This window comes from Uliginosibacterium sangjuense (assembly GCF_059132465.1).
The window spans coordinates 225,849-336,032 of record NZ_CP101132.1 but is presented as its reverse complement, the minus strand read 5'-3'; the positions used below and the strand labels follow the sequence as shown (position 1 = coordinate 336,032).

Below are 110,184 nucleotides of genomic sequence, written 5' to 3'. Positions count from 1 at the left end.
GAATTCGCTCCACGCCTCGATCAACTCCTTGGCCCGCGCGTAGTAGCGCGTACCGGCCTCGGTGAGTTTCATGGCATGCGTAGAGCGCAGCACCAGTTGCAGACCGAGCGAGCGCTCCAGAGCCTGCAGGCGACGGCTCACCGTCGGCTGGGTTGCGTTCATCTGCGCGGCCGCGGCGGACAGGCTGCCCGCCTCGACGATGCGGATGAAGGTCTGCATGAGAGTCAGCCGGTCGGCACTCTTCTTCATGCACAGAATGTATAACAGTTCTGCATTTCATGCGCCTACCGTGGCATTGGCGTCGGCGGCACACTGCGCCCACCTCCTCCCGACCTTCCCCTTCCCGGAGCACACAACATGAACAACCCCGCCATCACGGCCGATCAGGCCGCGTCCGAAGCCCCGCCTACACTCGATGCCGGCCTGGTCTTCCTGCTTGCCGCCGGTGCCGGTCTCGGCGCCGCCTCGCTGTACTACAACCAGCCCATGCTCAACACCCTCGCCCGCGAGTTCGGCGCCAGCACCTCGGCGATCGGCCGTATCCCGACACTGACCCAGATCGGTTATGCACTAGGCATTCTGCTGCTGGCACCTTTCGGTGATCGCTATGACCGTCGCCAGATCATCCTCGGCAAGACCGTGCTGTTGAGCCTGGCCTTACTCGCCATGGCCTGCGCGCAGTCACTGTGGCAACTGTGCGCGCTCAGCGTGGCCATCGGCGTCGCCGCCTCGCTGGCTCAGGACTGCGTACCGGCCGCCGCCGCGCTGGCGCCAGAGGCGCGACGCGGCAAGATCGTCGGTAGCGTCATGACCGGCCTGCTGCTGGGCATCCTGTTGTCACGCGTGGTCAGCGGCAGCATCACGCAGTGGTTTGGCTGGCGCGCCATGTTCGGCCTTGCCGCGCTGTCCATCGCGGCCTTGGGGCTGGTCGCGGCACGCCGCCTGCCGCGCTTCGCGCCGACCACCGACTTGCCCTATGCGGCCCTGCTCGGCTCACTGCTGAGCTTGTGGCGCAGCCATGCCGGCCTGCGCCGCGCCGCACTGGCCCAGGGCTTCCTCAGTGCGGCTTTCAGCGCCTTCTGGTCCACCCTGGCCGTGATGCTGGCGCAGCCACCCTTCGGTTACGGTGCTTCCGTGGCCGGAGCGTTTGGCCTGGCCGGCGCGATCGGCGCCCTGGCCGCCCCCATCGCCGGCGGTATCTCGGACCGCAAGGGTCCCGAACTGGTCACCCGCGTCGGCGCCCTGCTGGTCTTCACGAGCTTCGCCGGCTTCTTCCTGGCGCCGGACAATCTGTGGCTGCTGATCGCTGGCACGCTGCTGTTCGACCTCGGCGTACAGGCCGCCCTGATCGCACACCAGAGCATCATCTACGGCCTCGAACCCCCGGCGCGCAGCCGTCTCAACGCACTGCTGATCGGCGCCATGTTCATTGGCATGGCCAGTGGCTCGGCATTGGGCAGCCTGGCGCTGGAGGCCGGCGGCTGGCGTGGGGTGAGCCTGCTGGCTGGCGCGGCGGCACTGGTGGCGCTCCTGGTGCGGCTGTGGCCTCGGCGTGCCTGAGACAGACACTCAAACGGGCAACACTTTCGTCAAGGCTCAATCTTCAAGCTAGGCTGAATATAGAAAAACATAAGCTGGGTTTCCCGCACAGAGATCTTATGGTCCCGATATGCGAGGAGACATCATGCTAGGACGAATCTGGAGGGGCTTGAAGCGTTGGCGGCATGTACATCTGGGACCCGTATCGGTGGTATTCAAGTTGGAGCGACGCGTGCCACTGATTCAGAGTGCGTGTCACCGAGCTGGTCAGTGTGCCGATCTCACATCGCCTAAAGTGCGTTGCCCCGCGCAGACGGATGCCGCATCCCCGCCCGAGATCGCCCTGATCGTGGGTGTGGGCCCTGGCTATGGCGAGGCGCTTGCACGGCATCTTGCCAAGGCCGGGATGCTGGTCGTCATGGCTGCCCGCAACGCACACCGACTCGACACACTGGTCGAGGAGATTTCCCAGGCAGGCCATCGTGCCTGCGCCTTGCCATGCGACGCTACGAGGGAAGATTCAGTCCGCGAACTGTTCTCGCGTGTGAAGGCTTTGCACGGCACGCCTCATCTGGTGGTCTGCGCGTTGCAGAGCTTTGGCCCGGGACTGGCCAGCGAGATCGAGCTACCTGCATTCGAAGAAGGATGGCGACTGAACTGCGTGGGTTCCTTTCTTGTCGCGCGCGAGGCGGCTCGGCACATGGCACCCCTGCAGCAAGGCACCATCCTGCTGACCGGGTCTACCTCTGCCTTGATTGGCCGTGAAGGCCACCTCAACCTGGCCGTCGGTAAATTCGGACAGCGCGCGTTGGCTCAGGTCCTGGCGCGCGAGTTATGGCCCAAGGGGATTCATGTCGTCCATCTCGTGATCGACGCCGACATCCACGAGGGTCAGGCCCGTGAGGATGGCGGACCACAGACCGACCCGGGCCACCTGGCCAGCCTCGTGCATATGCTGCACCGGCAACCACGCAGCGCCTGGACAAGCGAACTCGACGTACGTCCCTGGAATGAGCGGTTCTGGGAACACTGCTGAGCACACCACCCGTTGTTGACCGCAATCCAAGCAGCGGCCTCCTCGACCACCGACAATCCGCGACCGGCCACGCGCCGGTCGTTTTGCATCTGCATCCCCTGAACCTGTCGAGGAAGTCTGAACATGTCTGTTACCCTCCCCCTGCAGCAGCGCAGCCATTTGCCGCGCGCCAGCGAACGCCTCACCAGCGAGCGGGTGGAACTGCAACTGCTGACCACGCTCAAGTGCAACCTCAAGTGCACCTACTGCTCGATCAGCGAAGGCGAGGTGCTCGGTTCGCTGGGCAATGTGAGTTACGAGCTGGCCGCGCTGGATCGCTTCGTCGACACCCATCTCGCGGGCAAGGATGTCTACGTCACCTTCTATGGTGGCGAGCCGACGCTGAATCGCCCCTTCATGGAAGCGGTGATGCGGCGCTATCCGCAGTTCCGTTTCCAACTGCAGACCAATGGCACGCTGCTCGACGACCTGCCGGCCTGGGTGTTGCAGCGGCTGTCCAACATCCTGGTCTCCATTGATGGCGGCGAAGCGACGACCGATGGCTATCGCGGGCGCGGCATCTACAGGCAGATCCGCAAGAATCTCGCCAAGGTGCACGACCAGCTCGGCGGCAGCGTGACCGCGAGAATGACGTGGTCATCCGATGCGATCTGTTTCGAAGAGATCGACGAGCTGGCCACGAGTTTCGATTATCTCTACTTCCAGTTCGTCGCCGGGGACGCCTACCGTGGCGAGTCGCTGGCGCGGCGCAAGGCGGTGCTCGATCAACTGGTCGAGCGCTTCTTCGCCCACAGTGATGCGCTATACCCGGTGATCCCGCTGATGGGCATCGTGCGCAACAAGCTCGCCCCTGCCGTGGCGGCCGCGCGCTACGCCGGCCGCACGCAGTGCCGCGCCTCCAGCCACTTGCTCAACGTGATGCCGGATGGGCGCATCTACGCCTGCCCCGATCTGATGCACCTGCCCGAGATGCAGATGGGCGACATCGGCGACAACTGGCTGCGCGACAGCCCGCTGCAGCCCACCGCCGACATGCCCTGTCATGGCTGCGCGGCGCATAGCTGGTGCCGTGGCAACTGCATGAAGAACCTGTACCTCGGCTATGTGCGCAAAGATCCTGAATGGCGCGAACAGGTCACCGACCCGATCTGCGAGCTCGTACGCCACCTGGGCGAAGCCATCGACCGCCACGATCCGCAAGCCTGGTTCGCCCGACTGCCCCTGCCACTGCGCCGCCAGATCACCGACAGCGAGGTCTACGACTATGTCGAGATCATGCCCTGAGGCTCGGGCGGCTCAGCCCACACGCTCGTAGAAGAAGCGCGTCAGGTGGAAGAACACCGGCGCGGAGAAGCACACCGAGTCCAGACGGTCGAGCATGCCGCCATGGCCCTCGATCATCTGGCCCCAGTCCTTGACGCCGCGGTCGCGCTTGATGGCCGACATCACCAGGCCGCCGGCGAAACCCATCAGCGTGATGGCCAGCGCCATGCCGGCCGCCGCCAAGGGCGTGAAGGGCGTGATCCACCACAGCGCCGCGCCCAGCGCGGTGGCGCTGGCGATGCCACCGACGAAGCCTTCCACGGTCTTGGACGGCGACACGTTGGGCGCGATCTTGTAGCGACCGAGCAGCTTGCCCCACACGTACTGCAGCACATCGCTGGACTGCACGACGAGGATCAGGAACACCACCAGCAGCAGGTTGCGATCCTCGAAGCCGGGAATCTTCAGCGCCAGCAGGGCCGGCACATGCGAGATCGCATACACGCAGATCATCAGCCCCCACTGCGTCTGCGTCGCGCGCGCCAGGAAGTTCGTCGTGTCATGCCCCAGGCAGGCCAGGAAGGGCATCAGCAGGAAGGCATACACCGGCACAAAGATCGAGAACATGCCGTACCAGTCGTACCACACGAACAGGTACTGCAGCGGCAGGAAGAGGAAGAAACAGGCCAGCAGCGCAAGGTGATCGCCACGCCGCGTGTGGCTGAGGGTGATGAACTCGCGCAGCGCGAAGAAGGACACCAGGCCGAACAGCAGCACCACGCCGGTACGCCCACCCAGCAGTGCGAGCCCGATCACCGCCACCATCACCCACCAGGCATTGATGCGCGCATTCAGGTTGGCAACGACCGAGTTTCCGGCGCCCAGGCGCCAGCGCAGCAGCGCGCCGATGAGGCTGGCGAACACCAGCACGGCGCCGATGCCCATGAACAAGGTCAGCGTCGGCACGCGGGCCGCCTCGGGCACATTGGCAGAAATGACGGGCAGGCTGGCGCTCAGGCTCATGATCGGCTTCGCAGGTCGAGGATGGTTTGGCGGGCACGCGTGAGGAAGTCCGCCTTCGGCTCCTCCGCCCCCAGGGCGATCGGTGTACCGAAGGTGAGGATGCATACCAGCGGAACCGGCAGCAGCTCGCCCTTGGGCATCACGCGGTTGAGGTTTTCCATGCGTACCGGCACCAGCTCCAGCGCAGGGTTGGCGCGCGCCAGGTGATACAGGCCGCTCTTGAAGGGCAGCATCTCGTCGCCAAGCGAGCGCGTCCCCTCGGGGAAGAAGATCAGCGAGTCACCGGCATCCAGGGCCGCCTGCAGGGGCGCCAGCGGATCGCCGCCGGCCTCGCGCCCGCCGCGCTCGACCAGCACGCCACGGAACACGTGGTGGATCAGGTAGCGCCGCAGCGGCGTGGCGTTCCAGTAGTCGGCGCCAGCCACCGGCCTCGTGCGGTAACGCAGCGCGGGCGGCAACAGGCCCCACAGCAGCAGGAAATCGAGGTGACTGGAGTGGTTGGCGAAGTACAGCCGCTGACTGGGCTGCGGTCGGCACCCGACCCAATTGGCATAGGCGCCGGTGAGCAGACGGGCCAGGCCGATCAGGAAAAGGCCGACGCCGCGCGCCAGCAGACGATCAAACATGGCGAGCCCCCCAGGCGGCCAACAGCAGCACAAACTCCACCCCGACGATCAAGCCCAGGCGCGTGACCAGCCTGCGTGTCGCGGCGGCGCGTTGCGTCAGTGCGCGCGCATCGACGCCCGCGCGCAGGCCCAGGCGCGCCAGTGCCGCGTCGAAGGCGGGCAGCGGCTCGGCGCCGGGCGCCGCGGCATACTGCCTCGCCAACTGTTCGAACGCGACGATATCGAAATGGATGCGCAAGCCTTGCCAGGCCAGCGCGAAACCGCCAGCCAGACCCAGACCGAACAACAGGCTGGCCAGCCCGGGCTGGCCGGACTCGGCGCCCAGCAGACCCCATCCGGCCAGGGCGCACAGCAGCCAGCCGAAACCCTGCAACCCACGGCTGCTGCGCAGGAAGGCGACGGTGAGTTCGGCGAGTTGCTGATCGGCGTTCATGCGGACAGGGTGGCTGTGCGTGGACCAAGCTGCGCCAGATTCTGCAGCGTCGCCGCTGACAGTACCACCGCCGGCCGCGCAGTGCGGACGCGCGCCACCGCAGCCTCCAGGCTGTGACCACGATGGCAGATCAGCCAGGCGGCCACGGCAGCGGCGCTGCGCGAGAAGCCCAGGGCACAGCACACCCACACCGCGCCCTGGTGCGCGCGCGCCGCCTGGTGGGCCGCCTCGATGTGCGCGGCCACCCGCTGCAAAGACGCGGGCGAAGGCGGTAGCAGGTCCAGCCAGGGCTGCGCCTGGTAGCCGAGGGCCTGCCCTGGTTGAGGCAGCTCGGCACACAAGTCGACCACGCTGCGGATGCCATGTGCATCGAGGTGCTCAGCCGTCGGCTGGCGGCCGAGGAACACGTCGTCCAGTACGGCGGCCCCCGCAGGCAGGCGGCGCGTCCACCACCAGACGTTGATACGCGCTGCGACCAGATAAGGCCCCAGCACCATCCAGCTACGCCAGGGCAGGCGGCCAGCGCGCTTGGCGAAATGGCCGGCCTCGCCGCACAGGTAGATCGCCCCGACCCAGGCCAGCGCGCCGGCGAGCCAGTAGGCCAGCCAGGCACTCAGGGAGGGGAACAGGGCGTAGCCCAGCACGCCAGCGAACAGCGCAGCGCCGAGATAGCACAGGGCCAGCCAGCGGCGCGTGGCGTCCTGCCCGCGCCAGCGCCATGCGGGGCGCGATGGGAAGTCGGCATCCGGCACCAGCAGGAGACAGCAGGCGCCGGCCCAGAAACCGATGAACAGATCGATGCTGTGATGCTGCCAGGTGGTGAGCACCGACACCGCAATCAGCGCAAACCACCCATGCAGCAGCGCACGCCAGTGAGGCGCTGCGAGCAGGCTCGCATAGTGCCGCCACAGCACAACCAGCAGGCAGATGTGCAAGGACGGCGCCTGGTTGTAGGGCAGGTCGAAGTTGGCCAGCGCATCGAACAAGGCGCCGAACAGACCGCTCGTATCGGGCTTGTCGAAGGTGAAGCGCAGCGGCCACAGCAGGAAGCCGGCGATGCAGATGGCCTGCGCCGCCAGCAGGCGCTTGCCCAGTACGAACAGCTCGGCCTTGCTGCGCGAGGCGAACAGCGCGATGCCGTAGAGGAAGTCGATCGACCAGTACGGCAGGATGGTCCAGGCCAGGAACGGAATATGCCGTTCCCAGCCGAACACATAGCTGCTCACATCGTCCCGCTGTGCGGTGAAGCTGTTGACGCTGTTGTAGCTGGTGAAGAACAGCAGCCCCAGCGCGAGGCCCCACACACAGGCCCAGCCCCAGGGGCGAGGTGGCGCGCCCGGGGCGTCGGGTGCGGACTCAGCCCGCACGTTGCGCGATCGACACGGTGAAGATGCCCCACTCATCCGCCAGCGTCTGCAGCTTGCGGAAGCCAGCGGCGGTGACGAGCTGATCCATCTCGGCCTGCACCCGCCGGCGCATCACCCAGGGCTTGCCATCGCGGTGGCTGGACAGCACCCGCGCGATGAACTCCAACTGAGGATGCCAGGGCTGGCCGGTGTAGAGGAGATAGCCTCCCGGTAGCACCGCGTCCGCCAGACCGGCGAGCGATTCGCGCAGAAGGGCATTGTCGGGGAACAGTTCGTACAAGCCTGAGACCACGGCCACTGTCGGGCGGGGCTGGAGCGAGGACAGTGAAGCACGATCGAAGGCATTGCCCTCCACGAAGCGCGCCACGCCCTGCAGCCCCTTGGCCGCGATCAGTGCGCGCCCCTGCTCCACGTTGAGCGGGCTGTAGTCGCGCAGCAAAACCGAGTCTGGCTGCTGCGGCAACTGGGCGATGCCTTCGAGGATGTAGCGCCCGTGCCCGGCCGCGATGTCGAGCACATGCACCGACTGCCCCGCCTCACGCAACGCCGCGATGGCCTGCTGCAACAACTGCTCGACATGCCGCTTGCGCTGGCGGATGCCGCGCCAGCCGATGGCATCGAGGTAGTTGCGGTCGAACAATCTGCCGAACAGCCCGAGGCCCCGCGCTTCGTTGCGATACACATAGTCCAGCGTGCTGCCCGAATCGAAGCCGGTCGACCAACCCAGGCGCACGCCTTCGGACAGACGGCCCAGCGTGGCCATCGACAAGCGAGTCAGGCCGAACATCCAGCGCTTGGAGCTCCACATCGGCAAGGGCTGCTCCAGGCGCTTGTACTCGTCGTAGCTGTAGCCGCTGCGATGCGCGTCCAGCAGATCGGGGCGTTGCGGCGCCTCGGCAAAGCGCGCGAGCAGGAAGCTGCGCAGCTTGGCGATCGCCAGATGACGGTCCTTCTCGCCCAGGGTGTCGTGGAAGAAGCCATCCAGCACGTGGCGCTCCTTGATCTTGCTGCCCAATCCGTCGAAGAAGGCATGCTGCGGGCCGTGATGCACCACCCAGTCGGCGCCGGAGATCAGCAATTGCGTCGGCACGTGGATGGCGCCGGCATCCGACACCACACGCTCGGCGGCCTGGTACAGCGCGAGCAGGATGTTGACCGAGATCGGCCGCGTGATCAGCGGATCGCTGTTGTAGGACGCGATGCGCGCCGGGTCGTGGGTGAGGAACTTCGCCTTGACGTAGGAGTTGACGAAGAAGTTGCCGCGCAGCTTGTGCATCAGCGCCAGGCCCGGCACGGCAAACGGCACGTAGAGCTTGACCTTGAAGGCGGGCGAGGCAAGCGACATGCAGCGGATGTCCGGCGCGTAGTCATGCACCCAGGTGCTGACCAGCACCGCGCCCACGCTCTGCGCAATGACACCGACATCACTCAGCGCGACCCCGCTGTGTTGCGCGGCGAAGCGCACGAACTCATCCACATCGCGCACCGAGCGACCGAAGCTGGGGCTGAATCCGCGCGGGCCGGGAGAGCGGCCATGACCGCGTGCGTCCCAAGCGTAGAACGCGAAGTCGGGCAGGTCCAGTTCATCGACGACATGCGCCATGCGTGCCGAATGCTCGTGCCCACGGTGGAACAGCACGATCACGCCGCGTGGCGTGCCGCTCTGTGCGGGCCAATGGCGGTAGAAGAGCGACTCGCCATCACTGGTTACGAACTGTGCTTCAACGATAGGTCGACTCATGCACACTCCATGGCACCCAGGGTGCCTGTCCGAAAGAAAGGAACTCAGCCTTGCGCCTCGCGCAGACCTTGCTGCACGCGACGCCAGATGGTGAGGCCACACAGCGCGGCCAACAGCGGAAAGACGGCCGCCTGCCAGCCTTGCGGTGGCAGACCCAGTGCCACGGCCAGTGCCAGTGCACCGATCGCGAAAGCCCGGTCGCTCTTTCCGAAGGGGCCGTCATAGCGGCGCGAAGCACCGACCATGAGGCCGACCACGCCGGTCATCTCGACCACGATGGAGAGCGCGATGAACACCCCGACCCACAGCGGCGCAAAGTGCGGCAGGAACGCAAAGGGCAGGTAGAGACAGGCATCCGAGATCACATCGGTCAGCTCGTTGAGGTAGGCGCCGAGTGCCGACTTCTGCCCGAACTCACGCGCCAGCATGCCGTCGATGGCATTGAAGGCCATCCGCAGGAACATCCACACGGGAATCCACAGGAACAACGCGGGCTGCGGCCGCACGCTCAGGGCGAGGCCCAGCGCGACCGAGATCAGGCAGGCCAGCAGGGTGACCTGGTTGGCGGTGGCGCCCGCGCGATGCAGGACGCGAACAAGTGGGCGCAGCAGGGACTGGAACTTCGGTTTGAGTGCGTAGATGCTCATGTCAGGGCGCCGAACATGCGCCACCCTCATTTAGTGTCGCGGGCAGTGTCCAGCAGCGCCCGACATTTCACAACGTACAGGTGGGCAAGCCAGCGCTGCGTCATGCCGGCCACCGCAGCTTCACATCCTGCTTGACCCTCCTACAAGGGGAAGCTCCACGCTCGACGCTCCATGAACACAAACAGGAGAGTTGGAATGGAATTCATCGTCAACGACATGACATGCGGGCACTGCGCCAGCGTCATCACCCGCGCCATCCGTGAGCTGGACCCCGACAGCAGCGTGCGTATCGACCTGCCGTCGCATCGCGTGGAGGTCAGCAGCGCGGAGGACCGGGAAGCCATCCGCCAGGCCCTGATTGCCGCTGGCTACACGCCAGACTGAGCGCACTGGGACGGAGCAGCGGCCTGTTACTCCGCCATGCCGTCCTGCGCCGGGGACTCGGGTGCCTCGACGCGGCGCACGCTGACCTGCACGTCCATGCCGGCGAAGTCCTGCGCCGCGCCGAACCAGGAGCCCGACACAGGGGCGGCCTGCTCCGGCTTGCGCGTGTAGGCGACGCGAATGAGGTCGCAGCCGCCCACCAGGGTGTTGGTGGGATCGTAGGGCACCCAGCCGGCACCCGGCAGATAGACGTGCAACCAGGCGTGCGTGGCGCCAGCCCCCAGCACGACCGGCTCGTCGCGGCTTTCGACCTGGCGCACGCCCTGCTGCAGCGCCGTGTTACGCACCGGTGGCGCGAGCGGCGTGTCGAGCGCCTTGTCGTAGAGGTAGCCGGAGACGAAGCGTGCGGCCAGCCCCAGGTTGCGTGCGCATTCCATCATCAGCAGCGCGAAGTCGCGACAGGTGCCTTGCTTGAGCGCCAGGGTTTCGGCGGGGCGCTGGGTGCCCATGGCATCACGCGACTGGTACTTGAAATCGCTGCGGATGGCCGCGTTGAGGTTGCCGAGGATGTCGCGCGTGTGGATCGTGCCGCGCTGTGGTAGGAACTGGGTCAACCACTCGCGTACCAGGGGCTGATCCTCCGGGTACTGCGGCGGCAGGAAGTTGGCCAGGTCCAGGCGGTCCTCGTCGGCGTACTGGAAGGGGTAGTGCTCGGCCTCCGGCGCCAGCGGCAGCTCCAGGTTCTGTACCCCGAAATGCTCGATCACGAAGCGCGAGCGCAGCGCCAGGCGTTCCGCCGGCACCAGGGGCTCCACCACGGCGACGGAATTGGAGAACACGTCGTGCACCCAATATTGCCGGTGATGTGGCTCAACCTCCAGGCTTGCCGAAAGCACCCGGATGTCATGCGCCGCGCGCGGCCGGAACATCACGCGATGGGGCGAGAACTCCACTGGCTTGTGGTAACGATAGGTCGTGAGGTGCTCGACTTCGAGGAATACCGACATCTCCAACTCCCTTCGTTTCGCCCGCGCTCAGCGGGGCAGATGATTCAGATCGGCCCAGCCCGCCCACATCATCTCGATGCCGATGCACAGCAGGATGAAGGCCACCAGGCGCATCATGACCATGGTGCCGATCTTGCCCAGGCGCTGCAGCAAGGGCGGTGCGTAGCGATAGCTGAAGAACACGACGGCGGCGGTGATCGCGGCGCCACACATGGCCACCGCCACGCCGGTCAGATACAGCGCGGGCGTCGAGGGAAACTTAGTGCCCAGTGCGATCGAGGCGGCGATCGAGCCCGGCCCGGTGGTCAGCGGAAAGCTCAGCGGGAAGAAGCTGCGCTGCACCACCTCGGCCTCCGACACCTCACCGGCGCTGTCGGCGACCGCGCTGTGTACCTCGTCCTGTACACCGGAGTGCAGCAGGCGCCAGCCCGTCACTGCAACCAGCAGGCCACCGCCCAGGCGCACGATGGGCAGCGAGATGCCAAACAGGTCCAGCACATAAGTGCCGACCAGCATCGAGAGCGTGATGATGAACCACGCATTGAGCGCAATCTGGCGCGCCATGCGTCGCGCCAGCTCGGCGTTGCCGCCGGTCATGGCGACGAAGATGGGGGCGCTGCCCAGCGGGTTGATGATGGGCAACAAGGTCAGGGGCACCAACAGGGCCCATTGCAGGAAGTCCAGCAGATACCGCATGAATGCTCCGACAGGCGCGGCATGCCCGGCTGGCATGCTGTGGCACTGTAGCGCTGCGCCCGACGGCGGGAAAGAGGGCATGCCGAAAGAAAACGGCCGGGACAGGCCCGGCCGTTCTCAACTTGTTGTCGCCGACGATCAGGCCGTCACGGCGTTCTTCTCTGCTGGTGCTGGGGTACGGATCAGGTAGTCGAAGGCCGACAGCGCCGCCTTCGCACCTTCGCCGGTGGCGATGATGATCTGCTTGTAAGGCACGGTCGTCACATCACCGGCAGCGAACACGCCCGGCACATTGGTCTGGCCCTTGGCGTCGACGATGATCTCGCCGTGCTTCGACAGCTCCACCGTGCCCTTGATCCACTCGGTGTTGGGCACCAGGCCGATCTGCACGAACACGCCTTCCAGTTCCACATGCTTCGACTCACCACTGGTCCGGTCGGTGAAGGTGATGCCGTTGAGCTTGGTGCCGTCACCGGTCAGCTCGGTGGTCTGCGCCATGGTGTGGATCGTCACATTGGGCAGGCTCTTCAGCTTGGCGACCAACACCGCGTCGGCGCGCAGTTGCTCGCCGAACTCCAGCAGGGTCACATGCGCCACGATGCCGGCCAGGTCGATGGCCGCCTCGACACCGGAGTTGCCGCCGCCGATCACCGCCACGCGCTTGCCCTTGAACAACGGGCCATCGCAGTGCGGGCAATAGGCCACGCCCTTGTTCTTGTACTCCTGCTCGCCGGGCACGTTCACATTGCGCCAGCGCGCGCCGGTGGACAGGATGACGCTACGGCTCTTCAGCACGCCGCCGTTCTCCAGCTCGATGCTGACGTAAGCGCCCGGCTCGCTGGGCGGCACGAGCTTCTTTGCACGCTGCAGGTTCATAATGTCGACGTCATAGGCGCGCACATGCGACTCCAGCGCGGCGGCGAACTTGGGCCCCTCGGTCTCCATCACGGAGACGAAGTTCTCGATCGCCAGCGTGTCGTTGACCTGGCCACCGAAACGCTCGGCCGCCACGCCGGTGCGGATACCCTTGCGTGCCGCATACACGGCCGCCGCAGCGCCGGCCGGGCCACCGCCGACGATCAGCACATCGAAGGGCTCGCGTGCCGTCAACTTGGCTGCGTCGCGTGCAGCGGCGCCAGTGTCCAGCTTGGCCACCAGCTCCTCAACGGTGATACGTCCAGAGTTGAAGTGCTCACCATTCAGATACACGCTGGGCACCGCCATGATGTCGCGCGCCTTCACCTCGTCCTGGAACAGGCCGCCGTCGATCACGACGGTCTTCACCTTGGGGTTGTAGATCGCCATCAGGCTCAGGGCCTGCACCACGTCCGGGCAGTTGTGGCAGGTCAGCGACATGTAGACCTCGAAATTGAAGTCGCCGTCGAGCGCCTGGATCTGCTCGATCACCTCCGGCTCCACCTTGGGCGGATGGCCGCCGGTCCACAGCAGGGCCAGCACCAGCGAGGTGAACTCGTGGCCCAGCGGGATCGCGGCGAAGCGCAGGCTGCTCTGCGAGCCGACACGCTGCAGGGAGAAGGAGGGCCGGCGCGCATCCTGACCATCGGTGCGCAGGCTGATCTTGTCGCTCATCGACTCGATCTCCTGCAGCAGCTCCAGCATCTCGCGGGCAGAGGCAGAATCGTCGAGCGAAGCAACGATCTCGAAGGGCTGCGTCACGCGCTGCAGATAGGCAGCCAGTTGTTCCTTGATACCTGCGTCCAGCATGATGATGTCCTTTCGTGTTCCGGCCCGTCACTTGTGGCGGCGGGGCGATATAGGGGGAGATTCTCGGGATCTCGTTGAAAGCGTCCGGCGCCGGGCGCTTTCAGCGAGACCCCGTGGGGTTTCGCTGTGGGGGTGGGGGTACTGCTTGTTTTAAATGCTTATAGCTCTTGCCGAGCCATTGCTGATCCGGCAGCCGTCGCGAGCGGGCCGAGGTCGAAACGAGGAGCGGAAGCGTACGACTTGTACGCTGAGCACTGGAGTTTCGAGATCGGCCCGCGCAGTAGGCTGACGGGCCGGCAATCAGATCTTGCCGACCAGATCCAGGGACGGGGCGATGGTCTTGGCACCGTCGTTCCACTTGGCCGGGCACACTTCACCCGGGTGGGCGGCGGTGTACTGGGCGGCCTTCAGCTTGCGCAGGGTTTCCTTGACGTCGCGGGCGATCTCGTTGGAGTGGATTTCCAGGGTCTTGATCACGCCGTCCGGGTTCACCACGAAGGTGCCGCGCAGGGCCAGGCCTTCTTCCGGGATGTGCACGCCGAAGGCGTTGGTCAGCGCGTGGGTGGGGTCGCCCACCAGCGGGAACTTGGCCTTGCCCACGGCCGGCGAGGTCTCATGCCACACCTTGTGCGAGAAATGGGTGTCGGTGGTGACGATGTACACCTCGGTGTTCAGCTTCTGGAACTCGGCGTAGTGTTCGGCGGCATCTTCCACTTCGGTCGGGCAGTTGAAGGTGAAGGCGGCCGGCATGAAAATCAGCACGGACCACTTGCCCTTCAGGGAAGCCTCGGTCACCTCGACGAACTTGCCATTGTGGAAAGCCTGGGCCTTGAACGCGGGGACTTGGGTGTTGATCAGGGACATGTCGTTTCTCCTGTGAAGTAGATGAGTGGTTGAGCAACGGGATGAATACTACAGAGCACAACTGAATAGCTCTAATTGATTGTTGCCATGCAATCAATTGACCGCAGCTATTACCGGCCTCAGTCAACCGAGTCGGGATGACTCAGCCTAGACTTGCTTCATTGCAGCAGCCAGACAACATAGGTGGGGACATGGGCATCGAACACAAGCCGATCCGGCGCGGCGGCATCAAATCCGCCGGCTACGACCGCAGCGCGCGCATCCTGGAGATCGCCTTCGACAACGGCCAGGTGGTCCAGTACAGCGGCATGGGCGAGGAGATCGCCCGCCGCTTCCTCTCCAGCGGCTCGCCCGCCAGCTATTTCAAGGACACGATAGAGGAGGAGTTCAGCGCACGGAGGGTGAAGTAGGTGAGGCCCTGGCGGGCCCTGTGCCACCTTGGCCTCGCCCTCCTGCTGGGCCTGGCGCGGCCGGCCACGGCCGTCGAAATCGAGTTGCGCCTGCCCAGCTTCAACTCTGGCGCCCATCTGTACTACCACCGCCTGCTGGAAGCGGCGCTCACCGCCAAGGGCCATCGCTTGAGCATCGTGAGCCTGCCGGAGATTCCGCAGACCCGTCGTCACCGCATGCTGGAGACCGGCGAGTTGAGTCTGCAATGGATGCTCCAGACCAGCCTGCGCGACAGCCTGTACCCGCGCGTGAACCATGCCCTGACCGGCGGCCTGATCGCCCAGCGCGTGCTGCTGGTACCGCCGGGCGACGAAGGTCGCTACGCCCGCGTGCAGAATCTGGCCGATCTGCAGGCCGGCAAGCTGGTGGCGGGCATGGGCAAGGACTGGTTCGATGCCGAGGTGTGGCAGGCCAACCGGCTCGCGGTCTTCCTGCAGGAGGGGGACTGGCGCCCGCTGTACAACATGGTGGCGGCGCGCAATCGCGGCATCGACTACTTCCCGCGCGGCGTCATCGAAGTCCTGCCCGAGCTGCGGCAGTACCCCGGGCTGGCGCTGGAGCCGCGTCTGCTGCTCGTCTACGACCGCGACTTCATGTTCTACCTTTCGCCTGCGGCGCGGCATCTCAAGCCGCTGCTGGAAGAGGCCCTGCGCGAGGCGGAGCGCAGCGGCATCCAGCAGCGCCTGCTACAGGAACACTTTGGCGCCGACCTGGCGCGCCTGCAACTTGAGCGCCGCGTGCGCATCCACCTCGTCACGCCGGGCGGCTTGTAGTCCCTCGCTCAGCCGAGAATCCACCAGGCCAGCAGGAAGAAGGCGACCGAACCGCCAACCAGCAGGTGCTTGCGCTGCACCCCCTGAGGCTCGGCCTGCTGGGCCGCCAGGTTGTCGCGCAGCCGGAACATCCAGGTCGGCACGCCGCCCTGGTCGGCCGGCGTGGCCGGCGCCACGGCCTTGCGCAGGCCCTGCATCAGGGTGGTCACCGCCCCCAGGGCGGAAGCATCCATACGGCGGGCCTTGAGCGGCGCCTTGGCAGACGACCCGGCCGGCGTCGCGGCCGCCGCCGCCCCCATCTCCAGCCCGCAGGTACGGCAACGCGGGCCGGGCAGTTGATGGCGGCCACACTGCGGGCACTTCACCTGCAGGGCGTTGTGGACCGCCGGCCTGGCCGGGGTGGCGGCATGGGCATCCATCGCCGGCACGGCAATTCCCTTGGGCTTGAAGTCGGGCACCACGCCCTCCTCGGCCTCGGGTTCGGGCTGCCCCAGAATGTCGGACTGGACCAGGGCGGTGCGGATTGCCTGCGACATGTCGAGCTGGGTCCGCACCAGGTCCGCCAGCGGCTCCGAACGGGCCGCGGCCTGCGCGGCCGCCGACCCGACCTCGGGCACTGGCACCGTCTCCACCTCCAGCTCGACCAGCATGCCGATACGCGCCAGCTCGGTCACGTAGCGCGCCCCCAGATCGGCGCTGACACCGCGCTTGAGCACCACCTTGCCGCCACCGAACATGCGGTCGAGCTGCGTGGCCGGCACGCGCAGGCGGCGCGTCGCGGCGCGCATCACCAGTTCGCGCTGGTAACCGCGCAACAGCTTGCCCCAGAACACGACCTGGAAAGTGGCCAACACGGTCGGCTCGGCCTCCTGCGGCAGCACCTCCAGGCGGGCGTCCAGGCCCAGGCGGCGCAGTTCGTCCAGGTAGGGCAGGCCCCCTTCCTCGGTCACCGCTTTCTTCAGGATGATCTTGCGGCCGGAGAACATGCGCGCCAGTTGCGCCTCTCCCAATTGAAGGCGTGCCGCCACGCCACGGCGTACCTGCTCGGCCTCGAAACCCGCCAGCAGCCCGCCTTTGAAAACGACCCGATACATGCGCAAACCCCTCCCACCCTGCCGGCAGGTGCAGCCCGCCGTGCCTGAAATAAGTGGTCGGATTATGCCGAAAGGCATACCCGGGGGAAGCGCGGGCGCACGCCGTCCGTCGAACGGCGCCTAGACGGGCGTCAAATGCATCACGAAAAAGGCCGGGGCGGCCGTTTCAGCGCAACAAGAGGATCAGCAGGACCAGCAGGACCACCCCGCCGACAATCATGAGTTTCTTGCGCCGCGCCGCCTCCGGATCGTCGCCCACCGGCGCAGGCACAGGCCGGGCGAGCGCTTCGGCCAGGGATGCTGCCGGTGCCACCGCGGGCGCGGCCTCCGGCTCTGCCTGCGGCTCCGGCACGACGGCGGCCAGCGGCTCCAGCGTCAAGCCCGGTGCGACCGCCGGGGCGGCGGCAACAAGGGGCGCTGGCGGAACGGCCGGCGCGGGCGCAGCCGCCGGGGGCACCAGCGCCGGGGCAAGCGGCTCGACGGTTTCGCCCGCCCCCACCACCTGCAGGGCCGGCACCAGGGCGCTCGCCAGTTCGCCGTCCAGCGCCGCGCCACAGCGGCGGCAGCGTGGCGCTGCCGGCTGGCTGTGGTTGCACTGCGCGCAACGCAGGTAGGGCACGGCCTTGTCCGTCTCCAGGGCGCCCGGCTTCTCCACCACTGGTTCAACCAGCGGCGGCAGCGGCGCGTAGTTCATCTGCTCGACCAGGCGTGCCGGATCGACCAGCAGGGTCGCGGCATGGTCGATGCTGTCATCCATGGGCTCCGGCAGTTCGCCGCTGGCCAGCAGGTGCTGCGGCATCTCGAACTGGGTGGCGGTCAGGGCCGCCAATTGGGCCTCGCTGACCGGGTTGATGCGGGTCTGTTCGCCGCCGACGTCCTCCAGGTCAGGGATCGCGCCCGCCACCTTGGCCTGCGGATCGGGCAGAGCGAACGCAGCAGGCGCCATCGCCACGGGGGGTGGCGGGGCCACCGGCCTGGCCGGCTGGGGCGGCACGCTGACCGCCGCACTCTGCTCGTCGACCAGGGCGGTCTGCATGCCGATGCCCGCCAGCTCGGCCATGTAGCGACGCCCCAGGCGCTCGCTGACGCCGCGCTTGAGCACGACCTTCTTGCCGGAGAACAGGCGCGTGACCTGCTCGGGGCCGATGCTGAGACGTCGCGCCGCCGCCACCGCGACGGCATCCTTGTCGAAGCCTTCGACCAACTGGCCGGTAAACACGACCTTGTAGGTCATAACGGGCTGCGCGGGCGGCTGGGCATCCAGCTCCACCAGGCGCGAGGCCATGCCCAGGCGATGCAGTTCGCCCAGGTAGCGCTGGCCGGCGGCGGCATCGACAGCCTTCTTCAGCACGATGGGACGACCATCGAACACGCGGTCCAGTTGTGCCTCGCTCATGCGCAGGCGGGTTGCCGCATGCAGGCGCACTTCCTGCGGGTCGAAGCCCGCCAGCAACTTGCCACTGAACTCGACGTTGTAGGTTCCCACGATGCCCCCGGAGTTGGTCTGATTTCTGCCGCGTATGCACGCGATTTTGATGTTTCAGCGATTATGCATACTCGCAGCCCCGGCGGATACCTCCGGCCCCGCGGCAGCAGGCGCCGCGCGGGGCCTCGACCGAACGCAGGCCTCAGCGGCGCGCCTCGAAGACCAGGTTGAAGGGGGTGTGGAAGGCGCGGCGGAAGCGGCTGAAGCCGGCGCGGCTCACCACCTCGCGCAGGCGCGCTTCGCCAGCCTGGGCACCCAGGGCCAGCCCGCCCTCCTGGGCCAGTGAGCAGGGCGTGCAGATCAGCGTGGAACCGGCGTAGTAGGCACGACCGACCGGGTTGAGGTTCTCCTCCACGCGATCACCCGCGTAGGGTTCGACGATCATCCAGGCTCCCTCCGGCGCCAGGCTGCGCAAGACGTGGCGCGAGGCGCCGACCGGGTCACCCATGTCATGCAAGGCATCGAACACCGTGACGAGGTCGTAGTCGCGCCCGGGGAAGTCCTTGGCGCTGGCCACCTCGAAGCGGCAGCGCTCGGCCACGCCGGCCGCCGCCGCGCGCCGCCGCGCCTCGAGCACGGACGCCTCGTGGGTATCGAAGCCGACCAAGTAGGCCTGCGGATAGGCCTGTGCCATCAGGATCGTTGAAGCACCGTGGCCGCAGCCGATGTCGGCCACCGTGGCGCCGGCGCGCAGGCGGGCCTCGACCCCTTCCAGTGCCGGCAGCCAGGTGTTGACCAGGCTGCCGATGTAGGAGGCGCGATAGAAGCGCTCCACGCCATGGAACAAGGCATGGTCGTGCTCATGCCAGCCGATGCCGGCGCCGCTGCGGAAGGCCTGCGCCAGCTTGTCGGCGACGCGGCCGGCGGCGAGCGCAACCTGGAAGCCGCCGACGATGAAGGCGGGGCTGTCCTCCTCGGCGAAGGCCAGCGCCTGCTCGGGGCTCAGCAGGTAGTGGCCGCTGTCCGCCTGATAGCTGACATAGCCCGACGCAGCCTGGGCGTTGAGCCATTCGCGCACATAGCGCTCCACCGTGCCGGTGTGCGCCGCCAGTTGCGCCGAGCTCTGCGGGCCGTGCTCGGCGAGCGCGCGGTACAGACCCAGTTGATCGCCCAGCAGGACCAGTGGCGCGATCGACACGGCACCGATATCCACCACGGCGCGGCCAAGCAGTTCGTTGAGCTTCTGTTCATCGAAGGAAGTGTTCATAGGAGGCTCCCAAAGGGTTTGAAGGAAGCGCCATGCTGCTCGGCCACCCCGGCGCCGGCTTTGCCGCGCCACCGCCATGCTTGGCCGCGCGGCCAGCGCGGTCAGCCCGCTTGCCCCAGCGGCCGGATTCCTTGCCCGACACGCCAGCCACCCCCCAAGACGCTTGCCTGCGGACCGCACTCGCGGAATCATCGCGTCACCATGGACGCCCTCTCCGAACTGCTGCGCGCCGTACGCCTGTCGGGTGCGATGTTCTTCAACGCCCGCTGCGCCGCCCCCTGGTGCGTCAGCTCGCCGCCTTCGCAGCGCTTCGTCCGCCATGTGGCGAGCGAGGCCAGCCATCTGATCGAGTTTCATTTCATCGCCGAGGGCCGCGCCTACATCCGCGTCGGTGGCGAGACCACGCCGCTGGCGGCCGGCGACATCGTGATGCTGCCGCATGGCGACGCCCATCACATGGGCAATGGCCTAGCCACGGACGTGATCGACGGCGAAGCCTCGGCCGCCGCGCTGCTCAGCGGCGCGCTGCGACTGTCGCGCCTGGGCGAGGGCGAGGGCGAGGCGACCCACCTGATCTGCGGCTACCTCGCCTGCGAGGCGCGCCTGATCCAGCCCTTGATCGCCGGCCTGCCGCGCGTAGTACGCGTCAACATCCGCCACGACGCCTATGGCCGCGTGCTGGAAGAGATGATCCGCCACGCCCTCGCCCAGCTCGGCGAGGACGCGCCCGGCAGCAAGGTCATCGGCGCGCGCCTGGCCGAGGTGCTGTTCGCCGAGAGCCTGCGCCGCTACCTGCTGCAACAACCACCAGGCGGCACGAGCTGGCTGGCCGGTGCGGCCGACCCCGCGCTGGGGCGCGCCCTGGCCGCGCTGCACCGGCGCCCGGCGCATGCGTGGACGCTGGACGAGCTGGCAAAAGACGCGGGCCTGGCGCGCTCCAGCCTGACCGAGCGTTTCGCCCGCCATTTCGGTCAGGGACCGATGAGCTACCTGGCAGACTGGCGCCTGGAGCTGGCCGCTGACGCCCTGCGCAGCAGCAGCCGCAGCGTCGTGCAGGTTGCCGCCGAAGTGGGCTACGACTCGGAGGCCGCATTCAACCGCGCCTTCAAGCGCCGCTTCGGTCTGCCGCCGGCGCGCTATCGCAAGCAATGGCGGGCGGAACATGAGCGGACGGAGCAGCCCGTGCCCCCCACCGGACAAGACGGAGAGGAGACGACATGCTGGAGATCGACAAGGCCTGGATCGGCTGGCTGAAGCACTACGTGCAGCACCAGACGGCGCCCGAGCTGCTGCTCAAGGCGATGACCCAGCTCGGTTTCGACGCCGCCACCGCCGGCTACCTGGTGGCCCAGGCGGTGTCGCGGGGCCAGGCGCAGGTGCCGCTGCCGAGCCGGCCGGTGGTGCCGCCCTACCCCTTCCACGACGGGGCCGGCGCGGACTATGTGAATGACATCCTGCCGGTCGCCACGGGCACGCACATCGACGCTGGTGACCGCATGGTCGAGGTGCGGCAGCGCTTCGCCCGGCCGTACGCGATCGAGTTCGCCAAGGTGCTGTCGGACGAGGAGTGCGCGGCGGTGATCGAACGCGCGCGACCGCGCCTGAAGCCCTCGACGATCATCGACCCGGTCAGCGGCAAGTCGAAGGCGGACCCCATCCGCGTCAGCGCCGGCACCGTGTTCAAGCGCGGCGAGGACGCGCTGATCGCGCGCCTGGAGACACGCCTCGCGCGCCTGCTGAACTGGCCGGTGGAGAACGGCGAGGGCTTCGCCATCCTGCGCTACGGGGTGGGCGACCAGTACCACCCGCATTTCGATTACTTCCCGCTGCAGAACCCCGGCAGCTACCTGCGCATGGAGTCGGGCGGCCAGCGCTTCTCCACCTTGATCCTGTACCTCAACGAGGTCGCGGGCGGCGGCGCGACGCACTTCCCGGATGCCGGCATCACGGTGCAGCCCCAGCGCGGTGGCGCGCTCTACTTCCAGTACTGCAATGCCGCCGGCCAGGTCGACCCGCTGAGCCGTCATGCGGGTTTGCCGGTCACCGCGGGCGAAAAATGGATCATGACCAAGTGGTCGCGCCAGCGGCGCTTCGGCTGAGCACGACGGGCCGTTTGTCCCGCCGCTGTCATGCCGCGGTGCTATACCGAAGCTCCTTCATCCGATCTGCAAAGGAGTGGTCATGAGTCTGTTCGGCAAGATTCTCGCGAAACTCGGATTTGGCGATGCGAACAAGCCCGCCGCCCCCGCTGCAGCGCCCGCGCCTGCGGCGGCACCCGCCGCCCCGGCCGCCCCGGTGGCAATCGCTGTGGTGGATGTCGTCGCCCAACTGGAAGGGCTGGCGGCCAAGCACGCCGAGAAACTGAACTGGAAGCAGTCCATCGTTGACCTGATGAAACTGCTGGGTCTGGACAGCAGCCTCGCCGCGCGCAAGGAGCTGGCAACCGAGCTGGGCTGCCCGGCCGACAAGATGGGCGATTCAGCGCAGATGAACATGTGGCTGCACAAGACCGTGCTGCAGAAGCTGGCCGACAACGGCGGCAACGTGCCGAAGGACTTGCTGGACTGAGCCGCGCAGCACGCCGCACGGGCCGGGCCTTGCCCGGCCTTTTTTCTTCCGGTCGCCCACGCCCGGCACCGACAATGCCGGCCAGCCACGCCGACTCGCTACACTGGAGACCCCCTCACCCTCCGGGCCGCCTGCCATGACGAAACGAACCCTCGCCCCCCTGGCCGCACTGGGCGTGCTGCTGGTACTCGCCTTCCTGCTGAACCCCTCGCCGGAACGCCACCGCACGCGCATCAAGGAAAGCATCGCCGAGAACAGCCCGTTGGCCGGCGTGCTGGGCATTGGCTCCGTCACCGCCTTCGTGTCGAACTATCACTCGCTGGGCATCGCCTCCTACACCACCGCCGGCGAGCGCACCCTGTCGGTCGGCGCGCTGGGCATGGTCTTCGTGCTGCAGTGAAGGAGCCGACATGACGCTGCGCATCGGCATCCATGTGTTCGACCAGGTCGAGGTGCTCGACTTCGCCGGTCCCTACGAGGTGTTCACCACGGCGACGCGGGTGCACGCCCGCAGCACGCCCGGCGCACCGCTGTTCGAGGTGTGCACGATCAGCCACCGTCAGGCCCCTGTCAGGGCACGTGCCGGCCTGCTGGTGCAGCCGGATCACAGCTTCGCCGACCACCCGCCGCTGGACGTGCTGATCGTGCCGGGCGGCGTGGTGACGGACGAGCTGGCCCGCCCCGAGGTGGCGCCGTGGATCGCCACGCAGGCTGCACGCGTGCGCATCACCGCCTCGGTGTGCACCGGCGCCTTCCTGCTGGCGCAGGCCGGCCTGCTGACGGGCAAGGCGGCCACCACGCACTGGGAGGACATCGCCGATCTGCGCGCCATGTTCCCGGGCCTGGCGGTGCGCGAAGGTGTGCGCTGGGTGGACGAAGGACCAGTGGTGTCTTCCGCTGGCATCTCGGCCGGCATCGACATGAGTCTGCATCTGGTGGAGCGCCTGGGCGGACGACTCCTGGCCGAGCGCACGGCGCGCCAGCTCGAATTCGACTGGACGGAGAATCCCTGAAGGCGGCATTCCCCGCCTGTCATGAAAGATTCATTCAACTTGTGGCCTGGCCTGCCGCTCCAAGCAGAAGTCCGAGACAGCTTCGGACGGGAGCCAGCAGATGAGCCACGAGATGACGATGAGATGGATGCCGGGCGCGCCGGCAACCCTGTCGGCCCCGCGCCGGACGCCCCTGGGCCAGCACCTGCTGGACACGCACGACCCGGTGCTGGGCCGCCTGCAACGCCGCCTGCTGGTACTGGTTGATGGCCGCCGCGACCCTCATGTGCTGGGCCTGATCCTCGATGAGCTGCCGATCATCGAGGAGTTGAGCAAACTGGTGGCGCTGGGCTGGATCGAGTGGGAAGCCTCGCCGGCCTGGTTGCGCAAGGCCGCTTGAGCCGGCAGGCAGCCCTACTCCTTGGTAACGGTACCGAAGATCTTGTCGCCGGCGTCTCCCAGGCCGGGAATGATGTAGCCATGCTCGTTGAGATGGCTGTCGACGGCGGCAGTCCAGCAACGTACGTCGGGGTGCGCCGCCTCCAGCGCCTTGATGCCTTCCGGTGCGGCGACCATCACCAGGGCGCGGATGTCCTGGCAGCCGCGGCGCTTGAGCAGGTCGATGGTGGCGATCATCGATCCGGCGGTGGCCAGCATCGGGTCGACGATCAGCGCGATGCGCTCGCTCAGCCCGCCGACGAACTTCTCGAAATACTGCTCGGGCTGCAGCGTCTCCTCGTTGCGCGACAGGCCCACCACGCTGACCTTGGCGCTGGGCACCATGTCCAGCACGCCGTCGAGCATGCCGAGGCCGGCGCGCAGGATGGGTACCACGGTGAACTTCTTGCCGCGGATCTGCTCGATCTGGGTCGGGCCGCTCCAGCAGTCGATGGTGACGGTGTCCAGCGGCAGGTCGGCGGTGGCCTCGTAGGCCAGCAGGCTGGCCAACTCGCTGGTCAGCTCGCGGAATTTTTTGGTCGAGATGTCGGCTTCGCGCAGAAGGCCGATCTTGTGGCGCACCAAGGGGTGGCGCACGGCGATGATGGGCATGGTGTGACTTCCTGAGGGATAGGATGGCCCAAGCATAGCCCAGGCGCCGGCCGCTCCGCATGCGCCGCCTCAATGCCTGGCGGGCGCGAAGTCATGTCATGCGGCTGTGGCAAACTGTTCGCCGCCTTCCCGCCCACGGCTGACCCCATGAAGATCATCAGCGACAACTACGGTTCCGACCAGTCCGGCCTGATCTGCGGCTACCGCTTCCAGCCCGGCTCGGCCGGCATGCCGCTCAGTTCAGCCGAAGCGGCCGAGTGGCTGGCCGCACCACGCGACGCACAGGACGCGAGCTTCGTGTGGCTGCACTTCAACCTCAGCAACACAGCCGCGCAGAAATGGATGCAGCGCCACCTGGCACTGTCGGACACGTTCTACGAGGCACTGCGCGAGGGCACCCGCTCGACCACCGTGGAGTTCGCCGAGGATGCGCTGCTGGCGGTGCTCAACGACGTGCTGTTCGATTTCAGCTTCGACCCCGCCAACATCGCCACGCTGTGGTTGTCGGTCACCCCGCGCGTGGTGGTGTCGGCGCGCGCCACGCCGCTGCGCTCGATCGACCGCCTGCGCGAAGCGGTCAACGCCGGCGAGAGCTTCCGCTCCAGCGTGGAGCTGCTGATCCACCTGCTGCGCGACCAGGGCGACGTGCTGGTGCAGATCGTGCGCGAAACGACGCGCCGCCTCGACCGCATCGAGGACAGCATGCTCGCGCGCCGGCTGGAGACCAGCCGCGCCGAGCTGGGCAACCTGCGCCGCCTGCTGGTGCGCCTGCAGCGCCTGCTGGCGCCCGAGCCGGCCGCGCTGTTCCGCCTGCTCAACCGCCCGCCGGCCTGGATGCTGGAGGAGGACATCCAGGAGCTGCGCCACTCCACCGAGGAATTCTCGGCCGCGATCAACGACTCGGCGGTGCTGGTCGAGCGCGTGAAGCTGTTGCAGGAAGAGATCGCGGCCATGGTCAACGAACAGGACAACCGCAGCCTCTACGTGCTGACCATCGTGACCGTGCTGGCCCTGCCCTTCAACATCATCGGCAGCCTGTTCGGCATGAACGTGGGCGGCATTCCCTTCGCCGAGCATGAGCACGGCTTCCGCGCCGTGGTGCTGATCGTGGCCGTGTTCACCGGCATCGCGGCCTGGCTGGCCTTCCGCCGGCGACGCTGAAGACACACACTCTGACAAACCCACGGCCGCTGCCATACCAGCGATTGTTATCGTTCACAGCGATCCCGCGCAGGCCTTGTCAGGGCCAGTTCCGGTGGACAGTGCGTCCGCTCCGGCTGGTGGCACTCGGCGCGACGCACGGGGTCCCACCCGCGGCAGCAGCGTGCTGCCGTGTGCATCCGAGGAGACAAAGCATGAAAAAGCATCACCGGTGGCCACTGGCGGTCATCTGCAGCGTGGGTTTGAGCAGTGTGCTGATCGCCTGCGGCGGTTCGGGCAACGACGACCCGCAACCGACCACCCCCACCACACCGACCACGCCTTACGCACCGGCCACCTCGCTGGGCGCCGACGGCTGGGCCACCGCCAATAGCGTGACCCCTACCGGCGGCCATGGCGCCGACGCCGCCCATACCTACACGGTGACCAACCGCAACGAGCTGATCCAGGCCCTGTACGGCGGCACCGCCACCATCAATGACGATGGCACGTTCAGCGGCACCCTGGATAGCACCAAGAAGATCATCTACATCAAGGGCACCATCAACCTGTCGATGAACAAGGCGCTCAAGGAGCTGGTCGAGGCCGACTACGCCGCGCCCGGCTATGACTTCAACGCCTACGTCGCGGCCTACAAGCCCAGCGTGTGGAACGCCAACCCCACCAACTGGGACAGCGCCAACAACCGCCCCAAGGGCGTGTCCGGCACGCAGGAGTCGCTGCGCTCCACCTCCTCGGGCAACCAGGGCAAGATCGTCAAGATCGGGCTGGCGCCGAACACCTCGCTGATCGGCTGGGGCACGGATGCCAAGATCATCAAGGGCCAGCTTTCGGCAGGCGACGGCATCGACAACATCGTGATCCGCAACATCACCTTCGAGGACGCCTTCGACTACTTCCCGCAGTGGACGCCGACCGATTCCTTCTCGCTGACCACGCCAGCCCAGGCCGGCTGCCAGGCGACCTACGTGGATGCCAACACCGGCCCGCAGAAGTGCCCGGGCGGTCGCTGGAACTCGAACTACGATCTGGTCACGCTGAACGGCGGTAAAAACATCTGGATCGACCATTGCACGTTCAGTGATGGCAATCGCGAAGACTGGACCTTCCCGTCCGTGTTCGAAGCGCCGCACGTGGGCGTGGACTACTTCATCCAGCATCACGACGGCGCGGTGGACATCACGAACAAATCCGACTTCGTGACGCTCAGCTACAACGTGTTCAAGAACCACGACAAGACCAACCTGATCGGCAGTTCGGACACCACCAACGTCAACAACGGCTGGGGCGCGCTGTCGGTGACCTTGCACCACAACTGGTACCAGAACGCCGGCCAACGCCTGCCGCGCGTGCGCCTGGGCAAGGTGCACATCTACAACAACTACTACAGCGGGCAGATCGGCTACCTGGGCGCCTACGCCCCCACCGATGGCTCACCGGTGCCGCACAACCGTTACCTGTATGGCATCGGCATCGGCTATCTGGCCAAGATCTACTCCGAGCACAACGTGTGGGAGATCCAGGACGCGCCGGCCGGCAACCCCGCCAAGGTGGATGACACGGTGATGTTCTACACCTGGCACAAGGCCTCGCCGACCACGGGCAGCGGGCTGGATGTGAACCAGAAAACCTACTTCTTCGACAACGGCAGCACGCTCAACGGCGTGGCGCGCGACCTGTTCGCCGCCGCCAACACGATGGCGGCCTCGCTGAGCAAGCCGGCGCTGGTGAAGACCGATAGCTTCTGGACGCCGTCGAGCAACTACGGCTACACGCCGGATGATGCCTCGACCGTCAAGGCCAAGGTGACCGCCAACGCAGGGGCTGGCAAGCTGTAAACCGCCGCCTCCCGGCAACAAAAAGCCCGGCCAAGTGCCGGGCTTTTTGTTGTGCGCTACGCCCTCGACTTGTCACGCTCACGCCAGGGCAAATGCTTGCCTGGGGCCCTGCCGTCGCAGGGACGACAGGGAGCGGCAAGCCTGCGACTCACTCGATGCGCGCGACCTGCTCGAAGCTCAGGCGCGGGCCGCGCGGATAGTTGCCACTGGCATCGCCGTAGCCCAGGTTCATGATGAAGTTGGACTTCCAGCGCCCGTCCGCGAAGAAGGCCGCGTCCAGCTTGTCGTTGTCGAAACCCGACATCGGCCCGCAATCCAGGCCCAGCATGCGCGCGGCGACGATGAAGTAAGCCCCCTGCAAGCTGCTGTTGCGCAAGGCGACGGTCGCCGACAACGCGGGATTGGACTCGAAACCGGGGCGGATGTCGTAGGCCGGGAACAGGAAAGTCGAGTATTCCCAGAAGCGCGAATCCATCGCGACGATGACGTTCACCGGCGCGGCCATGGTCTTCTCGACATTGCCCGGCGACAAACAGGGGCGCAGCTTCTCCTTGGCCTCGGCGGATTTCACGAACACGAAGCGCCCCGGCGTCGAATTGGCCGCCGTGGGCCCCCACTTCATGAGGTCCACGATGGCCTGCAGGGTATCGTCGCTGACCGGTTTGTCAGTAAAACGGTTGAAGGTGCGGGCCGTACGGAAAGCTTGATCCAGCGCGGCATCGGGCAGGGGCAGATTCATGGGAGACTCCTTGCTTCGGGTAAGGACAGAATGGTCGGGACAGCCCGGCTGAGACAAGCCGCGCGCATCAACCGTTCCGCTTGCGCTTGTCGCGCAGGTACAGCGTGTTGCCCTCGCGGGTCTCGATCTCGAACAGGTCGACCGCCTTGATCAGGTCGATCAGCTTCTTGTAGCCGTAGTTGCGCGAGTCGAACGAGGCCTGGTTGGCGATCTGCTGGCCGACGCGCCCCAAGGCAGCCCAACCGTCGTCACCCTCGGCCGCCTGGACCGTGTTGCGCAACAGGCTGACGAGGCGCGAGTCGCCCTTGAGCTCCTTGCCCGACTTGCGCGCCACGCTGGCCCGCGCGCCAGCCGGCGCGGACTCTTCCGCCGCCTCCTCCACCAGGTCCTCGACATCGAGGTAAAGGAACTTGGAGCAGGCATTCACGAAAGCGCTGGCCGTCTTGCGTTCGCCGAAGCCCACCACGGTCTTGCCATCGGCCTGCAGGCGCGTGGCCAGCGGGGTGAAATCGGAGTCGGAGGACACGATGGCGAACACGTCGACCTTGCGCGCATAGAGCGCATCCATCGCGTCGATGGTCAGCGCCATGTCAGTCGCATTCTTGCCCTTGGTCAGGTCAAACTGCTGGATCGGCTGGATCGCATACTCATGCAAGAGCTTGGCCCAGGAGTTCAGGCGCTCGCCCTTCCAGTTGCCATAGGCGCGGCGGATGCTGACGGTGCCGAAGCCGGCCAGCTCGTTGAGGATGACATCCACATGGCTGGCGGGTGCATTGTCGGCGTCGATGAACAGCGCCACGAAACGGTCGGAGGAGGGGGTCATGGCTGAGTCCGGTAGAGGCAGGTGCTCTGGAGTGTAGCCCGGATGGAACACAGTGGAATCCGGGAGTGAGCTGCCGGATGTTTTTGTTCCCTTCTCCCGCTTTGAGGGAGAGGGTGGCCCGCAGGGCCGGGAGAGGGGAGCCGAGTACGGCCTTACTCGGCCGTCGCGTCGGCGAAGGCCGAGAAGGCCTTCTCGATCACGCTGCGGGGCAGCTCGACCACGATGAACACCAGGCGGGTGTCGTGGTCCTCGTCCGGCCAGGCGTCCAGGACCGCCTCGTCATAGCGCTCGTGCTGCACGGCATGCACCACGCGCGGTACGGGCTCACCTTCCACGGCCACCAGCCCCTTGACGCGCAGGATGTGCGCGCCGACCACCGACTGCAGCATGTCCATGGCCTCGGAAAAGCGAGCCCAGGCGAAGGGCTGGGCGAAGCGCAGCACGTGCGTCTGCACGCGGGCGTCATGCAGGGCCTCGCTGTTCTGCGCCGCCAGCGGGCGCCCGAAGGCGTCGCGCTGCAAGCCTTGCTGGGCCTTGCGGGCGGCCTCGCCAAGCCAGCGCAGCGCGTCGGGGCTGCGCGTAGCCGGGTCATAGAGGCCCATGCCTTCGAGCAGGCCGGGCGGCACCTTGCCCGGTTCGGACTGCCAGCAGTCGACCTGCGGGTTCAAGGCCGCGACGCGTTCGCGCGCCTCCTCGATCAGCAGGCTGTCGGCCAGATCGCACTTGGTCAGCACCACGCGATCCGCCAACGCGATCTGCTTGATCGCTTCGGGGTGTTGCGCCAGTTGCCAGGGCGCGTTGCGCACATCCAGCGTGCTCACCACGCCGTCGAGGCGGAAGCGCTCGGCGAGGAAGAAGTCGCGCATCAAGGTGTGGATCACCGGCGCCGGGTCGGCCAGGCCGGTGGTCTCGATGACCACGCGGTCCAGGCGCGGGATCTCGCGCCGCAGACGACGCATGAACAGCTCACGCAGGCTGCGCGAAAGATCACCGCGCACGGTGCAGCACAGGCAGCCGGATTCCAGCAGCGTGATCTCTTCCGTGAGTTCCTGCACCAGCAGATGGTCCAGCCCGACCTCGCCAACCTCGTTGATCAGCACCGCACAGCCCGCCATGGCCGGATCACGCAGCAGGGCTTGCAGCAGCGTGGTCTTGCCACTGCCCAAAAAACCAGTGAGCAGGGTGACGGGAATGCGCTTGTCCATGGCGGAACCGCCAGGGCCTCAGTGCGAATGCCCGAGGGAGGACAATGCGATCAGCCCGATCCCCATCAGCATCGCGACGGTCTGCCACATCGAGGTGCTCCGATGCCCCTCGCGCCGCAGCATGGGCAGCAGATCGGAGATCGCAATGTAGAGGAAGCTAGCCGAGGCGATGGTCAGGATGTAGGGCAGCACATCCTCTGCATGCGTGAGCGCGAAGTAACCGACCAAGCCACCAAATATCGCCGTGAGGCTGGACAGGCCGTTGAACCACAGGGCGCGAGCAGTAGACATGCCGGCCGCGCGCAAGATGGCGAAGTCGCCGGTCTCCTGCGGGATTTCGTGCGCGATCACCGCGAAAGCCGTGGTCCAGCCGAGGGCCGGATCGGTCAGGAAGGCCGCCGCGATCAGCACGCCGTCGACGAAATTGTGAAAACCATCGCCGACCAGCACCGACACCACCGTGTGATGACCCACGCCATGCGCATGTCGATGGTGGTGATGCTCGTGCCCGCCGCAATGTTGATCGTGCCCTTCCTCATCCACATGCGCGTGGCGCCACAGGGCGACACGCTCCAGGCCGTAGAAGCCCAGCAGGCCCAGCAACAGGGTCAGGAACAGGCTGTGCGGATCGGCCCCGCTCTCGAAGGCTTCGGGCAGCACATCCAGCAGCGACACGGCCAGCAACACGCCCGTCGCAAAGCCCACCAGGCGCGGCATCCAGCGCTGCGGCAGGCCGGCAATGACCAGACCGGCGACCAATAGACTGAGGATGCCGCCCATCAGGGTGGCCAGCAGAATCCAGACTAGCGTCACTTGTTATTCCTTGTGGTCGTTTTCGCAGCGCGCGCACTGGCCGGTGATGCACAGCTCCACCGCGTGTGGCGCAAAGCCCGGCGGCAGGGCCGGCGGCTGGGCGGGAATGTCTTCAAGACAGAACACCTTGCCGCAGCCTTCGCAGCGGAAATGGGCGTGCGCACCATGGGCCGGGGTGCTGGCCGAAGCCAGGCTGAAGCGGAACACCCGGTCCACATCGGTCACCCGATGCGCGAGGCCGGACTCGACCATCCAGTCCAGCACGCGGTACAGGGTGACGCGGTCGATCCCCGTGTCGCGCAGCGCGTTCTCCACGTCATGGTGGCTCAACGCGCGCTCAGCCCCTTCGAGCAGGCGCAGCACTGCGATGCGCGCCGGCGTGGCGCGCGCGCCCAGGGCGCGGATTCGCTCGCTGGCGGCCTGGATGTCAGAGGATTGCGGTTCGCTCATGCTGCCATTGGAGCACAGGCCGGTTGCTTGTGCAATCTAGTTGCACAACCCTATTTCTGCCCTGGCTGCTTGTAGGGCTCCAACTGCTGCATGTCGAGCCGGTAGCCGGCCGGGCCGAAGGGACTGTCACGGCGGTCGAGCTTGAGCTGGCCGCTGATCCAGTAGGGGTCCATGGTCTGCATTTTGATCGGCTTGCTGCTGACCACGTAGACGATCTGGTTCACCGGCGGCGGCGGCGTGTGGATGCAGGCGCCGAAGTAAGGCACCAGCAGGAACTCGGTGACCTCGTCCTTGACCTTTTCAATCGGGATCACGAAGCCCGGCATGCGGATAGCCTGGCCGTCCATCTCGCGCGCCAGGGGGGCGTTGTCCCAGGCTTCGCGCAGCTTGGCCAAGGCCTCATTGGCCTTGGGGTCGCCGTCCTGCAGCTTGGACAGGTCGATTTTCTTCATCGGCGCCATCGGGTCCCAGTCCTTGGGCATCAGCGCATCCCAGGTGATGGTGCGGAACGCGGTCTTGGCGGCGGGGGCGGACTGAGCGAGGCGGTCGCCGACCTTGTAGGCCGGTTTGTCGGCGGCCATGCTTGCCAGGGGCGCGGCAAGCGCGAGGAACAGGAGGAGCGTCTTCATGGGGGAGGGTTTCATGCGGGGTGGCTGCGCCCATTGTGGGCGGCCTTGCTGCCTTGGAGCAAGCCGCCTGGAATTCGTTCTGCCGGCGCGCGATTCTGGCGCACCCTCCGGGGCGCGCCAGCGATTCATCGTTTGCTGTCGCGCCCCGGAGGGTGCGTCAGAAACTCGCGCGCAAGCCCAGCACCAGGTTGCGGCCGGTCAGTGGCGCCGCATCCTTGATGAAGGAGGTGTGGGCGTAGGCCAATTCGTTGGTGAGGTTGTTGAGGCGGGCGTAGAACTGATAGCCCACCCCACCGACCGCGAGGCTGCGCGAGACGCCCAGGTTCAGCATGGTGTAGCCCGGGGTACGGGTCTCGTAGTCAGCCAGATTGTCCTGACTGGACACCCTATAGGTCTCCACCAGCCCTTCCCAGCCGCCCAGGCTGGCGTCAAAGCGCACGCCGGCGCGTGCGGCAGGAATGCGCGGCAGGTTGCCACCGTCGCCACTGAGCTTGCCACGCACATAGTCGCCGAACAGCGCGACACCGTAGTTGGGGCTCAGGGCCTGGCGGACCTGGCCTTCGAGGCCGGTGAACACCGCATCGTGCTGGCTGTACTGGATCAGTTGCAGACCATCCAGCTCGTCCAGGGTGCGCGCATAGATGTAGTTGCGTACGCGGTTGTAGTAGGCCCCCAGCGAGAAGGTGGTGGGGCCGCTGAGCTTGCGCACGCCAATGTCGAGATTGACCGAGGTCTCCTTGTCGAGATCCGCATCGCCGCGCTCATAGGTGCGCGTGGCCAGGTGCAGCCCGTCGGCATACAGCTCCTCGGCGGTGGGCAGGCGCTGGGCCCGGGTCAGCGAACCGCTGAGCAGGTAGCTTGGCGCGAACTTCCAACTGGCGCCGACGGACAGCGAGGTGCCGGTGTGATCGCGATCGGGCTGCTCGCCCTGCGCGTCGATCTGTTGCCATTCCTGGCGTACCGCGGCCTCGAAGCGCCAGGCGCCCAGGCGGTATTCCTCGGTCAGGAACAGCGCCTGACGCCGCGTCTCGGTCGGCACGATGTAGGCCTCTTCGCCGTCGGCCGAGAAGTCGCGTGCGCTGCCCTGCAGGCCGACGACGCCACGCCAGCCGGCGATGGGCAGGTGTTCCAGCTCCAGCCGGCCGTCATGCGCCTTGTTCTTGAAGGTGGTCATGATCTGACCGTCTTCCACCTCGTCGTGCTGGTAGTCGGTCAGGGCCGCGCGCAAGCGTGCCTTGGCGAAGCCGGGCAGCGGATCGCGCAGTTCGCCGCGCAAGTCCCAGCGCAGGCTGTCGAGCTTGATGCGCGGCACGTCTGCCGCCGACTCGGCACCATGATCGTGGTCGTGATCATGATCGTCGTCGCCCTCTTCTTCCTCTTCGTGGCCACCACAGTGCAAGCTGTCATCGTGCGTATGGCAGCCCTCGTATTCATGACTGTGCCCCGGCAGGCCGTAGCGGCTGCTGATCGAGCTGACCGCCAGCCCGATGTAGCCACGCTCACCGATCCAGGACATGCCGAAGCTGCCACTCTCGCTGCGACTGTCGCTGCCCAGTACCTTGTCGCCACCCGACCAGCCATCCCCCACGCGGTAGTCGCTGGCGTAGCGCTTGAGGCCCTCGGCGTGCACGGCGACGTTCCCGCCACCGGCAGTCACGCTGGCGGCCACCACCCCCTCCCGTGCGGCGGAGGCGCCACGCAGCTCCACGCCGCCACGCCGGCCGTTCTCCGGGATCGCCGTGGGCACGCGCTCATCCAGCACATTGACCACGCCGCCGATGGCGCCGCCGCCGTAGGCCAGCGAGGAGGGGCCGCGCAGCACTTCGATCTGGGTGGACAGCATCGGCTCCACGCCCACCGCATGGTCGGGGCTGATGGTGGAGGCATCCATCACTTCGGCGCCGTCGGACATGACGCGCACGCGCGCGCCGTCCATGCCGCGAATGATCGGCCGGCTGGCGCCCGCGCCGAAGTGGCTGGCGCTGATGCCCGGCTCGCCCTCCAGCGTTTCGCCCAAGGTGGCGGCACGCTTGCTGACGAGCTCTTCATCCGCCAGCACGCTGACCGGCGTGCCCATGTCGGCGCTGCTGGTCCCGAGAGGACTGGCACTGACCGTGGCGGCAGGCAACACTTTATCGGCGGGACTTGCCTGCTGCGCAAGCGCGGGCTGCGCAAGGAAGGGAAGGGCGAGCAGACAGGCCCGGCTGAGGGGGTGGAGAGCAAAGTTCATGGCACTGGCGAAGACTGGGTGGGAGGAAATGGAATGGGGAATGCGTGGAGCCGGGCGATGGCGGGATTCAGGACCACACGCCATCCAGGGCCAGCAGCACACGCGGTGTGTGCTCCGGCCGCACAGCGGGGGAACGATGGATGGCGCCCAGCCGGGCATTGCCGGGCCAGGCCTCGCCCTTCACCAGGGCGATTGCGAAAGCGGGCAGCGACAGGCATGCGGCCGGGTCGAGGATGAGTCCGGCCTCTTCGTCGCTACGCAGGTCGGCGCGCCCCAGCAGACTCCGGTCCGCCGCCTGCCCGGGCAGGTAGTCAGTCCCCGCACCGCGATAGCTGCACAGCAGGCGGATACCGACGCGATCGACATGGAAGCGCGGACACATTGCCCGCTGCAGCACTTCAAGGCGCAGACCGATCTGGTCGCAATCGAGCAGATCGGTCAGCAGCTCGACCAGGCTGTCCATCTCACGCACTACTGCATGACGGCCCGGCGCGTAGGGCAGACGATTGGCGTCCAGCACTTCGCCGCGCATCAGCCGCAGGCGCAGGCCGGAGCCGAGCGCCTGGAGCACCTGGGGATTGTCGAAGTAGGCGACGATCGCCGGATTGGGGTCACGGGGCAGCCAGGCCAGATTGACCTCGGGCTGGAAAATGGCGTCCAGCTCCACCAGTTCGCTGCAGAAGCGCGCCTGCGGCTCGACGAGTGGCGAAAGCTCAGCGTGACCCATCGATCACATCCATGACATGGTCGAAACTGGCCTGGGATGAGGTGTCGCGGGCACTCATCAGGCACCGCGACAAGACCTCACGGAACTCCGCCTCGGGCAGGCGCTCGCCGATGAAGACCAGGGTTGAATTGCGCGCGCCCTCGGGCGGCCAGGGCTCGGCGAGACTCAGCGCCATGAGCATGTGCACGCCCTGCAGCACGACACGGTCATCGTGCCCATCCATGTTGATCACGCCCTTGTAGCGCAGCATGCGGGCGCCGTAGCGGTCGATCAGGGCGCCCAGCGCGAAACGCAGGCGGATGGACGAAAAGGCTTCGTCGAACTCCAGCACGAAGGAACGAATGTCGTCGTCGTGGTGGTGATGCAGCGGCGCGAGGAAACTCGGGTCGATCTCCTCTGCGACCTCCAGGCTGAAGGCGTCGATATCCAGCACCTCGGCCAGATCGACCTCGCCGAAATGCACGGGCCTGATCGGCGCGCGCCGATTGAGCTGACGCAGGCGCACCACCAGCGCATCCTGGGCCTCAGGGGTGACCAGATCTGTCTTGGAAAGCAGGAGGCGGTCGGCAAAACCGATCTGCTCCTGCGCCTCATGGTGGGCGTCGAGCTGCTGCATCGCATGGACCGCATCGACCACGGTGACCACCGCGTCGAGCCGATACTGATCGGCGATCACCGGCTCGACGAAGAAGGTCTGCGCCACCGGCGCCGGGTCGGCCAGCCCGGTGGTCTCGATCAGGACGCGCTCGAAATCGAGCTCACCGCGCTGCCGGCGCTCGGCCAGCTCGCCCAGCATCAACACCAGATCGTCCCGCACGGTGCAGCAGATGCAGCCATTGTTCATCAGCACGATCTGTTCTTCACCGTGCTTGACCAACAGGGCGTCATCCACCCCGACGGCGCCGAACTCGTTCTCGATGACCGCGATACGGTGACCGTGCGCCTCGCGCAGGATGCGATTGAGCAAGGTCGTCTTGCCCGCACCGAGAAAGCCAGTCAGGACCGTAACGGGAATCGCGTGTGCTCGGGTGGCGGAGGGTGCGGCAGCGGGCATGATGAAACAAGGCAGCAGATGCAACTTGTTTGCATTTTAACCGCGCCGCGCATAAATGCAACAGCGTTGCAGTTACATCTTGGGACTCAAACCGTCCGCCAAGGACATCCGATACGCCCGCAAGCCCGGCAACAGGCTGGCAAGCAGCCCGGCCGACAGAATCGCGCACACCAGCCACCACTCGTCGGCGGTGGGCCAGTGGAAGCCCGGGGTGATGCCGTAGTGCGCCTGTAACCAGGGCTCGCCGGTCCACAACAAGCCCCCCAACAACACCGCGCCGCCCACCACGCCGGCCAAGGTGACCGCCAGCCCTTCGAGGCTCAGCAGCGCGAGCAAGGCCAGGGGACGCGCGCCGACCGAACGCAGGATCGCCAGCTCGCGGCGTCGCGCATCCAGCCCGGCCAGGATGGTCGCCACCAGACCCGCCAGCCCGACCACGGCCACCAGCGCCGAGACGAGCATCAGCGCCCGCTCGACCTGGCCCACCACTTCCCACAACTGGTCCAGGGTCACGCCGGGCATCACCGCCATCAGCGGCTCGTCCTTGAAGTTGTTGATGTAGCGCTGCATCGCGAACACGTCGCTGCGGCGCTTCAGCCCCACCAGCATGGCGGTGACCGACTTGGGCGTGAGATCGAACTTCTGCACCAGTTCCGGCGGCACGCGGAAGCCCGGCACCGGCATACCGCCTTGCCAGTCGATGTGCAAGGCCTCCATGGTCTGCAGGCTGATATGCACCGTGCGGTCCACCGGGGTGCCGGTGCGCGCCAGGATGCCGATGATCACGCAGGGCTTGTCGTCGTGCTCACCCACTTCCAGCTCAGCGCTGCCATGGGCCAGCACGATCTTCTGCCCGAGGGTGTAACCCATCCGCTCGGCCACCTCGGCACCGATCACCGCCTCGAACAGCCCGGCGAATGCGCGCCCCTCGGTGATGACAAGCGACTGCCGCGCGCCGTAACGGAAGCGCTCGAAGTAGGCCACCTCGGTCCCCAGAACGGAGAAGCCGCGATGCATGTCCCCCAGGGACAGGGGCACGGCCCAGTCGACCGCGCCGTGACCGGCGATCTTCTGCGCCGAGGCCCAGTCCATGTTCTGGCTGGCTTCACCGATGTGGAACACCGCGTAGAGCATCAACTGGGTGGGGCTGCCACGCGGCCCCACCACCAGGTCGGTGGCCGAGACCGACTGGGTGAAACTCTCGCGCAAGTCATGGCGCAGGCGCGCGATACCCAGCAGCAGGGCGGTGGCCAGCACCAGCGAGATGAGGGTCAGGCCCAGGGTGTAACGGCGGTTCCAGGCGCTGCGCAGGGCCAGGCTGAAGAGGTAGCTCACGCCAGCTCCCCGGCCGCGCGGCTCAGCTCATGCAGTGCCTGTACCCGCGGGAAACGCCCCGCCAGGCGCTGGTCGTGACTGACGAACAGGAGGGTGGAGCCGGCCTCGGCCGCCTCGCGCAACAGCAGGTCCAGGAAGGCCTGCTGACGCTCCGCATCGAGTGCGGAGGTGGGCTCGTCGGCGATCAGCAGCTCCGGCCGGCCAATCAAGGCCCGCGCCGCCGCCACACGCTGCTGCTGGCCTACCGACAGCGCGGTCGCCGGCTTGTGCCAGTGATCTTCCTGCAGGTCGAGGTGGCCCAGCAGACGCGCCGCCTCGGCGTGGAGGTCACGCGCGCCGCCGGCCAGTGCGCGGGCACGCCGCTGCGCCGAGAAACGGCAGGGCAGCAGCACGTTGTCGAGCACGTTCAGGTAGGGCACCAGATTGAACTGCTGGAAGATGAAGCCGATGTGCTCCACGCGCAGGCGGTCGCGCTGTGCCGCGCCGAGCGTGTCGAGGCGCCGGCCCAGCAGTTCGACGCTGCCCGCCTGTGGCGTCAGCACCCCGCCCAACAGGCCCAGCAAGGTACTCTTGCCGCTCCCGCTGGGGCCGTGCAGGAACAGGTGCTCACCGGTGGCGAGCGAGAAGGTCTCGATGGCCAGGCAGTCCTCGGTCTGCCCCGGCCAACGGTAACGCAGCCCGGTCAGGCGCAGGACCGCATCGCTCGCCACGGGCTCACCAGCTCAGCGTGCGCGACTTGCTGTTGAGCTTGGCCGCGCCTTGCCCCTTGTCGCTCACTACACGCGCGTTGATCACACGCAGCCGCTTGAAACCGTCAAACAGCTTGACCTCCACGCTCTTGAGTTCGCCCGGCTTGGCGCACTTGAAGCTGTACTCCGCATCGAGATCCGCATGTTCGGAGGCGGTCTTCTCGGGTTTGCTGCCCCCCGCCTCGCCCAGCAGCTCAGGCGCAATGACATCCGACTCCAGCTTTACCTTCGCGAGCTTGCAGCCGGCTGCAGGGCTCAGCACGAACAAGGCCTCGCCCTGACGCAACTGGGCCGCCACCTCGCGCACCTTGGCCAGATCCTTGTCGTACTTGGGTACGCGCTCGAAGCCGAGCAGGCTGTCGAGTGGAATCTCCATCGCCAGGACGAGCCGGTCCGTCTCCAGAGAAGCGTCCAGCTCGGCCACACCGTGCGAATGCCCGCCTGCGGACCACGCCGAGGCAGAAAACAGGAACAGTGCGGAAACCAGGGCTGGCGTTTTCATGTCGGACTCGCTTGAATGAAGTTGCCCGGCATTTGAACATGTCGGCGCAAATTTATGCAACAGAGTTGCAAGAGACCGCCGCCTACGTGCCGACTCGCCGGGTGGGCCGCCCCCATACCGTTTCGTATGGATAGCGCAAAACCGCAAGGAGCCTAGCTGTCCGCCGTGAGGACATGGGCGGTGGTATCCTTCGCAGCCCCCAAATCGGCCTGGCGCATGCCTACCCGGCCGCGTATGAGACTGCAGCAACCCAACGGAATTTGATGATGAAGCGTGTTGACGACTTTCGCCTGAAACTGGGCAAACACGAGCTGGTGCCCATCATGATCGGCGGCATGGGAGTCGATATCTCGACGGCCGAACTGTCGCTCGAGGCCGCCCGCCTGGGCGGGATCGGCCATATCTCGGACGCCATGGTGCCCACGGTATCGGATCGCCGCTTCAACACCAAGTTCGTCAAGGACAAGATGCAGCAGTACAAATTCAATGTACTGAACTCTGACAAGTCCGTCGTGCAGTTCGACCTCGGCCCGCTCGCCGAAGCCACCGCCAACCACGTCGGCAAGACCATGGAAGCCAAGCGTGGCCCCGGGCTCATCTTCATCAATTGCATGGAGAAGCTGACCATGAACGGCCCCAAGGAGACGCTGCGCGTGCGTCTGCGGGCCGCGCTGGACGCCGGCATCGACGGCATCACGCTGGCCGCCGGCCTGCACCTGGGCTCCTTCGCACTGATCGAGGACCACCCGCGTTTCCGCGATGCCAAGCTGGGCATCATCGTGTCCTCGCTGCGCGCGCTGCAACTGTTCATCAAGAAGAACGGCCGCACCGGTCGCCTGCCGGATTACATCGTCATCGAAGGCCCGCTGGCCGGTGGCCACCTGGGTTTCGGCATGGACTGGCGCGAGTACGAGCTGTCGAAGATCGTGATCGAGATCCGCGACTGGCTGCGCGCGGAGCAGATGGACATCCCGCTGATTCCAGCCGGCGGCATCTTCACCGGTAGCGACGCGGTCAACTTCCTGGAGATCGGCGCCGGCGCAGTGCAGGTGGCTACGCGTTTCACCGTCACCCATGAATGCGGCCTGCCGGAAGAGGTGCAGCAACACTACTTCGCGGCCAATGAAGAGGATGTCGAGGTCAACGAGATCTCGCCCACCGGCTACCCGATGCGCATGCTGAAGAGCAGTCCCTCCATCGGCAGCGGCATCCGCCCCAACTGCGAAGCCTATGGCTACCTGCTCGACGCCAAGGGCAACTGTCAGTACATCGAGGCCTACAACAAGGCGCTGGCCGCGCACCCCGACCCGAAGTCGCTCAAGGTCTTCGAGAAGACCTGCCTGTGCACCCACATGCGCAACTTCGACTGCTGGACCTGCGGCCACACCGTCTACCGCCTCAAGGACACGACCCTGCGCAACGCCGATGGCAGCTACCAGTTGCTGAGCGCCGAACACGTCTTCCACGACTACCAGTTCAGCACCGACAACCAGATCGCCCTGCCGCCGCAACAGGCAATCACTCCCGCCTGAGTGTCGGGGCGCCCCGCGCCCCTTTGCACCCCCCGCTGTCATCAATCTGCAAAACCCCGGGCGCAGCATGGTTAAGCCATGACTGCAGACAGCGCTCGTCCCTCATCCGCCCCGCACCCCGTCGCACGACGGGCCGACGGGCGCCTGGATCTCTGGGTATGCGGCCGCTGCGGCTATGTCTATGACGGCAACACGGGCGAGCCCCATACCCACACCCCGCCCGGCACCCCCTTCGAGCGCCTGCCCCACGACTGGCTCTGCCCGCACTGCGCGGCGGAGAAACGCTACTTCTTCATCTGAATTGACCCGAGGCCCGCCATGTCCCGTCCCGAGCACGACCCCGTCCACGACTCCATCCCTTGCCTGGGCGAACTGATCGACGCCCGCCTGTCCCGCCGCAGCGCCCTCAAGAGCCTGCTCGCCGGCGGTGCCGCGCTGGCCACCGCGCAGGCCGAAGCCGCCACACCGGACGACCCCTCGTCGCTGAACTTCGCGCAGGCGCCGCATACGATCCAGCACTACCAGCAGGTCTCCGCCGGGCACCGCGCACAGGTGTTGATCCGCTGGGGTGACAAGGTCGCGGCCGACGCGCCGGCCTTCGACCCGCTGGCGCAAAGCGCCGCCGCGCAGGAGAAGCAGTTCGGCTACAACAACGACTTTGTGGCCTTCATGCCCCTGCCGCGCGGGTCGAAGAACAGTAGCCACGGCCTGCTGTGCGTGAACCACGAGTACACCAACCCGGAGCTGATGTTCCCCGGCCTCACCAAGAGCACCGCGCTGCGTCAGATGACGCAGGCCCAGGTGGACGTGGAGATCGCCGCCCACGGCCATGCGGTGGTCGAGATCCGCAAGACAGCCGACGGCTGGAAGACGGTGGAGGACAGCCGCTACAACCGCCGCATCAGCGCGCTCAGCACGGAGATGACGATCTCCGGCCCAGCCGCCGGCCATGAGCGCCTCAAGACCAAGGCCGACCCGAGCGGCCGCAAGATCATCGGTACCCTCAACAACTGCGCGGGGGGCGTCACCCCCTGGGGCACGGTGCTGATTGCCGAGGAGAACTTCAACAACTACTTCGGTGGCAACCCCGAAGGCAAGCCGGAAGCGGCCAACTACCAGCGCCTGGGCATCAAGGGCAAGTCGGCCTACGCCTGGTCGCGCTTCCATGCGCGCTTCGACATCGAGCAGGAACCCAACGAGCCGAACCGCTTCGGCTGGGTGGTCGAGCTGGACCCCTACGACCCCAAGTCCACGCCCATCAAGCGCAGCACCCTGGGCCGCTTCAAGCACGAGGCGGCGACCTGCGTAGTCGCACCGGACGGCCGCGTGGTCGTGTACTCCGGCGACGATGAGGCCTTCGAGTACATCTACCGCTTCGTCACCGCCGGCAAGTTCAACGCCAAAAACCTCGCGGCCAATCGTGACCTGCTGGACGAAGGCACGCTGTCGGTGGCGAAGTTCAGCGAGGACGGCACGCTGCGCTGGCTGCCCCTGGTGTTCGGCCAGGGCCCGCTGACCCCGGCCAACGGCTTCCAGTCGCAAGCCGATGTGCTGATCGAGACGCGCCGCGCCGCCGACCTGCTGGGCGCCACGCCGATGGACCGCCCGGAAGACGTGGAGGCCAACCCGGTCAATGGCCGCGTGTATGTGATGCTCACCAACAACAACACGCGCAAGCCCGAGCAGGTCAGCAAGATGAACCCGCGTGCCACCAACCTCTATGGCCACATCCTGGAACTGTTGCCCCCCGGCAGCGAGGCCAGCGATGGCGCGCCGGTGGCACAGCACACCGCCGACAGCTTCCGCTGGGAGGTGCTGCTGCTCGCCGGTAACCCGGCCGACCCCAAGCACGGCGCGAAGTACCACCCGGACACCTCGAGCAAGGGCAACTGGATGGCCGCGCCCGACAACTGCTGCTTCGACAACCGCGGCCGCCTGTGGATCACCACCGACCAGGGCTCCAGCCAGCGCAAGAATGGCATACCCGACGGCGTGTACGCCTGCGACGTCTCCGGCGCCGGCCGCGCCCTGCCCAAGTTCTTCTACGCCTGCCCCAAGGACGCGGAGATGTGCGGCCCGGCCTTCACCCCGGACAACCGCACCCTGTTCGTGGCCGTGCAGCACCCGGGCGAAGACGCCGACTCCACCTTCGACGACCCCTCCACCCGCTGGCCCGACTTCTCCCGCCGCATGCCACCGCGCCCCTCGGTGGTGGCGATCACGCGCGAGGATGGCGGGGTGATCGGCGGCTGAGCGCCCTGTCACGCCCCTCCCTTGCAAGGGGGAGGGGTAGGCCCGGGCGGCCGGCGGCGCAAACACCACGAGCCGATCCCGCCTGCGCAGCGGTAAAATCACTGGTTCAACGTCATCGAGCCAAGCCATGAGCCGCAGCAACTGGGAAGTCGTCATCGGGCTGGAGACACACGTCCAGCTCAACACCGCGTCCAAGATCTTTTCCGGCGCCAGCACCGCCTTCGGCGCCGCGCCCAATGTGCAGGCCAGCGCGGTGGACATCGCCCTGCCCGGCGTGCTGCCGGTGCTCAACCGTGGCGCCGTCGAGCGCGCCATCAAGTTCGGCCTGGCGATCGGCGCGAACGTGGCGCCGCGCTCGGTGTTCGCGCGCAAGAACTACTTCTACCCCGACCTGCCCAAGGGCTACCAGATCAGCCAGTTCGAGCTGCCGGTGGTACAGGGCGGCACGATCACGATCCAGGTCGGCGAGGGTGACAAGGCTTACAGCAAGACCGTGCGCCTGACCCGCGCCCACCTCGAAGAAGATGCCGGCAAGTCGCTGCACGAAGACTTCCACGGCCAGAGCGGCATCGACCTCAACCGCGCCGGCACGCCGCTGCTGGAGATCGTGACCGAGCCGGACATGTCGTCCAGCGCCGAAGCGGTCGCCTATGCCAAGGCGCTCCACGCGCTGGTGCAGTGGATCGACATCTGCGACGGCAACATGCAGGAGGGCTCGTTCCGCTGCGATGCCAACGTGTCGGTGCGCCGCCCCGGTGAGCCGCTGGGCACGCGCCGCGAGATCAAGAACCTGAACTCCTTCCGCTTCCTGCAGCAGGCCATCGAATACGAGATCGGCTGGCAGATCGAGACGCTGGAGGACGGCGGCAAGATCCAGCAGGCCACCGTGCTGTTCGACCCGGACTCCGGCGAGACGCGGGTGATGCGCACCAAGGAAGACGCCCACGACTACCGCTATTTCCCCGACCCCGACCTGCTGCCACTGGAAATCTCCGACGCCTGGAAGGCGGAAGTGAAGGCAGCCATGCCGGAACTGCCGCAGGAACTGGCCGCGCGCTTCCAGAACGACTACGGCCTGTCCGCCTACGACGCCGCGACCCTGACCGCCAGCCGCGATACCGCGCTGTACTACGTCGAGATCGTGAAGCAGGCCGGTGCAGCGCAAGCCAAGATTGCCGCCAACTGGGTCATGGGCGAACTGGCCGCGCGCCTCAACAAGGAAGAGAAGAGCATCGCGCAGAGCCCGGTCTCCGCTGTCCAGCTCGCCGGTCTGATCGGGCGGATCACCGACAACACCATCTCGAACAACATCGCCAGGAAGGTCTTCGAAGCCCTGTGGAATGGCGAAGGCAGCAGCGCCGACGAAGTGATCGAGAAGCAGGGTTTGAAGCAGGTCACCGACCTGTCCGCCATCGAACCCATCATCGACGAGGTGCTGGCCAACAACGCGCAGAACGTGGCCGAGTACAAGGCCGGCAAGGAGAAGGCTTTCAACGCGCTGGTCGGCCAGGTCATGAAGGCCAGCAAGGGCAAGGCCTCACCGGCCCAGGTGAACGAGTTGCTGAAGAAGAAGCTGGCCGGCTGAACGCCATGGCCACGCAGGCCAGGGCGCAGGGCGCGAGCCGTGCGCCCTTTTTGTTTGCCGTCAGGCAGGCGTCATTATCGGGAACTAAGCTGTAGGAGGCTGACTCTGTTTCGTTGCTGTGACTTCCCCGTGCAAACAATAAGGAGCAAGACCATGAGCGAAATGACGCAAGCAAGTCGTGACAAACTGGTGGCCGATCTCAAGCTGGTGCTGAGCGATGCCGAGGAACTGGTCAAGCTGACCGCCTCGGACGCCAGCGGCAAGCTGGCCGATGTGCGCAGCCGGCTGGGCGAGCACGTGGGCACTGCGAAGGAACGCCTGAGCGAGCTGGAAAGTGTGGTCGTCACCAAGACCAAGGAAGTGGCCAAGGCCACCGACCATTACGTGCATGAGCACCCCTGGCAGTCCATCGGCATCGCTGCCGGCGTGGCCTTCCTGCTGGGCATGCTGAGCAGCCGTCGCTGATATGGCCGACTCCGACGCGCCCGGCCTGGGCGCGCGCCTGTCGGCGCTTGTGGATGGCGCGCTGGGCATGGCCCAGACGCGCCTCTCGTTGCTCGCGGTCGAAATCGAGGAAGAAGGCATCCGCCTGGGCAGCGCGCTGTTCAACCTGATCCTCGCCGCACTGTTCCTGGCCTTCGGCCTGTTCGCGCTGGCCATCTTCCTGACCGTGTGGCTGTGGGACAGCCACCGCCTGCTGGTGATCGGCCTGTCCACCGTGTTCTTCCTCGTTGCCGCTGTGTGGTGTGGCGGCAATGCGCAGCGCCGGCTCAAGGATGGCAAGCGCTTGTTCACCGACAGCGTGGCCGAGTTGCAGCGCGACCGCGACGCCTTGCGGGGCGAGGAATGAGCAAGCTCGACCGTCGCGAGCGCGCGCTGGCCGAGAGACGCGCCACGCTGCTGGCGCGCTCGGCCACGCAGCGCGCACAGATCGCCCGTGCCTTGGGCGGCATGCAACCCGGCCTGGCCGGCGCCGAGCGCGCCTACCAGGCCGGTCGCTGGGTGCGCGAGCATGCCATGTGGATCGGCGCGGCCGGTGCCGTGCTGCTGCTGGTCAAACGCCCGCGCGGCGTGGCCCGCCTGGCTGCGCAAGCCTGGTCGCTGTGGCAGGGTTGGCGCCGGCTGGGCCTGTAGACGACAAGAGGCCGCCCGTGGGCGGCCTCCGCATGTGATGCGCGCACTCAGTAGCTGGGCCAGCCACCCGAGAAGTTGAGATCGCTGATCAACAGCTTGGGGGCACCATTGGCGCTGGCGTCGTAGGCGTGGCGCGCGATCACGCTGTAGCCGTTGCCACGGAAGATGTCCTGCCCGCCCGGTCCGACCCAGCGCGAGTTGCCGGCGTCCAGCACGGTGCCGCCGCCATCAGTGAGCTTCTTGCCGTTCTTGTCGACATACGGCCCGGTGATCTTGGTGGCGCGCCCGTAGATGATCTTGTAGGTGCTGCTGGTACCGGCGCAGCACTTGTCGATCGAGGCGAACAGGTAGTAGTAGCCGTCGCGGTAGATCACGGTCGGGCCCTCGATGCCGCCCGAGCGCTTGGCTAGCGTGGTCAGCGAGCCGGTCGGCTTCATGTTGCTGCCCAGCTTGGTGATCTTGATGCCGGAGAACCAGGAGCCGAACACCAGGTAGGGATTGCCACTGGCGTCGAAAGTGAGGTTCGGGTCGATCGCGTTGTAGTCCTGGCTGCCTGCCTTGGAGCTGATCACGCGCCCTTCATCTTTCCAGTCGCCCTTGGCGATGGAGGTGGCCGACACCAGGCCGATGGCGGAGGTGTTGGAACCGAAGGTGGAGATCGAGTAGTACAGCCAGACCTTGCCGTTGTAGTTGTGCACGTCGGGTGCCCACACATCCAGCCCGCTGTGTGCCGGCACGTAGCTGGCCCACCAGCTCGGGCGGCTGCTGAAGATCTGCACGCCACGGCTCCAGGCCGTGCCGTTGCCCGAGTAAAGCACCTGGATGCCGGGGCCGGTGGAGAAGGTCCACCAGGTGTTGCCCTCCTTGAAGAGGGCGGGGTCGTGTACGCCCAGGTCGCCCGTCAGGGCCCAATGTGAGGCCTGCGCGCCGAAGGCGCAGCCGGCCAGCGCCAGCGCGGCCAGCGCCTTGCTTGCTTTGAATTGCATCGATGTCTCCTTGACCACCCGATTTCCGGGTTTTCGTGTTTTTGTCAAAACGCCTTTTGAATCAGGCGCATGGAGATCATAGACGCTTCCTGGCGGGTAACAACCCAGGACTCGGTGCCACGCGGCCAACGGTCGCGTGGCGAGGACGAGCCCCGCCACGCGCCACCCTCAGGCCACGACTCAGTCGACGAGGAAATACTGCTGCGGCAGCGAAGGGTTGGGCGTCGGCCAGATCCACGCGCCGGGCATGCTGGCCGGCACGCCATGCAGGCGCGTGCTGCGCAAAGCGGTCTGGGCCGGCGAGCTGACCGTGCCCAGCACTTCCAGCTCGTCCGCCGCAAGCGCGAGGATCTGACGGAACAGCGCGTCCGCAGCCTCCTGGCTGGGCGCCGCCTTCCACTCGTCCCACAGCGCCTGACGCTGCTGCATCGAGGGTGGCGGCTCGATCCCGCGCGCGCCCTGGCTGATGTACCACTGCACCCAGGGCAGACCTTGGCGCGAGTCACTCGGATGCTGGGCGAGATAGGCGCGCGGGTTCTGCGTCGGGTCGATGCCACCGGACACCACATCGACGCCGATGTCATAGTCGTTGCTGCGCGCCCGACTCGCCACGCTTTCGCGCTCGCCGGGCTCGATCAGCAGTTCGATGCCGATCTGCTGCCAGGCCGGCTGGATCAGGCGCAGGGTGTCGATCATCTGCTGCGAGTAGTCGTTGACCATGGCGCGCAGGCTCACCCGCCCGCCGCCCTGGATCATGCGATAGCCCTGCTCGTCGCGCTTGGTGAGACCCAGCTCGTCGAGCAGGCGGTTGGCCTCGGCGAGGTCCTGCCGCGTGAACTGCGTGGCCAGCTTCTCGTTGTAGAAGCGGTGGCCAGCCGGCGGGCCTACCTGCCAGGGCGTGGCCTCACCCTTGAACACTTCGCGTGCGATGGTCGGGCGGTCGATGGCCAGCGACAGCGCGGCCTTGAAGCGCACGCTGTTGAACAGCAGGCGCAGCGGCAGGCGCGGCGTCGTGTGGTTCAGGTACAGGCCCACCGCCGACGCATTCACATCGGGCAGACGCATGAAGACATGGCTGCCGCCCTCGACCAGCGGCTTGAGCTGGCTGCGCGCCGCCACCGTGTTGACGTGGCGGATCTGCAAGTCGAAGCGTCCTTGCGCAGCGCTGGCCAACACCGCTGGCGCGTCTTTCAGGATGGCAAACTCCACGCTATCGATATAGGGCAACTGCCGCCCCTCGGTGTCGACCTGCCAGAAGTAGGGGTTGCGTTGCAGCAGCACACGCTCGGCCTGGCTGCCGCCATTGCCACCCGCACTGCCGCCCGCATTGGCACCATAGGGCTCGTCGATCACCCAGGGGTCCAGCGTAGGCTTGTCGGGATTGCTCCAGCGCGTGCTGTAGTCGCTGCACTGGCGGTGGAACTGCGCGCCCCAGGAATTGAGGCCGGCCGCCTGCGCCTCGCGTGTCGCCTCCGGGTTGTACTTGAGGTGAAAGCGGCTGCAATAGTGCTTGGGGTAGATCACTGGATGATGGCCATAGGGCCCGGCCAGCTCCTCCGGCAGCATGCGGTTGCCGGCCGCAAAGCGGATGCGCACACGGACATCGTCGAGCTTCTCGGCCTGCATCACCTGGCCGCCAGCCTGGTAGCGATCGGCCACTGAACGGAAGATGTCGCGGTTGCCCAGCACATCGTTGACGGCGAACACCACATCATCCGCCGTGAAGGGCTCACCGTCGGACCAGCGCATGCCACGCCTGAGGGCAAACACATACTCGGTGGCATCGCGATTCACGCTCCAGCCCTCCGCGATGTTGGGCAGCACGCGGTCGAACTGCGCATCCCAGCGCGTCAGGCCCTGGGCCACGAAACGCAGCACACCGTTCTCGTCACCGCTGGGCAGCAGCGCGCTGCGCAGGGTGCCGCCGTAGCGCCCCCCCGTCTCCTGCGGGCGGATCACTTCCGGCTGCGCCGGCAGGCGCTGCGCCAGGGGCGGCAGCTTGCCCTCAGCCACGCGGGCGGCAAGCTGGGGCGCCTCGTGCCCCGAGGCGACGGCCGGGATCATGTGCATACCGCCCAGGGCAAGCAGGCAGGCTTGGAAAAAGACTCGCAACATCATGACGCTCTCCACGCTTTGAAGATGGAGGCAGCCTAGGCGAACGACATGCGCGAACTTGATCGTGATGGGCAGATTGGCGCTGCTCAGTCGTGTTCCAGCGAGATGCGCAGCCGCCTCAGAGATACACGCGACGAGAGGAATCCAGCGGCGCCACCGGCAGGTACAGCGCGGTGTGCCGCTCCTGCGGCGCGGTGTAGCCATTGACGCGGATCTCGCGCGCCACGATGCGGCGGTCGTCGCGCAGCACGCAGCCCAGCTCCGCCCGCAGTTGCTCCGCCAGCGCCAGCAAGGACAATGCTTTGTAGTCGCCGCGCAGTTCGCGCACCGCGTAGAGCCCGCCACCCTGCTGCGCCCGGTCGACGCCCGACACATCCCAGGGCTGGCCCAGCGCCGGTACGAAATGGGTCATATCGACCTGATCCTGCGCACACCGGCTCAGTGGAGCATCGCGGTCCAGCACAGCCCAGGTGCGCCAGCGTCGTGCCCCGGCCACGGCAAGATTACCGACCAACAAGCTGGTGGCTTCGCGCTGCTGATCACGCCGCCCCCGGTAGGCGATCTGGAACACCGGCTGCACCGGCAGTTGATCCAGGTACAGCCTGGGCAGCGCCGCTTCGGGTTCAAGCTGCAGCAAGGCCCGCGAAGGCGCGCATCCGAACTGGCGTACGAAGGCGTGATTGAAGGCCGCCGCCGAACCATAGCCCGCGAACTGGCCGATCTCGGTCAGGCTCATGCGCCCCTCGTGAATCTGCGCCAGGGCGCGCTTGAGGCGCAGCCGGCGCAAGGTGGCCATGGGCGTCTCGCGCACCTTGCTGCGGTACAGCCGGTCGAGCTGCGAGGGCGACAGGCAGGCCAGGTCGGCCAGGCGCGCCAGCGTGATTTCCTCGTCGAGCCGCGTGCCGATATAGTCGATCACGCGACGCACGCGACTTGACTGCAGGGCGAACAACTCTACGGTCATGCGCATCGGATGGCTCCGCGCAGAGGTCTGGAGAATCCCCCATCCTAGTCCTTCCCGCCCGGCCAGACTTGATCGGAATGCGCATGACCGCGCGGCTGGCCGTGCGGGGTCAGGCGCGCAAGCCGCTCTGCGCGTCGAACCAGTGCATGCGTGCCGGAGGGAAACCGTAATGCTGCAGTTGACCGTAGCCCGGGTGAGGGCCGTCCGGCGCACGGATCACCACGCTCTGCGTGCCAACCTGGCCATGGATCAGCAGCTCGGCACCGAGCGACTCAACCAGTTGCACCATCACTGGCAGGCCGCTGGCGGCCGGCTGCAGATGCTCCGGACGCAGACCCAGGATCAGCGCACGCCCGGCCAGGTCGCGCCGGGGCTCGGCCAGGGGCAGGCGGACACCGTCGGACAGCGTGAAGAGATCGCCCTGTGCATTCATGCTCCCCTGCAGCAGGTTCATCGGTGGCGAGCCAATGAAGCTTGCGACGAAGGTGCTGGCAGGGCGCTGGTAGACCTCTTGCGGCGTACCGATCTGTTCCACCCGGCCGGTATTCATGATCACCATGCGCTGCGCCAGGGTCATGGCCTCGACCTGATCATGGGTCACGAAAAGGCTGGTGGTGCGCAGCGTGCGGTGCAGCTTCTGGATCTCCAGCCGCATCTGCACGCGCAGCTTGGCGTCGAGGTTGGACAGCGGCTCATCAAACAGGAAGGCCTTGGGCTCGCGCACGATGGCGCGCCCCATGGCCACGCGCTGACGCTGCCCGCCGGAGAGCTGGCGCGGCTTGCGCTCCAGCAACGCACCCAACTCCAGGATTCCGGCGGCATGCTCGACGCGGCGCCGGATTTCGTCTTTCTTCACGCCGCGCAACTTGAGCCCGTAGGCCATGTTGTTGAACACGCTCATGTGCGGATACAGCGCGTAGTTCTGGAACACCATGGCGATGTCACGGTCCTTGGGTTCGCGCGTGTTGACCACCTCGCCGTCGATCAGCACCTCGCCCGCCGTGATCGCCTCCAGCCCCGCCACCATGCGCAGCAGCGTGGACTTGCCGCAGCCCGAGGGCCCGACGATGACGACGAACTCACCATCCGCGATCTGCATGTCGATGCCATGCAGGACAGGGTGCGAGTCATAGGTCTTGCGCAGCGCGCGCAGTTCGATGGTGGCCATAAACGTGTCGTTGTTGGGTACGTTTCTATTTTTACTTGTCGCCCTCGATCAGCCCCTTCACGAACCAGCGCTGCATCAGCAGCACTACCGCCACCGGCGGCAGCAGGGCCAGCAGGGTCATGACCATGACCAGCGGCCACTCGGTGTCGGCGTCGGCGAAGGAGACCATCTTCTTGAGCGCGATGACGAGTGTATGCATCTCGTTGCTGTTGGTCATCAGCAGCGGCCACAGATACTGCGTCCAGCCGTAGATGAAGAGGATCACGAACAGCGCCGCGATATTGGTGGCCGACAGCGGCAGCACGATGTCGCGCAGGAAGCGCAGCGGCCCGGCGCCATCGATGCGCGCGGCCTCCACCAGCTCGTCGGGCAGGGTGGTGAAGAACTGGCGGAACAGGAAGGTCGCCGTGGCCGAGGCCATCAACGGCAAGGTCAGGCCGGTGTAGGTGTTGATCAGGCCGAGGTCCACCATGACCTGGTAGGTCGGCATGATGCGCACCTCCACTGGCAGCATCAGGGTCACGAAGATCAGCCAGAAGGCCAGCATGCGCCCGGGGAAACGGAAGAACACGATGGCATAGGCCGACAGCAGCGAGATCACGATCTTGCCCAACGCGATGGCGAGCGCCACAAAGGCGGTGTTGGCGAGCAGGCGCCAGGCATCCACCCCGCCGATGCGGCGCGCGCCCCCCGCCAGCGCCTGGCCCCAGTTCTCCAGCAGATGCGCACCCGGCCACAGCGCCAGCGGCGGCGACAGGATCTCGGCCGCCGTGCGCGTGGAGGCGACGAACACGTACCACAGCGGGAACACCATCACCAGCACGGCCAGGATCAGGAGCAGATGGGCGAAGACATCGCCCAGCGGGCGGCGCTCGATCATGTGTAGTGCACCCGCCGCTCGACGTAGCGGAACTGGATCGCGGTCAGCGCGATGACCAGCAGCATCAGCACCACCGACTGGGCCGAGGAACTGCCCAGGTCCAGCCCCACGTAACCATCGTTGAAGACCTTGTACACCAAGGTCTCGGTGGCCTTGGCCGGGCCGCCGCCAGTGACCGCGTGGATCACGCCGAAGGTGTCAAAGAAGGCGTACACCGTATTCATGACCAGCAGGTAGAAGCTGACCGGCGACAGCAGCGGGAACACGATGCTCCAGAAGCGCCGGGCGGGGCCCGCGCCATCGATGGCGGCGGCCTCCAGCAGCGATCTCGGGATCGCCTGCAGGCCAGCGACGAAGAAGATGAAGTTGTAGCTGACCTGCTTCCAGGCTGCGGCGAAGCTCACCAGCAGCATGGCCTGGTCGCCATCGAGCAAGGGGTCCCAGGCAATGCCGGCACGCCGCAGCAGCACACCGAAAGTACCCATCGCGGGTGAGAACAGGAACAGCCACAGCATGCCGGCTACTGCCGGAGCCACCGCGTAGGGCCAGATCAGCAGGCTGCGGTAAGCCTGGCGCCCGCGCACCACGCGCTCTGCCATGACCGCCAGCAACAGGCCCGCGCCCAATGCCAGCACCGCCACGGAGACACTGAACACCGCCGTCACCTTGAGCGCATGCAGGTAGTTCGGATCGAGGAACAGGAGCTGGAAGTTCTCCAGCCCCACGAAGACCGAGGCGAGACCCCAGGGGTCTTCTCGATACAGCGAGGTCTTGATCGCCTGCGCCGCCGGCCAGTAGAAGAAGACCAGGGTGATGGCGATCTGCGGCGCCAGCAGGAGCAAGGGCAGAAACTTGTGGGGGAAGACGGTGCGGCGCATCGCTAACCTACGTACACCGTCGTCCCTGCGCAGGCAGAGACCCAGCGACTTGGCCTTGCCTGCGGGTCGGGCTGGCGGCTGGCGAAAGACACTGGACGCCTGCCAGCGCAGGAATGACGGCGCCCGTCGAGCGGGCGCGGAAGTATCGGCACGCTCAGCCTCGGCTTACTGCGCCACCGCCTTGGCGGCCATCTCGATCGCCGCGTTGGAGCGCGTGACCGCGCGCCGCAGCGCGGTGGTGGCGTCCTGCTTGCCGGCCAGCAGCGCCTCGATCTCCTCGTTCTGGATATCGCGCACCGCCGGCATGTTCACCAGACGGATGCCGCGCGAGTTGTCGGTCGGCGCCTTGCCCATCATCTGCTTGATCGGCTGGTCACGCCCCGGGTTCTTGTCGTAGAAGCCGGACTGGCGCGTCGCCTCGTAGGCCGCGTAGGTCACCGGCAGGTAGCCCGAGACCTGGTGCAGGCGGGCCTGGATGTCGGTGCGCGAGAGGAAGCTGAAAAAGCGCGCCACCCCCTTGTAGTCCCCCGCCGGCTTGCCACCGAACACCCACAGCGAGGCACCGCCCGGCACGGTGTTCTGCGGCGCGCCCTTGGCCTCGGCGTAGTAGGGCAGCGGGCCGGTGGCGTAGTCGATGCCGCTCTTGACCACGTCGCCGAGGCCACCGGAGGACTCGGTCATGATCGCGCATTCACCGGAGAGGAACTTGGTCTTGGCCTCGGAGGTGCGGCCGCCGTACTGGAACACGCCCTCCTTCTGCAGCGCGGCCAGGCGCTCCCAGTGGCGCACGAACACCGGCTCGTCGATCTTCAGCTTGGGGGTCAGACTGTTGAGGCCATTGGCATCGGTGGCGTAGGCCAGGTTGTTCCAGGCCGCGAAGTTCTCCAGCCCGATCCAGGTCGGCCAGGTGCTGGTCAGCCCGCAGGGCCAGCCGGCGGCCTTGATCTTGCGTGCGGCCTCGAACACCTCGGGCCAGGTCTGCGGCAGCTTGCTGGTCGACAGTCCGGCCTGCTGCAGCGCCTTCTTGTTGTAGTAGGCGATCGGCGAAGAGCTGTTGAAGGGGAAGGACAGCAGCTCGCCCTTGGCGGTCGAGTAGTAGCCGACGATGCCCGGGAGGTAGTCCTTGATGGCGAAGGGCTGGCCGCCCTCCTGCATCACCTGGGCCACCGGCTTGACCGCGCCGCGCGCGGCCATCATGACGCCGGTGCCGACATCGAACACCTGCAGAATGTGCGGCGCCTGGCGCGCGCGGAAGGCGGCGATCCCCGCATTGAGCGTCTCCGGGTAGGTGCCCTTGAACACCGGCACCACCTTGTAGTCGGCCTGGCTGGCGTTGAACTCGCGCGCCAAGCCCTCCACCACCTCGTTGTTGGCGCCGGTCATCGCATGCCACCACTGGATTTCCGTCGCCGCCTGGACGACATTGAGGGAGAGGCAGGCCGAGGCAAGCAGGATGCCGTGGCGGAGGATGCGGTGCGATGCCATTGTCTTGGTCTCCGAAAAAAGAACGCCAACCCGAAACCCTGCCGCATGGGTATTGCAGAAACATGACATTCGACCTGGCCATCATCGGCGGCGGCATCAACGGTGCGGCGATCGCGCGCGACGCAGCCGGGCGCGGGCTGTCGGTGCTGCTGGTCGAGCAGCACGACCTGGGCAGCCACACCTCCTCGGCCAGCACCAAGCTGATCCATGGCGGCCTGCGTTACCTGGAGCACTACGAGTTCGGCCTGGTGCGCAAGGCGCTGGCGGAGCGCGAGCGGCTGCTGGGCGCCGCGCCGCACATCATGCGACCGCTGCGTTTCGTGATTCCGCACGAGGCGGGCATGCGGCCACGCTGGCTGATCCGCTGCGGCCTGTTTCTCTACGACCATCTGGCACGGCGCGACAGCCTGCCCGGCAGCCGCGCGATCACGCTCGCCACGCACCCGGCGGGCGCCGCGCTGCAGGCGCGCTTCACCCATGGTTTCGAGTATTCCGACGGCTGGGTGGACGACGCGCGCTTCGTGCTACTCAACGCGCTGGACGCCGCCGAACGCGGCGCCACGGTGCTGACCTACACCACCTGCGTGCAGGCCGAGCGCGGCGAGGAGGACTGGTGTCTGAGCCTGCGGGGCGAGGGCGACGCAGCGCCACGGCCGGTTCGCGCGCGAGCCCTGGTCAACGCCACCGGCCCCTGGGCGGAGCGCTTCCTGGGCGAGGTCGCCGGCCTGCGCGCCCACCACAGCCTGCGCCTGGTGCGCGGCAGCCACATCGTGGTACCCCGCCTGTTCACGCACGACTACGCCTATCTGTTCCAGGCGCCGGACCGGCGCATCGTGTTCGCCCTGCCCTACGAACAGGACTTCACCCTGATCGGCACCACCGAGCTGGAACATCTCGCCGGGCTGGACCAGGTGCGCGCCAGCGAGGAAGAGATCGCCTACCTGTGCGCCCAGGCCAGCCGCTACTTCCGCCAGTCCGTCACCCCGCAGGACGTGCGCTGGCACTTCGCCGGCCTGCGCCCGCTGCTCGACGACGACAGCCAGGAGGCCGGCAGCGTCACCCGCGACTATCTGCTGGCCCTGGACAGCGCCGGCCCACCGATCCTCTCGGTCTTTGGCGGCAAGCTCACCACCTGCCGCAAGCTGGCCGAGCAGGTGCTGGACAGCCTGCAGGGCCTGCTTGGCTGCGGCGGCGCATGGACGGCCAGCGCCCGCCTGCCCGGTGCCGCCTGGACGGAAACTGGCTTCGCCGGCTTCCTCGACGGTCTGGCCGTGGCCCATCCTGACATGCCTGCAGCCATGCTGCGCCGCATGGCAACGGCCTATGGCAGCCGCATACAACGCATCCTCGGCGCATCGGGCGCCTGCCCCGCCGCGCTGGGTGAAGCTGTCCTGCCGGGGCTGCACGCGGCGGAAATCGACTATCTGTGCCGCGAGGAATGGGCCGCCACGGCCGAGGACATCTTGTGGCGGCGCAGCAAACTGGGCCTGCACCTGCCGCCCGATGCGGCAGCGCAGCTTGCGCAGTGGCTGCAGCGTCGCGCATCGTTGCCACGGGCGTGACCAATTTCGCCAAAACCCCGTCAAATCGCGCGTAGCTGCTTTGTTCAGTTAACGAAGCTGGCGATAATGTCGGTTAATACTTTTGGCGTATTTGAAAGCAAAAACGTTTCGGCGGGTTTCGGCATGAGTCTCATGGAGTTCGACCTCGCCATCGTCGGTGGCGGCATCAATGGAGCCTGCGTCGCGCGCGACGCGGCCGGCCGCAATCTGCGGGTCCTCCTCGTCGAGCGCGGCGACCTGGCCGGCCAGGCCGCCTCGGGCAGCCCCAAGATCATCCACGGCGGCCTGCGCTTCCTGCGCCATCTTGAGCTGAGCCTGGCCCGCGCCGCCGTCGAAGAGCGCGATCACATGCTGCGCAGCGCACCGCACCTGGTCCACCCGCTGCGCTTCATCGTGCCGCAGGAGGCAAGCGGCCGCTCGCGCTGGGCGCTGCGCCTGGAATCCCTGTTGCTCAACCACCTTGAACGCGACAGCGCCCTGCCCGACTCGCGCCTGACGGATCTGCGCGAGCATGTGGCCGGTACCGGCATCGCGCCGCGCTACCTGCGTGCGCTGGAGTTCTCCGACGCCTGGACCGATGACGCGCGCCTGGTCATCGCCAACTGCGTGGATGCCGCGCGACGCGGGGCAACCATCCTGCCGCGCACCGAATGCATCGCCTGCGAGCGCGAGGAGAACGTGTGGCGCCTGTGGCTCAAGCCCAGGCAGGGCGAGGAGTACGAGGTGGCCGCCAGGGCCATCGTCAACGCCGCCGGCCCCTGGGTCGACCGTTTCCTTTCCGAACGCAGCCCGCTGCGTTCGCGCCAGCGCGTGCAACTGGTCAAGGGCAGCCACATCGTGGTGCCACGCCTGTTCGACCACAGCTATGCCTACGCCTTCGAGAGCGAGGACAAGCGCCATGTGATGGCCGTGCCTTACGAGCAGGACTACACCCTGATCGGCACCTGCGAATCCAGCTACGCGGGTGAGCCCGCCACCACGGGTGCCAGTGCCGACGAGATCGCCTGGCTGTGCCGCCAGGCCAGTTGCTTCTTCGCCCGCCCGGTCGACCCGGCCGACGTGAAGTGGTCCTACAGCGGCGTGCGCAGCGTGCCGGTCGGCGAGGACGAAGATGCCGAACTGGACCAGAAGCAGGACTACGTGCTCGGGGTGGACAGCGACGGCCCGCCCATCGTGTCGATCTTCGGTGGCCGCGCCACCACCTGCCGCATCCTCGCGCAACGCGTGGTCGACTGCATCCTGCCCACGCTGGGCCGCGACGTACCGGCATGGACCGAAGAGGCCCGCCTGCCCGGCGGCGAGATTCCCGATGGCGACCTGGCCGCCTTCACGCGCCACCTGTGTACCAGCCACCCCGTGCTGCCCGAAGCCCTGCTGAGCCGTCTGGCGCGCGCCTACGGCACGCGCGTGGTGCGCATCATCGGCAGCGCACAGGCGCCGCGTCCGCTGGGCCGCGAGATCGCGCCTGGCCTGTTCGAAGCCGAACTGGAGTATCTGGTGAGCGAGGAATGGGCTCATGACGTGGAAGACGTGCTGTGGCGCCGCAGCAAGCTGGGCATGCACTACGGCCCGGCTGAGGTCGCCGCGGTCAGCGACTGGCTGGCCCGTCGCCACGCTCAGACTCCGCAGTAAACTGCCGGCATGGACCAAGACACCCCTTACCACCAGCTCGGTGGCGGCCCCGCCATCTCGGCCCTGGTCGCGCGTTTCTACGCCTTGATGGACGAGTTGCCCGAGGCCTACGTCATCCGCAAGCTGCACCCGGAGTCACTAGCCGGCAGCCAGCACAAGCTGACGCTGTACCTCTCCTACTGGCTGGGCGGCCCGGACGAGTTCACCCCGGCCTTCGGCCACCCGCGCATGCGGGCGCGCCACCTGCCTTTCCCGATCGGCGAGGCGGAGCGCGATGCCTGGCTCATGTGCATGCAGCAGGCGCTGCAGGAGACGCTGCCGGCGGGCGCGGCTCGCGATGCGCTATGGCAGAACCTTGTCGGTCTGGCCGACCACATGCGCAACCGCGAAGGCTGATCCGCATTCAGGACAGCCCCATCATCGACGGGTCATAGCCCGTCTTGTCCTCTGCCTCGGCCTGCTTCTGCTGGCGCCGCGCCAGCATGTGGGCGAACAGGGTGCGCAGTGGCAAGGGCTGGAACCACGCCTTGGCGGCGTCGGACGGAGGGGGCACAAAGGCGGGCGGCGGCACGGGGGCGGCCTTGGCGAAGGGGCGCGAGAGGCGTTGCATGATGTTTTACCTGCTGGTTCTGGTGCTGTCGGGGGAGGGGCTACCATTCAAGCTATGCCGTGAATCCCGCCCTCGCCAATCGGAGTTTTCGATTCGGCCATAAACCGCCCGTGAGGGCATAGCGACCGCCCATTCCAGCCCACGTCGCGCGCCAGCCGCGTTGGTCGAACCTGCTCCGCCGCCCGGCCGCAAGACCCTGCACGCCGTGATGATTTTGTCGATTCTCCGCGCACGTCCCCACGCAGAGAGAATCCCATGCAAGGCATTCCAACTCCGCGCCGCCTCGCCTGCGGCACGGCCCTCCTGTTCCTGCTCGCCGCCTGTGGCGGTGGGGGCGGGAGCAGCAGCGGCAGCAGCGCCACGAACAATGGCAGTAGCAGCACCGGCAGCGGCGGTCCCCCCGTCGGCGCCACCACGCCTCCCCCGGCGCCCCTGCCGGTCGGCGAGACGCCACCGACCGACGCCGACGCACAGCGCTTCCTGACCCAGGCCAGCTTCGGCCCCACCTCCGCCGAGCTGGCGGTGGTGAAGGCCAGCGGCCTGCGCAACTGGCTCACCGCGCAGATGGCGGCCAGCGGCCAGAACTATTCGAGCGCCTACTCCGCGGCGATCCACACCGCGGGGCTCAAGGATTTCTGCAATCAGTACACCGGCTTCCCCAACAGCTACGCCCAGCAGAACTGCTGGCAGGAGTACTACTCGGCCGAGCCGCTGTCGCGCGAGTTCTATCGTGCCGCGCTGACCGGCAGCGACCAGTTGCGCCAGCGCGTGGCACTCGCCCTGGGTCAGATCTTCGTGGTGTCGAACGCCGAAGTGGAGGGCACCTACGGCTTGCGCGAATACCAGCAGATGCTGCTCGACCACGCCTTCGGCAATGTGCGCAGCCTGCTCGCGGCGGTGACGAAGAGCCCGGTCATGGGCACCTACCTGAACCTGGTGAACAACGGCAAGACCGACCCCAACGAGAACTTCGCGCGCGAGCTGATGCAGCTCTTCACCATCGGCCAGTGCAAGCTCAACCTGGACGGCAGCTTCACAGGGGGCGTGTGCCAGCCCACCTATGACAACAACGGCGTGCGCGAAGTGGCCTACGCGCTGACCGGCTGGACCTATCCAGCCGGCGGCGTGAGCCCCTGGGGCGGCAGCGGCTGGACCAATCCGACCTACCTGCGCGGGCAGATGGTGGCGGTCACGGCGCAACACGACACCGCCGCGCGCAACCTGCCGGGCGGCAGCACGCTGCCCGCCGGCCACACCGCGCAGCAGGCGCTGGACGCCGTGCTGGACGACTTGTTCCAGCATCCGAACATCGCGCCTTTCATCAGCAAGCAGCTCATCCAGCACCTGGTCACCAGCAACCCCAGCGCGGCCTATGTGCAACGCGTGTCGCAGGCCTTCGCCAGCGGCACGGCGCATGGCTTCGGCAGCGGTCAGCGCGGCGACATGAAGGCCATCGTGGCGGCCATCCTGCTCGACGCCGAGGCGCGTGGCGACAGCAAGACCGACGCCAGCTACGGCCGCCTGCGCGAACCGGCGCAGTACATCGCCGGCATGCTGCGCGTGTTGAATGCCAGCTCCGACGGCGCCGGTTTCTACTGGTGGTGGGGCAGCGAGCTGGGGCAGATCGTCTTCAACGCCAACTCGGTGTTCAACTTCTACCCGCCGGACTACCCGCTGCCCGGCACCAGCCTGGTCGGCCCGGCCTTCGCCATCGAGAACCCGAACAGCACGCTGGCCCGTCTGAACCTGTCGACCAGCCTGCTCTACTGGGGCGGCATCGCGGCAGAAGACTTTCCCGGCGCCACCGGCACCAGCCCCAACCTGGCGAACTGGGTCGCGCTCGCCGACGATGCGACGAACCTCGTCACCCAACTGGAGCGCCTGCTGGTCACCGGCGGCCTGCCGTCCGACATCAAGGCCGGCATCGTCGATGCGGTGTCCGCGTGGACCGCCCAGAACAACGCCGCTGGCTGGCGCACCGAACGGGCGCGCACGGCGCTCTACCTGATCCTCGCCAGCCCCGAATACCAGGTGCAACGATGAAACGACCCCAGACCCAACGACGCCAGCTCCTCAAGACCCTGCTCGGCGGTGGCGCGCTGACCGCCACCGGCGGCCTCGAAGCACTGTTCGCCACGCCGGCCCTGGCCCAGGCCACCGACTACAAGGCCCTGGTGTGCATCGCGCTTTACGGCGGCAACGATGGCGCCAACATGATCGTGCCGATCGACAGCCGATACAGCGCCTACGCCAGCGTGCGCGGCGGACTAGCGATCCCGCAGGCCAACCTGGTCGCGATCGGCAGCGAGTACGGGCTGCATCCGGCCCTGTCTGCCCTCGCGCCCTACTGGACGCAGGGCAAGCTCGCCCCGGTGCTGAACCTCGGCCCCCTGGCACGGCCCACCACGCGCGCGCAGCTCTCGGCCAAGACCGCGGTACTGCCCGACAACCTGTTCTCCCACTCGGACCAGCAGAACCTGTGGGAGTCCGGTGGCTCATCGGTGCTGGGACGCACCGGCTGGGGTGGGCGTCTGGCGGAAGCGCTCGGCAATGACCCGGTCATCGCCTTCGGTGGCAGCGGCCGCGTGGGCATCGGCAATGTGCGCAGCACCCTGGCCCTGCCCGGCCCGGGCTCGGACTTCTCGCCGGCCGGCTACTTCGGTGGCCAGAACGCCAAGCGCCGCACCATGCTCGACACCATGGCCAACAAGGCGCGCGACAACCAGCTCGTGGGCGCCTTCGCCGGCATCCAGAAGACCGCCTTCTCGCGCAGCGCGAGCATCGGTCCGGTGCTCAAGATCTCGCCCACCAACACGCCGGCCGATCCGCTCAACGCGATCTTCGGCAACCTCACAGGCGTCTACAACACCGACATCGCCGACCAGCTCTACCAGGTGGCCAAGCTGATCCGCGCGCGCGCCTCGTTGGGCGGCTCGCGCCATGTGTTCGTGGTGTCTCAGGACGGCTACGACACCCACAACAACCACCTCGAACGGCAGAACGAACTGCTCGCAGAGCTTGGACCGGCACTGGCCGCCTTCCAGGCCGCGATGGTCCTGCTCGGGATGGAGAACAACGTGACCAGCTTCACCCTGTCGGACTTCGGGCGCACGCTGAAACCCAACTCCAGCGCCGGCACCGACCACGGCTGGGGCAACCATCACCTGGTGCTGGGCGGAGCGGTCAAGGGCGGACTGGCCTACGGCAGCTACCCCAGCCTCTCGCTCGGTGGCGCCGATGACTACGGCATCAACAGTTGGGAGTGGCAGGGGCGCTGGATTCCCACCCAGTCAGTCGACCAGTATGTCGCCACCCTTGCCGGCTGGATGGGCCTGAACCAGACTCAGATCAACGCACTGCTGCCCAACCTCGCCAACTTCACGACCAAGAACCTGGGATTCGTCTGATGCCTCGTGCCGCCCTGTCGCCTCTGCTTCTGTGCCTGCTGCTCGCCGCCTGCGGGGGCGGCGGTGGCGATGGCGTGGTGATCAATCTCGGCGGCGGTGGCAGCAGCAGCTCGAGCAGCTCGTCGTCCGGCGGCGCGGTGGGCCCTGGCCCCAGCATTGCCGGCTGCCCGGTGTTCCCGGCCAGCGCGGTGTTCAACACGCGCATCGACGACAGCACGCGCTTCCCGGTGCATGCCAGCAACACGAGCTGGATCAACAGCATCGGCGCCACCCGCGCGCTGCATGCCGACTGGGGCACGAGCGAAGACCAGCAGGCCTGGCAGACCTACTACGGCATTCCCTACAACGTGGTCGACGGCACCGCGGCGACGACCGACTGGCCCAGCGTCTCCTTCACCATCACCGACCCGCGCGCCGGCAATGGCAACGGCGTACCGGATGAGAGCGACTGCGCCATCGCGCAGGGCAGCACACACAGCCTGCAACGCGACTGCACCCGCTTCTCGCCCGCGCAACGGCGTTTCCCCTTTCCGCTGGACAGCCGCCTCAAGGCCGAGGCCGGCGCCTGCAACGACGCCCAGCAATGCGGCGACCGCCATGTCATCGTGCTGGAGTCCGGTGCCTGCCGGCTGTGGGAGAGCTACTTCAGCTACAAGGTCGACGGCCAGTGGTACGCCTACTCGACCGCCGCCTGGGATTTGAACAGCCACGCATTGCGCCCCGATTCCTGGACCTCCGGTGACGCCGCCGGCCTGCCCATCCTGCCGCTGCTGGCGCGCGCGGACGAGGCCACCGCCGGCGAGATCCGCCATGCCTTCCGCGTCACCTTCCGCGACAGCGTGCTGGCCCGCAGCTACGTGTGGCCCGCGCGCCACCGCGCCGGTGGCGACACCCCGGGCGGCATCCCCTTCGGCGCCCTGTTGCGCCTGCGCAGCGACTTCGTGATCCCCGCCAACTGGACCGCCCAGGCGCGCGCACTGGCCACCGCCATGCAGCGTTATGGCCTCTACGTCGCCGACATCGGCAGCGACCTCTACGTGCAGGGCGAGCCCAGCGCGCAGTGGAGCAGCAGCACCATCAGCCAGATCCAGTCCCTGCGCATGAACCAGTTCGAGTTCGTCGATACCGGCAGCATCACCGGGCACGCGAGCTTCAACGCGAACTCGCTACAGGCAAGCTGGTAAGGCAGGAAACGAAACAAAGAGGCCCGCGTCAGCGGGCCTCTTTGTCTTTGAAGCAGGAATCAGTTGCCGTCGTTCAAGAGCGCAGCAACATCTCGTTGCTTGGCGGAAACGGCAATCTCGTAGGCCGTCTGACCGGCCGCATTGCGCAGGTTGCGGTCGGCCTCGAAGCGGCCCAGCAACTGCACCAAGTTGTAGCGCCCTGCACGCGCAGCGTGCATGAGCGCGGTTTCGCCAGCCAGGTCGACTGCGTTCACGCGGGCTCCACGCTTGAGCAGCAGTTCAGCACTGGCGGCCTGACCACCTTCAATGGCGTTGATCAGGGCGGTGCGCCCCTGCGCATCACGCGCTTCGATCGACATGCCGCCATCCAACAGGTTCGCGAGTCGCGCGACATCCCCGTTCCGGGCGGCCTGCAGCAGCGACGCCGCACTCTTTGCTGCGGCGTTCACGCCGCTCGTGGAAGTCTCTGCAGCGCATGCCATTTGCATGCCTCCAGCCATTGCACAGACAACGAGATATTTCAGGATAGTGCTCACAAAGTCTCTCCTACTGGCCCATCCGAGGGCGATACATGAAACGGGGCCCAAGCCCATGAGCAAGAGTGCGACCACCTGCCATACAAGATACCGCATAACCACTATGTAAATGCCATCGGCATTTTCTGTTGTCTTTTGGAATGCTTATTGCAGCGTGCGGCGGGCAGTAACTGTCTCATCCAACCCGTTTCATAGGCAGCACAATGACCAAATCATTCAGCAGTTCCTGTCTCCCCGACAGCGCCCGGTTCCCCCTCAGCATCCTCTTCTGTGTCGTTCTCTCCGCATGTGGTGGCAGCGGCAACGACGATTACGCAACCGATCAAACCCCAGCCTCTGGCGATACTCCTGTCATTCTCAAGGCCGACCGCGCGCCCTTCCCGCTCGTTGAAGCAACGGTAGATGGCTTCCATAGCGCGATGAAGCAGGGAGACGTGTCCTGCCGTGACATCGTTCAAGGCTATTTGAACCGCATCGCAGCCTATGACTACGAGCCATCGACCGCCTTCCCGGCCAGCCCTGCGCTGCACTCGGTGATCGCGGTGAACACCCAGGCCGCCTTGTCGCGCGCGGACGAGCTGGATGCGCAGTTCTTCAAGACGGGCAAGATGGTCGGACCGATGCACTGTGTGCCGGTGCTGGCCAAGGACAACATCGACACCTTTGACATGAAGACGACCGCGGGTTCCCTGGTGATGGCCAACAACCAGCCGCCCGACGACGCGTTCATCATCAAGCGTATTCGCGATGCAGGGGCGATCATCATCGGCAAGGCGAACCTGGATGAGTTTGCGTTCGGCTTCACCGGCAGTTCCTCGATCGGGGGCAAGACCCAGAACGCCTACATCCCCGGCAATAGCGCGGGGGGGTCATCTGCGGGTACGGGCACGGCGATCGCCGCCAACCTGGCGATGGTCGGGCTGGGAACCGACACCGGTGGCTCGGTACGCGTCCCGTCCTCGGTAGAGGGTCTCTATGGCCTGCGCCCCTCGCTACGCCTGGTCAGCCAGGACGGCATCGTGCCGCTGTCGCACAACCAGGATACTGCGGGGCCGATGTGCCGCCAGGTACAGGATTGCGCCCTTGCCATGGACGCAATGGTCGGGTTCGATGAATCCACCTTCAGCGGCCAGCGCTCCGCCAAGGCATGGAATGCGCCCTTGGTGAAAACGGCGGCCGAGTACACGACGATGACCGGTACGCCCGCCAGCTACCTCAGCGCTCTCAAGGCGGACGGTTTGAAGGGCGCACGCATCGGCGTGGTACGCGGCATGTTCCCGACGGCCACCACCGCGAACCAGGGTTTCCTCAACACGCTCAATGCGGCACTGGATGCCATGCGCGCAGCCGGTGCCACGGTGGAAGACGTGGAGATCCAGGATCGCACGACCATCCTGAGCACCTACTCCAGCCTGTCGAGCTACGACTTCCGGGATGACCTGACAGCGTATCTGGGCAGTTGGAGCTCGACCCTGGATCAGCACCCCCGCACCACCGAGGATGTCTATGCCGGCATGCTCGTGCTGGAGCCCACCCGCGCGGCCAATTTCAACAACTACGTTGTCAATGGCACGAACAAGGAAACCAAGACCGTGTACCAGAACAACCTGACACCGCGTGATGAGTACGTCATCCCGCGTGTGCTGGCCGCGCTGGACAACAAGGACTTCGCTACCGGCAGCAGCAAGGGAGCGCCGTATGACGTACTGGTTTATCCGGTCCTGCAAGGCTTCAATGGCACCAGCGTGAACTCCGGCAGCAACAACCGGCTGAGTCCGTTCACCGGCTTTCCAGCACTGACTGTGCCGGCTGGCTTCATCAAGGCCAAGGAAACCGACAGTTCGGTGCAGCCGGTTGGACTGGAAATGCTGGGGCGCGTATTCGACGAACCCACGCTGTTCAAGCTTGGCTATAGCTGGCAGAAGACGACCACGCCGCGCGTGCCGAGCCCGCTGGCGCCCGAGCTGGCCAAGAAGTAAGCCCTGGGCAAGGCCCGCCGCCCTGTTCCCATCCTTCAGGACAGGGCGGCGGGCTCCCGGACACGATCTGCATCAGACTGCAGTGCAGCATCCGGAGTAGAGTAGCAGGCTCCCCGCTGTTCCCGCTGCTCCATGACCGTCCCCTATCACATCCTGGCCCTGCTGCTGGCCGCGCTGAACACCATCGGCCCGTTCGCGACCGACACCTACCTGCCGGCCTTCCCGGCGATCCGCGAGAGCCTGGGCGCAAGCCAGTTGGAACTGCAGCAGTCGCTGACGGTGTACATGCTGGCCTTCGCCTTCATGATGCTGTGGCACGGTGCGATCTCGGATGCGCTGGGGCGCCGCCGGGTGATCATCGGCGGCTTGGCGATCTTCGCCATCGCCTCGCTGCTATGCACGCTGGCGCCGCGCATCGAAGTGCTGCTGCTGGGGCGCGCACTGCAGGGTCTATCAGCCGGTGCCGGGGTGATCGCAGGGCGCGCGGTGATCCGCGATCTGCTCGACGGCGTGGCCGCGCACAAGCTGATGTCGCATGTCGCGATGGTGTTCGCCATCGCGCCCGCCATCGCGCCCATCATCGGTGGAGCGATCTCCGCCGGCTTCGGCTGGCGCGCGGTCTTCCTGTTCATGCTGATCCTGGCGCTGGCGCTGATCGTGATGGTGTGGCGCTGGCTGCCGGAGAGCCTGCCGCCGGAGAAGCGCCAGTCGCTGCACCCGGTACATCTGTTCCGCGGCTACTGCGGCATCCTGGGCAGCCTGCGCTTCGACCTGCTGTCGCTGGGCATGGGGCTCTACTTCGGTGGCTTCTTCGTCTATGTGATGTCGGCGCCGGTGTTCCTGATCGAGCACCTGGGGCTGGACGAGCAGGGCTTCGGCTGGCTCTTCGTGCCCATGGTGGTGGGCATGATCGCCGGCTCCTTCAGCTCCGGCCGCCTGGCCGGCAAGCACCCGCCGCAGTTCGTGCTGACGCTGGCCTTCAGCGTGTCGGCCGCGGCCGCGCTGCTGAACCTGCTGCTGTGCTACACCACCGCGCCCAGCGTGCTGACACGCATCCTGCCCATCCCCATCTATACCTATGGCATGGCACTGGCGATGCCCACGCTGACCCTGCGCGCGCTCGACATGTTCCCAGAACGGCGCGGCATGGCGGCGAGCTGCCAGGGCTTCATCCACACGCTGGTAATGTCGCTGGTGGCCGGGGTGATGGCGCCCCACCTGTGGAGCGACCTGCGCAGCATGGCCTGGGGCATGGCGGCCAGCCTGCTGCTGGCCCTCGGCGCATGCCTGTGGGCCAAGCGCCTCATTCCGTCCGCCCCCTGAGCGAGCTCATTCCGCGCCGCCCGGCCCGGCGTGGATGGACACGATGGCCATGGTCGGCGCGTCGTCCTTGCCCAGCGCGTCGAGAATGCCGCAGTCGGCCACGCGCCTGACCTCGCAGCATTGGCGGCGCAGCGCCTGCAGCTCCTCATGCAGGGTCTGCAGCTCGCGCAGGCGCAGCTCGACATGGTGGATATGCGCATCGACGCAGTCGTTGACGGCGTCGCAGGCGGCGCCTGGCTGGGCCTGCAGGTCCAGCAACTGGCGCACTTCTTCCTGACTCATGCCCAAGGAGCGGCAGCGCCGGATGAAGCGCAGCCGCTGCAGGTGACCCATGTCGTACTGGCGGTAATTGGCGGCACTGCGCGCCGGGGGCGGCAGCAGGCCCGCGCGTTCGTAGTGGCGCACCGTCTCCACGCCGCACCCGGCTTGCGCAGCCAATTCACCGATCTTCATGCCCATGCTTCACCTCCCGCTTGACCCTGTAGTCACTACAGGGTGTGAGATTACGCCATCGGTTTTTTGTTCAGGAGTGAGTCATGGCCGGCTGTTGTCACAACGATCATTGCGCGGGCAAGGCGCCGCCGCCCACGCCGCGCTTCCGCCGCGCGCTGTGGATCGCGCTGGTGGTGAACGCCGCGATGTTCGCCGTCGAGCTGGTGGCCGGCATGCAGGCGGGCTCGGTCTCGCTGCTGGCCGACTCCATCGACTTCCTGGGCGATGCGGCCAACTACGCGATCGCGCTGGCGGTGCTGGGCCTGCTGCCGGTGTGGCGCAGTCGTGCCGCCCTGCTCAAGGGCTGGTCGATGGCGGGCTTCGGCGTCTTCGTGCTGGGCCGCGCAGCCTGGCAGGCCACCCAGGGCGTGCCGCCCGAGGCCTTCACGATGGGCGCGGTCGGCGCGCTGGCCTTGGTCGCCAATGTCGGCGTGGCCGTGCTGCTGTATGCCTTCCGCGAGGGCGATGCGAACATGCGTTCGGTCTGGCTGTGTTCGCGCAATGACGCGCTGGGCAATCTGGCCGTCATCCTGGCGGCCGGGGGCGTGTTCGGCACCGGCCAGGCCTGGCCCGATCTGCTGGTGGCCTTGATCATGGGTGGCCTGGCGCTGAGCGCGGGTGGCAGCGTGATCCGCCAGGCACGCGGCGAGCTGGCCGCCGCGTGAGTGGCTGAGGATCAGGGCTTGAGCAGGGACTCGGGCGGCGTGCCGGCCGTGACCAGGACCACCGCGTCGAGGTTGGCCGAACCGTTCTCGCCATCGCCGCCCAGGTTTGTCAGGCGCAGCGTGACCGGGCCCTTGTCCAGCTTCAGGGTCAGCGGCTGACCGTCGGCGCCCGCCACCACGAAGTTGCGCCACTCGTTGGCGCTGCGACCCCAGCCGCCGGTGTTGGCCAACTCGATCTTGGCGAAGCCGGCCGGCACCGCGCCATTGATCTTCAGCTCGCGCCACACCACCCACTTGCGGCCAGCGGCGTAGCGCAGCATGAGCTGATAGTCACCCGCCGCCGGCACCTCGGCCTGCCACTCCAGCCACTGGTCCTTGTCATCCCAGCCGATGACGGCTTTGCCGCCGGAACTGCCGGGGCGATCGCTGGCCGGCTTGAGGCTGCCGCCGCTGTTCGCGCTGGTGGCCTCGGCCTCCAGCAGCAGGCCGGCGGCCTGCGCCGGCCCGGCGAGCCAGCCCGTCGCGCCCAGCGCGGCGACCAGCGCCAAGGTTTTCATCTTGTTCATTCGTCTCCTCCTTCTGTGCTTGCCTCGTGGCACAGGAAGGGACTGAATGCGGCGGCGAATGGTTCCCGCCAAGCCTGCCGGCCCAGTGTGACGCCCTCAGGCCGCGTCCTGGCTCCAGCGCAGCGAGCGCAAGGCCGTCGCGATGGCTGCGGCGCGCGCGTCGAGCAAGGCTTCCCCCTGCAGGCCGGCCGCATCCAGGTCGAGACAGGCGAGCAAGGCGGCCTCCAGCATCGGCGCCTTGGGATAGGCCTCGCTCCGGCTGCTCGGGAAGGCGAGGTAGTCGGCCCGGCACAGACTCAGCAACTGGCGGAAGCGTTGCGGCCGGGTGAAGGCCTCGCAGCGTTCCAGCAAGGCGGCCAGGGCGCCGGCGCGCATCTCGGTGGCCTTGTGCACCCGCTCCAGCTCATGCAGGGTCAGCACCGCGAGGTCGTAGAACCCGTCATCGACGCCGAAGCGCGCGCACACCAGGCCGATACGTGGCAGCGCGCGCTCGGTGTGTTTGTAATGGGTGGGCAGATGCTCCGGCGGCGAATCGGCCTTGCCGAGGTTGTACAGCAGGCCGGCAAAGCGCACGCCCAGGGGGGCCTGCTGCCGGGCCAGCCCATCGGCCACCGCCAGCATGTGAGCGCCGAGGTCGACCAGTTCCCCGGTGCGGTCGGCCTGCGGCATGCCGAACAAGGCATCCAGCTCGGGCAGCACCTGCGCCAGCGCGCCGCTCTCGCGCAGGGCCCACAGCATGCGCGAGGGGCGCTCGCCCATCAGGCCACGCGCCAGCTCCGGCCAGGCATCGCGCGCCGACAGGTCGGCCAGCACGCCGCGCGCCACCTGCTCGCGCAAGCCGTCCAGCGCCTCTTCCTCCAGCTCCCCGCCGGCCAGGGCAGCGAGCGCGGCCATGCGCAGCAGATTGGTCTGCGGCGAGGTGAGCAGCGCACCGAGCATGTCACGGGATGCAGGCATGGCGTTCTCCGGAAGGACGGCGTCGGCAAGACGACAAAGGCGTCAGGCGGGGGCCTGACGGACGTCCCGAAGCAAGAACGATTCCCCACCTGCGGCGGGCAACACGCCCGGCCCGCATGGCGCGCGAGACCGGGCTGGATCACGCGCCATGCTGATGCCAGCTCAGCGCGTTCAGTCCGCCAGGACCAGGCTCACGTCGATGTTGCCGCGCGTCGCGTTGGAGTAGGGGCACACGATGTGGGCCTTGGCGATCAGGTCTTCGGCCTGGGCGCGCGGCAGGCCGGGCAGGCTGATCGTCAGCTCGGCCTGGATGCCGAAACCGGTCGGGATCGGGCCGATGCCCACGCGGCCGGTGATCTGCGCATTGGCCGGCAGCGCCACCTTCTCCTTGCCGGCGACGAACTTCAGCGCGCCGAGGAAACAGGCCGAGTAGCCGGCGGCAAAGAGCTGCTCGGGGTTGGTGCCGGGGCCGCCGGCGCCGCCCAGCTCGCGCGGCGTGGACAACTGGATGTCGAGCGCCTTGTCGGAAGAGACGGCGCGACCTTCGCGGCCGCCGGTGGCGGTGGCTTGGGCGGTGTAGAGAACTTGTTCGAGCGACATGATGGACTCCTGTGTGGTGGAACCGGCGGAAGTGCCGGTTGGCAGGACGAACTATGCGCGCGTCGCCGGAACGATTTGCTATAAATAGTCCTGAAAACTTAACCGAAAGTACGAAATGGCAGATCGCTTGGCCGCCTTGCTGGATCACTTTTCGATCACCGCGCAGGTCTTCAACACTGGCCCCTTGTGCGGCATTCATGAAGTGGGCGGCGCCGACGGGCTGGGCCAGTTGCATCTGATCCGCCAGGGCGCGGTGGAGATCAGCCATGCCGGCCTGGACACGGTGCAGGTCCACGAACCCAGCCTGCTGCTCTACCCACGCCCGCTGACCCACCGCTTCCGCACCGACCCGCAACGCGGCGCCGACTTCGCCTGCGCCCATCTGCGCTTCGACGGCGGGCCGGCCAACCCCGTGGCCAACGCGCTGCCGCCCTTCGTCTGCCTGCCGCTGGCCGCGTTGCCCGGCGCCCAGCCGGTGCTCGACCTGCTGTTTGCCGAGGCCTTCGCCGAGCACTGCGGCCGCCAGGCGATGCTCAACCGCCTGTTCGAGATCGTCCTGATCCAGGTGCTGCGCCACCTGATGGAGGCGGGCCGCACCCAGGTCGGCATGCTCGCCGGCATGGCCCACCCACGCCTGCGCCTGGCGCTTGTCGCGATGCATGAGGCGCCGGCGCACGAGTGGTCGCTGGAGGAACTGGCGGCGCGCGCCGGCATGTCGCGCAGCGTGTTCGCCGGCCAGTTCCGCGAGCAGGTCGGCATCACGCCCGGCGCTTACCTGCAACGCTGGCGCGTGGGCCTGGCGCAGCGCGCGCTACAACAGGGGCGCCCGCTCAAGCTGGTCGCCCTCGAAGTCGGCTACGGCAGCGAAGCCGCCCTGTCACGCGCCTTCAAGACCTGCCTGGGGATGTCGCCGCGCGCCTGGCGCAAGGCCGCCACGGCGCAGCCCTGAGGCAGAACCATCGGCACGGCGCGGAATCAAACGCACAGCCCACCCCAGGAGCCCACCATGCCCACCCGTCGCCGCTTTCTCCACGCCGCCGGCGCAGTGCTCGCCATCAGCCCCTTCTCCCCCTTGCGCGCCCAGGCCCAGGCCTGTGTTCCACCCGGCTGCAGCGCCAACTGTGGCCCCACCGGCGCCGCCACCGCAGGGCCGTTCTACGTGCGCAACGTGGCACTCACCCAGAACATCAACACGCGTGGCGCACGCGGCAAGCCGATGCGGGTCAGCGGTGTGGTGCTGGGCGGGGCGGACGGCAAGACGCCCCTGGCTGGCGCGAAGGTGGAGATCTGGCATTGCGACGCCGCCGGCGCCTACCACCCCAACGACGACGGCGATGTCAGCGGCTACCGGCCGGAGGAAATCAATCTGCGCGGCAGCGGCCTGACCGATGCCCAGGGGCGCTTCGCCTTCGACAGCATCGTGCCGGCCAGCTACGGCGGCCGCCGCCGTCACATCCACTGGCGCTTCGAGGCGCCCGGGCACCGCGCGGTGATCACCCAGAGCTACTGGCTCAACGAGAAGGGCGGCCCGCGCGACCGCGCCGACTTCGTGGACCGCGACGCCGAGGCCTGCCGCTGGCTGAACTTCACGACCAATGCGCGCGGCGTGGAGGAGGGCTTCTTCGAGGTACGGCTGGCGGTGGCCTAGACCTCCCCGTCGATTCCCGTCATTCCAGCGAAGGCTGGAATCCAGTGTCTTTCACAGACCGCCGCCCAAGCCACCAGCAAGGCCAAGCCACTGGGTCCCTGCCTTCGCAGGGACGACGGTCCACGCTGCGCATGCAGCGAGTTTCTCCAGCTCCGTAGGGTGGGCACGGCGTGCCCACGCGTCCGCTACGTCCCGGCCTGCGCAGGGACGACGACCGGCGTACGCTCGGCACGATCACGCCGACCCGCTCACACTTGTTTTGATCCAGCACGGCCACCCGCCGATAATTTGTCAGACAATAACGCAGTACATCCAACAAATTCCGGAGCCCGCATCATGGATCTGTCGAAGATCGTCAGCCTCGAAAATGCCGCGCAACGCCTGGGCGTGATCCCCGAACTGGGCGGCAGCACCGCCTTCTGGGAGGTCAAGCGCGAAGACGGCTGGCACGCCATCTACCGCCCCTGGGACCCGAGCGTGACGGAGCGCCGGGTCATCGGCAACTTCGCCCTGCTGCCCTTCTCCAACCGCATCAGCGGCGGCGGTTTCACCTTCGATGGCCAGTTCTACCCGATGGAACTCAACCGCCAGGACCCCTTCCCGATCCATGGCAACGGCTGGATGCACACCTGGGACGTGGTCGAGCACAGCGCCGGGCGCATCGTGCTGGCCGTCGAATCGAACAAGAAGCACGGCTATCCCTGGCACTACAAGGCGCGGCAGACCTACGCCCTGGACGGCGACACGATGACGATGCGCATCGACGTCACCCACCTGGGCGACCAGCCGCTGCCCTATGGCCTGGCCTGGCACCCCTTCCAGTTGCGTGGCGCCGACGAAGGCGGCCCGCGCCTGCAGTTCAAGGCCGACGGCTACTGGCAGGCGACCGGCGACTCGCTGCCCACCGAGCATGTGAAGGGCCTGCCTGAGGGCTGGGACTTCAACACCCTCACCCGCCTGGGCCACGGCAAGATCGACAACAACTTCTCCGGCTGGGACGGCCGCATGCTCATGGAGCGCGACGACATCAACCTGCGCCTGGCGTGGGAGACCACCGAGCCGGCCGGGCTGGAGCTGTCCATCCTGTTCCGCCCCGAAAACCAGCCTTTCTTCTGCTTCGAGCCGATCACCCACATCACCGACGCCATCAACCGCCCGGGCATGCCAGGCCTGCGCGTGCTCAAGCAAGGGGAGAGCATGGCGCTGGAGGTGCGGCAGACGCTCTCGCGCCTGCGCGCCTGAGTGACAGCGGGGCGCACAGGGGGCCTATACTGTGCGCCTTTCCAATCCGGAGTCATCACATGATCCGCTCGCTGCTCCCCCTCGCGCTGGCCCTCGCATTCGCCGGTTGTGCTTCCACTGCGTCCAACGTCTACCGCCTGCCCGCACAGCCCGTAGGCACCTCGGACGCCGCCCTGCGCAGCTTCGCCGGCGAGCCGCAGCGCGTCGTCAGCAAGGCTGATGGCACGCGCCAACTGGTCTACTCGACCCAGCCCGGCGGCACCCAGTGCTTCCTCGTCACGCAAGACAAGGACGGCAAGCTGGCGAGCGTGGAAGACACCTTGTCCCAGGCCGGCCGCGACAAGATCGTCAAGGGCATGAGCCGCCAGGCCCTGTTCGAGCGCCTGTGCGATCCGATCGAGCGCCTGCTGACCGCCCACCCCTACGAAGTGCTGAGCTGGAACATGGAAGGCCTATCCTCCGACCAGCAACGCCGCTTCGACGTCTACATCCAGAACGGCGTGGTGCATCACACCGAAGTGCGCACGCTGTACTTCCAGAGCGTGAACTGAGCGCCTGCGCGGCATGCAGCGCGGGCGGCGGGCACTCATGATCGGCTTCCTCAGCAGCCTGCTGGCCGCCTGCACGCAGTGGAACCCCGGCGCCATCGAGCCGGGGCGCTCGACCGAAGCCGAGCTGCAGCGCCAGCTCGGACAGCCCGACTATGAATGGCGCAACGCGGCGGGGCAGCGCGTCATCCAGTTCACCAGCCTGCCCAACGGGCAGGAGACCTGGGCCGCCACGCTGGATGCGAACGGCGTGGTCGGCGAGTGGCGCCAGCTCGTGACGCCCGAGAACTTCCAGCGCGTGGCGCGCGGCATGACGCAGGACGAAGTGCAGCAACTACTGGGCCGCCCGATCAGCAAGCAGGCCTACGCGCTCAAGCAACAGGTGGTGTGGGACTGGCCCTTCCATGTCGGCGGCCAGGAGATGCGCTTCCACGTGCATTTCGACGCCGACGGCAAGGTCGCCGAAACTTCCAGCATGCCCTTGCAAAGTGGCGGCTGAGGGGAATACTGAGGGGAATAATTTCCGCTTCGGCGCTGTCTACACGGCGCCCACTCCCGCCGTGGTTCCTGCAGTCCCTCAGGAGATCGCCGCATGAAAAAGCTTGCCCAGCTCTGCCTTGCCTTCACCCTGCTGGCCCTCTCGGCCTGCGCCAACATGGACAACTTCCGCCGTGCCGTACCCGGCCAGACGACCGGCGCCGAGGTCATGACCATCTACGGCAAGCCCACCCGCATCTGGGACGACGCGGACGGCGGCAAGACGCTGGAATACTCCTACCAGCCCTACGGCCAGGCCTGCTACATGATCAAGCTGGACCGCAACGACAAGGTGGTGTCGCGTGAGAACACCCTTGAATCCGCCGGCCTCGCGCGCATCCAGAACGGCATGACGCAGGAGCAGGTCAGCCGCATCCTCGGCCGCGAGCGCAGCCGCATGTACTTCGACCGCATGAACGAAGACGTGTGGGACTGGACCGTGGACGGCGGCGGCTCCGGCTACATCATCCGCTTCAACGTGCATTTCAAGGACGGCAAGGTGGCCCGCACCAGCCGCAGCATGGTCGATCCGCGCGAATACCGCATGGGTCTGTGACGCGGCCGGCGGCTGTTCAAGCATTGAGCAGCCGCCTATAATCCGTCCCTCTCCGAGGAGCGCTGCGAGACCCCGTTCGTGTGGTCCCAGGCTCGGAACCCATGGCTGAATTCATGGGCCAGATTCAACGGCGCTCACCCTCCTGCTTAGTCCCAGCGGGGTGCGGGTGAGTCCGGTCCCACATACGGCTCCCCTTTCCCGCCCGACTACGCTGTAGACGTCCGCGACGAAAGAGAACGCCCCATGCAAGCCGACCGTACCGCCGAAATCACCGCCCTCCTGCAAGACCGCATCCTGATCCTGGATGGCGGCATGGGCACCATGATCCAGCAGTACAAGCTCACCGAGGCGGACTACCGCGGCGAGCGCTTCGCCGCACATCCGCGCGACCTCAAGGGCAATAACGACCTGCTGGTGCTGACCAAGCCCAGCGTCATCGCCGAAGTGCACCGCGCCTACCTGGATGCCGGCGCCGACATCATCGAGACCAACACCTTCAACGGCACGCGCGTCTCGCAGGCCGAGTACGGCCTCGAAGACATCGCCTACGAGCTGAACGTGGAAGGCGCGCGCCTGGTTCGCACGCTGTGCGACGAGTACACCGCGAAGAATCCCGCCAAGCCGCGCTTCTGCGCCGGCGTGCTGGGCCCGACCTCGCGCACGCTGTCCATCTCGCCGGACGTGAACGACCCCGGCTTCCGCAACATCAGATTCGACGCGCTGGTCGACGACTACTACGCCTCGGCCAAGGGCCTGATGGAAGGTGGCGCCGATCTGCTACTGATCGAGACGGTGTTCGACACCGCCAATGCCAAGGCCGCCGTGTTCGCGGTGCTGAAGCTGTTTGATGACATCGGCCGCAAGCTGCCCGTCATGATCTCGGGCACCATCACCGACGCCTCGGGCCGCACGCTGTCGGGCCAGACCGCCACCGCGTTCTGGCATTCGCTCAAGCACGTCAAACCCATCTCGTTTGGCTTGAACTGCGCGCTGGGCGCCAAGGAACTGCGCCAGTACGTGGCCGAGCTCTCCGGCGTGTGCAACACCTACGTCTCCGCCCACCCCAACGCCGGCTTACCCAACCCGCTGGCGCCCACCGGCTACGACGAAACGCCCGAGCAACTCGCGGGCGACATCCGCGAGTGGGCCGAGTCCGGCTTCCTCAACATCGTCGGCGGCTGCTGCGGCACCACGCCGGCGCACATCAAGGCCGTGGCCGACAGCGTCGCCGGCCTGAAGCCGCGTGCCATCCCGGCGCTCGAAGTGAAGCAGCAACTCTCCGGCCTGGAGCCCTTCAGCATCGGCCGCGACAGCCTGTTCGTGAACGTCGGCGAGCGCAACAACGTCACCGGCTCACGCGCCTTCGCCAAGATGATCATCGAGGGCCGCTTTGAAGACGCGCTGGCCGTCGCCCGTCAGCAGGTGGAAAACGGCGCGCAGGTCATCGACATCAACATGGACGAGGCCATGCTGGATTCCAAGGCCTCGATGGAGCGCTTCCTCAAGCTCATCGCCGCCGAGCCGGACATCGCCCGCGTGCCGGTGATGATCGACTCCTCCAAGTGGGAGGTCATCGAAGCCGGCCTCAAGTGCATCCAGGGCAAGGGCATCGTCAACTCCATCTCGATGAAGGAAGGCGAAGAGGCTTTCCTGCACCACGCGAAGCTTTGCATGCGCTACGGCGCAGCCGCGGTCGTCATGGCATTCGACGAGAAGGGCCAGGCCGACACCTACGCGCGCAAGACCGAGATCTGCAAGCGCGCCTACGACCTGCTGATGACGATCGGCTTCCCGCCCGAAGACATCATCTTCGACGCCAACATCTTCGCCATCGCGACCGGCATCGAAGAGCACAACAACTACGCCGTCGACTTCATCGAGGCGGTACGCTGGATTCACCAGAACCTGCCCTACGCCAAGACCAGCGGCGGCGTGTCGAACGTGAGCTTCAGCTTCCGCGGCAACGACCCCGTGCGCGAAGCGATCCACACCGTCTTCCTGTACCACGCCATCAAGGCGGGGCTGACCATGGGCATCGTCAACGCCGGCCAGCTCGGCGTGTACGACGACCTCGCGCCCGAGCTGCGCGACAAGGTGGAGGACGTCGTACTCAATCGTCATCCCGAAGCGGGCGAGCGCCTCGTCGAGTTCGCGCAGACCGTCAAAGGGCAGGCCAAGGAACAGGTGCAGGACCTGGCCTGGCGCGAGTGGCCGGTCGAGCAGCGCCTGTCGCATGCGCTGGTCAAGGGCATCACGCAATTCGTGGTCGAAGACACGGAAGAGGTCAGGGCAAAACTCGCCGCCGAAGGCAAACCGCCGCTGGCCGTGATCGAAGGCCCGCTGATGGATGGCATGGGCGTGGTGGGCGACCTCTTCGGCGCGGGCAAGATGTTCCTGCCGCAGGTGGTGAAGTCCGCCCGCGTCATGAAGCAGGCCGTGGCCCATCTGATCCCTTACATCGAGGAAGAGAAGAAGCGCACCGGTGCCGCCGCCAAGGGCAAGGTCATCATGGCCACCGTGAAGGGCGACGTGCATGACATCGGCAAGAACATCGTCGGCGTCGTACTCGGCTGCAACGGCTACGAAGTCATCGACCTCGGCGTGATGGTGCCCACCGAGAAGATCCTCAACGCCGCGCGCGAGCATGGCGCGCAGGCCATCGGCCTCTCCGGTCTCATCACGCCCTCGCTTGAAGAGATGGCCTTCGTCGCCTCCGAGATGCAGCGCCAGGGTTTCGGCGGTGAAGGCGCCGGGCAAGACGCCATCCCGCTGCTGATCGGCGGCGCCACGACCAGCCGCGCGCACACCGCCATCAAGATCGCGCCGCACTACGCAGGCCCGGTCGTCTACGTGCCGGATGCCTCGCGCGCCGTCGGCGTGGTCACCAGCCTGCTCTCCAAGGAGCAACGCCACACCTACGTCGCCGAGATCGCCGCCGACTACGAGAAGGTGCGCCAGCAACACGCAGCCAAGGCCGGCGTGAAGCTCGTGAGCCTGGAGGCCGCGCGCGCCAACAAATTCAAGTGGAACAGCAACCCGGCTTACGTGCCCGCCAAGCCCTCGCGCCCCGGCATCCAGCGCCTGCGCAACATCGACCTGGAAACCCTGGTGCAATACATCGACTGGGGCCCCTTCTTCCAGACCTGGGACCTGGCCGGCGCCTACCCCGCGATCCTCACCGACGAAGTCGTCGGCGAGACGGCTACCAACGTCTTCAACGACGCGCAGAAGATGCTCAAGACCGCCGTCGAGCAGCGCTGGATCGAAGTCCACGCCGTCTTCGGCCTCTTCCCCGCCGCCGCGCAGAACGACGACGTGCTCATCTACAAGGACGAATCGCGCAGCGAAGTCATAGCCAAGTGGCACGGCCTGCGTCAGCAGCACGAGCGCCCCGCAGGCAAGCCCAACTACTGCCTCAGCGACTTCATCGCCGACACGGACAGCGGCACGTCCGACTGGATCGGCGCCTTTGCCATCAGCGCCGGCCGCAATCTGGAAAAGCGCATCGCCGAGTACGAAGCCCAGCACGACGACTACCACGCCATCATGCTCAAGGCGCTGGCCGACCGCTTCGCCGAAGCCTGCGCCGAATGGCTGCACCAGCGCGTGCGCAAGGAATACTGGGCCTACGTGCCGAGTGAAGACCTCGATAACGCCGCGCTCATCGCCGAGCAATACACCGGCATCCGCCCCGCCCCCGGCTACCCCGCCTGCCCGGACCACACCGCCAAGGGCGAGCTCTTCAAGCTGATCCACCCCGAAGAAGCCATCGGCCTCACGCTGACCGAAACCTTCGCCATGAACCCGGCTGCCGCCGTGTCAGGCTTCTACCTCGCCCACCCGGAATCGCACTACTTCGCGGTAAGCAAGATCGCGGAAGACCAGATGAAGGACTGGGCGCAGCGCGCGGGCTTCAGCGAGGGCGAGGCGAAGCGCTGGCTGGCGCCGTTGCTGTGAGGCCTTGGGCTACTGGAATGACAAAGGGGCCACGGCCCCTTTTTTTGTAGGGTGGGCACGGTGTGCCCACGCGTTTCTTCACCATTCGCGGGCACCGCGTGGGCTCGCCGAGCCCACCCTACCGGGCTGAGGCGAAGAAGTGACTGGCGCCGTTTCTTTGAGTGGTGCAGGTGGATGGAATGGCAAAGGGGCCGCGAGGCCCCTTTGTTTTGGGTTCAATGTAGGCCGGAGATGCGAAGCGCCTTCCGAGGCACTCATGCATAAATGGCGGTATCGTTGAATGCTCAAGTCGGGAGCGTCTGTGATATTCCCGACCTACACAAGAACTCTTGGTTGCGGTCTTTGTGGCTTGTGCGCCAGCAGAAGATATATTAGGAAGAAAGAGCTGTAGAATATTTTGGATTGCTTGTGGCGTTACAGCATAGGAGTGTTTTGTGCATACCATTACTGACTTTAAAAACATCGGGACGGCTGGTCTTGATTTGTTTAAACCAATAAATATGTTGATTGGCAAGAATGGATCAGGAAAAACAAACTCCATTGAGGCTGTTGAGCTATTGGCTAATTTGGTCAATGGCCGCCCGCTTTACGAAATTTCGGACATCGGAAGAAGTGTTGGTGGTTTTGAAATTCGTGGAGGGTTAACCGGAGCATCAAGGGTAGGGGCTGATAGATTCTCTTTGGGATTTGATGGGGTTATTCTATTTAATAAAAAAAGGGAGCTGTTTAGGTACCTTATTGAGATAGTAACCATCCCTGATCCACGCATTTCGAAAGAAATTTTGGTTGTTGGAGATAGAACGATTTTCGAAGCACAGGCTGACGCTTCTGCATCTTCCGGATTGTTGCGGGTGACGTACGATAATTTTGCAAGAGGTGGGAATAAGCCCTCTGTTTCGTTTTCTTCCGACAAATCTATCCTTTCTAGATACTCTGTATTTACATCGGATTTGGACTCTCGCGGGGATAAGTACAAAGAGGCTCGGCGTGTTGTTTCAGTCTTGGTTGGTTATTTGAATTCGTCGTATGTTTTTGATCCTAATCCAAAAATGATGCGCTCTTATGAGAGGATAGGGCAGAAGGTTTTGACGCGTGACGGCTCCAACATCTCTTCTGTTTTATATTCTTTAAGCAACGGAGATGAGGGGGAAAAGGCGACTTTATCCAGGATTTTTGACCTCATAAAAAAGCTTCCGGAAGACCCCTTGCTGGCATGTGAGTTCGTTACAACTAGGCAAAACGATGTTCTTTTTGGTGTCAAATCAACGCCGAATGAACCGTTGATGGATGCCAGAGTTCTGTCTGATGGAACGCTCCGTAGTCTAGCTATCCTTACTGCCTTGGAAACCGTTCCCTTGGGGTCGAGAATTGTTCTCGAAGAGTTTGATAACGGAGTTCATCCAACTCGAGTTAGTTTGCTGACTGAAGCTCTTTGGGAATGTAGCGCCAGGAGGAAATTGAATGTCTTGGTCACTACGCATAACCCGGCTACTTTGGATTCATTGACGGATGAGCAGCTGGGGGCTGTGGTCGTTTGTTACTTCGATGGCGCGTCAAAATCTGCGCGAATGGTGTCTTTAAAGGCGCTTCCTAGGTCAGACGCTTTGCTTTCAAGTGGTAGTTTGGGAGATTTGATAACGAAGGGGGTTTTAGAGCGCTATCTAATGCCAGATTTTGAGATTTCTCAGAGAAAAGTTGCCAGCGACTGGCTGGAGTCTCTGAAATGACAGTCAGGTGGATTGTTGTTGATACGAGTTATTTGCTTGAGTTGTTTAAAGTTCCGGGTGATTATGAGGATAAAGCGGCGGCGGCTGTTCATGAAAAATTCCATGAGGCGGTCGACAAAGGGTGGTCTCTATACGTAACCATTCCGGTTTTGTTTGAGTTGGCTAATCATGTTGCGGATGTGTCTGATGGAGGCACGCGAAAAAAATTGGCCGAAATTATTTCACGGTCAATTCAGTCATCCTTGAAGTGTCAGGCGCCTTGGATTCTCTATCCGCCACCTGGTGAGCAAATCCTCCTTGGTATTACGCGTTCGCTAGAGTCCATTGAAGCTTTTGTTTCAGAGTTTGCTGTGCAGTCGATCGGTCTTACTGATGTGACGAATATATTGCTCGCGCGAGAGTTAAGAATTAAGGCAAATTCCAGGCCGAATCCGAAGCCAAGGATTCATATTTGGACTCGTGATGCTAATCAGAAATCTCACGAGCCAGACACTGAGCCAGACTCGTTTGTATAGCAAGCCCGGTAGGGTGGGCTCGTCGATGTACGCTCATGCCGGGTGGGCTCGCCGAGCCCATACATGGACGCCCCCCGTTTGCACGACCAATCTTTTCGATGATGACGACTCACGGAGTCGATTGCAGCCATACATTCGGTCTTTGACGCAGCCCTTGCATGACTGCTGACGCATGATGATATTCGCGGGTCACAGCTCAATCACCCTATCGTGCTCAGGGCACATGGGCTCGGACGAGTTGTCATGACCCCGGTCTGACCTGTGGGTGCCATCATTTCAAGATTGCCCAGGCAATCGAGTGAGCTGCCTCCGTGTTGCGTTGATCGGTACTACGTTGTGCTCGACCGGGCCGACTACGCGCAAGCGCAGTTGGCTTGCGCGTAGTCGGCCCGGAACATTTCTCCTGTTCTGAGCATCGCCCAGATTCGTCGTGCGTTCTTGGCCGCAAGCGCGACTGCAGCAATGTTGTGCCCACGTCGCTTGGCAAGCTTCACGACCCAATCTTCTGCATGCGCCTCGCTCTGCATCAGATGCCGCAGCACCGCACGAGCGCCGTGAATCAGCAGCTTGCGCACATAGCCATTGCCCCGCTTGGTGATCCCCAATAACACTTGCTTGCCACCACTGCTGTGCTCACGCGGCGTCAGCCCCAGGCAGCTCGCGAACTTACGCCCATTCTCAAAACTGTCGCACCGGCCAAAGCTGGCTACCACGGCTGTTGCACTCAACAGCCCGACGCCAGGAATGCTCTCGATCAAGCGACTCGCGGCATTGCCTTTGTGCTGCTGACGGATTCGCAGCTCCAGCGCACGGATGCGCTCTTCGAGCTCATTCAATGCATGCATCAATTGCGCTATCAGCTCTTTGAGTGTCACCAGCTCTACACCTGCGCGAGCTTGCCACTGGGACACATCCTGCTTGAGTCGCTTAAAACCCAAGGGGATGACCTCGCCAAACTCGCTGAGCAAACCACGAACCTGATTGCCCAGTGCCACGCGTTGCTTCATCCACAAATCGCGCACGCGATGGAGCGCCTGCATCTGCTGGCCTTCCACGCCGCGAACGGCCACCGCGGGCACCGATTGCCGCGTTGTCGCCTCTGCAATCGCCGCAGCATCACGTGCATCGGTCTTGTTGCCCTGAACGAAGGGCTTCACATATTGGGGCGCCATGAGTTTGATCTGGTGACCCAGGCTTGAGAGCGTTCTGGCCCAATGATGCGCACCGCCGCACGCCTCCATTCCAACAAGCACCGGTGGGAGTTGAGCAAAGTACGCAACGACTTCCCCGCGCCTTAGCTTCTTACTGCACACCTTGCGACCATGGCTGTTGATGCCGTGAGCCTGAAACACGCTCTTTGCCACATCCAGCCCAACTACCTTAAGCTCTTCCATGACGTCCCCTTCTGCTCAGTGGTTTCTCGACAACTCCACTTTGGCACTTCGATGCCGTCGCAGGTAGGGGGCGTCCATGTCATTACCCTACGAACTGACGCGATTGGCGAAACCTGGCGCTTGGGGTGGGTTTGCGAAGCAAGCCACCGCCCCCACTCACAGCGGTGGCGTGTCGCCGCGCTCCGCCCCCTGTGCTGCCGACCGAGACCCGCGCCGATCTACAGCCCAAAGACTGTTTTTAAATTTAACAGTGCAAAAGCTGTAAATGTGAATTACAGTTCATGGTATGTATTCCTGTCCAGGGAGCCCGCCATGAACTTTCCTGTCGTCACGCTGGATCAGCTTCGACCCATCCTGATCGGCTTTCGCAAGTCGCGGGGGCTGACGCAGGCGGCGCTGGCGGCCAAGCTGGGCGTTGCGCAGCAGACCTATGCGCAGATGGAAGCCAACCCGGCGGCGGCCAGCGTGGAGCGCCTGTTCCGGCTGCTGCGCGTACTGGGCGTGGAGTTGGTGCTGGCGGATACTGCCGCAGAGCCGGCACCCAGCCCGGACACACCTTACGCTGCCCCGGCCGCCAAGGCGGCGATGAGCGCGCGCGAGCCCAATGTGGCGGCGGGCGCTAATCCCGCCAATCCGCCGCGCAAGCGCGAGGCCTGGTAACCGTGGCGCGCGCACGTCGCGGGGCAGCCCGCCTCGACCTATGGATGAATGGCCTGCGGGTAGGGCATTGGACGCGCTCGGCCCGCGCGAGTGAACTGCACTACGCGCCAGAGTGGGTGGCGGATGCGCAAGCGCGGCCGGTGTCGCTCTCGCTGCCCTTCACGCCGGGCAATGTGCCCTGGGCAGGCGACCGGGTGACGGCCTTCTTCGACAATCTGCTGCCCGACAACGATGCGATTCGCGAGCGCCTGGCACGGCGCTATCAGGCCGCGAGTGTCGAGCCCTTCGATCTCTTGTCCGCCGTGGGCCGCGATTGCGTCGGCGCGCTGCAGTTGCTGCCGGAAGGCACCACGCCCGGCGACGCGTTGTATCGCATCGCCGCGACGCCACTGAGTGAAGCGGATATCGCGCGGCGCTTGCGCGGTCTCACTACCGAGGGGCCCGCGGGCTTCACCGAGCAAGGCGACGATGATCTGCGCCTCTCGATTGCCGGCGCGCAGGAGAAAACCGCGTTGCTGCGGCAAGGCAACCAGTGGCTACTGCCGGAAGGCGGTACGCCCACCACGCACATCTTCAAGCTGCCGATGGGGCTCGTCGGCAACATGCAGGCGGACATGCGCACATCGGTCGAGAACGAGTGGCTCAGCGCCTGCCTCGTCGCGGCGTATGGCCTGCCGGTTGCACCCTGCGAGATTGCACACTTCGAAGACCAGAAGGTGCTGATCGTCGAACGCTTCGACCGCCAGCCATCGAGTGATGACAAATGGATCGTTCGCCTGCCGCAGGAAGACCTGTGCCAGGCGACAGCCACGCCTCCGCATCTCAAGTATCAGGCGAACGGTGGGCCGGGCATCGCGCGCATCATGGAGATTCTCGCCGGCTCGGTGAACGCGGAGGAAGACCGCCGCAATTTCTTCAAGGCGCAGGTCTTGTTCTGGCTGCTCGCCGCCACCGATGGGCACGCCAAGAACTTCAGCCTACATCTCCTGCCCGGCGGGCGCTTTCGCGCAACGCCGCTGTACGACCTGCTATCGGCCCACCCCATCATCGGCAAAGGCCGCAACAAACTGGCGCCGGCAAAAGCGAAACTAGCCATGGCCGTACGCAGTGAAACCAACCACTACCATCTGCAGGAAATCCAGCGCCGCCACTGGCTCGCCATGGCCCAGCAAGTCGGACTGGGCAAAGGCGTCGCCGAGCAGATCATCGAGGAGTTGCTCGCCCAGACCGATGCCGTCATTGATCAGGTCAGTGGATTCGTGCCCAGCGCTTTTCCTGCCGATGTGGCGGAGGCCATCTTCGCCGGGCTCCGGGCCCAGGCCCGACGCTTGCGTTGAGCCCACCCTACATCCGCGCCAACAACCGATCCAACTGATTCGCGAATGCCTGCCGGTCGGCCTGGCTGAACGCGGCCGGGCCGCCGGTTTGCACGCCGGAGGCGCGCAGCTCTTCCATGAAGTTGCGCATGGCGAGGCTCTCGCGCACGTTGGCGGCGGTGTAGAGCTCGCCGCGCGGGTTGATGGCCGTGCCGCCGTGCTCGATGACTTGGGCGGCGAGCGGAATGTCGGCGGTGACGACGAGGTCGCCGGGCTGCACCTGAGCAGCGATGTAGTTGTCGGCCACGTCGAAGCCGGAAGGCACTTGTACCGCGCGGATGTAGGGTGAGGGCGGCACGCGCAGCATCTGGTTGGCGACCAGTACGGTCTCCATCTGTTTGCGGGTAGCGGCGCGGAAGATGATTTCCTTGATGACGACGGGGCAAGCGTCGGCATCGACCCATAGGCGCGGTTTGCTGGGCGGGCGGGTGTCGGTCATGTCAGGTGCATCCGTCGAGTGAGCAGGCCCGCAGGGTATGTCAGGCAGCGCGGGTTCGCACAGTCTGTCAGGGCTAACGGGCGCGCGCACGCTTCGGCTTGTCCGCACTGCTCACGGCGCCGGCCGCAGCCAGGCCCAACAGCCGGCGGAACGTCGGACATTCCATGTGGCTGGGCGCCTTGCAGGCAGCGGCGTGGCGCAGGCCGTCGCGCATCGCGGTGAGGCGGCGGATGCTGCGGTCCAGCTCGTCGGCCTTGGCGCTGAGGAGCGCGCGGTCGATCTGCGGCTGGCCATTGGGGGCGAACATGCGGGCGATCTCGTCGAGCGAGAGGCCGGAGGCGCGGCCCAGGGCGATCAGCGCGAGGCGCTCCAGCACGTCGGGCCCGAACACGCGGCGCAGGCCGCGCCGGCCGACCGAGACGAGAAGGCCCTTCTCTTCGTAGTAGCGCAGCGTGGAGGCGGGCACGCCCGACGCGCGGGCGACTTCGGCGATGTCCATACGAAACCCCTTGACCTCAAGTTGACTTGAGTTTCTACGCTAGCACTGTGCCTGTCCGCAGGCCAGTTTGATGGAGAGATTCATGGACGACTTCTTCCCCGGCGACAGCTTCGCCGCTCATGCATTGGCCACCGTGCTCGTCGGCATCGGCGCCACCGCGTTGATGGATATCTGGGGGCTGCTGCGCAAGCCCTTGCTGGGCCAGCCGGTGCCGGATTACGGCCTGGTCGGCCGCTGGTTGCTGTGGATGCCACGCGGGCGCTTTCGCCATGCGGCCATCGCCAAGGCGGAGCCGCGCCCCGGCGAGCGTGGCGTGGGCTGGCTGGCGCACTACCTGATCGGCATCAGCTTTGCTGCGCTGCTGGTCGGCGCCTGCGGGGCGGGCTGGCTGCAAGCGCCGCGCCTCGCGCCGGCACTGCTCACCGGCCTGGTCACGCTGGCCGCGCCTTTCCTGCTGATGCAGCCATGCATGGGTGCGGGCTTTGCCGCCTCGCGCACGCCACGGCCGAATGCCGCGCGCCTGCAGACCCTGATCACCCACCTGGTGTTCGGCCTCGGGCTTTACCTGACAGCGCGGGCGCTCAGCCCGCTGTGGGCAGGCTGAGCAAGCAGCCTGCGCGCACAACAACACTTCGATTCACCCACCCTCAGCAGAAAGGAAATGCCATGCGCATCCCCGCCCGTTTCGCCCCGATTCTCTTCAGTGGTTTGTTGTCGGCCATCATGGTCTGCATCGTGTCGGCCTTCGTGCTGCTCGTGTCGCAGGGCCTGCATGCCGGCCTGCCGGCGCAGTGGCTGCGCAGTTGCCTCACGACCTGGCCGGTGGCCTTCCCCACGGTGGCCATCGTGGCGCCGCTGGTGCGCCGGCTGGTCGCCCGCGTAACCGCCTGATCCGCGCCGCGCCGGCGTCTCACTGCAGACGCACGGCGCTGTCAAACACCCAGCTTCGGCGCAGCTCGATGACGTCGTACTGGCGGCTCAGGGCCGGCGAGAAGCGGGGATAGGGAGCCTGCCCCTCAACGATCTGTCGGATCGCGTCATCGACCGCCTTCACGCCGCTGGAGAGAACGAAGTTCACCGATTCGATGCTGCCGTCACTGCGGATCGACACGGTCACCAGCGCCGGGGTATGGGGCTGGGCGGCGAGTTCGCGCACCCGCTCGGTGCTGACGTTCATCTGGATCTTGCGCGCCCAGGCCTCGGCGTACTGGATGAGTTCGGCATTCGGATCACTGCGGCCGAACAGGCGTGCGCGGCGCAGCGCACTGGCGCTGGGCAGCAAAGGGCCGGCCGGCGGCATCGCCTGCGCGCTGGCTTCGCGCCGCGCGGACTCTTCGTTGAGCTGCTGGCCGATGGCGCGCAGGCGGGCCTCGCGCGCGGCTTCCTGCTGTGCGCGCTCCTGCCGGGCCTGCTCCAGCTTCGCGGCTTCCTGTCGTGCCGCTTCCTGTCGTGCCGCTTCCTGTCGTGCCGCTTCCTGTCGTGCCGCTTCCTGCCGCGCCGCTTCCTGCCGCGCCGCTTCCTGTCGTGCCGCTTCCTGTCGTGCCGCCTCGGCGCGAGCGGCCTCCTGGCGGGCGGCCTCCTGGCGGGCGGCCTCCTGGCGGGCGGCATCAGCACGCGCCTGTTCGAGACGCGCGGCCTCCTGTCTTGCCGCTTCGAGTTTCGCCGCTTCTTGCAAAGCGGCCTGTCGCTCCGCCTCCAAGCGGGCCTGTTCGCGTCTTTCGGCTTCCAGGCGGGCGGCTTCCTGTCGCTCGCGTTCCAGTCGCGCCGCTTCGGCACGTTCGCGCTCTTGCTGTAGCGCCGCCTGACGGGCCAGCTCCTGACGCCGAGCCTCTTCGGCTGCGGCCAGTCGCTGGGCCTCCTGACGCGCCTGCTCCAACCGCGCGGCCGCGCGCTGCGCCGCCTCTTGCTCTGCGGCGAGGCGTGCCGCCGCTTCGCGGGCCTGGGCCTGACTCAGTTGCGCCAGGCGCTCGGCCTCCTGCCGCTGCGCTTCCTGCCGGGCCGCTTCGGCGCGTTCACGCGCCTGCTGCGCAGCGGCCTCGGCCGCAGCCAGACGCAGCGCTTCCTGACGTGCTTGCTCCTGTCGGGCGGCCTCACGCGCCGCCGCTTCAGTACGGGCCTGTTCGAGGCGGGCGGCTTCCTCGGCGGCACGGCGGGCCTGTTCAAACCGCGCCTGCGCCAATCGCTCGGCCTCCAGGCGGGCGGCTTCCTGTCGTTCGCGTTCCAGCCGCGCCGCTTCGAGCGCACGCGCCTGTGCTTCCGCCTGCGCTTGCAGCTCGCGCAGTTGTTGCGCGCTGTCGTCCTGCTTCTCCATTGGCGCCGAGGCCACGGGCTCGGGCAAGGGCGCGCTCTGTTCGAACGGCGGACCGGGCAGGCGCACCGATGAGTCGGAGGGCTGGCTGCGGATGGAAGCCTCCGCCGGGCCCGGCTTCGTCATGACCTCGGACGGCGGCGGCAGGGGGGTGGGCGCGGCCACGGGTGGTGGTGGCGCCGCGGCTTCAACCGCAGGCTCAGGCTGTTCCGGCAGAGTCACGCGGGCGACGTCGGTGCGCGCGGGCGCTGGTGCCGCAAGAGGCGGCGTCACCGTGACCGGCGCCGCTGCCGGCGCAGGCTCGGAAAGGGCGAGCGGCTCAGGCGCTGCGGGGGCGGCCGGTTCCGCTGCTGGTGCCGGGAGCGCGGCTGGCGCCAGACGCACACGCAGCTCGTCGGCGCTGAAGCGACGCTCCTTCCATGGGAAGTCCAGCCCAGGCAGGCCCAGGCCTTCCCCGCCCAGGCTGAGGCTCAGCAGCAGCGCATGGAAGAGCAGGGAGAACAGCCACGCCGCGCCCATGCGCCAGCGTTCGCGCTGTTGGTAGGCGTGTGCGCTCAAGTCGGAAGCCTTGTCGCGAAGCCAAGCATGGTCTGTCGTCACCCGGTGTGTGTGATCCCCACATTCTTCCGGGTCTTCCGTTAAGAACCAAGCCCCTCGTACCTGCGGACACACGCGGGCTGGGCACAATCGCACATCCGGCAAGGGCTTTGCGGCGACCGGCAGGCCCCGTCAAGGTGCCCCGGATGGCTTTCCGGGCGGGTCAGGGCTTGGCTGTGCTAGCCGCGTCTGGCGTCTTCCCCTCGGCCGGGCTGGCCTCGCGCACGGCGAGGCCGGACTTCAGGGCATCCACATCGCGCGCGACGACACGAGTACGCGGGTTAAGCTCGCTGACGATCTCCACCTCCTCGCCCTGGCTGCGCCCCGTCTCCACCTTGATGGCGCGCAGCTTGCCATTGGCATCGAGGGTGAATACCCGGTCGCCCGCCTCACTGTGCTGGATGGCCGCGGCCGGCAGCACCAGGGCCTTGCGCTGGGTGACGAGCTGGCCCTTGACGCGCAGCCCCGCCTTGAAGCGTGTCTCCGCCGGCAGGTCAACATAGGCAATGCCCGTTCGGCTGCGCAGGTCGATGGTGGGCGACAGACGACGCACACGGCCCTTCACCTCGTCGCCCAAGGGGCTGCTGAGCGTGACTTCCTGTCCCGGCTCCAGCTTGAGCAGGGTTTCGCCGGGCACCTCGGCGCGCCATTCGAGTCGCCCCTGGCGGATCAGGCGGAACAGCTCGGCTCCGGCGCGCACGATGTCGCCCTCACCGACGCTGCTGGCCGAGATGAGGCCATCGTCGGGCGCCAGCAGACGGGCCGAATCGAGCTTGAGCTGCTGTGCCTTGAGGCGTGCACGCGCCGCCGCCAGACGCGCGGTGGCGGTGAGCTTCTGCGTTTCGTACTGGGCCAGCTCCTGCTGGCTGACGCCACCCGAAGTGACCAGACGCTTGGCGCGCTCCAGCGTGGCCCCGGCCTGCGCATGCGCGGCCTCGGCCTCGACGAGCTGGGCATTCACGCTGTCGAGTTCGGCTTCGACACTGGCGGTGTCGAGCACGGCCAGCACCTGCCCCTTGCGCACCACGTCGCCCACGCTGACTTGCAGGCTGATCAGGCGCAGGCCGCCGATCTCGCTGTTGATGTGGATCTCCTGCCAGGGCATGACATCGCCCTGCACCTCGATGCGTTCGGGCCACATCTCGACGCGGGGGCGGACCAGGCTCACGCTGGGTGGCTCGGGCGCGGCCGCCGGTGCGCTGGCGACCGGCGCGGCGGACTGCGAGGGGGATGGGGAGGCTGCACTTTGCGCGAACGTCGGCGCGGCACAGGCAATACCGAGCAGCAGGGCGCACAGGCTGGGCGGATTAATAAGCCGGGATGCAATGGTCATGATGCGGAAGCAGTGGGGCGGGCCGTAGGCGCGGCCTTGATCTGTGCGGGCGGCACGCGGGCGACCTCGGGCTCGTACTGGGCGCCACCACCGGTGGCACGGTTGAGGGTGATCCAGGCCTGTAGACGCTCCTTCTGCACGCCCAGCAGGGTCTGCCGGGCGTCCAGCATGGCGCGGCGTGCGTCTTCCAGCTCCAGCAGATTGCTCGCGCCTTCGCGGTAACGGTGTTCCACGGTCCTGAAGTATTGCTGGTACTGGCTGGCGGCGACGCGCGCATTCTCGGCACGTTCATGCGCGGCGGCGTAGCGGGTGAGCGCGTTCTCCACATCCTGGATCGCCGCGCGTGCCTTCGCCTTGTACTCGGCCAGCGCTTCGTCATAGCGCGCCTGGGCCGCCTTGACGGCGGCATCACGACGCCCGCCGTCGAAGATCGGCAGGCTCAGCGAGGGGCCGAAGGACCAGGTACCCAGCGACAGGCCCCCGCCGCCACTATTGCCCGCCACCGAGTAACCGAGCGCGCCATTGAGCGAGATGCGCGGATAGCGGTCTGCCTCGGCCAGGCCGATGTCGGCCGAGGCGGCAGCCAGCGTGCGCTCGGCGACGCGCACGTCGGGCCGCTGCATCACGGCCTGCGCAGGAATCGCGACGTCGAAGCGGCGCGGCTCGGGCAGGCGGTCCAGCCCGGTGGGCGAGATCGCCAGCAGGCGCGCCAGATCGGGCCGCGCCATGCCGGTGAGGCGGGTGATGAGGTTCTCCAGTTGCTGGCACTGGGCACGTGTGCTGGCCAGACGGGTACGCGCCTCGGCCACCGAGGCGGTGCTGCGGATCGCCTGGTAGGGCGCGGTGAAACCGACCGCCACGCTGTCTTCGGTGAGCTTGCGGGTGGCCTCGCGCGAGGCCACGTCCTGCTCGCTCAGCGCAAGGTCGGACTGGCAGGCGCGATAGCTCAGGTAGGCGTCCGCCACATCGGCCGCCAGGCTCACCCGGGCGTCGGCCAGCGTGGCCAGGCGTGCCTGTTCACGCGCGGCCGCCCCTTCCTTGCCGCGTGTGACGGCGCCAAAGAGATCCAGCTCCCACGAGGAGTCGAGCGAGAACCAGCCACTGTTGCTGGGCCCCGCGCTCTTGCTGGCGTCTGCCCGCTGTGCGCCGCCACCGGCATCCACGCCAGGCAGCGCGGCCGCCTGGGCCTGAGTGTGATAGGCGCGCGATTCGTTGAGCCGGGCGATCGCCGCCTCCAGCGTCGGGCTGTGCTGGAAGGCGGTATCGACGAGTTGATCGAGCGCGGCGTCGGACAGCTCGGTCCACCAGGCGCCGGGCGTCGCCTGTGCGGGGTCCGCGCCCTCGGCTGGCGAGGTCCAGCGCGCCGGCACCTCGGTGGCGGACAGCGGGGGCGTGCGGTAGTCAGGGCCGACCGTGGTGCACCCGATCAGCAAAAGGGAAAGACAGAGCGCGCTGCGGCGGGCCGCCAGCGCGGTACGGCTGAACATGCGTGATCCTTGTTGTGTTGCAGGCGTGAAGCCGATGGGCAGGGTCCGACCATAACGCACCCGGCCCACAGCGTGATGACATGCATCACCGCGCAGTGTCGGCGCGGATTAGTGTCCGAAATCCCGCCCAGGTTCCGCAGGCCAATCTGGCCGGTCAAGCCAGCAGACCCGACGGCTTGCGAAAGCGCTTGCGCGCCGCCATCACCCGGGCATGCACCACGCAGTCCGGCGCATGGTCGTTGACCAGGCCCATCGCCTGCATGAAGGCATACACGGTGGTCGGGCCGACGAACTTCCAACCGCGTTGCTTGAGTGCCTTGGACAAGGCGATGGACTGCGGCGAGCTGGCGCGCACCACGACGCCATCCGCCATGGCGGGCGCTTCTTCATAGGCCCACACGAAGGCCGCCAGCGAACCGGCTTCCGCCACCAGTTCGAGCGCCCGCTGTGCATTGTGGATGGCCGCCTCGATCTTGCCGCGATGACGCACAATGCCGCTGTCCTGTAGCAGGCGTTCCACGTCGCCTGCGGTGAAACGCGCCACGCGATGGAAGTCGAAGCCATGGAAGGCGGTGCGGAAGTTCTCGCGCTTGGCGAGGATGGTGCGCCAGCTCAGGCCGGACTGGAAACCCTCCAGGCACAGCTTCTCGAACAAGCGCACATCGTCGTCCACCGGGAAGCCCCATTCACGGTCGTGATAGTCGAGAAACTCGGGCGCGGCGGCGCACCAGGCGCAGCGCGGCTGAGCATCGGGACCCGCCAGTGTGGTGACCTTCATGACAGTCTCCCCTCCGGCCTCAGGCGGCAAGGAACGCCAGCCGCTCGTCGACACGTGCCGGGCTCACCTGGATGATCTCGGCACTGACCACGGACTCGGCCACGAAGGGATCAGCCGCCACGCGCGCCTCCAGCTCGGCGCGGGTGCAGGCATGCGCGAGGATCGTCCCGCCCGCCGCCGGCTCGATGCTGCCCGCAAGCACAAAGACGCCTTCGGCGAAACCATTGCGCAGCCAGGCGTTGTGCGCCTCCATGAAGTCGCGTGCGCGGGCACGCTGGTCGGCAAAGCGAAGCAGGACGATGTACATGATGGGCTCGCGTGTCAGGGGAGATTTGGGCTGGCCGCAGGCTGCGGCAAGGCCGACAGCCAGTCGTCGATGTAGCCGGCCTCGCGGCGCAGGAAAGTTTCGTCGTGGAAAGCGTTGGCCAGGGCGGCGATGCCCTGGCTGCGCACCAGCAGATGCAGGGCCATCGCCTCGGCCTCGTCCGCATAGCCCAGCGCGATGAACTGACGGGCGAGCCAGTCACGGAACAGCGCGAACAAGGCATTGGCATCTTGTCGCGCGGGGTGGCTCAGCTTGGCGAGCTCCATGCACAGCGTGCCGACCGGACAGCCCTGGCGCATGATCGGCTCACGGTTCGCGACCAGCATACCGGCAAAGCAGCGCAGCCGTGCCACCGGCGTATCGCCGGCCTGCTCCCAGGCCTCCAGCATGGCGCGCGTGGTGTCGAGGCGATGCGCGATCACCGCGTCAAGGATTTCGTCCTTGGTCTTGAAGTGGTAGTAGAAATTGCCGCGCGAGATCTGCACCGCGTCGGCGATGTCGGCAAACGAAGTGTGGTCGAAGCCCTTGCGGTAGAAGAGCTGGTCGGCGGCCTCGACGATGAGGTCGCGGGTGGCGCTGCTGCCCATGATGGAACGACTTCCGATTAGGATGCTTGTCCTAGGCAGATTAGGACAAGCATCCTAGCGCGTCAAGCGCAGCGATCCGCGGACCGTTGCCCGGCGTCTACTTGGCGGCGAAGCAGTAGATGCGCCCGCTCCCCCCGGTGGACACCAACGCCTCCTGGCTGCAGCCACGCGAGGGATGAGAGTGCACCCAGGACTTGGCCGGCGGCAGTTCGTTGAGGCCCACACGGTCATGGTGGCCAACCTGGGCCGAGCCGGCACCGCTCTGCGTCCAGTTGCCGCAGGTAGTGTCCTGCGTGCCGCTGAAGGCCATGCCCATGGAATCCGAGCCGGTCAGGATGTCGTGCTGGTTGGGCCGGTCGCCCCGCCCATTGACCACCTCGCCCTTCTCAGTGAGCGCGGTCTGCTTGGTGATGTTGTTGTTACGGTGGAGTTCGTCCACATCGCGCGCGATCAGCTCGCCCTTGGCGTTGTACCAGGGGCCCTTGCCGATGCGGTCGCGTGCATTCACCCCCTTGGCACCGTCCCGGGGCTGGGTACTGAGGTAGGCACGCCAGGTCCGCTTGCCGGCGCCCACCGCCGTGGCCAGGTCCTGGCACAGCTTGTCGGCACCGGCCAGGCCGCCCAGGTCGGCGCCCTTGCCGCCGCCGGTGCTGCTCACGAAGAAACCCATGGCGGGCGCCTTGTCCGCCGCCTGCGTGGCGGGCGCGAAGCCCAGGCTGAGACCCAGTGCTGCGCTCAGGGTCATGACAAGCGTTTTCTTCTTCATCTGCACACCCCTTTCGATGCCAAGTCGTCACGGTGGAACAACGCACACACGCACGGCGGCCGTGCCGCGCTCGCGGGACTGCCGTCGCTGTGTTTATCCACTATATGTGACCCTGGCCGAATTGCTCCCCCTCGCGGCGGTTGCCGGCATCAGGCAAAGCCCCAGGGGGCGGCGTGCAAAGCGGCTACAAGCCTTGCTGCTGCAGCCAGTCGAGGATGCATTGCGCGGCCTGCTCCCAGTTGGGCTCGAGCATCATGCCGTGGCCCATGTCATGGAAGATGTGCGGCGCCACGTCGTAGGTGGTGGCGGTCTGGCGCACCAGACTTTCCGGGATCAGGTTGTCGTGCGCCGCGCCCATCACCAGCATGGGCGGGCGATGCATGCGCGCCGGCCGCGGCAGGTTGAACAGGCTCATGTCCCAGATCGCACGCATGGATTCGGGCTGGCTGCGCATGAAGTAATAGTGCAGGCGCTCGTTCGACACCGGCTGGTAGAACAGTGCATCGCGCAGCGACTCCAGGTGCGGCATGCCGCCGCCCATAAGGCGGTTGAGATCCAGCAGCAGCGACGGGCGCTCCATCATCAGCGAGAAGGTGGCGCTGGCGAGACCCGTCGGTGGCACCGCGGCCATCAGCACGACGCCCGGCACGTCTTCGTGTTCCAAGTACTTCTGCACCACCATGCCGCCCATCGAGTGGCCGATCAGCACCGGCCGCGCCGGCAGCCGTGCAACCACACGACGCACGTCGGCCACGTAGTCCTCGACCGACAGGGCGTCGAGATACTCACGCCCGGCGCTGGCGCCGTGGCCGGACAGCGACAGCGCGTAAGCCGCCCGCCCCTGCGCCGCGAACCAGGGCAGGAAGTGTTCCTCCCAGCACCAGGCCGCGGCGTAGGCACCATGCACGAACAGCAGCGGCGCGCCCTGCGACTCACCTTCCGGCAGATGGACCAGCAGTTCGAGATCGTCCTTGTTGTGCATGTTGGGCTCGATGAAGAAGGGGGATGACATCGCCATGGCGGCGATGTGCTTCACGCAAGAATCAGACCTTGGGCACCTGGATGCCGCGCTTGACGGCGGCACGCTTGGCGATGCTGTCGTACCAGCGCTTCACGCGCGGGAACTCGGCCAGCTCGATCTTCTGGCGCGGATGGCGGTTGATCCACGGCCAGGTGGCGATGTCGGCGATGCCGTACTCGTCGCCGGCAAGGAACTTGCGGCCTTCCAGGCGCTTCTCCAGCACACCGTAGATGCGCTTGGTCTCGCCCCAGTAGCGCGCGATGCCATAGGGCACGGTCTGCGGCGCAAAGCTCAGGAAGTGGTGCGCCTGACCCAGCATGGGACCCACCGAGCCCATCTGGAACATCAGCCACTGCAGGGCCTCGAACTTGCCGCGCTCATCAGCGGGCAGGAACTTGCCGTACTTGCCAGCGAGATACACCAGGATGGCACCAGACTCGATCAGCGTGATCGGCTGGCCGTCCGGACCTTCATCGTCCACCAGCACGGGGATCTTGTGATTCGGGTTCAAGGCCAGGAAGGCGGGGTCGAACTGCTCGTTCTGGCTGATGTTGACCGGCACGACCTTGTACTTGAGGCCCAGTTCTTCGAGCATGATCGAGACTTTGTGACCGTTGGGGGTGCCCCAGGTATAGAGGGTGATCATCGGGATGCTGCTCCTTGCTGCTCAGTGTTTTGCCTAGAGGGAAAAGCACGCCCCGGCCGCCCGACGCGTGCAGCGCAGAATGATGGCACGGGCACGCGCAGCCTGTACGCGCAGGGCGCGTGAATTTGCATCACGCAGGTCCGCGCCCGCCGCGCCCCCTCGTGCCGGCATGCCATCGAAATAAAATCTAGTTGCGATGGAAGCTCGCGTCGGGCATCTGCCCGCGCAGCAGCCACTCGCGTCGTGCCGGCTCGACCGGCGGCTCGAAGCTCGCCACGACCGACTCCACGTCGGGCGGCACCGGCGGCAGCACGGCGGGCTGCGGGAACAATGCCGCCAGCAGGCGGCCCCAGGCTTCACCGACGCGGCGGCAATCCGCACCCCCGGCGCGCTGCACCAGACCCAGGCTGACGTGTGCATCGCTACCGACCACCAGGCAGGCCCCCTCGCCATCGACGCCGTGCCACTGCGCGCGCCAGCCCTGGTCGTCCGCGCGTGCCAGCATGTCGAGCACCACGAAGGGCCCGCCCGGTCCGCTCAGGCTGCGGAAACCGTTGTCCTGTTCGCGCAGGCGGGGTGGTACGTAATTGCCGCCGGCGGCGAGACTGCGCCAGGCGCTGGTGAGCTGCAGCAGGCTTGCCTCTGCCTGCGGTTGGGGTAACAACAGATTGGCCGGCGGGCTCAGGCCCAGGGCCAGCAAGCGCTCGTTCATCAGGTCCAGCGGCAAGCGCTGAGCCATGGCATGCAGGGCGCTTTCATCTCCATCGCGCAACGCCGTACGCAGCGAGCGCGGCGCCAGTGCGCCGCCCGGCGCGACCGACAGGCCCGGTTGCGGCGCTGGCAACAGGCTGGCCGCGCTGACGACGCCGCGCTCCAGCGCCAGTGCGGCCAGATGCGGCCACCACCACTGGCCGACACGGCGTACCTGACTGACCCCGTCGGGCTCGCTGGCCGTCAGGCCGCCCACCCATGCCAGCACCGCGCCGCTGCTGTTGTCGATCAGCACGGCGGCACTGCCGGCCTGGCCGGTGGCGCGCAACTGGGTCAGCAAGGCCTGCTGCAAGCCGGCGTCGAGCAGGGTGGGCACGCGCTGGCCACGCTCGCTGAGCAGGCGCGCCGCCAGGTGCGGGGCCAGCGCATGGCGCGGCTGGTTGCGCGGCGCATCCAGCCGCGCCTGCGCCAGGCGCGTGATCTCCGGGCACAGACGCGCGCTGCCGAGCTTGCCAGCCAGGGCGCAGGCACGTTGTGCCACCAGCGCGGGCCGCGCATTGGGGCCGCGCAACAGGGCCGCGAGAATCACCGCTTCGCGCCGCGTGAGCTGAGCCGTGGGCAGACCGAACAACACCTCGCTGGCGGCCGCGATGCCCTGCAGGTCGCCGCGGAAAGGGGCGAGGTTCAGATAGGCTTCGAGGATCTGCGGCTTGCTCCAGTGCCGCTCCAGTTCGATCGCGGCGGCGGCCTGGTCCCATTTCTGGCCCAGGCTGCGGCGCTCGCGGCCGCGATTGGGCAGGGCCAGCGCCGGGTCGAGCAGGCCGGCCAGTTGCATGGTCAGGGTGGAGGCGCCGCGCCGGGTACCCCACAGGTTCTGCCACACCGCACCCGCAAAGGCGTACCAGTCCACGCCGCCGTGCTCGAAGAAGCGCTTGTCCTCGGCCACCAGCAGCGCCTCGCGCATGGCGGCCGGGAGGCCTTGCAATTCGATCCAGGCGAGGCGGCGCACCTGCGGGTCGAAACGGCGGTCGGCCAGGGGCAGGCCGGCACGGTCCACCAACAGGGCGTCGGACGACAGGTAGCCGCTCTTCACCGCGCCGAAGGCGGGCAGCACCGGCGCCTGGGCCTGCGCGGCGAAAGCAAGAGCCAGGATGAACGACAGCAGGAGGCGCAGCAGGACCTTCATGGGCACGACAGGGGACGCGGCAGGCCGCCATTGTGCCGCAGTGCAGCGGCGGCGGCGCGCGGCGCAGCGACGGGAGGCAGGGAGGCGTGACCGCCCCGGCTGACGGCCGCAGGCCCGTCGCTCAGATCGCGACGGCGTCCTTGCCCCTGATCGGCACGCGCCCCTTGCCCAGACGCTGCAGGCGGATCGGCGCGGGTTGCGGGGTCACCAGCGAGACGAAGACGTAGTGCTTGGGGCCGCTCCTGCCGACCGCGATCACGCTGCAGAAAGCGAATTCGCCGTTATGCACGCAGGTCGGCGTCATCTGCTGCAGGATCTGCGGCGGGAAGATGCGGGCGATGTCGGCGGGGGCGGATTCGCGCAGCACACAGTCCTGACTGCAGCGCATCGGGTTCCAGCGTCCGTCGGGCTCGCGCTGCTCCAGCTGCCAGCGGCCCTCCTTGACCTGCGCGTAGAAGGCCAGTTCGCTGAGCGCGCCGCCGCGGCGCACGATGGCGTAGGTGCCCTCGTCACTGCGATCCAGCGCATGCGCGAGGGGAGAGAGCAGCAAGGCAAGGACGATCAGCAGCGGGCGCGACATGGCGCCTCCTTTCAGGCGGCAGGGGCAGCGCTGAGCGCGGCGGCAACGGCCGCCTGGCGCGCCTGGCGCACTCGTTCGGGAATCAGGCTCTTGTCGCTGAGCCCGCGCGCGATGGCACCGGCATCGACCGCGGTGTACGCCGCGGCAGCCTGGCGCAGGCGCGCCGGCTGCGGGTAGTTGTCGAGCATGAAGCCGGGACGGCCGAGGAAGTCGCAACAGCAGGCGGCCAGCAGTTGCTCGAAGCGCTGCGGCCGGCGCAGCACGTCCACGCGTTCGAGCAGGCGCGCCACGGTATCTGGCCGCATCTGCATGGCCTGGTGCACGCTGCCATGCTCGCGCGCGGTCAGCACCGCCAGCTCACGGCAGTCCACCGGCAGACGCAGGCGCTCGGCCAGCGCCTCCACCAGGGGCACGCCCAAGGCCTCGTGGCCATGGTGATGCGGCCAGTTGTCGCGCGGCGTGACGCCTTTGCCCAGGTCGTGCAGCAGGGCGGCCACGCGCACTGGCAACGCTTCGTCGCGCGCCGCCGCCTGGTCCACGACCAGTTCGATGTGCAGGCCGGTGTCGACCTCGGGGTGGTATTGCGGTGGCTGCGGCACACCGTACAGCGCGTCCAGCTCGGGCAGCAGGCGCGCCAGCGCACCGCACTCGCGCAGCACCTGCAGCATGCGTGCAGGGCGCTGCGCCATCAGGCCGCGCGCGATTTCCTGCCACACGCGCTCGGGCACGAGGTGGTCCACCTCGCCCTCGCGCACCATGCCGCGCATCAGCGCCAGGGTCTCGGGAGCCAGCGTGAAGTCAGGGAAGCGCGCGGCAAAGCGCGCCACGCGCAGGATGCGCACCGGGTCTTCGGCGAAGGCCGGGCTGACGTGGCGGAACACGCGCACGGCGAGGTCGCGCTGGCCGCCATAGGGGTCGATCAGGCGCCCCGCGTCGTCTTCGGCGATGGCGTTGATGGTGAGGTCGCGACGCAGCAGATCTTCTTCCAGCGTCACCGTGGGTTCGGCGTGCACCACGAAGCCGCTGTAGCCGTGTCCGCTCTTGCGTTCGGTGCGCGCCAGCGCGTGCTCCTCCTGCGTCTGCGGATGGAGGAACACCGGGAAGTCCTTCCCCACCGGCTTGTAGCCTGCCCCCAGCATGGCCTCGGCGGTGGCGCCGACAACCACCCAGTCGCGGTCCTGCACGGGCAGGCCCAGCAGGCGGTCGCGCACGGCGCCGCCGACGATGTAGCGGGTGAAGGGGGAACTCATGAAGGCATCAGGGCTGGGTCAGCGCAACCGCGCACTTGCCTTGATTGTGGCTGATCAGCAGGGGGATGGCGATGCCCTTGAGGCTGCCCAGGTCGCGCGTAAAGGAACGGATGGCCGGGTTGGTCGGCGTGCTGCGCAGGTTCAGCCGCAGGGTATCGGCCCCCAGCTCGCCCTGCCCGTCGCCGACGAGGGCGAGCCAACTGGCACTGCCTTCCAGCTTGTCGATGTGCAGCGTCTGGCCGGTGATGCGCGCATTGAGGGTCAGTGCGGCCAGTTCGGTGCGCTCGTCCGCCGCGCACACGCGGCTGCCACCCTGGCGGGCCTGCCAGGCCGGTTGCAGCTCGCGCAGGCTGCGCGCGAGGTCGATGCCGTCGAGTATCGGCAGGGCGTAGCGTAATTGCCAGGTCTGCACCAGGCTGTCGCGCAGCGCGTGGCTGTCGTCACCCCGCGCCTCCAGGCCCAGGCTGCCGTCGGCGCGCCCGGTCAGGGGCAGGCTCAGGCCGGCGCGCTGCGCCCAGGCCTGGGGGTCGAGCTTGTCAAACTTGAACTGCCCACCCAACTGACGCGTCGCCGCGTCGTAACTGAGCTTGCCGCTGGCCTTGCTGCCCTCGCCAGCCAGGCGCAGCTCGGTCAATTCCAGGCGCCCCGCGTTGAGGCTGTAGGGGCTTTCCAGCCCGGCATAGGTTCGTCCGTCCCATTGCAACTGATCCACCCTGAGGCGACCACTGGCCTTATGGCGCTGCAAGGGCGCCAGCGGCAGCGTCACGGGCTGGGCATGGCCGGGCGTCAGCCAGGCGTCGAGGTTCAGGTTGCGCGCCAGCAGGTCGAGCTGCCCCTCCAGCGGCAGCAGGTGGGCCAGGCGCCCCTCCAGGCGCAGCGTGTCCTGGCCAGCGGAGAGATCCAGCGCCACGCGGCCCGGCCGCTCATCCTCGCCTTTGGCTGCCTCACCCACGCGCCAGGCGACGGCCCCGCCCACGCGCAGCAGGCGCGCCTCGGGGCGCAGCCAGGGGGCATCAAGATGGGCCTCACCACGCAGTTCGTCCATCCGCAGCAAGCCGCCTTCGCGCTCGAAGCGCAACGGACCGGCCAGATCCAGGGCCGGCCCGCCCGCACCGTTACCACCCACGCCGTCAGGCGCCCAGTGCAGGTTCAGGCTGGCCGCACCAAAGCCACCCCGTGTCGGGGCGATGCCCTTGACGGCCAGGCGCAGGGTGGAGGCCTGGTCGCCCACGAGTTGCGGGTCGGCGCCCAGGCTGAGGCTGGCGCTGGCACTAGCGGCGACCGGTGCGCCGTCCTGCCAGCGCAGTTGGGGCAGGTCCAGCGACAAATCCAGCGGACGTCGCTCCTGCTGGGCGGCGAGGCTGGCCGTCACCTGCTCGACACGCAGCTCTTGGCCGCTCCCCCAGGCCAGGCGCGCGGCGGAGAGCTGCAGGCGCGCCTCCTGCAGGCTGTCTACACGCCCGCTGAAGCGCAGCACCGGCTGCACCAGGGTCCGCAGGGCCGCACCGTCTTCCTCGGTGGCCTGCAGGCTGGCCGTCAGTTGCAGCTTGCCGGCCAGACCAGGCTGGCTGGCTGCCAGCTCGGCGCCGACTTGCACCGAGCCGCGCCAGGCAGCGCGCAGCTCCGGCGCGCGCAGGGTGACTTCGCTCAGGCGCAGGTCCAGGCCGCTGCCCTCGTCGCGCAGGTGCAGCGCGCCCTGGCGCAGGGCCAGGCTGTCCAGCGCCAGGCTGGCCTGACTGTCGGTGGCCAGGCGATCGAGCAGCGCGGCGAGATCGGCGCCGTTCCAGTTGCCATCGCGGCGCCGTTGCAACTGCAGGCTGCCGCCCTGCAGCTCGATATGCTCGATCACGATGCGGCGCCACACCAGGGGGCCGATGGCCAGGCTCAGGCGGGTCGGCCCCAACTCGGCGAAGACCTGTTCGCTGTCGACCTCGCTGAGCTGGGCACCGGCCAGGCGCAGGGCCGGGCGCGGCCACATGGCCAGACGCAGGCCGCCGTCGATGCGCAGGCTGCGCTTGCTGTGTTCGGCGACCTGGCGCACCAGTTCGGCTTCGAGCCGGGCGACGTCCAGGGTAAGCCAGACGTACAGCGCGAAGGCCAGCAGGGCGGTGCACAGGCAGCCGAGCAGGAAGGCGACGGTCTTGAGGATGAACGCGGGGCGGATCGACACACCGGGGTCTCGCGAAGACGGACCCGCCACGCTAACAGCGGGCCCCGGCCGCCACAAGCGACCAGGTCATGAAACGGTTCAGGTGGGCGGCCGGACGGCCGGCAGGCGCAGGCTGAACACGCTGCCGCCGCCGTCGGGGCAGCGCACATCCACGCTGCCGCCGTGGCGCTCGGCCACGGTGTGCACCATGGCCAGGCCGAGGCCGACGCCGGGAATGCCGCGCTCGATCGCATCCGGCAGGCGGCCGAAGCGGCGGAACAGGCGCGCACGGTCGGACGGCGAGATGCCCGGGCCATGGTCGGCCACGCTCACCACCCAGTGCTCGCCGCCACGCTGCAGGTTCAGCTCGATGAGGCCGCCGCTGGCACCGTACTTGATCGCGTTGGACAGCAGGTTGACCACCGCGCGGCGCAGCAACTCGGCGCTGCCACGCACCCAGGCCTCGTCCACCTCGCGGCTGCGGCGGACCTCGCAGCCGGCCTTCTTCGCCAGGGCCCACACCTCGTCGGCTGCGTCGTCGAGCACGGCGCCCAGCTCGACCGGCTCGTAGCGCGTCGGGTCCGAGGCCTCGGCGCGCGCCAGGCGGAAGAATTCGTCGGCCAGGTTCAGCGCGTTGTGCGCCTGCGCGCGCACCGCCGGCAGCAGCTCCACTTCCTCCGGCTGCAGCTCGATCAGGTTGATGATCGCGGCCAGCGGCGAGCGCAGGTCGTGCGACACGAAGCGCATCGTGTCCTCGCGCGTCTGCTGCGCGGTGCGGCTGGCCTGGGTGGCGCGGCGCACGATGGCCAGGCGGTGCTGCAGCGGGTCCGGCCCGCCGGCCTCGGGCAGGGCCACCTCGCGCCCCAGCTCGGCCAGCTCGGCGTCGAGGAAGCGCTGGGTCGCCTCCAGGCGGCGCCAGCTCCACAAGGGGTAGGCCACGATGCAGCCCAGCAGCACCGGCATCGGCCCCAGCCAGATGCGGCCAAAGCGCAGCAAGGCCGCCGCGGTAAGTACCGCCACCAGACCCAGGGCGAGCGTCCACAGCAAACCGGCACGCGCGCTGCTGCGCCCCAGTGCCACCATCAGCAGCAGGGTGGCGAGGATCGCCGCCAGCGCCTGTGGCCATGCGCCGACCAGACCGATGGCATCGTCGTGGCGCAGCGCAGTCAGCACGTTGGCATGCACCTCGATGCCCGCCATCGGCCGCGAGTGGCCCGAGGTGGGCACCGGCACCGAATCGGTCATGCCCAGCGCGGTGGCCCCGACCAGCACGTAGCGCCCGGCGATGCGCTCGGCCGGCACGCGCCCGGCCAGCACGTCGGCATAGGACACCTGGGCGAAGCTGCCCGGCGGGCCGACGAAGGGGATGCGCAGCCAGTCGGCGCGCTTCCACAGGCCGGTGGCGGCTTCCGTCACCGGCATCGGCGGTGTGGCACGGGCGGGTTCGCCCAGGCGCAGCAAGGCCAGTGCGAACTGCGGCAGATGCGCCTGTTGCCAGCCCTCGGCCAGGTAGACGCTGCGCGCCATGCCGTCCGGATCCAGCTCGACCTGGATATGCGCGAGGCTGGCCGCGGCGGCGGCCAGCGCTGGCTGTGGCGGCGTCTCGCCGACGATCTCGCCATTGCGCTCGGCCTGCACCACCGGCAACACCACGCGGCCGTTGCGGCGCATGGCGGCGGCCAGGGCATCGTCGTCACGCGTCGGCTCGGCGAACACCAGGTCCATGCCGACGGCGCGTGCACCGGCGGCACTCAGGCGGTCCAGCAGCACGCCATGCACGCCGCGCGCCCAGGGCCAGCGGCCCAGCTCGGCCAGACTGGCGTCGTCGATGGCAACGATCAGCACCGTCGGGTCGGCGGCGCGTGGATTACGTGCCAGCAGGCTGTCGTAGAGTGCCAGGTCGGCGCGCCAGAACACGCCGCTGAAGGCAGCCAGCGCTGCCAGCGCGCAGGCGCAGGCGCTGGTCAGGCCCCACTCGACGAGAATGCGCTGGCGCCTCAGAGAAGCAGCAGCGGGGTCAGCAGCAGCAGCCATTTCCAGTTGTAGGGGATGTCGAACTGCTGGGTACTGCTCCAGTCACCGACGAAACCGTCGGCATCGGTGGCGCGCACCCGCACGTAGTAGCTGCCGCCGCCCGGCGAGGGCAGGTTCAGCTTCGGCTCGGCGACCTCTCGGCGCTCTATCACACGGGTGAAGGCGGCGTCCTCGGCCAGCTCGAACGCGAAGCGCTGGCCAGGCTCACCGGGCCAGGCGAAGTTGAGACCGGCGTCGTCCAGGCTGGGCGCCTCCGGCGCGGCCTGCGGCGCACCCAGGGTGAAGCGTTGCGGGTCACCCCAGGGGCCACGATCGCCATCGGGACGGATCGAACCCAGGCGCCACTGGTAGTCGCCCGGCGGCAGCGGCACGCTCAGTTCGGTGGCGTCCACCGCTTCGTGGCGATAAGCCGGTTCGGCGAAGCCTGCTGCCCCGGCGATTTCGACGCGATAGCGGCTGATGCCGGCCTGCCCGGTCCACGCGAGCTTGACGGCTTCACCGCGCTGCTTGCCGCCCGCACGCGGCTGGGTCGCAAAGGGCGGCTCGGGGCGCGCCTTGAGACGCAGGTCGACACCCGCATCCATGCCTTCCAGCCCGCGCGCGTCGATGGCGCGCAGCACCAGGCGGTAGTCACCATCCGGCAGGCCGGGAATGCGCGCCTCGCGGCCGCTGACGGTCTGCTCGTGCAGGATGCGCCCCCAGTGTCCCTCCCCGGCAGGCAACACTAGTACACGATAAGCCTGAGCCGTGGGCATCTGCGGCAAGGGTACGCGCATGAGCGGCCGCTCATACAGCAGCGGAATGCCACTGACATCGGGGCGCGGCAGCAAGGGCAGGCTGCGCTGCGTGGCCCCCTCGCCCAGCACCGCGCCATGCCCGGCCGGCACCGCCAGCCCGCGGGTCAGCGCGCCACGCCGCGCCGGCCCGGCCACCACGCGGCCCTCGGTGACCTCGATGCGGGCGGCCTTGCCATCGATGCCGACGACCGCCCGGAATTCGGTGCCGCGCACGCCGATGATGGCGGTCGGGGTGCGGATCTCGTAGCGAGCGGCCGGCCCGCGCTGCGCTTGCACGCGGTTTTCCACGCGCCCGCTCTGCAGTTCGATGCGGCTGGCCTGACGACCGTGCACGCGGTCGCGCTGCAAGGTCTCCAGGCGCAGGCTGCTGTCGGGCTTCACCACCAGGCGCGAGTCGTCGGGCAAGACCAGCACGGCGTAGCCATCGGCGCCCGTGCGCAGGAGCTGGCCCACCGCCAGGCGCACACCGGAAGGCACCGTCTGACCTTCGATGCTGACGGCGCCGCTGACCGATTCGACCAGGGCCTCCAGCGGATCGGGCTTGAGCAGGCGCACGGGGATGCGCAGCACGCGCCCCGGCAGCAGCCGATAAGGGTCTTCCACGCGATTGAGGGTCTGCACCTGGCGCCAGTCGCCCGGGTTGGCCAGCAGGCGTTCGCCGATGCCGATCAGGGTGTCGCGCGGCAGCACGGTGTAGTTCAGGTCATCGGCCGCGCCGAGTGGCCCGGACCCGGCAAGCAAGCCCAGCGTCAGCAGGGCGGCGGGAAACTTCGCAAACATGAAGAGCACCTCAAGCTTGTCTGGACTACGGCGCATCGGCAGGCTTGCCGCGACGCCCCGGCTTCGGCCACACTCCGCGGGCCTGTTTCCGCTGACTAGATCAGCATATCCAAAAGAGAGGGGTCGATATGAGTTTCTTCAGCGAGTTCAAGGAGTTTGCCCTCAAGGGCAATGTGGTGGACCTGGCCGTGGGCGTGATCATTGGCGCGGCCTTCGGCAAGATCGTCGACTCCATGGTGGGCGACGTGATCATGCCCCTGGTCGGCGCGGTGGTCGGCAAGATCGACTTCAGCAATCTGTTCCTGGTTCTCGGCAGCGTGCCCGAGGGCACGGCGATGACGCTGGATGCGCTCAAGAAGGCCGGTGTGCCGGTGCTGGCCTACGGCAACTTCATCACCGTGGCGATCAACTTCATGATCCTGGCCTTCGTCATCTTCATCATGATCAAGCAGATCAACCGCCTCAAGCGCGAAGCCCCGGCCGCGCCAGCCGCCGCGCCGGCGACGCCGGAAGATGTGCTGCTGCTGCGCGAGATCCGCGACTCGCTGAAGAAGTAAGCCCTGCCCGCACGCGCGCACAGGCATGGCCACGGCCATGCCTGTTTTCGTTCACCGACCGACTTGCACCCTCCCGCCGCCCGCCGGACAATCCCGGCCTTGCCTGCCGTCCCCGTCGCACCATGAATCTGCCCCCCCGCCGTCTCACCGTCGCGCCCATGCTCGACTGGACGGACCGCCATTGCCGCTACCTGCATCGCCTGCTGGCGCCGGATGCCTGGCTCTACACCGAGATGGTGACCACCGGCGCGCTGCTGCATGGCGACGTGGCGCGCCACCTGCGCTTCAACGCAGAGGAACACCCGGTCGCGCTGCAACTGGGTGGCTCCGAACCCGACGCGCTGGCGCGCTGCGCGAAGCTGGGCGAAGACTGGGGCTACGACGAGATCAACCTGAACTGTGGTTGCCCCAGCGAGCGCGTGCAGAACGGCGCGTTCGGCGCCTGCCTGATGGCCGAACCGGCACTGGTGCGCGACAGCGTCAAGGCGATGCGGAATGCCGTGAGCATTCCGGTCACGGTGAAGCACCGCATCGGCATCGACCGCATCGAGGACTACGCCTTCGTGCGCGACTTCGTCGGCACCGTGGCCGAAGGCGGCTGCACCACCTTCATCGTGCATGCGCGCAATGCCTGGCTCAAGGGCCTGTCGCCGAAGGAGAACCGCGAGGTGCCGCCGCTGCGCTATGAGTTCGCGCACCAGTTGAAGCGTGACTTCCCGGCGCTGGAAATCCTCGTCAATGGTGGCATCAAGGACAGCGCGCAGATCGCCCAGCACTTGCAGCACCTGGACGGGGTGATGATCGGCCGCGAGGCCTACGACAACCCCTGGGCGCTGGTGGAGTGGCAGCGGCTATGTTTCGACCCGGCCTGGGACACGACACGAGCGGCCGTGATCGCGCAGTTGGTGGATTACGCCACGCGCGAGCAGGCCGAGCACGCCACGCCGCTACGCGCGATGGTGCGCCACTGGTTGAACCTGGCCAACGGGCTGCCCGGCGCGCGCCAGTTCCGGCGCATGCTGTCGGACCCACAGTTGTTGAAGGATGCTGGCCCGGAGCTGATCCTGCGGGCCTGGGAGAAAGTCGGCGCGGCCGGCTGACCGGGCACGCGCCGTCGGATGCGGAAGGATTACTCGGCGCCCGCTTCTGCGGCCTCGGCCGAACCCGGCTCCACTGCTTCCAGGCGATAACCGAAGTTGTAAGTGGGCACCAGGCGGTAGCCGTTCTCGGGGCGCAGCGCGAGCTTGCTGCGCACGCGCGAGATATGGGTGTCCACGGTGCGCGTGGCGAGGTCCGGGTTGCGGCCCCACACCGACTCCAGCAGGTGGCCACGCGACAGCAGGCGACCCAGGTTGCGGAACAGGAACACGGCCAGGTCGAACTCCTTGTCGGTCAGTTCCACCGGACTGTTGTTCACGCTGATCTGCTTGTGCTGCAGGTCGATCACATAGGGCGGCGCCTCGATGTTCTCTTCCGCGTTGCGCGGCTTGGAACGGCGCAGCACGGCCTCGATGCGCGACATCAGGATGCGCTGGCTGACCGGCTTCACGATGTAGTCGTCGCCGCCCACCGCCAAACCCGCCACGATGTCGTCCTCGGATTCACGCGCGGTCACGAAGATCGCCGGCGTGGTGTCGCGGCGCTCTTCGCGCAGCCAGCGCACGAAGGCCTCGCCCGGCTGGTCCGGCAGCATCCAGTCGACCAGGTAGAGATCGACGCTCTCGCGCGACGCAAAGCGCAGGATATCGCGCGTCAGGCCGAAGGCATGCACGTCGTGGCCAGCTTCCTTGAGCCAGGCCGTGACCAGGGCGGACTGGGTGGGATCATCCTCCAGCAGAGCGATGCGCATGAGCTTTCCTGTCAGGACACTTGAATGTCAAACATTGTAGCGCCCGCTGACATGTCAGTGGGCCTCCCCGCTCACATGCCATCGCCGACATAGGGATTGCTCGCACGTTCCTCGCCAAATGTGGACATCGGTCCATGGCCAGGAATGAACTCCACGTCATCGCCGAGCGGCCACAGCTTGCCGCGGATCGCCCCGATCAGCGCCGCATGGTCGCCACGCGGGAAATCGGTGCGACCGATCGAGCCGGCGAACAGCACATCGCCGACGATGGCCAGCTTGGACGGCGCATGGAAGAACACGATGTGACCCGGCGTATGCCCAGGACAGTGCAGCACCGCCAGCGCCTCGCGTCCGACAGTGACCGTCTCGCCTTCTTCCAGCCAGCGCGTGGGCGCCAGCGGTTCGGTGTGCGGAAAGCCGAACATGCGGCTCTGCTCGGGCAGGGCGTCGAGCCAGAACGCCTCCTCGCGCTGCGGCCCCTCGACCGGGATGGCGTACTTGGCGGCCAGCGCAGCCGTCGCACCCACGTGGTCCAGATGGCCGTGGGTCAGCAGGATCTTGCTCAGGCGCGCACCCGAAGCGGCCAGCGCCGCCTCGATGCGCGGAATATCGCCACCGGGATCGACCACCGCCGCCTCCATGCTCTGGTCGCACCACAGCACGCTGCAGTTCTGCTGGAAGGGGGTGACCGGAACGATGCGGTAATGCAGGGCCATGGTGATCTCGTAGCGAAACTCAGAGGTGACACAGGTGGGCGCTGCGCCCGCCATCGACCGCCAGGATTTGGCCGGTTACATAAGGGGCATCGAGCAGCAGGTAGCGTACCGCGCCAGCGATGTCGGCGGGCGAGCCTTCGCGCCTGAGCAACACATGGCGCACGATGGCAGCCCGCTCCTCGGCGGCGAACTGACCGTCCTCCGGCCACTGGATCGGCCCCGGCGCCACGCCATTGACGCGCACCTCAGGCGCCAGCTCGATGGCCAGCGCACGCGTCAGTCCCTGCAGTCCGGCCTTCGCCGCCGAATACACCGGGTAGCCCGCCAGCGGCCGCTCGGCATGGATATCCACGATATTGACGATGGCCCCGGCCGTCGCACGCAGGTGCGGTGCGGCCGCCTGCGCCAGGAACAAGGGCGCCTGCAGATTGCTGCCCAGCAGATCGGCCCAGTGCGCCGGCGTGATCTGGCCCAGCGGCGTGGGGTAGAAGCTGGAGGCATTATTGACCAGGCCATCCAGCCGCCCGAACTGCGCCACCACACGCTCAACCAGCGCCTGCAATGCACCTAGATCCAGCAGATCGGCCGCAAAACAGGCCGCCGAACCCGGCCATGCTGCGTTCAGGCTCGCCGCCAGCGCATCCGCCTCGCCAGCCGAGCTGCGGTAATGGATCGCCACCCGGCAGCCCGCCGCATGCAGCACGCGCACGATCTCGGCCCCAACCCTTCGCGCCGCGCCCGTGACAAGTACGACGCGTTCGCTCATCCCTGCGCTTCCCAGGTCACCGGCACACCTTCCTTCAGCGCGCATTCGAGCATCTGTACCAAGGGCGCGGCACGCTGGAAGAAGTTGACCGGCGCGGCCATGCCGCGCGGCGCATCCTCGTCCTCCTCATCAGGCGCCGCAGGAACCGCCAGCTTGTCCTTCAGCATCGCGGCCTTGAGCCGCTCCAGCACTGCCGGCAACTGCTCGACCGTGACGATTCCGGTACGCGAATCCGGATCCTTGCCGAAGGCCACCAGCATCGCCTGGCCGACCTCGCCAAACATCAACACGTCGGCATCGGCCTTGGACTTGAATGTGATCAGCATGCGAATACACCTGTAAGACTGTGCTGTAATCAAATGTACCGGAAGCGGGCGACTTGTGCTGCCACACCGCGCGGTCCCCGTCGTGCAACGCTCACCCTGCCTGGAGAAGATATGTCAGAAGGAGAAGTGGCCGCCCCCGCCTTCCTGGCCGAACTGGCCGCTCGATTCGGTACCGAGCGCGTCATGGACGCTGCCCATGCGCAGGCGCGCTATGGCGCCGACACGGCCGGCACGACGCGCAGCATCGCAGGCGCCGTTCTGCCACAACATGCCGAGCAAGTGCAGTTACTGGTCCTGGCTGCGCAGCGCTTTGGCGTCCCGCTCTATCCCATCAGCACCGGCAACAACTGGGGCTATGGCACGGCCAATCCCGCCCGCAACGGCTGCGTGATCGTCGACCTCTCGGGTATGCGGGCCATCGACATCGATGCGGAAACCGGCGTCGTCAGCGTCGAACCCGGTGTCACCCAGGCCATGCTGCGCGCATACCTCGACCAGCATGCGCCGGACTTCCTGTGTCCCGTGACAGGCGCCGGCCCCGACTGCTCGCTGGTCGGCAACGCGCTGGAACGCGGCTATGGCATTACGCCCTACGCCGACCACTTCGCCGCCGTCATGGGCCTCGAGGCCATCCTGCCCAATGGCGACCTGTATCGCCCACCGCTCGCAGAGATGGGGGCGGAAAACATCGACAAAGTCTTCAAGTGGAGTGTCGGCCCCTATCTGGACGGCCTGTTCGCCCAGGGAAACTTCGGCATCGTCACCCGCATGCACATTGCCCTGGCCACCCGGCCGGAACGCGTCGAGGCCTTCTTCTTCGGCGTCCCGCAGGACGAAGGGCTTGAAGACGTCGTCCTGGCGGTGCGCGGCATCCTGCGCGAACTGGGCGGCGTGGTCGGCTCGATCAACCTCATGAACCGCCATCGCGTGCTGGCGATGATGGAACCCTACCCGCGCGACAGATTGGTCGACGGACTGATTCCGGAAGATTGTCTGCAGGAAATGGCCAGACGAAACCAGGTCATGGCCTGGATGGGCGCCGGCGCGCTGTACGGCAACGCGAAGCTGGTCGCTGCCGCCCGCTCGGTCATCCGTCAGCGATTGGCGGGCAAGGTGCGACGCCTGATGTTCTTCACCGAAGGCAAGCTGAACGTCCTCATCCCGGTGGTACGCGCACTCCCGGGCAAGCCATTCCGCAATCTGGACAACGTACTGGCCACCCTGCACAAAACGCTCAAACTACTGGGCGGCGCCCCCAGCGAGATCGCCCTGCCCCTGGCCTACTGGATCTCCGGCCAGCGCCCGCCCACCGGGCAAGCAATGAACCCCTCGCGTGACGGCTGCGGCCTGATCTGGTACTCGCCTCTGATAGAAATGAAGCCACAAGCAGTACGGAACTATGTGGAAATGGTCAAGCGGGTCTGCACCTACGCTAGGCAACAACACGACCAAACATATCGCTTCGAACCGCTGATCACGCTGACCACCGTGTCGGATCGCTGCATTGACAGCACTGTCCCCATCTTATTCAAGCGCTCAGACCCGAACGCAGTCTTGGCAGCCCGTGAATGCTACAAAGATCTGTTCGAGGCCGGCCTTGAGCTCACCCCACCCTGTGTCCCCTACCGAGGAACCGTCGACTCCATTCCACGCTTCATGAAGGCACAAAGTCCATTCTGGAAAGCGCTGAACCACATCAAAACCAGCCTCGATCCACAGCAGATCCTGGCGCCCGGACGTTACACACGCACCGAGGTCAGCCCCCTTGATCCTGAGTAAGTCAGTGCTGTCGGTAGGCTTTACACGACAGACGCCCCCCTAGAGGAAGCTCCGCTCTTATACAAACAAATCAATGAGTTAAGAGTCCGTTTTTAGCTGGCATGCGCCGTGCTTATGTAGGTCTAGCCGTGTTGGCTTTTTAGATTCCTCACATTCAACGGAGATTTCTCTATGAACAAGCTTGCAAAGCTGTTTTCGGTGCTCGGCACGGCTTGCGCGCTTTCGTTCGCCGCCGCGCCCTCCAGCGCCGCCTTGGTGAACGCGGGTGGCGTATTGCTCGATCCGGACTACACCGACGGTGGTGAATTCGATTTCATCTCCCAATTCGATTTCACGCAGTGGTACTCGGCCAGCTCCACCGCCGCCGGTGTTGTGGACTATGGTAGCGGCGTGGGTATTGGCAGCGTCCTGGCTACGCAGGACGGCTCGTCCGGCGCGAGCGGCTACTTCCTGAGCGGCGTGGGTGAGTTCTACCGCATCAACGGTCTGAGCAAGACCAATGGCGACGTCTTCGTTCCTGGCGGCGAGCTGACCCTGGCCTTCGGCGGGATTGGCCTGAACAAGGATGGCTCTTTCGACATCAGCAGCGCATGGGCACGTGTTTACGTAGATGTCGGTGGCGACAACTACACGCCGCCCGCATCGGACCAAGCGGATGTGGATGCAGCTCTGGACGGCAATGTGTGGCTGGAACTGGCCTTCAGCACCCTGGCCTTCACCAGCGGTAATGTCCAAAACGGCGTAGTCAGTGCAACGTTCGACATTCTGAGCGGCGCTGGTGCAGGCAACTTCGATCCGAAGACCCTGACCTACACCGCAGATGCACGCTTCACCAATGGCGGCGCGTCGCAAGTCTATTCGAATGGCGGCAATGGCAGCGCCTACGGCAACACGATTCCGGAACCCGGTTCGATGCTGCTGCTCGGTTCCGCTCTGCTGGGCTTGGGTGCGCTGCGTCGCCGCGCCTAAATCCAGTTAGGGTTCTACGCCAACAAAAAAGCCCGCTCTGCGGGCTTTTTTGCGTCTACATGCAAGTTCC

The 110,184-nt window shown here is 66.8% G+C and carries 110 protein-coding genes and 1 riboswitch (2 of these 111 running past the window's edge); of the genes, 47 read left to right on the top strand and 63 right to left on the bottom strand.

Translation table 11 applies throughout. The features are described 5' to 3' along the window. Window positions 1–249 carry the beginning of a LysR family transcriptional regulator gene (locus NMB43_RS01600; RefSeq protein ID WP_494350409.1) on the bottom strand. 672 nt of this gene lie to the left of the window's left edge, so 249 of the gene's 921 nt are visible here — the first part of the coding sequence; its start codon is at window positions 247–249; the stop codon falls past the left edge of the window. Window positions 250–357: 108 nt separating this feature from the next. On the opposite strand from NMB43_RS01600, the gene NMB43_RS01595 reads away from it, so the two are divergent. From NMB43_RS01595 to NMB43_RS01585, 3 genes are all read left to right on the top strand, one after another. After that, the gene (locus NMB43_RS01595; RefSeq protein WP_494350408.1) at window positions 358–1,560 is read left to right on the top strand and encodes an MFS transporter; all 1,203 of its coding nucleotides are present in this window, start codon (window positions 358–360) and stop codon (window positions 1,558–1,560) included. Between the two features lie 211 nt (window positions 1,561–1,771). After that, the gene (locus tag NMB43_RS01590) at window positions 1,772–2,575 is read left to right on the top strand and encodes an SDR family NAD(P)-dependent oxidoreductase (RefSeq protein ID WP_494350407.1); all 804 of its coding nucleotides are present in this window, start codon (window positions 1,772–1,774) and stop codon (window positions 2,573–2,575) included. Between the two features lie 123 nt (window positions 2,576–2,698). Beyond that, window positions 2,699–3,859 carry a radical SAM protein gene (locus NMB43_RS01585; protein ID WP_494350406.1) on the top strand — a complete coding sequence of 387 codons (1,161 nt, stop codon included), beginning with the start codon at window positions 2,699–2,701 and terminating at the stop codon, window positions 3,857–3,859. Between the two features lie 12 nt (window positions 3,860–3,871). Here the strand turns inward: NMB43_RS01585 and NMB43_RS01580 are convergent, their stop codons facing one another. From NMB43_RS01580 to NMB43_RS01555, 6 genes are read right to left on the bottom strand one after another with little or no spacing between them, the layout of a single operon-like run. Next, window positions 3,872–4,861 (bottom strand): phosphatidate cytidylyltransferase, encoded by a 990-nt coding sequence (locus NMB43_RS01580; protein WP_494350405.1) that lies wholly within the window; start codon window positions 4,859–4,861, stop codon window positions 3,872–3,874. After that, the gene (locus NMB43_RS01575) at window positions 4,858–5,487 is read right to left on the bottom strand and encodes a lysophospholipid acyltransferase family protein (RefSeq protein WP_494350404.1); all 630 of its coding nucleotides are present in this window, start codon (window positions 5,485–5,487) and stop codon (window positions 4,858–4,860) included. The genes NMB43_RS01580 and NMB43_RS01575 overlap by 4 nt, the downstream gene beginning before the upstream one ends. Then, complete coding sequence (locus NMB43_RS01570; protein ID WP_494350403.1) at window positions 5,480–5,920, bottom strand: hypothetical protein; 441 nt, start codon at window positions 5,918–5,920, stop codon at window positions 5,480–5,482. Before NMB43_RS01570 ends, NMB43_RS01575 begins: the two co-directional genes overlap by 8 nt. After that, the gene (locus NMB43_RS01565; protein WP_494350402.1) at window positions 5,917–7,287 is read right to left on the bottom strand and encodes a dual specificity protein phosphatase family protein; all 1,371 of its coding nucleotides are present in this window, start codon (window positions 7,285–7,287) and stop codon (window positions 5,917–5,919) included. Before NMB43_RS01565 ends, NMB43_RS01570 begins: the two co-directional genes overlap by 4 nt. Beyond that, complete coding sequence (locus tag NMB43_RS01560; RefSeq protein ID WP_494350401.1) at window positions 7,277–9,028, bottom strand: bifunctional alpha/beta hydrolase/class I SAM-dependent methyltransferase; 1,752 nt, start codon at window positions 9,026–9,028, stop codon at window positions 7,277–7,279. Before NMB43_RS01560 ends, NMB43_RS01565 begins: the two co-directional genes overlap by 11 nt. 44 nt (window positions 9,029–9,072) lie before the next feature. Further along, window positions 9,073–9,675 (bottom strand): CDP-alcohol phosphatidyltransferase family protein, encoded by a 603-nt coding sequence (locus NMB43_RS01555; protein WP_494350400.1) that lies wholly within the window; start codon window positions 9,673–9,675, stop codon window positions 9,073–9,075. 195 nt (window positions 9,676–9,870) lie between these two features. Here NMB43_RS01555 and NMB43_RS01550 point away from each other — a divergent pair, with 195 nt between their 5' ends. After that, complete coding sequence (locus tag NMB43_RS01550) at window positions 9,871–10,059, top strand: heavy-metal-associated domain-containing protein (protein WP_494350399.1); 189 nt, start codon at window positions 9,871–9,873, stop codon at window positions 10,057–10,059. Window positions 10,060–10,085: 26 nt separating this feature from the next. Here the strand turns inward: NMB43_RS01550 and NMB43_RS01545 are convergent, their stop codons facing one another. The 4 genes from NMB43_RS01545 to ahpC form a co-directional block, all read right to left on the bottom strand. Further along, window positions 10,086–11,066 (bottom strand): transglutaminase family protein, encoded by a 981-nt coding sequence (locus NMB43_RS01545; RefSeq protein WP_494350398.1) that lies wholly within the window; start codon window positions 11,064–11,066, stop codon window positions 10,086–10,088. 27 nt (window positions 11,067–11,093) lie between these two features. Beyond that, complete coding sequence (locus NMB43_RS01540) at window positions 11,094–11,762, bottom strand: MarC family protein (RefSeq protein ID WP_494350397.1); 669 nt, start codon at window positions 11,760–11,762, stop codon at window positions 11,094–11,096. A 138-nt stretch (window positions 11,763–11,900) separates the two neighbouring features. Next, the gene (gene ahpF, locus NMB43_RS01535) at window positions 11,901–13,487 is read right to left on the bottom strand and encodes an alkyl hydroperoxide reductase subunit F (protein ID WP_494350396.1); all 1,587 of its coding nucleotides are present in this window, start codon (window positions 13,485–13,487) and stop codon (window positions 11,901–11,903) included. 300 nt (window positions 13,488–13,787) lie between these two features. After that, window positions 13,788–14,351, bottom strand: coding sequence for an alkyl hydroperoxide reductase subunit C (ahpC, locus tag NMB43_RS01530; RefSeq protein WP_494350395.1), 564 nt, complete (start codon window positions 14,349–14,351; stop codon window positions 13,788–13,790). A gap of 191 nt (window positions 14,352–14,542) precedes the next feature. Here ahpC and NMB43_RS01525 point away from each other — a divergent pair, with 191 nt between their 5' ends. Both NMB43_RS01525 and NMB43_RS01520 read left to right on the top strand, forming a co-directional pair. Next, on the top strand, window positions 14,543–14,761 hold the full coding sequence (locus NMB43_RS01525) for a KTSC domain-containing protein (RefSeq protein ID WP_494350394.1): 219 nt from the start codon (window positions 14,543–14,545) through the stop codon (window positions 14,759–14,761). Further along, a complete protein-coding gene (locus NMB43_RS01520; protein ID WP_494350393.1) occupies window positions 14,762–15,574 on the top strand; it encodes a hypothetical protein in 813 nt (270 codons plus the stop codon). Window positions 15,575–15,582: 8 nt separating this feature from the next. Here the strand turns inward: NMB43_RS01520 and NMB43_RS01515 are convergent, their stop codons facing one another. The 3 genes from NMB43_RS01515 to NMB43_RS01505 all read right to left on the bottom strand — a co-directional run bounded on the left by NMB43_RS01515 (window position 15,583) and on the right by NMB43_RS01505 (window position 19,361). After that, complete coding sequence (locus tag NMB43_RS01515) at window positions 15,583–16,668, bottom strand: hypothetical protein (protein ID WP_494350392.1); 1,086 nt, start codon at window positions 16,666–16,668, stop codon at window positions 15,583–15,585. A gap of 166 nt (window positions 16,669–16,834) precedes the next feature. Beyond that, window positions 16,835–18,154 carry a hypothetical protein gene (locus NMB43_RS01510; protein WP_494350391.1) on the bottom strand — a complete coding sequence of 440 codons (1,320 nt, stop codon included), beginning with the start codon at window positions 18,152–18,154 and terminating at the stop codon, window positions 16,835–16,837. Between the two features lie 142 nt (window positions 18,155–18,296). Beyond that, on the bottom strand, window positions 18,297–19,361 hold the full coding sequence (locus NMB43_RS01505) for a class I SAM-dependent methyltransferase (RefSeq protein ID WP_494350390.1): 1,065 nt from the start codon (window positions 19,359–19,361) through the stop codon (window positions 18,297–18,299). Between the two features lie 201 nt (window positions 19,362–19,562). On the opposite strand from NMB43_RS01505, the gene NMB43_RS01500 reads away from it, so the two are divergent. From NMB43_RS01500 to NMB43_RS01475, 6 genes are all read left to right on the top strand, one after another. After that, a complete protein-coding gene (locus tag NMB43_RS01500) occupies window positions 19,563–20,615 on the top strand; it encodes an AraC family transcriptional regulator (protein WP_494350389.1) in 1,053 nt (350 codons plus the stop codon). Continuing rightward, on the top strand, window positions 20,579–21,460 hold the full coding sequence (locus NMB43_RS01495; protein WP_494350388.1) for a 2OG-Fe(II) oxygenase: 882 nt from the start codon (window positions 20,579–20,581) through the stop codon (window positions 21,458–21,460). Before NMB43_RS01500 ends, NMB43_RS01495 begins: the two co-directional genes overlap by 37 nt. Window positions 21,461–21,542: 82 nt before the next feature. Continuing rightward, window positions 21,543–21,929 (top strand): DUF3597 domain-containing protein, encoded by a 387-nt coding sequence (locus tag NMB43_RS01490; RefSeq protein ID WP_494350387.1) that lies wholly within the window; start codon window positions 21,543–21,545, stop codon window positions 21,927–21,929. 136 nt (window positions 21,930–22,065) lie between these two features. Beyond that, entirely contained in the window at window positions 22,066–22,329 is a 264-nt protein-coding gene (locus NMB43_RS01485; protein ID WP_494350386.1) for a hypothetical protein, read from the top strand. 10 nt (window positions 22,330–22,339) lie between these two features. Next, on the top strand, window positions 22,340–22,942 hold the full coding sequence (locus tag NMB43_RS01480) for a DJ-1/PfpI family protein (RefSeq protein ID WP_494350385.1): 603 nt from the start codon (window positions 22,340–22,342) through the stop codon (window positions 22,940–22,942). A gap of 112 nt (window positions 22,943–23,054) precedes the next feature. Next, window positions 23,055–23,321 (top strand): hypothetical protein, encoded by a 267-nt coding sequence (locus tag NMB43_RS01475; RefSeq protein WP_494350384.1) that lies wholly within the window; start codon window positions 23,055–23,057, stop codon window positions 23,319–23,321. Between the two features lie 14 nt (window positions 23,322–23,335). Here the strand turns inward: NMB43_RS01475 and upp are convergent, their stop codons facing one another. Beyond that, complete coding sequence (upp, locus tag NMB43_RS01470) at window positions 23,336–23,971, bottom strand: uracil phosphoribosyltransferase (RefSeq protein ID WP_494350383.1); 636 nt, start codon at window positions 23,969–23,971, stop codon at window positions 23,336–23,338. Window positions 23,972–24,118: 147 nt separating this feature from the next. Here upp and NMB43_RS01465 point away from each other — a divergent pair, with 147 nt between their 5' ends. Further along, window positions 24,119–25,132: a transporter gene (locus NMB43_RS01465; protein WP_494350382.1), complete on the top strand. Its 1,014-nt coding sequence runs from the start codon at window positions 24,119–24,121 to the stop codon at window positions 25,130–25,132. A gap of 194 nt (window positions 25,133–25,326) precedes the next feature. After that, window positions 25,327–26,970, top strand: a complete 1,644-nt coding sequence (locus NMB43_RS01460; protein WP_494350381.1) for a pectate lyase family protein — start codon at window positions 25,327–25,329, stop codon at window positions 26,968–26,970. Between the two features lie 148 nt (window positions 26,971–27,118). Here NMB43_RS01460 and NMB43_RS01455 read toward each other — a convergent pair whose 3' ends face one another. From NMB43_RS01455 to NMB43_RS01400, 12 genes are all read right to left on the bottom strand, one after another. After that, window positions 27,119–27,709 (bottom strand): malonic semialdehyde reductase, encoded by a 591-nt coding sequence (locus NMB43_RS01455; RefSeq protein ID WP_494350380.1) that lies wholly within the window; start codon window positions 27,707–27,709, stop codon window positions 27,119–27,121. Window positions 27,710–27,776: 67 nt separating this feature from the next. Then, a complete protein-coding gene (locus NMB43_RS01450; RefSeq protein WP_494350379.1) occupies window positions 27,777–28,532 on the bottom strand; it encodes an NYN domain-containing protein in 756 nt (251 codons plus the stop codon). A gap of 152 nt (window positions 28,533–28,684) precedes the next feature. Next, window positions 28,685–29,737, bottom strand: coding sequence for a CobW family GTP-binding protein (locus tag NMB43_RS01445; protein WP_494350378.1), 1,053 nt, complete (start codon window positions 29,735–29,737; stop codon window positions 28,685–28,687). Window positions 29,738–29,755: 18 nt separating this feature from the next. After that, on the bottom strand, window positions 29,756–30,550 hold the full coding sequence (locus NMB43_RS01440; protein ID WP_494350377.1) for a ZIP family metal transporter: 795 nt from the start codon (window positions 30,548–30,550) through the stop codon (window positions 29,756–29,758). A 3-nt stretch (window positions 30,551–30,553) separates the two neighbouring features. After that, window positions 30,554–31,000 carry a Fur family transcriptional regulator gene (locus NMB43_RS01435; RefSeq protein ID WP_494350376.1) on the bottom strand — a complete coding sequence of 149 codons (447 nt, stop codon included), beginning with the start codon at window positions 30,998–31,000 and terminating at the stop codon, window positions 30,554–30,556. Window positions 31,001–31,050: 50 nt separating this feature from the next. Next, window positions 31,051–31,629 (bottom strand): DUF3299 domain-containing protein, encoded by a 579-nt coding sequence (locus NMB43_RS01430; RefSeq protein ID WP_494350375.1) that lies wholly within the window; start codon window positions 31,627–31,629, stop codon window positions 31,051–31,053. Between the two features lie 157 nt (window positions 31,630–31,786). Then, window positions 31,787–33,706 carry a TonB-dependent receptor domain-containing protein gene (locus NMB43_RS01425; protein ID WP_494350374.1) on the bottom strand — a complete coding sequence of 640 codons (1,920 nt, stop codon included), beginning with the start codon at window positions 33,704–33,706 and terminating at the stop codon, window positions 31,787–31,789. Between the two features lie 220 nt (window positions 33,707–33,926). Continuing rightward, entirely contained in the window at window positions 33,927–34,586 is a 660-nt protein-coding gene (locus tag NMB43_RS01420) for a DUF1826 domain-containing protein (protein WP_494350373.1), read from the bottom strand. Beyond that, window positions 34,573–35,640, bottom strand: coding sequence for a CobW family GTP-binding protein (locus NMB43_RS01415; protein WP_494350372.1), 1,068 nt, complete (start codon window positions 35,638–35,640; stop codon window positions 34,573–34,575). Before NMB43_RS01415 ends, NMB43_RS01420 begins: the two co-directional genes overlap by 14 nt. A gap of 72 nt (window positions 35,641–35,712) precedes the next feature. After that, the gene (locus NMB43_RS01410) at window positions 35,713–36,975 is read right to left on the bottom strand and encodes an ABC transporter permease (RefSeq protein WP_494350371.1); all 1,263 of its coding nucleotides are present in this window, start codon (window positions 36,973–36,975) and stop codon (window positions 35,713–35,715) included. Continuing rightward, the gene (locus NMB43_RS01405; RefSeq protein WP_494350370.1) at window positions 36,972–37,685 is read right to left on the bottom strand and encodes an ATP-binding cassette domain-containing protein; all 714 of its coding nucleotides are present in this window, start codon (window positions 37,683–37,685) and stop codon (window positions 36,972–36,974) included. The genes NMB43_RS01410 and NMB43_RS01405 overlap by 4 nt, the downstream gene beginning before the upstream one ends. Before the next feature lie 4 nt (window positions 37,686–37,689). Continuing rightward, complete coding sequence (locus NMB43_RS01400; protein ID WP_494350369.1) at window positions 37,690–38,226, bottom strand: DUF2796 domain-containing protein; 537 nt, start codon at window positions 38,224–38,226, stop codon at window positions 37,690–37,692. Window positions 38,227–38,492: 266 nt separating this feature from the next. Here NMB43_RS01400 and NMB43_RS01395 point away from each other — a divergent pair, with 266 nt between their 5' ends. The 7 genes from NMB43_RS01395 to NMB43_RS01365 all read left to right on the top strand — a co-directional run bounded on the left by NMB43_RS01395 (window position 38,493) and on the right by NMB43_RS01365 (window position 44,730). After that, complete coding sequence (locus NMB43_RS01395) at window positions 38,493–39,758, top strand: nitronate monooxygenase (RefSeq protein ID WP_494350368.1); 1,266 nt, start codon at window positions 38,493–38,495, stop codon at window positions 39,756–39,758. A 78-nt stretch (window positions 39,759–39,836) separates the two neighbouring features. Further along, window positions 39,837–40,058 (top strand): rubredoxin, encoded by a 222-nt coding sequence (locus NMB43_RS01390; RefSeq protein WP_494350367.1) that lies wholly within the window; start codon window positions 39,837–39,839, stop codon window positions 40,056–40,058. 18 nt (window positions 40,059–40,076) lie between these two features. Continuing rightward, on the top strand, window positions 40,077–42,011 hold the full coding sequence (locus NMB43_RS01385; RefSeq protein ID WP_494350366.1) for a PhoX family protein: 1,935 nt from the start codon (window positions 40,077–40,079) through the stop codon (window positions 42,009–42,011). Between the two features lie 127 nt (window positions 42,012–42,138). Continuing rightward, complete coding sequence (gatB, locus tag NMB43_RS01380) at window positions 42,139–43,596, top strand: Asp-tRNA(Asn)/Glu-tRNA(Gln) amidotransferase subunit GatB (protein ID WP_494350365.1); 1,458 nt, start codon at window positions 42,139–42,141, stop codon at window positions 43,594–43,596. Window positions 43,597–43,749: 153 nt separating this feature from the next. After that, complete coding sequence (locus NMB43_RS01375; protein ID WP_494350364.1) at window positions 43,750–44,061, top strand: ElaB/YgaM/YqjD family protein; 312 nt, start codon at window positions 43,750–43,752, stop codon at window positions 44,059–44,061. A 1-nt stretch (window position 44,062) separates the two neighbouring features. Next, window positions 44,063–44,446 (top strand): phage holin family protein, encoded by a 384-nt coding sequence (locus NMB43_RS01370; protein ID WP_494350363.1) that lies wholly within the window; start codon window positions 44,063–44,065, stop codon window positions 44,444–44,446. Next, on the top strand, window positions 44,443–44,730 hold the full coding sequence (locus NMB43_RS01365; protein ID WP_494350362.1) for a YqjK family protein: 288 nt from the start codon (window positions 44,443–44,445) through the stop codon (window positions 44,728–44,730). Before NMB43_RS01370 ends, NMB43_RS01365 begins: the two co-directional genes overlap by 4 nt. 47 nt (window positions 44,731–44,777) lie before the next feature. Here the strand turns inward: NMB43_RS01365 and NMB43_RS01360 are convergent, their stop codons facing one another. From NMB43_RS01360 to ugpB, 7 genes are all read right to left on the bottom strand, one after another. Beyond that, window positions 44,778–45,716 (bottom strand): glycoside hydrolase family 43 protein, encoded by a 939-nt coding sequence (locus NMB43_RS01360; RefSeq protein WP_494350361.1) that lies wholly within the window; start codon window positions 45,714–45,716, stop codon window positions 44,778–44,780. Window positions 45,717–45,896: 180 nt separating this feature from the next. Next, window positions 45,897–47,834, bottom strand: coding sequence for an ABC transporter substrate-binding protein (locus NMB43_RS01355; protein WP_494350360.1), 1,938 nt, complete (start codon window positions 47,832–47,834; stop codon window positions 45,897–45,899). Between the two features lie 115 nt (window positions 47,835–47,949). Next, window positions 47,950–48,801, bottom strand: coding sequence for a helix-turn-helix domain-containing protein (locus NMB43_RS01350; protein WP_494350359.1), 852 nt, complete (start codon window positions 48,799–48,801; stop codon window positions 47,950–47,952). Between the two features lie 103 nt (window positions 48,802–48,904). Continuing rightward, window positions 48,905–49,963 (bottom strand): sn-glycerol-3-phosphate import ATP-binding protein UgpC, encoded by a 1,059-nt coding sequence (locus tag NMB43_RS01345; RefSeq protein WP_494350358.1) that lies wholly within the window; start codon window positions 49,961–49,963, stop codon window positions 48,905–48,907. A 31-nt stretch (window positions 49,964–49,994) separates the two neighbouring features. Then, window positions 49,995–50,843, bottom strand: a complete 849-nt coding sequence (ugpE, locus tag NMB43_RS01340; protein WP_494350357.1) for a sn-glycerol-3-phosphate ABC transporter permease UgpE — start codon at window positions 50,841–50,843, stop codon at window positions 49,995–49,997. Further along, window positions 50,840–51,721 carry a sn-glycerol-3-phosphate ABC transporter permease UgpA gene (ugpA, locus tag NMB43_RS01335; RefSeq protein ID WP_494350356.1) on the bottom strand — a complete coding sequence of 294 codons (882 nt, stop codon included), beginning with the start codon at window positions 51,719–51,721 and terminating at the stop codon, window positions 50,840–50,842. The genes ugpE and ugpA overlap by 4 nt, the downstream gene beginning before the upstream one ends. A 165-nt stretch (window positions 51,722–51,886) precedes the next feature. Then, window positions 51,887–53,206, bottom strand: coding sequence for a sn-glycerol-3-phosphate ABC transporter substrate-binding protein UgpB (gene ugpB / locus NMB43_RS01330; RefSeq protein ID WP_494350355.1), 1,320 nt, complete (start codon window positions 53,204–53,206; stop codon window positions 51,887–51,889). A gap of 62 nt (window positions 53,207–53,268) precedes the next feature. On the opposite strand from ugpB, the gene glpD (NMB43_RS01325) reads away from it, so the two are divergent. From glpD (NMB43_RS01325) to NMB43_RS01315, 3 genes are all read left to right on the top strand, one after another. Then, a complete protein-coding gene (gene glpD, locus NMB43_RS01325; RefSeq protein WP_494350354.1) occupies window positions 53,269–54,768 on the top strand; it encodes a glycerol-3-phosphate dehydrogenase in 1,500 nt (499 codons plus the stop codon). Between the two features lie 123 nt (window positions 54,769–54,891). Then, the gene (gene glpD, locus NMB43_RS01320) at window positions 54,892–56,400 is read left to right on the top strand and encodes a glycerol-3-phosphate dehydrogenase (RefSeq protein ID WP_494350353.1); all 1,509 of its coding nucleotides are present in this window, start codon (window positions 54,892–54,894) and stop codon (window positions 56,398–56,400) included. A gap of 9 nt (window positions 56,401–56,409) precedes the next feature. Continuing rightward, window positions 56,410–56,796 (top strand): group II truncated hemoglobin, encoded by a 387-nt coding sequence (locus NMB43_RS01315; protein ID WP_494350352.1) that lies wholly within the window; start codon window positions 56,410–56,412, stop codon window positions 56,794–56,796. Between the two features lie 7 nt (window positions 56,797–56,803). Here NMB43_RS01315 and NMB43_RS01310 read toward each other — a convergent pair whose 3' ends face one another. Next, a complete protein-coding gene (locus NMB43_RS01310) occupies window positions 56,804–57,010 on the bottom strand; it encodes a hypothetical protein (protein WP_494350351.1) in 207 nt (68 codons plus the stop codon). A 255-nt stretch (window positions 57,011–57,265) separates the two neighbouring features. Here NMB43_RS01310 and NMB43_RS01305 point away from each other — a divergent pair, with 255 nt between their 5' ends. The 3 genes from NMB43_RS01305 to NMB43_RS01295 are packed head-to-tail and all read left to right on the top strand — an operon-like array spanning window position 57,266 to window position 61,601. Then, window positions 57,266–59,053: a DUF1800 domain-containing protein gene (locus NMB43_RS01305; RefSeq protein ID WP_494350350.1), complete on the top strand. Its 1,788-nt coding sequence runs from the start codon at window positions 57,266–57,268 to the stop codon at window positions 59,051–59,053. Continuing rightward, window positions 59,050–60,417, top strand: coding sequence for a DUF1501 domain-containing protein (locus NMB43_RS01300; RefSeq protein ID WP_494350349.1), 1,368 nt, complete (start codon window positions 59,050–59,052; stop codon window positions 60,415–60,417). Before NMB43_RS01305 ends, NMB43_RS01300 begins: the two co-directional genes overlap by 4 nt. Then, entirely contained in the window at window positions 60,417–61,601 is a 1,185-nt protein-coding gene (locus NMB43_RS01295) for a hypothetical protein (RefSeq protein ID WP_494350348.1), read from the top strand. Before NMB43_RS01300 ends, NMB43_RS01295 begins: the two co-directional genes overlap by 1 nt. A 59-nt stretch (window positions 61,602–61,660) precedes the next feature. Here NMB43_RS01295 and NMB43_RS01290 read toward each other — a convergent pair whose 3' ends face one another. Further along, complete coding sequence (locus tag NMB43_RS01290) at window positions 61,661–62,137, bottom strand: ankyrin repeat domain-containing protein (protein WP_494350347.1); 477 nt, start codon at window positions 62,135–62,137, stop codon at window positions 61,661–61,663. A 434-nt stretch (window positions 62,138–62,571) separates the two neighbouring features. Here NMB43_RS01290 and NMB43_RS01285 point away from each other — a divergent pair, with 434 nt between their 5' ends. Together NMB43_RS01285 and NMB43_RS01280 are read left to right on the top strand one after the other, a co-directional pair. Continuing rightward, entirely contained in the window at window positions 62,572–64,116 is a 1,545-nt protein-coding gene (locus tag NMB43_RS01285) for an amidase (RefSeq protein ID WP_494350346.1), read from the top strand. 132 nt (window positions 64,117–64,248) lie between these two features. Beyond that, window positions 64,249–65,439 (top strand): multidrug effflux MFS transporter, encoded by a 1,191-nt coding sequence (locus tag NMB43_RS01280; protein WP_494350345.1) that lies wholly within the window; start codon window positions 64,249–64,251, stop codon window positions 65,437–65,439. Window positions 65,440–65,445: 6 nt separating this feature from the next. On the opposite strand, the gene cadR is transcribed toward NMB43_RS01280, so the two are convergent. Further along, the gene (cadR, locus tag NMB43_RS01275) at window positions 65,446–65,898 is read right to left on the bottom strand and encodes a Cd(II)/Pb(II)-responsive transcriptional regulator (protein ID WP_494350344.1); all 453 of its coding nucleotides are present in this window, start codon (window positions 65,896–65,898) and stop codon (window positions 65,446–65,448) included. A gap of 77 nt (window positions 65,899–65,975) precedes the next feature. Here cadR and NMB43_RS01270 point away from each other — a divergent pair, with 77 nt between their 5' ends. After that, the gene (locus NMB43_RS01270; protein ID WP_494350343.1) at window positions 65,976–66,596 is read left to right on the top strand and encodes a cation efflux transmembrane domain-containing protein; all 621 of its coding nucleotides are present in this window, start codon (window positions 65,976–65,978) and stop codon (window positions 66,594–66,596) included. Between the two features lie 11 nt (window positions 66,597–66,607). On the opposite strand, the gene NMB43_RS01265 is transcribed toward NMB43_RS01270, so the two are convergent. The 3 genes from NMB43_RS01265 to NMB43_RS01255 all read right to left on the bottom strand — a co-directional run bounded on the left by NMB43_RS01265 (window position 66,608) and on the right by NMB43_RS01255 (window position 68,719). Next, window positions 66,608–67,162 (bottom strand): carbohydrate-binding protein, encoded by a 555-nt coding sequence (locus NMB43_RS01265; RefSeq protein ID WP_494350342.1) that lies wholly within the window; start codon window positions 67,160–67,162, stop codon window positions 66,608–66,610. A 96-nt stretch (window positions 67,163–67,258) separates the two neighbouring features. Beyond that, window positions 67,259–68,119, bottom strand: a complete 861-nt coding sequence (locus tag NMB43_RS01260) for a tRNA nucleotidyltransferase (RefSeq protein ID WP_494350341.1) — start codon at window positions 68,117–68,119, stop codon at window positions 67,259–67,261. A gap of 171 nt (window positions 68,120–68,290) precedes the next feature. Then, window positions 68,291–68,719, bottom strand: coding sequence for an organic hydroperoxide resistance protein (locus NMB43_RS01255; RefSeq protein ID WP_494350340.1), 429 nt, complete (start codon window positions 68,717–68,719; stop codon window positions 68,291–68,293). Window positions 68,720–68,834: 115 nt separating this feature from the next. Between NMB43_RS01255 and NMB43_RS01250 the strand changes: the two genes are divergently transcribed. From NMB43_RS01250 to NMB43_RS01210, 9 genes are all read left to right on the top strand, one after another. Continuing rightward, window positions 68,835–69,668: an AraC family transcriptional regulator gene (locus NMB43_RS01250; RefSeq protein WP_494350339.1), complete on the top strand. Its 834-nt coding sequence runs from the start codon at window positions 68,835–68,837 to the stop codon at window positions 69,666–69,668. Between the two features lie 57 nt (window positions 69,669–69,725). Beyond that, window positions 69,726–70,367: a dioxygenase family protein gene (locus NMB43_RS01245; protein WP_494350338.1), complete on the top strand. Its 642-nt coding sequence runs from the start codon at window positions 69,726–69,728 to the stop codon at window positions 70,365–70,367. Between the two features lie 336 nt (window positions 70,368–70,703). Next, a complete protein-coding gene (locus NMB43_RS01240; RefSeq protein WP_494350337.1) occupies window positions 70,704–71,609 on the top strand; it encodes an aldose 1-epimerase in 906 nt (301 codons plus the stop codon). Between the two features lie 59 nt (window positions 71,610–71,668). Continuing rightward, entirely contained in the window at window positions 71,669–72,160 is a 492-nt protein-coding gene (locus tag NMB43_RS01235; RefSeq protein ID WP_494350336.1) for a hypothetical protein, read from the top strand. Between the two features lie 37 nt (window positions 72,161–72,197). Next, the gene (gene bamE, locus NMB43_RS01230) at window positions 72,198–72,656 is read left to right on the top strand and encodes an outer membrane protein assembly factor BamE domain-containing protein (protein ID WP_494350335.1); all 459 of its coding nucleotides are present in this window, start codon (window positions 72,198–72,200) and stop codon (window positions 72,654–72,656) included. Window positions 72,657–72,749: 93 nt separating this feature from the next. After that, complete coding sequence (gene bamE / locus NMB43_RS01225) at window positions 72,750–73,250, top strand: outer membrane protein assembly factor BamE domain-containing protein (protein ID WP_494350334.1); 501 nt, start codon at window positions 72,750–72,752, stop codon at window positions 73,248–73,250. A gap of 48 nt (window positions 73,251–73,298) precedes the next feature. Then, a riboswitch (S-adenosyl-L-homocysteine riboswitch) is annotated at window positions 73,299–73,393 on the top strand. Between the two features lie 100 nt (window positions 73,394–73,493). Continuing rightward, window positions 73,494–77,207, top strand: a complete 3,714-nt coding sequence (gene metH / locus NMB43_RS01220; protein WP_494350333.1) for a methionine synthase — start codon at window positions 73,494–73,496, stop codon at window positions 77,205–77,207. Between the two features lie 434 nt (window positions 77,208–77,641). Then, window positions 77,642–78,934 carry an AAA family ATPase gene (locus NMB43_RS01215; RefSeq protein ID WP_494350332.1) on the top strand — a complete coding sequence of 431 codons (1,293 nt, stop codon included), beginning with the start codon at window positions 77,642–77,644 and terminating at the stop codon, window positions 78,932–78,934. Beyond that, on the top strand, window positions 78,931–79,449 hold the full coding sequence (locus NMB43_RS01210; RefSeq protein ID WP_494350331.1) for a hypothetical protein: 519 nt from the start codon (window positions 78,931–78,933) through the stop codon (window positions 79,447–79,449). Before NMB43_RS01215 ends, NMB43_RS01210 begins: the two co-directional genes overlap by 4 nt. Window positions 79,450–79,802: 353 nt before the next feature. On the opposite strand, the gene NMB43_RS01205 is transcribed toward NMB43_RS01210, so the two are convergent. Next, complete coding sequence (locus NMB43_RS01205; RefSeq protein ID WP_494350330.1) at window positions 79,803–80,843, bottom strand: IS110 family RNA-guided transposase; 1,041 nt, start codon at window positions 80,841–80,843, stop codon at window positions 79,803–79,805. A gap of 312 nt (window positions 80,844–81,155) precedes the next feature. Between NMB43_RS01205 and NMB43_RS01200 the strand changes: the two genes are divergently transcribed. Then, a complete protein-coding gene (locus NMB43_RS01200; protein WP_494350329.1) occupies window positions 81,156–81,503 on the top strand; it encodes a helix-turn-helix domain-containing protein in 348 nt (115 codons plus the stop codon). 2 nt (window positions 81,504–81,505) lie between these two features. Then, entirely contained in the window at window positions 81,506–82,840 is a 1,335-nt protein-coding gene (locus NMB43_RS01195) for a type II toxin-antitoxin system HipA family toxin (protein ID WP_494350328.1), read from the top strand. A gap of 7 nt (window positions 82,841–82,847) precedes the next feature. Here NMB43_RS01195 and NMB43_RS01190 read toward each other — a convergent pair whose 3' ends face one another. Together NMB43_RS01190 and NMB43_RS01185 are read right to left on the bottom strand one after the other, a co-directional pair. Next, on the bottom strand, window positions 82,848–83,318 hold the full coding sequence (locus tag NMB43_RS01190) for a YaiI/YqxD family protein (protein WP_494350327.1): 471 nt from the start codon (window positions 83,316–83,318) through the stop codon (window positions 82,848–82,850). Window positions 83,319–83,391: 73 nt separating this feature from the next. Continuing rightward, window positions 83,392–83,817, bottom strand: a complete 426-nt coding sequence (locus NMB43_RS01185) for a helix-turn-helix domain-containing protein (RefSeq protein ID WP_494350326.1) — start codon at window positions 83,815–83,817, stop codon at window positions 83,392–83,394. 82 nt (window positions 83,818–83,899) lie between these two features. Here NMB43_RS01185 and NMB43_RS01180 point away from each other — a divergent pair, with 82 nt between their 5' ends. Further along, window positions 83,900–84,421 carry a DUF2938 domain-containing protein gene (locus tag NMB43_RS01180; RefSeq protein WP_494350325.1) on the top strand — a complete coding sequence of 174 codons (522 nt, stop codon included), beginning with the start codon at window positions 83,900–83,902 and terminating at the stop codon, window positions 84,419–84,421. A 62-nt stretch (window positions 84,422–84,483) separates the two neighbouring features. Further along, window positions 84,484–84,708 (top strand): DUF2798 domain-containing protein, encoded by a 225-nt coding sequence (locus tag NMB43_RS01175; RefSeq protein ID WP_494350324.1) that lies wholly within the window; start codon window positions 84,484–84,486, stop codon window positions 84,706–84,708. 19 nt (window positions 84,709–84,727) lie between these two features. Here NMB43_RS01175 and NMB43_RS01170 read toward each other — a convergent pair whose 3' ends face one another. The 15 genes from NMB43_RS01170 to NMB43_RS01100 form a co-directional block, all read right to left on the bottom strand. After that, the gene (locus tag NMB43_RS01170; protein ID WP_494350323.1) at window positions 84,728–86,683 is read right to left on the bottom strand and encodes a TonB C-terminal domain-containing protein; all 1,956 of its coding nucleotides are present in this window, start codon (window positions 86,681–86,683) and stop codon (window positions 84,728–84,730) included. Between the two features lie 202 nt (window positions 86,684–86,885). After that, window positions 86,886–88,055: an efflux RND transporter periplasmic adaptor subunit gene (locus NMB43_RS01165; RefSeq protein ID WP_494350322.1), complete on the bottom strand. Its 1,170-nt coding sequence runs from the start codon at window positions 88,053–88,055 to the stop codon at window positions 86,886–86,888. Then, entirely contained in the window at window positions 88,052–89,542 is a 1,491-nt protein-coding gene (locus NMB43_RS01160) for an efflux transporter outer membrane subunit (RefSeq protein ID WP_494350321.1), read from the bottom strand. Before NMB43_RS01160 ends, NMB43_RS01165 begins: the two co-directional genes overlap by 4 nt. Window positions 89,543–89,696: 154 nt before the next feature. After that, window positions 89,697–90,320 carry a DNA-3-methyladenine glycosylase I gene (locus tag NMB43_RS01155; protein ID WP_494350320.1) on the bottom strand — a complete coding sequence of 208 codons (624 nt, stop codon included), beginning with the start codon at window positions 90,318–90,320 and terminating at the stop codon, window positions 89,697–89,699. A gap of 19 nt (window positions 90,321–90,339) precedes the next feature. Further along, window positions 90,340–90,627, bottom strand: a complete 288-nt coding sequence (locus tag NMB43_RS01150) for a YciI family protein (RefSeq protein ID WP_494350319.1) — start codon at window positions 90,625–90,627, stop codon at window positions 90,340–90,342. A 14-nt stretch (window positions 90,628–90,641) separates the two neighbouring features. Then, the gene (locus tag NMB43_RS01145) at window positions 90,642–91,232 is read right to left on the bottom strand and encodes a TetR/AcrR family transcriptional regulator (protein ID WP_494350318.1); all 591 of its coding nucleotides are present in this window, start codon (window positions 91,230–91,232) and stop codon (window positions 90,642–90,644) included. 97 nt (window positions 91,233–91,329) lie between these two features. Then, complete coding sequence (locus NMB43_RS01140) at window positions 91,330–91,998, bottom strand: hypothetical protein (RefSeq protein WP_494350317.1); 669 nt, start codon at window positions 91,996–91,998, stop codon at window positions 91,330–91,332. Window positions 91,999–92,182: 184 nt separating this feature from the next. Continuing rightward, window positions 92,183–92,980 (bottom strand): alpha/beta hydrolase, encoded by a 798-nt coding sequence (locus NMB43_RS01135; RefSeq protein ID WP_494352180.1) that lies wholly within the window; start codon window positions 92,978–92,980, stop codon window positions 92,183–92,185. A 61-nt stretch (window positions 92,981–93,041) separates the two neighbouring features. Further along, window positions 93,042–93,665, bottom strand: coding sequence for a glutathione S-transferase family protein (locus NMB43_RS01130; RefSeq protein ID WP_494350316.1), 624 nt, complete (start codon window positions 93,663–93,665; stop codon window positions 93,042–93,044). Window positions 93,666–93,852: 187 nt separating this feature from the next. Continuing rightward, a complete protein-coding gene (locus NMB43_RS01125) occupies window positions 93,853–95,562 on the bottom strand; it encodes a transglycosylase domain-containing protein (protein WP_494352179.1) in 1,710 nt (569 codons plus the stop codon). Window positions 95,563–95,683: 121 nt separating this feature from the next. Continuing rightward, the gene (locus NMB43_RS01120) at window positions 95,684–96,142 is read right to left on the bottom strand and encodes a hypothetical protein (RefSeq protein ID WP_494350315.1); all 459 of its coding nucleotides are present in this window, start codon (window positions 96,140–96,142) and stop codon (window positions 95,684–95,686) included. Between the two features lie 11 nt (window positions 96,143–96,153). Next, complete coding sequence (locus tag NMB43_RS01115; RefSeq protein WP_494350314.1) at window positions 96,154–97,392, bottom strand: multifunctional CCA addition/repair protein; 1,239 nt, start codon at window positions 97,390–97,392, stop codon at window positions 96,154–96,156. Between the two features lie 7 nt (window positions 97,393–97,399). Then, complete coding sequence (locus NMB43_RS01110; protein ID WP_494350313.1) at window positions 97,400–99,562, bottom strand: AsmA family protein; 2,163 nt, start codon at window positions 99,560–99,562, stop codon at window positions 97,400–97,402. Between the two features lie 78 nt (window positions 99,563–99,640). Then, the gene (locus tag NMB43_RS01105; protein WP_494350312.1) at window positions 99,641–101,575 is read right to left on the bottom strand and encodes a CHASE2 domain-containing protein; all 1,935 of its coding nucleotides are present in this window, start codon (window positions 101,573–101,575) and stop codon (window positions 99,641–99,643) included. After that, window positions 101,539–103,152, bottom strand: coding sequence for a FecR family protein (locus tag NMB43_RS01100; protein ID WP_494350311.1), 1,614 nt, complete (start codon window positions 103,150–103,152; stop codon window positions 101,539–101,541). Before NMB43_RS01100 ends, NMB43_RS01105 begins: the two co-directional genes overlap by 37 nt. 128 nt (window positions 103,153–103,280) lie before the next feature. Between NMB43_RS01100 and mscL the strand changes: the two genes are divergently transcribed. Both mscL and dusA read left to right on the top strand, forming a co-directional pair. Continuing rightward, a complete protein-coding gene (gene mscL, locus NMB43_RS01095; protein ID WP_494350310.1) occupies window positions 103,281–103,709 on the top strand; it encodes a large conductance mechanosensitive channel protein MscL in 429 nt (142 codons plus the stop codon). Window positions 103,710–103,831: 122 nt separating this feature from the next. Continuing rightward, entirely contained in the window at window positions 103,832–104,809 is a 978-nt protein-coding gene (gene dusA / locus NMB43_RS01090; RefSeq protein WP_494350309.1) for a tRNA dihydrouridine(20/20a) synthase DusA, read from the top strand. Between the two features lie 29 nt (window positions 104,810–104,838). Here the strand turns inward: dusA and NMB43_RS01085 are convergent, their stop codons facing one another. From NMB43_RS01085 to NMB43_RS01070, 4 genes are all read right to left on the bottom strand, one after another. Continuing rightward, window positions 104,839–105,558 (bottom strand): response regulator transcription factor, encoded by a 720-nt coding sequence (locus tag NMB43_RS01085; RefSeq protein ID WP_494350308.1) that lies wholly within the window; start codon window positions 105,556–105,558, stop codon window positions 104,839–104,841. 71 nt (window positions 105,559–105,629) lie between these two features. Further along, window positions 105,630–106,274, bottom strand: a complete 645-nt coding sequence (locus NMB43_RS01080; protein WP_494350307.1) for an MBL fold metallo-hydrolase — start codon at window positions 106,272–106,274, stop codon at window positions 105,630–105,632. 19 nt (window positions 106,275–106,293) lie between these two features. After that, the gene (locus NMB43_RS01075) at window positions 106,294–107,040 is read right to left on the bottom strand and encodes a pteridine reductase (protein WP_494350306.1); all 747 of its coding nucleotides are present in this window, start codon (window positions 107,038–107,040) and stop codon (window positions 106,294–106,296) included. Further along, window positions 107,037–107,366, bottom strand: coding sequence for a DUF1840 domain-containing protein (locus NMB43_RS01070; protein ID WP_494350305.1), 330 nt, complete (start codon window positions 107,364–107,366; stop codon window positions 107,037–107,039). Before NMB43_RS01070 ends, NMB43_RS01075 begins: the two co-directional genes overlap by 4 nt. Before the next feature lie 111 nt (window positions 107,367–107,477). On the opposite strand from NMB43_RS01070, the gene NMB43_RS01065 reads away from it, so the two are divergent. Further along, complete coding sequence (locus NMB43_RS01065) at window positions 107,478–109,145, top strand: FAD-binding oxidoreductase (RefSeq protein ID WP_494350304.1); 1,668 nt, start codon at window positions 107,478–107,480, stop codon at window positions 109,143–109,145. 171 nt (window positions 109,146–109,316) lie between these two features. Next, the gene (locus NMB43_RS01060) at window positions 109,317–110,114 is read left to right on the top strand and encodes a PEP-CTERM sorting domain-containing protein (RefSeq protein WP_494350303.1); all 798 of its coding nucleotides are present in this window, start codon (window positions 109,317–109,319) and stop codon (window positions 110,112–110,114) included. 55 nt (window positions 110,115–110,169) lie between these two features. Here NMB43_RS01060 and NMB43_RS01055 read toward each other — a convergent pair whose 3' ends face one another. Next, window positions 110,170–110,184, bottom strand: partial view of a hypothetical protein gene (locus NMB43_RS01055; protein ID WP_494350302.1) — the 3' portion only. It continues 549 nt past the right edge of the window; 15 of the gene's 564 nt are visible here — the last part of the coding sequence; its start codon lies off the right edge, out of view; the stop codon is at window positions 110,170–110,172.

What these genes read in the sequence shown, in the direction of transcription:
- NMB43_RS01595 (WP_494350408.1), top strand. Translation starts at nt 358, where the DNA reads ATGAACAACCCCGCCATCACGGCCGATCAGGCCGCGTCCGAAGCCCCG.
- NMB43_RS01585 (WP_494350406.1), top strand. Translation starts at nt 2,699, where the DNA reads ATGTCTGTTACCCTCCCCCTGCAGCAGCGCAGCCATTTGCCGCGCGCC.
- NMB43_RS01580 (WP_494350405.1), bottom strand. Translation starts at nt 4,861, where the DNA reads ATGAGCCTGAGCGCCAGCCTGCCCGTCATTTCTGCCAATGTGCCCGAG.
- NMB43_RS01575 (WP_494350404.1), bottom strand. Translation starts at nt 5,487, where the DNA reads ATGTTTGATCGTCTGCTGGCGCGCGGCGTCGGCCTTTTCCTGATCGGC.
- NMB43_RS01570 (WP_494350403.1), bottom strand. Translation starts at nt 5,920, where the DNA reads ATGAACGCCGATCAGCAACTCGCCGAACTCACCGTCGCCTTCCTGCGC.
- NMB43_RS01560 (WP_494350401.1), bottom strand. Translation starts at nt 9,028, where the DNA reads ATGAGTCGACCTATCGTTGAAGCACAGTTCGTAACCAGTGATGGCGAG.
- NMB43_RS01555 (WP_494350400.1), bottom strand. Translation starts at nt 9,675, where the DNA reads ATGAGCATCTACGCACTCAAACCGAAGTTCCAGTCCCTGCTGCGCCCA.
- NMB43_RS01550 (WP_494350399.1), top strand. Translation starts at nt 9,871, where the DNA reads ATGGAATTCATCGTCAACGACATGACATGCGGGCACTGCGCCAGCGTC.
- NMB43_RS01545 (WP_494350398.1), bottom strand. Translation starts at nt 11,066, where the DNA reads ATGTCGGTATTCCTCGAAGTCGAGCACCTCACGACCTATCGTTACCAC.
- NMB43_RS01540 (WP_494350397.1), bottom strand. Translation starts at nt 11,762, where the DNA reads ATGCGGTATCTGCTGGACTTCCTGCAATGGGCCCTGTTGGTGCCCCTG.
- ahpF (WP_494350396.1), bottom strand. Translation starts at nt 13,487, where the DNA reads ATGCTGGACGCAGGTATCAAGGAACAACTGGCTGCCTATCTGCAGCGC.
- ahpC (WP_494350395.1), bottom strand. Translation starts at nt 14,351, where the DNA reads ATGTCCCTGATCAACACCCAAGTCCCCGCGTTCAAGGCCCAGGCTTTC.
- NMB43_RS01525 (WP_494350394.1), top strand. Translation starts at nt 14,543, where the DNA reads ATGGGCATCGAACACAAGCCGATCCGGCGCGGCGGCATCAAATCCGCC.
- NMB43_RS01515 (WP_494350392.1), bottom strand. Translation starts at nt 16,668, where the DNA reads ATGTATCGGGTCGTTTTCAAAGGCGGGCTGCTGGCGGGTTTCGAGGCC.
- NMB43_RS01505 (WP_494350390.1), bottom strand. Translation starts at nt 19,361, where the DNA reads ATGAACACTTCCTTCGATGAACAGAAGCTCAACGAACTGCTTGGCCGC.
- NMB43_RS01500 (WP_494350389.1), top strand. Translation starts at nt 19,563, where the DNA reads ATGGACGCCCTCTCCGAACTGCTGCGCGCCGTACGCCTGTCGGGTGCG.
- NMB43_RS01495 (WP_494350388.1), top strand. Translation starts at nt 20,579, where the DNA reads ATGCTGGAGATCGACAAGGCCTGGATCGGCTGGCTGAAGCACTACGTG.
- NMB43_RS01490 (WP_494350387.1), top strand. Translation starts at nt 21,543, where the DNA reads ATGAGTCTGTTCGGCAAGATTCTCGCGAAACTCGGATTTGGCGATGCG.
- NMB43_RS01485 (WP_494350386.1), top strand. Translation starts at nt 22,066, where the DNA reads ATGACGAAACGAACCCTCGCCCCCCTGGCCGCACTGGGCGTGCTGCTG.
- NMB43_RS01480 (WP_494350385.1), top strand. Translation starts at nt 22,340, where the DNA reads ATGACGCTGCGCATCGGCATCCATGTGTTCGACCAGGTCGAGGTGCTC.
- NMB43_RS01475 (WP_494350384.1), top strand. Translation starts at nt 23,055, where the DNA reads ATGACGATGAGATGGATGCCGGGCGCGCCGGCAACCCTGTCGGCCCCG.
- upp (WP_494350383.1), bottom strand. Translation starts at nt 23,971, where the DNA reads ATGCCCATCATCGCCGTGCGCCACCCCTTGGTGCGCCACAAGATCGGC.
- NMB43_RS01465 (WP_494350382.1), top strand. Translation starts at nt 24,119, where the DNA reads ATGAAGATCATCAGCGACAACTACGGTTCCGACCAGTCCGGCCTGATC.
- NMB43_RS01460 (WP_494350381.1), top strand. Translation starts at nt 25,327, where the DNA reads ATGAAAAAGCATCACCGGTGGCCACTGGCGGTCATCTGCAGCGTGGGT.
- NMB43_RS01455 (WP_494350380.1), bottom strand. Translation starts at nt 27,709, where the DNA reads ATGAATCTGCCCCTGCCCGATGCCGCGCTGGATCAAGCTTTCCGTACG.
- NMB43_RS01450 (WP_494350379.1), bottom strand. Translation starts at nt 28,532, where the DNA reads ATGACCCCCTCCTCCGACCGTTTCGTGGCGCTGTTCATCGACGCCGAC.
- NMB43_RS01445 (WP_494350378.1), bottom strand. Translation starts at nt 29,737, where the DNA reads ATGGACAAGCGCATTCCCGTCACCCTGCTCACTGGTTTTTTGGGCAGT.
- NMB43_RS01435 (WP_494350376.1), bottom strand. Translation starts at nt 31,000, where the DNA reads ATGAGCGAACCGCAATCCTCTGACATCCAGGCCGCCAGCGAGCGAATC.
- NMB43_RS01430 (WP_494350375.1), bottom strand. Translation starts at nt 31,629, where the DNA reads ATGAAGACGCTCCTCCTGTTCCTCGCGCTTGCCGCGCCCCTGGCAAGC.
- NMB43_RS01425 (WP_494350374.1), bottom strand. Translation starts at nt 33,706, where the DNA reads ATGGGCACGCCGGTCAGCGTGCTGGCGGATGAAGAGCTCGTCAGCAAG.
- NMB43_RS01420 (WP_494350373.1), bottom strand. Translation starts at nt 34,586, where the DNA reads ATGGGTCACGCTGAGCTTTCGCCACTCGTCGAGCCGCAGGCGCGCTTC.
- NMB43_RS01415 (WP_494350372.1), bottom strand. Translation starts at nt 35,640, where the DNA reads ATGCCCGCTGCCGCACCCTCCGCCACCCGAGCACACGCGATTCCCGTT.
- NMB43_RS01400 (WP_494350369.1), bottom strand. Translation starts at nt 38,226, where the DNA reads ATGAAAACGCCAGCCCTGGTTTCCGCACTGTTCCTGTTTTCTGCCTCG.
- NMB43_RS01395 (WP_494350368.1), top strand. Translation starts at nt 38,493, where the DNA reads ATGAAGCGTGTTGACGACTTTCGCCTGAAACTGGGCAAACACGAGCTG.
- NMB43_RS01390 (WP_494350367.1), top strand. Translation starts at nt 39,837, where the DNA reads ATGACTGCAGACAGCGCTCGTCCCTCATCCGCCCCGCACCCCGTCGCA.
- NMB43_RS01385 (WP_494350366.1), top strand. Translation starts at nt 40,077, where the DNA reads ATGTCCCGTCCCGAGCACGACCCCGTCCACGACTCCATCCCTTGCCTG.
- gatB (WP_494350365.1), top strand. Translation starts at nt 42,139, where the DNA reads ATGAGCCGCAGCAACTGGGAAGTCGTCATCGGGCTGGAGACACACGTC.
- NMB43_RS01375 (WP_494350364.1), top strand. Translation starts at nt 43,750, where the DNA reads ATGAGCGAAATGACGCAAGCAAGTCGTGACAAACTGGTGGCCGATCTC.
- NMB43_RS01370 (WP_494350363.1), top strand. Translation starts at nt 44,063, where the DNA reads ATGGCCGACTCCGACGCGCCCGGCCTGGGCGCGCGCCTGTCGGCGCTT.
- NMB43_RS01365 (WP_494350362.1), top strand. Translation starts at nt 44,443, where the DNA reads ATGAGCAAGCTCGACCGTCGCGAGCGCGCGCTGGCCGAGAGACGCGCC.
- NMB43_RS01360 (WP_494350361.1), bottom strand. Translation starts at nt 45,716, where the DNA reads ATGCAATTCAAAGCAAGCAAGGCGCTGGCCGCGCTGGCGCTGGCCGGC.
- NMB43_RS01355 (WP_494350360.1), bottom strand. Translation starts at nt 47,834, where the DNA reads ATGATGTTGCGAGTCTTTTTCCAAGCCTGCCTGCTTGCCCTGGGCGGT.
- NMB43_RS01350 (WP_494350359.1), bottom strand. Translation starts at nt 48,801, where the DNA reads ATGCGCATGACCGTAGAGTTGTTCGCCCTGCAGTCAAGTCGCGTGCGT.
- NMB43_RS01345 (WP_494350358.1), bottom strand. Translation starts at nt 49,963, where the DNA reads ATGGCCACCATCGAACTGCGCGCGCTGCGCAAGACCTATGACTCGCAC.
- ugpE (WP_494350357.1), bottom strand. Translation starts at nt 50,843, where the DNA reads ATGATCGAGCGCCGCCCGCTGGGCGATGTCTTCGCCCATCTGCTCCTG.
- ugpA (WP_494350356.1), bottom strand. Translation starts at nt 51,721, where the DNA reads ATGCGCCGCACCGTCTTCCCCCACAAGTTTCTGCCCTTGCTCCTGCTG.
- ugpB (WP_494350355.1), bottom strand. Translation starts at nt 53,206, where the DNA reads ATGGCATCGCACCGCATCCTCCGCCACGGCATCCTGCTTGCCTCGGCC.
- glpD (WP_494350354.1), top strand. Translation starts at nt 53,269, where the DNA reads ATGACATTCGACCTGGCCATCATCGGCGGCGGCATCAACGGTGCGGCG.
- glpD (WP_494350353.1), top strand. Translation starts at nt 54,892, where the DNA reads ATGAGTCTCATGGAGTTCGACCTCGCCATCGTCGGTGGCGGCATCAAT.
- NMB43_RS01315 (WP_494350352.1), top strand. Translation starts at nt 56,410, where the DNA reads ATGGACCAAGACACCCCTTACCACCAGCTCGGTGGCGGCCCCGCCATC.
- NMB43_RS01310 (WP_494350351.1), bottom strand. Translation starts at nt 57,010, where the DNA reads ATGCAACGCCTCTCGCGCCCCTTCGCCAAGGCCGCCCCCGTGCCGCCG.
- NMB43_RS01305 (WP_494350350.1), top strand. Translation starts at nt 57,266, where the DNA reads ATGCAAGGCATTCCAACTCCGCGCCGCCTCGCCTGCGGCACGGCCCTC.
- NMB43_RS01300 (WP_494350349.1), top strand. Translation starts at nt 59,050, where the DNA reads ATGAAACGACCCCAGACCCAACGACGCCAGCTCCTCAAGACCCTGCTC.
- NMB43_RS01295 (WP_494350348.1), top strand. Translation starts at nt 60,417, where the DNA reads ATGCCTCGTGCCGCCCTGTCGCCTCTGCTTCTGTGCCTGCTGCTCGCC.
- NMB43_RS01280 (WP_494350345.1), top strand. Translation starts at nt 64,249, where the DNA reads ATGACCGTCCCCTATCACATCCTGGCCCTGCTGCTGGCCGCGCTGAAC.
- cadR (WP_494350344.1), bottom strand. Translation starts at nt 65,898, where the DNA reads ATGGGCATGAAGATCGGTGAATTGGCTGCGCAAGCCGGGTGCGGCGTG.
- NMB43_RS01270 (WP_494350343.1), top strand. Translation starts at nt 65,976, where the DNA reads ATGGCCGGCTGTTGTCACAACGATCATTGCGCGGGCAAGGCGCCGCCG.
- NMB43_RS01265 (WP_494350342.1), bottom strand. Translation starts at nt 67,162, where the DNA reads ATGAACAAGATGAAAACCTTGGCGCTGGTCGCCGCGCTGGGCGCGACG.
- NMB43_RS01260 (WP_494350341.1), bottom strand. Translation starts at nt 68,119, where the DNA reads ATGCCTGCATCCCGTGACATGCTCGGTGCGCTGCTCACCTCGCCGCAG.
- NMB43_RS01255 (WP_494350340.1), bottom strand. Translation starts at nt 68,719, where the DNA reads ATGTCGCTCGAACAAGTTCTCTACACCGCCCAAGCCACCGCCACCGGC.
- NMB43_RS01250 (WP_494350339.1), top strand. Translation starts at nt 68,835, where the DNA reads ATGGCAGATCGCTTGGCCGCCTTGCTGGATCACTTTTCGATCACCGCG.
- NMB43_RS01245 (WP_494350338.1), top strand. Translation starts at nt 69,726, where the DNA reads ATGCCCACCCGTCGCCGCTTTCTCCACGCCGCCGGCGCAGTGCTCGCC.
- NMB43_RS01240 (WP_494350337.1), top strand. Translation starts at nt 70,704, where the DNA reads ATGGATCTGTCGAAGATCGTCAGCCTCGAAAATGCCGCGCAACGCCTG.
- NMB43_RS01235 (WP_494350336.1), top strand. Translation starts at nt 71,669, where the DNA reads ATGATCCGCTCGCTGCTCCCCCTCGCGCTGGCCCTCGCATTCGCCGGT.
- bamE (WP_494350335.1), top strand. Translation starts at nt 72,198, where the DNA reads ATGATCGGCTTCCTCAGCAGCCTGCTGGCCGCCTGCACGCAGTGGAAC.
- bamE (WP_494350334.1), top strand. Translation starts at nt 72,750, where the DNA reads ATGAAAAAGCTTGCCCAGCTCTGCCTTGCCTTCACCCTGCTGGCCCTC.
- metH (WP_494350333.1), top strand. Translation starts at nt 73,494, where the DNA reads ATGCAAGCCGACCGTACCGCCGAAATCACCGCCCTCCTGCAAGACCGC.
- NMB43_RS01210 (WP_494350331.1), top strand. Translation starts at nt 78,931, where the DNA reads ATGACAGTCAGGTGGATTGTTGTTGATACGAGTTATTTGCTTGAGTTG.
- NMB43_RS01205 (WP_494350330.1), bottom strand. Translation starts at nt 80,843, where the DNA reads ATGGAAGAGCTTAAGGTAGTTGGGCTGGATGTGGCAAAGAGCGTGTTT.
- NMB43_RS01200 (WP_494350329.1), top strand. Translation starts at nt 81,156, where the DNA reads ATGAACTTTCCTGTCGTCACGCTGGATCAGCTTCGACCCATCCTGATC.
- NMB43_RS01190 (WP_494350327.1), bottom strand. Translation starts at nt 83,318, where the DNA reads ATGACCGACACCCGCCCGCCCAGCAAACCGCGCCTATGGGTCGATGCC.
- NMB43_RS01185 (WP_494350326.1), bottom strand. Translation starts at nt 83,817, where the DNA reads ATGGACATCGCCGAAGTCGCCCGCGCGTCGGGCGTGCCCGCCTCCACG.
- NMB43_RS01180 (WP_494350325.1), top strand. Translation starts at nt 83,900, where the DNA reads ATGGACGACTTCTTCCCCGGCGACAGCTTCGCCGCTCATGCATTGGCC.
- NMB43_RS01175 (WP_494350324.1), top strand. Translation starts at nt 84,484, where the DNA reads ATGCGCATCCCCGCCCGTTTCGCCCCGATTCTCTTCAGTGGTTTGTTG.
- NMB43_RS01165 (WP_494350322.1), bottom strand. Translation starts at nt 88,055, where the DNA reads ATGACCATTGCATCCCGGCTTATTAATCCGCCCAGCCTGTGCGCCCTG.
- NMB43_RS01160 (WP_494350321.1), bottom strand. Translation starts at nt 89,542, where the DNA reads ATGTTCAGCCGTACCGCGCTGGCGGCCCGCCGCAGCGCGCTCTGTCTT.
- NMB43_RS01155 (WP_494350320.1), bottom strand. Translation starts at nt 90,320, where the DNA reads ATGAAGGTCACCACACTGGCGGGTCCCGATGCTCAGCCGCGCTGCGCC.
- NMB43_RS01150 (WP_494350319.1), bottom strand. Translation starts at nt 90,627, where the DNA reads ATGTACATCGTCCTGCTTCGCTTTGCCGACCAGCGTGCCCGCGCACGC.
- NMB43_RS01145 (WP_494350318.1), bottom strand. Translation starts at nt 91,232, where the DNA reads ATGGGCAGCAGCGCCACCCGCGACCTCATCGTCGAGGCCGCCGACCAG.
- NMB43_RS01140 (WP_494350317.1), bottom strand. Translation starts at nt 91,998, where the DNA reads ATGAAGAAGAAAACGCTTGTCATGACCCTGAGCGCAGCACTGGGTCTC.
- NMB43_RS01135 (WP_494352180.1), bottom strand. Translation starts at nt 92,980, where the DNA reads ATGCACAACAAGGACGATCTCGAACTGCTGGTCCATCTGCCGGAAGGT.
- NMB43_RS01130 (WP_494350316.1), bottom strand. Translation starts at nt 93,665, where the DNA reads ATGATCACCCTCTATACCTGGGGCACCCCCAACGGTCACAAAGTCTCG.
- NMB43_RS01125 (WP_494352179.1), bottom strand. Translation starts at nt 95,562, where the DNA reads ATGAAGGTCCTGCTGCGCCTCCTGCTGTCGTTCATCCTGGCTCTTGCT.
- NMB43_RS01120 (WP_494350315.1), bottom strand. Translation starts at nt 96,142, where the DNA reads ATGTCGCGCCCGCTGCTGATCGTCCTTGCCTTGCTGCTCTCTCCCCTC.
- NMB43_RS01115 (WP_494350314.1), bottom strand. Translation starts at nt 97,392, where the DNA reads ATGAGTTCCCCCTTCACCCGCTACATCGTCGGCGGCGCCGTGCGCGAC.
- NMB43_RS01105 (WP_494350312.1), bottom strand. Translation starts at nt 101,575, where the DNA reads ATGGCTGCTGCTGCTGACCCCGCTGCTGCTTCTCTGAGGCGCCAGCGC.
- NMB43_RS01100 (WP_494350311.1), bottom strand. Translation starts at nt 103,152, where the DNA reads ATGTTTGCGAAGTTTCCCGCCGCCCTGCTGACGCTGGGCTTGCTTGCC.
- mscL (WP_494350310.1), top strand. Translation starts at nt 103,281, where the DNA reads ATGAGTTTCTTCAGCGAGTTCAAGGAGTTTGCCCTCAAGGGCAATGTG.
- dusA (WP_494350309.1), top strand. Translation starts at nt 103,832, where the DNA reads ATGAATCTGCCCCCCCGCCGTCTCACCGTCGCGCCCATGCTCGACTGG.
- NMB43_RS01085 (WP_494350308.1), bottom strand. Translation starts at nt 105,558, where the DNA reads ATGCGCATCGCTCTGCTGGAGGATGATCCCACCCAGTCCGCCCTGGTC.
- NMB43_RS01080 (WP_494350307.1), bottom strand. Translation starts at nt 106,274, where the DNA reads ATGGCCCTGCATTACCGCATCGTTCCGGTCACCCCCTTCCAGCAGAAC.
- NMB43_RS01075 (WP_494350306.1), bottom strand. Translation starts at nt 107,040, where the DNA reads ATGAGCGAACGCGTCGTACTTGTCACGGGCGCGGCGCGAAGGGTTGGG.
- NMB43_RS01070 (WP_494350305.1), bottom strand. Translation starts at nt 107,366, where the DNA reads ATGCTGATCACATTCAAGTCCAAGGCCGATGCCGACGTGTTGATGTTT.
- NMB43_RS01065 (WP_494350304.1), top strand. Translation starts at nt 107,478, where the DNA reads ATGTCAGAAGGAGAAGTGGCCGCCCCCGCCTTCCTGGCCGAACTGGCC.
- NMB43_RS01060 (WP_494350303.1), top strand. Translation starts at nt 109,317, where the DNA reads ATGAACAAGCTTGCAAAGCTGTTTTCGGTGCTCGGCACGGCTTGCGCG.